The following is a 110,288-nucleotide window of genomic DNA, read 5'->3' as shown; positions in this document are numbered from 1 at the left end:
ACTCTGCAAGGAAGCTCTCGTGCGATTCATCTTCAAGGCGGCCTTCGCGTCGCTGTGCGCCGTCTCTGCCATGTCGGCCGCCTGGGCCCAGAGCGCGCCCGTCACCACGCCCAGCGGCCTGGTCTATCAATCGTTGAAGGATGGCAGCGGCACCTCGCCGACGGCCAGCGACACCGTCAAGGTGCACTACCGTGGCACCTTCCCCGACAGCGGCAAGGAGTTCGACAGCTCCTACAAGCGCGGCGAGCCGATCGAGTTCCCGCTCTCCGGTGTGATCCCCTGCTGGACCGAAGGCGTGCAGAGGATGAAGCCGGGCGGCAAGGCCAAGCTGGTGTGCCCGCCGAGCATCGCCTACGGCGCGCGCGGCGCCGGCGGCGTGATCCCGCCGAACGCCACGCTGAACTTCGAGGTCGAGCTGATCGCCGTCAAGGGGCGCTGAGCACGCGCGGCGCGTGGCCCAGCGTGCCCGCCACCAGCGCCGCACCGGCCACCAGCAGGCTGCCCACCAGCATCGCGCTGGAAACGCCGCTGCCGTCGACCACGAGGCCGCCGAGCAGCGCACCCGAGGCGATCGCCACCTGGAAGGCCGTGACCAGCATCGCCTGGCCGGCTTCCGGCGCCTGCGGCAGCGCGTTCAGCATCCAGCCGGTGGCCGCCACCGGCACCATCCCGAAGGCGACGCCCCAGGCCAGCACCACCGCGCCGCCGGCCAGCAGGCCGTCGCCCACCACCGCCGACATCGCCAGCGATGCGGCCAGCAGCACGGCGGTCGCCAGCAGGCCGAGCCGCGGGCTGCGCGCCACGAGGTGGCCGCCGATGAAATTCCCGACGAAGCCGGCGGCGCCGTAGGTCAGGAGCAGGGCGGTCACGAGCGTGGGCGACAGGCCGAACACCGTTTGCAGCAGCGGCTTGAGGTAGGTGTAGGCCGCGAAATGGCCGGCCACCATCAGCAGCACGGCGCCCAGGCCCACACGCGACAGGCGCTGCGTCAGGGGCAGGAGCAGGTCGCGTGGGCGAATGGCGCGCGCGGCGGGCAGCGCCGGCAGCAGCCGCAGCTGCATCGCCAGCACCACCACGGCCAGCGCCGCCGACACGGCGAAGGCCGAGCGCCAGCCGGCGACGCTGCCCAGCAGCGCCCCGGCCGGCACGCCGAGCACGGTGCCGACCGAGATGCCGGCCAGGATGATCGACATCGCGCGGGCCTGCGCCATGGGCGGCACCAGCTGTGTGCCGACGCCCGGCGCGAAGGCCCAGAAGCCGCCGACGCACAGGCCGAGCAGCAGCCGCGCGGCCAGCATCGTCCCGAAGTTCGGGGCGAAGGCGGCGAGCAGGTTCGACACCAGCAGCAGCGCGCTGAGCGCGATCATCACCGTGCGCCGGTCGAGCCGGCCCGCCGCCACCGTGAGCGCCGGCGCGGCGATCGCGGCGAGCACGCCCGGCATGGTCATCATCAGGCCGGCCGTGCCGTCGGACACGTTCAGCCCGCGTGCGATGTCGGTGAGCAGGCCGACCGGCAGGAACTCGGTGGTCACCATCACGAAGGTGCCGACGGCGATCGAGCCGACCGCCAGCCAGGCGGCGCGCGAGGCGTCGGCCGGGGTGGTCGCGGCCAGTGCGGGCGGCGCGTCGAGCAGGTCGTCGCAGGTGGTGCAGGAGGAGGAAGAGGGCGTCATCGGGAAGGCGGGGCCGCAGCGTGGCGATAGGGCCTCGCAGTGTGGTCGCCCTGCATGACGAGACCAAGGGGCCGGGGGCCAGCAATGTGTTTCCCTGCCGCCAACAATGCGCCGCGCTTCAGCCGATCTCGGTCGGGTGGCCCGAGGCGAGCCAGGCGTCCAGGCCGCCGGCCAGCGGCCGTGCCTGCGTCACGCCCTGCGCCGCGAGCAGCCGCGCCGCCATGGCGGCGGTCACCTCGTTGGGGCAGTTGCAGTAGAGGACGACGTGGCGGTCATGGGGCAGCTCGGGAATGCCGCGGTTCTTCTTCATGTCCTGCAGGTGCAGCACCAGGGCGCCCGGGATGCGGCGGGGTTCGAGTTCGGCGCCGGCCGGCGAGCGCACGTCGATCACCACCGGCGGTGCCTCCGAGGCCATCAGCGCGTGCAGTTCGTCGACCGTGACGCGCGGGATGTCGATGGCCAGCAGCATCGCGCGCCGCCGCCAGTAGCGCAGGCCGATCCCCGCGGCCACCGCCACCAGCAGCACCAGCAGGGCCGCCGCGCCGGCGTCGGCCATGGCGTCGAGCACCGCCTGGATCTGCGTGCTGAAGATCCAGCCCGGAACCAGGAAGGCGGCCGACCAGATGGCCGCGGCCAGGGTGTCGAAACCGACGAAGCGTGCCGTCGACATGTGCAGCGCGCCGGCCATCGGCGGCGCGACCACCGACACGCCCGGCACGAACTTGGCCGCGATCAGCGAGGCACCCCCCCAGCGCGTGATGAGCGATTCGCTCTGCCGCACGCAGGTGTCCGGCGACAGCGACACCTTGCACAGCAGCCGCATCATGCGGTGGCCGAAGCGGCGTCCGGCGTAGAACCAGGCGGCGTCGCCCAGCAGGTTGCCCAGCAGCGCGCCCAGCACCGTGGACCAGAGGGAGATCTGCCCCATGGCGGCCAGCCCGCCCGCCACCACCAGCACCGCCGACGCGGGGATCGGCGCACCCAGCCGCGCCGCGAGCGTGGCGAAGAAGACCACCGCGACGCCGCGCTCGGTGGCCAGGGACAACAGTTCTTGCATGCGGGCAATCTACCCGTTTCGCCTCGGCGCCGCTGGCGGCCCCGGCGCGCCGTGGCGTGCAACGGCGGATCAGGCGGCGTGGGCCGCGGCCGTGTAGCCGGGGAAGCGCAGCGCAGGACGCATGAATGGCGACGGCACCGCCGCGGCCGGGCGCTGCACCTCGCGCTCGATCGCAATCAGCCCGCGCCGCGACGCGACCGCGGCCGCTTCGGTGCGGCTGCGCGCATCGAGCTTGCCGAGGATGGCCTTGACGTGCGTCTTCACGGTGCCCACGGCGATGTCGAGCCCGCTGGCGATGGCCTTGTTGCCGCGGCCTTCGGCGATGAGCTGCAGCACGTCGAGCTCGCGCGGCGTGAGCGCCTCGTGGATCAGGCTGTCGGCCAGGCGATGGCTGACCGCCGCGCAGAGCGCCCGCGCGCCACGCGCCACGGACCGGATGCCGTCGGTCAGTTCCTGCAGCTGGCAGCCCAGCAGCAGGTAGCCGTGCACGCCGGCCTCGAGGGCGGCGCGCACCTCGCGTTCGCGGTCGATGGTGGTGACGACCATCACCCGGCACAGCGGATGCGCGTGCTTGCGCGCCTGCAGTGCCCAGGCGACGCCGCCGTCGTAGTCGGCGATGACGATGTCGGCAGAGGCCGGGTCGGCGTCGATGCCGTGCACCGAAACCTCGAAGTCGGGCTGCTGGCGCAGCGCGGTGGCAAGACCGATGGCCACCAGCGGCTCGTCGTGCATCACGAGCACCTGAAGTCGGTCGGCGGGATGTGGCATGGGCGTTCTCCGGAGCGTTGGGGGAGCCGCCAGTGTCGTGAGGCCATGCTGGTGTCCCGTGTCGAAGCACCCCCGCCCAGATGTCAGGTGAAACAAAGCAGCCATCGATGCGTGACGCCGGCCTTGCGCGAGCCGGGCCGCCCGGTTTCGGTGGTAGCGTCGAAGCCATGCTGCCAACCGATGTCTCCGACGATCTTCCGTGCTGGGTGGTGCATTGCGACGGCAGTGCGCAGCCCAACCCGGGGCGCATGGGGCTGGGGGCGGTGCTCGTCGCGCCGGACGGCAGCCGTCAGGCGCTGTCGGAAGCGGCCCCCGAGCGCGGCTGCAACAACGAGGCCGAGCTGCGGGCATGCATGGCGGCGCTGCACCGGCTGAGCGCGCAGGGCGCGACGGCGGCCCGTCTCTACAGCGACAGCAGCATCCTGGTCGAGCAGCTCCGGGGCGCGGGAGACGGGCCGCCGGTGGCGCGCCTCGCGCCGCTGTTCGACGAGGCCCGGGCCTTGCTTTCGAGCTTCGCGCGCAGCAGCGTTCACTGGGTGCCACGACACCGCAACGCCGAGGCCGACGCGCTGGCCCGTGCAGCGCTGGGGCTGGCGCCCAAGCCGGCCCGCAAGCCGGGGTCGGCCCGACGCAAGCGCTGAACACTGCGGCGGCAGACTCCGGCCGCCTTCACCTTCCCGGCTATCCTCGAGCGGTTTTCCCGATGCCCATAGAGGTTCTGCCCGCGCGATGAAAGTCATTCCCCCCAAGGGCCCCGGACTGCTGCGATTCAACCTGTTCGCCTGGCTGCTGCTCGTGAGCCTGCTCGCGACGCTGCCGATGCTCACCTATGCGGTCTTCGCGTTCCGCAGCCGGGTGGCGGAGCGACAGGTGCAGGGGCAGGAGGCGCTCGGGCGCCGTGCGGCTGCATCCGCCATCGCCATCCAGCAGGAGCTCAGGAGCGTCGAGCTGGAGCTTCGTACGCTCGCGCAGTTGGACATCGTGATCAATGGCGACCTCTCCACGCTCCACGAGTTCGCCCGGCGTGTCGTGGCGGCCGACCCCCGCATCGCGGCGTTCCGCCTGGCCGACAGGAACGGCCGGCAACTGCTGCGCACCGACGAACCCTTCGGCAAGGACCTGCCGCCCGTGCGCGCCAGCCAGGAGACGCCGCGTGTTTTCGCGCGCGGCGAGTCCGAGATCTCGCCGGTCTTCCTCGACGAACCCAGCCGGCAAGGGCTCGTGGCGCTGACGGTGCCGATGAAGGTGGGCGGTGACAGTCTCTATGCGATCACCGCCTTCGTGAAAAGCACCGCGATCACGGGGCGGCTGAACGAGGCCGAATGGCCGCCCGGCTGGGCCGCCGTCGTGCTCGATGGTCAGCGCCGGATCGTGTCCCGCTCGCAGGATTCGCAGCGCTTCGTCGGCCAGCCGAGCACGCCGTCGCTGACCGACGCCCTCGATCGCGGCCTGACCTCGTTCCGGTCGCAGACCAAGGAGGGCGTCGAGATGATCACCCGCATCGCGGACGTTCCGGTGTTCGGCTGGAAGGTGGTGGTCGGCCGCTCGTCGTCGGCGATCGATCGGGAGGTCCGCTCCGCGCTCAACAGCGTCCTGCTGGGCGGGCTCGGCTGCGCCGCCCTCGGCATCGCGTGCGCGCTCTACGTCGCGCATGTGCTGCGCAAGCGCATCCGCGCCGTCATCGATGCGGTGCGCGAAGGGGGCGACACCGTCCACACGTCCAGCGCCGTGAGCGAGATCGATCAGCTGGCGACGGCGCTGACCTCCGCCCGCAAGAGCGTGGGCCGCACGATCGCCGCGCTCGATGCGGCCCGGCGCGATGCGCTCACGGGTCTGCGCGGCCGCGCGCTTTTCATGCAGGACGCTGCGGCCGTGATCGACACCGCGCGGCTCGGCGGCCACGACGACCGCGTCGCGCTGCTCTACATCGACCTCGACGGCTTCAAGGAGGTCAACGACCGGTACGGCCACGAGGCCGGCGACCGCGTGCTCAAAGGCGTGGCCGAGGTGCTGCTCAAGAGCCTTCGCGGCAGCGACGTGATCGGGCGCATCGGCGGCGACGAGTTCGCCGCCTGCCTGTGCGCGCCGGCCGACAAGATCGCCAGCGTGAGCTCCCACGCCGCCGAACGCATCGTCGCGGCGGTCGCAGCCCTGGGGAACGGCGTCGGCTGCAGCATCGGCGTGGCGATCGGTGGCGACTCCGAACTGGACGTGCTGCTCGACCGCGCCGACAAGCGGATGCTGGCCGAGAAGAAACGGCGCCGCATGCGCAGCGTCTGAGTGACCCGTGCCGCGCTAGGACGGCCGGTACTGGTGGAGCCAGGTCTCCGACAGCGCCTGGGTGCCGTGGCGCAGGAAGAGCCGCATCTCGACCGGCTCGTCACCCGTGGCGGCATGGTCGAACTGCGCCCGCCAGTGCCCCGGCACGCCGTTGGGCACGGGTTCGGCGAAGGTGTACGAGAAGGTGCCGCGCGTCGCGGTCAGCACGAGTTCGGGCCGCGTGCCGAAGGGCAACGCGGCGAGCGGGGCGCCGATGAATTCCACCATGAACTTGCGCACGCCGGCCGGCCGCGGCTTGCCCGGCTGCCCGCCGCGGCCGGTGCGGGTGGCCACGCAGCGTGCCAGCGGCGCGGGGTGGGGCTCGGCGCCGGTCCAGTGCAACCGGTAGCGCAGGGCGTAGCGCGCACCGGCGGTCGCCGGCGCCTGGGGCACCCAGCAGGCGACCACGTTGTCGTGGATCTCGTCGTCCGTCGGGATCTCGATGAGTTGCACCGCGCCTTCGCCCCAGTCGCCCAACGGCTCGACCCACAGGCTGGGCCGCTGCTCGTAGTGCACGCCGTCCAGGTAATGGTCGAAGACGCGGTCGCGCTGGAGCAGGCCGAAGCCGCGCGGCTGCGTATCGGCGAAGGCCGACGCGGTGGTCTGCGCCGGGTTGTTGAGCGGGCGCCAGACGCGCTCGCCGTTGCCGCGCCACAGGGCGAGGCCGTCGGAATCGTGCACCTCCGGGCGCCAGTCGGTGGCGGTGGGGCGCGTTTCCGAGTACCAGTACATCGAGGTCAGGGGCGCGATGCCCAGCCGCGCCACGTCGCGGCGCAGGAACAGCCGGCAGTCGACGTCCATCACGACGGCCTGGGTGCGTCGCATCTCGAAGCGGTAGGCGCCGGCGATGCTGGGGCCTTCGAGCAAGGCGAAGACCGTGACGCTGTCGCTGCCGTCCGTCGGCGGCTCGAAGTAGAAGTGGGTGAAGGCCGGGAACTCCTCGGCCTGGCCCGGCACCGCCACGTCCACCGCGATGCCGCGGGCCGACAGGCCGTACTGGTAGAGCGCACCGATCGCGCGGAAGTAGGAGGCGCCGAGGAAGGCGACCCAGTCGTTCTTTCGCCAGTCCGGCGCGCTGGCGTCGCCCCGTCGGCTTTCCTGGAAGCGGAAACCCGCAAAGCCGGCCCCCGGGGGCAGCTGCCGTGCCGGGCTGTCGGCCGGCATGTCGAAGTAGCCGGGGTCGTAGAGGATCTCGCGCTCGAAGCCGTCGCCGGCCGCGGTTTCGATCAGGTGCATGTGCACCGGGGTCGGGAAGAAGCGCCCGAGGTGGAAGAAGGTGACCGGGAAAGCGCCGGGACCGTCGCGGAAGAGGGCGCTGCCGGTGTCGAACCTGATCTTCCCGTGCGCCTCGTAGTCGATGCGGTCGAGCACGCCGGCCGGCAGCGCCGGCGCGGCGACGAAGGGGCGCCCGGCCAGCGATTCGGCCTGCGCGGCGAGGCGCTCGAAGGAAAACGGCCCGGGGCGGCCCAGCTTCAGGCCGGTCGCAGCGAAGGCGGTATCGGTAGGCCCCAGGGCGGCGAGCGCCGCGGCGGCGCTGCCGGCCGCGAGAAAGGTGCGTCGGTCCAGCATGGGCGCCCATGCTGCCGAAGATGCCGTGCGGGCGATGTAGGTGGAGGCCGGACGTCTGGCGTCAGGGCGTTCTTTCGCTGGACGCCATCGGAGACGGTCGGATTCAGGCGAATTCGGCCGCCGCGCTGCGCCAGGAGCGGTGCGACATGCGGCGCAGCAGATCGAGCTGCCGCACTTCCTCGGCATCGCGCAGGCTCTTGGCCGCCCGGGCAGCGACGTAGTCGACGAACAGGGCGTCGACCCGGCTCGTCCATTCGCGCGCTGCCTCGGGGCAGGCAGGAATGTCGAGCCCGCTCTTGCGGAGGATGTCGGCTTTCTGGGCGGTGGTGAGCATGGCGTGGCCTGAAGAAACGGGACGATGCCAATCTATCGGCAACGCAAGCCCCGAACCATTGGCTACATGGCGTATGCAGGTGTCGGACGATGCCAACTATGACCGGAATCGGTGTCTCATTGCGTCGTGTCGCCCGTGAGGGCTGCGGATCAGCCCGCCATCAGCTTCTGCACCAGCTCGGCCGTGGTGGCCGCGGCGTACTTGCGCATCAGCCGGGCGCGGTGCAGTTCGACCGTCCGGTGGCTGATGCCGAGCACCCGGCCGATCTCCTTGGAGGTCAGGCCCTGCATCACCTGCGCGGCCACCTCGCGCTCGCGCGGCGTCAGCGCGGCCTTGGTCGACCGGCGCGAGCCGAGGTCCTCGAAGGTCCAGATGCCGGCCTCGTGCGGGGCCGCGCGGTTCAGCGCATGGCCGGTCACATGGCACCAGAAGGTTTCGCCGGCGAAGGCGCCGTGCAGGCCGCCCAGCCGCCGCATCATGCGATTGTCGGCGTAGCGGCCGCTGGCATTGAGGATCGGCACCATGCGCTTGCCGATGCGCTCGAATTCGGCGACGCTCGGGTACAGCACCCGGAAGGACTGGCCCACCAGCATCTCGCGGCCGGCACCGAACATCTGGCAGAGCCGTTCGTTGCAGTCGACCATCGTGCGGTTGCGCGAGAGCACCATGCCCACCGGCGCATGCTCGAAGGCCAGCCGGTAGTCGATGGCGGTGGTGGCTGCCGTGGCGCTCTCGGGTGTCTCCATTACGAAATACTACGTATGCGGGTACGTAGTATCGTCGCCAAGCAGTTTCCGTTTTCTCATCCCTATCCACACTCACCCCGCGAGGATCACGACCCATGGTGAACAAGATCTATGCCTCCGCCAAGGAGGCGCTGGCCGGCGTCGTCGCCGACAACCAGATGCTCGCCGTCGGCGGCTTCGGCCTTTGCGGCATTCCGGAGGCGCTGATCGATGCGCTCAAGGACAGCAACGTGCAGAACCTGACGGTGGTCTCGAACAACGCGGGCGTCGACGGCTTCGGTCTCGGCAAGCTGCTCGAGACGCGGCAGATCAAGAAGATGGTCGCCAGCTACGTCGGCGAGAACAAGGAGTTCGAGCGGCAGTACCTGGCCGGCGAACTCGAACTCGAATTCACGCCGCAGGGCACGCTGGCCGAGAAGCTGCGCGCCGGCGGCGCCGGCATCCCGGCCTTCTTCACCAAGACCGGTGTGGGCACGCAGGTGGCCGAGGGCAAGGAGCTGCGCGATTTCGACGGCGAGACCTACGTGATGGAGCGTTCGCTGGTGCCCGACGTGGCGCTGGTGAAGGCCGACGTGGCCGACACGTCGGGCAACCTGCGCTTCCGCCTGACGGCGCGCAACTTCAACCCGGCTGCGGCGATGGCCGGCAAGGTCTGCATCGTCGAGGTCGAGCGGATCGTCGAGCTGGGCGAGCTGGCCCCCGACGACATCCACCTGCCGGGCATCTACGTGCACCGCATCGTGCTCAACGCCAACCCCGAGAAGCGCATCGAGAAGCGCACCGTGAGCGCCGCCGCGCCGGTGGACGTCGAGGCCGCGAAGGTCGAGGCGCAGGCCGTGATCGCGCAGGCCGCGGTGATCGACGAGGTGCCCGTCCCCAAAGTCCCCGCCAACAAGAAAGAGGGAGCCTGACATGCCCTGGACCCAAGACCAGATGGCCGCGCGCGCGGCCCGCGAACTCGAAGACGGCTTCTATGTGAACCTGGGCATCGGCATCCCGACGCTGGTGGCGAACCACACCGGCGACAAGGAGGTCTGGCTGCAGAGCGAGAACGGCATGCTGGGCATCGGCCCCTTCCCGACCGACGACGCAGTGGACGCCGACCTGATCAACGCCGGCAAGCAGACGGTGACGACCCTGCCCGGATCGGCCATCTTCGGCAGCCACGACAGCTTCGCGATGATCCGCGGCGGCAAGATCAACCTGTCGATCCTCGGCGCCATGCAGGTGAGCGCCAAGGGCGACCTCGCCAACTGGATGATCCCCGGCAAGATGGTCAAGGGCATGGGCGGCGCCATGGACCTGGTGGCCGGCGTGAAGCGCGTGATCGTGCTGATGGAGCACGTCGCCAAGAAGAAGGACGGCACCGAGGACCTGAAGATCCTCGAGCAGTGCACGCTGCCCCTGACCGGCGTGGGGGTGGTCGACCGCATCATCACCGACCTCGCGGTGATGGACGTGACGCCCGAGGGCCTGAAGGTGATCGAGCTGGCCGAAGGCGTCAGCTTCGACGCGCTGCAGGCCAAGACGGGTGTGCCGCTGATCCGCTGATCTGCGGGCGCGAGCACCAGAGGCGCTGAACCGCCGAGCCTGCCCTCAATGCAGGTTCTGCGGCAGCGCCTCTTGCGTCGGCGCCTCGCCGGCGCGACTGCCCAGCCCCTGCCTGGGCAGCACGAAGGCCAGCACCACGATGCCCAGCGTGACGGCCAGCATGACCAGGAAGGTGAACTGCAGCGAGCCGGCCAGCGCTGCGCGGATGGCGACGTCGCTCACGCTCGCCGCCGGGCCGTCGTGCGTGCCCTCCAGCAACTGACGCAGCTGCGATTCCGAGATCAGCGCGCCGCCGTTCGCGCGGCTCAGCCCGACATTGAAGATGGCGCCGAAGAAGGTGGCGCCCAGCGCGCTGCCGAGGTTGCGCGAGAAGATGTTCGACGCGGTCGCGATGCCCCGTTGCGACAGCTCGACCGATTCCTGGATGAGGATCAGCGAGCCCAGGCTCAGCAGGCCGAAGCCCAGGCCGATGACGAAGGAGCCCACGCCGGCCAGCACCGGCGAGCTGCCGGGCCGCAGCAGCGCGAAGGCCAGCGCACCCAGCGGGATCAGGGCCGCCCCCGCGAACACCACGCGCCACAGGCCGAAGCGCTGGAAGGTGCGGGAGGCCAGGGTGGCGCCCAGTGGCCAGCCGAGCATCACCATCGTGAGCGCCAGCCCGGCCACGACCGACGAGCGCTCGAGCACCACCAGGACGTACATCGGCAGGAAGGTCGTGATGCCGATGAGCGACATGCCCACCAGCATCGACGCGCCGTTGACGGTCGCGATGACCCGCGCGCCCCACAGGCGGAACGAAATCATCGGGTCGTGGGCGCGCCGTTCCTGCACGACGAAGAGCACGGCCGCGACCACGAAGCCGAGCGCCCAGGCCGTTGCCGGGCCGGTGTTGCCGATGCCGAACTCCGTGAGCGCGATCATCAGCGCGGCGATGCCGACGGTGAAGAGCAGGGCGCCGATCAGGTCGATCGAGCTGCGGCGCACCGAGGGGGCCTCGCGCAGGAAGAACCAGAAGCCGGCGGCGGCCAGCAGGCCGATCGGGAGGTTGACCCAGAAGATCCAGGCCCAGGAGAGCTTCTGCACGATCAGCGCGCCGAGCATCGGCCCGAGCACGGCCGACACCGCCCACACGCTCGCCAGATAGCCCTGCACCTTGCCGCGCTCACGCACCGGGTACAGGTCGCCGACGATGGTCAGCGCCACCGGCTGGATGGCGCCGGCACCCACGCCCTGGATCAGGCGGAAGGCGATCATCGCGGGCATCGACCAGGCGAAGCCCGCCAGCACCGAGCCCACCAGGAAGATCGCGATGCCCACCAGCATCACCGGCTTGCGGCCGTACAGGTCGGACAGCTTGCCGAAGACCACCGTCATGGCCGTCTGCGCCAGCAGGAAGGACGCGAAGACCCAGCTGTAGAGGTGCAGGCCGCCCAGCGACGTGGCGATCTGCGGCATGACGGTGGCGACGATGGTGGCTTCGATCGCCACCATGGCCATGGACGCCATGATCGATGCGATGACCAGCGGCCGGCTGGTGGTTCGGGGGGTGGAGCGCATGCGGTGCCGCGAGGGCCTGTCTCTGTGAAGCGGGAATGCTACAGAGAAGCGGCCGCCCCCGTGCGGCGCTCAGCCTCTGGTGCCGTGCGCAGCGGCCCGAGGGGCCGCCGCGGGGATCAGGGCCGGCTTGGTGGCCGGTGTGGCGGGGGTGGCCGACGGCGCCGGTGGTACAGCCGGTGCAGGCGGCGGGCTCGGCGGCAACTGATAGCTCCAGGTTTCGCTCAGCGTCCTGTCGCCCTGCACGAGCGCCGCGCGCATTTCCACCGGCAGCGCCGGGTTCTTCACCTTCACGCGCAGCTGCACGCGCACACCCTTGATGGCCGGGTTGCGCTGCACCGAGTTCTCCAGCAGCTCGGCGTTGTCGCCCACGCTCACCAGCGCGCTCACCGGCGCATCGGGCGGCAGCTTGGCCAGCACCGGCCCCTCGAAGTCGATCAGGAAGGCGGCGCTGCCGTCGAGCGCGCGGATCAGGTTGGCCTGCAGCTGCTCGCCGTCGGTGTGGAAGGTCTGGCGCACCCAGGCGTTGTCCTGGCCGTGCAGCGCCGGCTCGTCGGTGGTCCAGTGCATGCGGTAGGCGAACTGCAGCATCTGGCCGCGCTGCGTCGGCGCATCGGGCGTCCAGTAGGCGACGATGTTGTCGTTGGTCTCGTCGGGCGTCGGGATCTCCATCAGCGTGACCTTGCCCTTGCCCCAGTTGCCCTGCGGCTCGATCCAGGCGCTGGGCCGCAGGTCGTAGCGGTCGCGCAGGTCCTCGAAGCGCGAGAACTCGCGGCCGCGCTGCAGCAGGCCGAAGCCCTTCGGGTTGTCGACGCTGAAGGTGCTGATCGCCAGCGTCTTGGGGTTGTTCAGCGGGCGCCACAGCCACTCGTTGGCGCCGGTGTGGATGGCCAGGCCGTTTGAGTCGTGGATGGCGGGGCGGAAGCTGCGCTTGAGGTCCGACTGCTGGTTCGGTCCATAGAGGAACATGCTGGTGAGCGGCGCGACGCCCAGCGACTGGATGTCGCCGCGCACGAACACGTTGGCCTGCACGTCGACCACCGCGTCCTTGCCGCCGGGCTGCAGGATGAACTGGTAGGCCCCGGTGGCGCGCGGGGAGTCGAGCAGGGCGTAGATGATCAGCTGCTTCTCGCCGGCGGCCGGGCGCTGCACCCAGAACTCGCGGAAGTTCGGGAACTCCTCGCCGCCGGGCGGCGCGGTGTCGATCGCCAGCCCGCGGCTCGACAGTCCGTAGACCTGGCCCTTGCCGATGACGCGGAAGTAGCTCGCGCCCAGGAAGCTCATGATCTCGTCGTCCTTGCCCTCCTGGTTGATCGGGTACAGCACGCGAAAGCCCGCGTAGCCGAGCGTGCGGGTGGCGTCCTTGTCGAAGCTGAGGTTGCCGAAGTCGAAGCGCTCGGGGTCGTACTTGATCTCCTGCACCGCGTCGCCGGCGATCTCGTTGATGCGCACCGGGGCGTTGAACTGCATGCCCTGGTGGTAGAAGTTCAGCCGGAAGGGCGTGGGCTGGTCGCGCCACTCGAAGCGGTCGGTGCGCGGCTGCATCTTCTGGTAGTCGGCGAACTGCATGCCGCTGAAGACCGGCGGCAGGTTGCTCACCGGCGCCACATAGGGCTTTTCCATCAGCGCCCGCGCACGCGCCGTCACGTCGTCGAGCGAGAAGGCATGCGCCTGGGCGGCGCACAGCAGGGAGGCGACGACGCCCGTGCAGAGCAGGGTGATCGAGGATGTCTTTTTGCGGCGAGCGGTCGAGATCATGGGCTGGATTCCGGAAGGCAGCTGGGAGAAGGGGAGAGGATCACGCGGTCGGTCGCGGCGGCCTCGTGCATGTCTGAACGACTGCGCGGCCATGCGACGAATCCCGACAGGGGCGGGCGCTCGTGGCCACGACACTCGCGAACGCGCATTCGCAAGTCAGAAGCCATCGCCCTGCCGCGCGCTGGCGGGGCGGGTGGAACGGCGGCTTGTCGACATGGGCTTAGCTTAGCATCGCCAAATGTGCGGGCCTGTCGGCAAAGACCGGCTTCGCACCCATCCTCCGAGAAAGAGACTGAATGAAGATGTCGTATCTGCTGGCCTTGGTGGCCGGCCTGGCCAGTCCGCTGGCCTTCGCCCAGCACGATCCCTCGGCGCTGGCCAACAAGGGCACGTTCATCGCGGACATCGTCGGGAAGATGACCCTCGACGAGAAGATCGGCCAGCTTCGCCTCATCAGCATCGGCCCCGAGATGCCGATCGCGCAGCTGGCGCAGGAGATCACCGCGGGCCGCGTCGGCGGCACCTTCAATTCGGTGAACCGCCCGCACAACCGCCTGCTGCAGGACGCGGCCATGAAGGGCCGGCTGAAGATCCCGATGTTCTTCGCCTACGACGTCATCCACGGCCACCGCACCACCTTTCCGATCGGCCTGGGCCTGGCGTCGAGCTGGGACATGGACGCGGTCAGGCTGATGGCCCGCACCGCCGCGAAGGAAGCCGCGGGCGATTCCGTCGACATGACCTTCGCGCCGATGGTCGACATCTCGCGCGACCCGCGCTGGGGCCGCACCTCCGAAGGCTTCGGCGAAGACCCATACCTGGTGTCCGAGATCGCCAAGGCGACGGTCCAGGGTTTCCAGGGCACGCTGCCGGTGCCGGCCGACCACATCATGGCCAGCGTCAAGCACTTCGCGCTGTATGGGGCGGTCGAGGGCGGGCGCGACTACAACACCGTCGACATGAGCCCGATGCGCATGTACAACGAGTACCTGCCGCCGTACCGCGCCGCCATCGATGCCGGTGCCGGCGGCGTGATGGTCGCGCTGAACTCCATCAACGGCGTGCCGGCCACGTCGAACACCTGGCTCATGCAGGACCTGCTGCGCAAGGACTGGGGCTTCAAGGGCGTGGCCGTGAGCGACCACGGCGCCATCGTCGAGCTCATGCGCCACGGCGTGGCCAAGGACGAGCGCGAAGCCGCCAAGCTCGCCATCAAGAACGGCATCGATCTCAGCATGGCCGACTCGGTCTACCTGAAGGAGCTGCCGGCGCTGGTGAAGTCCGGCGAGGTGAGCATGCGCGAGATCGACAGCGCGGTGCGCGAGGTGCTGGGCGCCAAGTACGACATGGGCCTGTTCCACAACCCGTACCTGCGCATCGGCGTGGCCAAGGACGATCCCCCGGACCTCGACGCCGAGAGCCGCCTGCACCGTGCCGCCGCACGCGAGGTGGCGCGCAAGTCGATGGTGCTGCTGGAGAACCGCGGGCAAACGCTGCCGCTCGCGAAGTCGAAGACCATCGCGCTGGTCGGCCCGCTGGCCGACGCGCCCATCGACATGCTGGGCAGCTGGTCGGCGGCAGGCAATTCCAAGAACGCCGTCACGCTGCGCACCGGGCTGAACGCGGCCGTCGGCACGCAGGGCCGCGTGCTGTATGCGCGCGGTGCCAACATCACCAACGACGAGGGCATCGTCAAGTACCTCAACTTCCTCAACTGGGACACGCCCGAGGTCACGCAGGACAAGCGCACGCCGGCCGCGATGATCGACGAGGCGGTGGCCGCCGCGCGCCAGTCGGACGTGATCGTCGCCGCCGTGGGCGAGGCGCGCGGCATGTCGCACGAGTCGTCGAGCCGCACCAGCCTCGACCTGCCGCAGAGCCAGCGCGACCTCGTCACCGCGCTCAAGGCCACCGGCAAGCCGCTGGTGCTGGTGCTGATGAATGGCCGCCCGCTGGCGCTGCAGCGCGAGCAGCAGGAGGCCGACGCCATCCTCGAGACCTGGTACACCGGCATGGAAGGCGGCCACGCCATCGCCGACGTGCTCTTCGGCGACTACAACCCGTCAGGCAAGCTCCCGATCTCGTTCCCGCGCTCGGTCGGCCAGATTCCGACCTACTACAACCATGCGCGCCTGGGTCGCCCCTTCACCGAAGGCAAGCCGGGCAACTACACCTCGCAGTACTTCGAGGAAGTCACCGGCCCGCTGTACCCCTTCGGCTACGGCCTGAGCTACACGGACTTCGCGCTGTCCGATGTGGTGCTGTCGGGCGCGACGATGGTGCGCAACGGCAAGATCGAGGCGGCCGTCACGGTGAAGAACTTGGGCCAGCGCGCCGGCGAGACGGTCGTGCAGCTCTACATCCAGGACGTCGCCGCCTCGGTGGTGCGACCGGTGAAGGAGCTCAAGGATTTCCGCAGGGTGGCGCTGCAGCCGGGCGAGGAGAAGGTGGTGCGCTTCACCATCGACGACTCGAAGCTGAAGTTCTTCAACGCGCAGCTGCAGCATGTGGCCGAGCCCGGCGCCTTCAACGTGCAGATCGGCCTCGACTCGCAGGCGGTGAAGCAGCAGCGCTTCGACCTGCAATAAGCGGAGGCGGCGAGCGATGCCCGACACCGACGCGCTGACCCGTCTCCGGCCGCTGTGGCAGCAGGCCGGCCTGCCCGCGGAGGCGCTCGCCTTCGCGCACCTGGCCGGCGCCGACCCGGTGCTGCCGTCGTCCTTCGCCGTCGGCGCTGCCGCGCAGACCAGCATCGCGGCAGCGGCGCTGGCCGCCTGCGAGCTGGGCCATGCGCGCGGCACGCCGCGGCAGGCGGTCGCGGTCGACATGCGTCATGCCGCGCTGGAGTGCACCGGCTGGTTCAGCCTCGACGGCCGGGTGCTCGATCCGTGGGATGTCTTCTCGGGCCTGTACCGCTGCGCCGACGGCCATGTGCGCATCCACGCCAACTTCCGCCATCACCGGGAGGGCGCCTTGCGCTTGCTCGGGCTCGACCCCGAGGGCGCACAGCGCAGCGACGCCGAGCAGGCGCTGCTGGCCTGGCGCGCGCTGGACTTCGAGCAAGCCGCCGCCGAGCGCGGGCTGGTGGTCACGGCCTTGCGCCGCTTCGACGACTGGGACGCGACGCCCCAAGGCCGCGCGGTGGCCGCGCAGCCGCTCCTCACGCTCGAGCGCATCGGCGACGCCGCACCGCGCGCGCTGCCGCCGCTCGTCGACGACGCGCCACCGCTCGCCGGCCTGCGGGTGCTCGACCTCACGCGCATCCTGGCCGGCCCCGTTGGCGGCCGTGCGCTGGCGGCCTACGGCGCCGATGTGCTGCTGGTCAATTCGCCGGTGCTGCCCAACATCGACGCCATCGCCGACACCAGCCGAGGCAAGCTGTCGGCCCATGTCGACCTGCGCAGCGACGACGGGCAGGCCACGCTGCAGCGCCTGGTCGCCGATGCGCATGTCTTCGTGCAGGGCTACCGGCCCGGCGGCCTGGCCGACCTGGGCTTCGGCCCCGAGGCGCTGGCCCGCCTGCGGCCCGGCATCGTCTGCGTCTCGCTGAGCGCCTACGGCACGCAGGGCCCGTGGGCATCGCGGCGCGGGTTCGATTCGCTGGTGCAGACGGCCATGGGCTTCAACCATGCCGAGGGCCAGGCCAAAGGCGACGGCCAGCCGCGCCCGATGCCGGTGCAGATCCTCGACGAGGCCACCGGCTACCTGATCGCCTTCGGGGCCGCCGCCGCCCTGTGGCGCCAGCAGCGCGAGGGCGGCAGCTGGCATGTGCAGGTGTCGCTGGCGCAGACCGGCCAGTGGCTGCGCAGCCTGGGCCGCGTGCCGGGCGGGCTCGACGTGCCCAGGCCCGGCATCGCCGACCTCGCGCCCTTCATCGAGACCAGCGCGTCGGGCTTCGGCGAGCTGCAGGCGCTGCGCCACAGCGCCCAGCTCGCCCGCACGCCGGCCGTCTGGCGCCGGCCGTCGATGCCGCCCGGCACGCATCCTGCGCAATGGCCGTGATGCACGCTCGAATGGCCATGCATCTGCATCGCCTGGGAACCGGCGCGAAAGTGGGAGGGATCGGGGCCGTGGTGCTGGCCGCTGCGACCTGGGCTCAGGCGCAGGGCAACTGGTTCACCGTGGCCGGTAATCCGGCCGATGCGGCCGCCGACACGGTGCAGGTGGACCCGGTCCCGGTCCGGCGCGAGCGCGACGCCCGCATCATGTACGTGCGCGTGAGCCGCGCCACGCCGCGCCGCAACTGGGACGGCGTGGGCTATCGGTCCTACGAGTCGGAAGTGCACTTCGACTGCCGCACGCGCCGCGCCCACTACCGGCAGGCGCGCTTCTACGACCAGCCGCTCTGGCGGGGCGACGCCCACACGCACAGCGACTACACGGGCGACCCCAAGCCGATGCTGTTCAAGGACATGGCACCGAACCCGACGCAGCGCATCGTGCGCGCGGCCTGCGGCACCTAGCCGACCCGCGCGGTCGCGTCCGACCTTTTCACCGCGATCTTCGATCGGCCATGGTCCGGTCATGTGCGCCTGATGGCCGGCGAGAAGAACCATGTCACCGATGGAGAAGGAGGTTCCTTGATGCGTATCAGCCGCGTTGTCGGGTACGGCGCCTAGAGTCGCTCAACTTTCGGAGTCCGTCGGTGATACCTGTCGACATGCAGCTTTTCTTGACGCAGAGCGGCCTTTCGCTGCTGCGTGCGGTGGGGCGTAGCGGGGCGCGACCGTGTGTCATGGCGACCTGGATGAGCCGCGGCCACAGTGGACGCACTTCGGCATCGCAGCAGCAGCCCACGCGATCGGATCTATGGCTACGCACCGCGTAGCGGCCTTGGCGCTGGCCTCCGCGCTGGCTGCCGCCGGCTGTACCACGGTGGGGCCGGACTACCGCCCGGTACATCCGAACGCGCCGTCGGCTTGGCAGGCGCCGCGGCCGCATGGCGGGCAGACGCTTGAGATGCTGCGCTGGTGGGCCCGGTTCGACGACCCCACGGTGGGCAAGCTGGTGGCGCTGGCCGAGGCCGACAGCCCCGATCTGACCGTGGCCTGGGCCAGCATCGAGAAGGCCCGTGCGACGCTCTCGTCGGTGCGCGGCGGTGGCGTGCCTGCGCTCACCGCGACCGCCGACGCCAGCCGCACGCGCACGGCCGGGCAGCTGCTGACGTCGCGCAGCGCCGAGTTCGACGCCTCCTGGGAAATCGACCTGTTCGGCAAGATCCGCCGCAACGCCGAGGCTTCGGAAGCGCGGGTGGTGGCGCGGACCGCCGACTGGCACGACACGCGCGTCTCGCTGGCCGCCGAGGTGGCGGACACCTACGTGCAATGGCGTGCCTGCGGACTTCTTGCCGATACCTATGAGCGCGAGCTGAAGTCGAACTCGCAGACCGAACTTGCCACCTTGGCGTCGGTGCGCGCCGGGCTGACCGCGTCGGCCGACGAGGCGCTGGCGAGCGCGAGCCTGGCCAGCGCCCAGAGTTCGCTGCTCGACCAACGGGCGCAGTGCGACGTGCTCGTCAAGGCGCTGGTCTACCTCACCGGGCGCGATGAACCGGCGCTGCGCGTGCTGATGACCGATTCGCCCGTGGGCATCCCCGCGCCGGCCCAGTTGGCGGTCGGTTCGGTGCCGGTCGACGTGCTGCGCCAGCGGCCCGACCTGGCCTCGCTCGAGCGCGAACTGGCTGCCGCCAGCGCCGAGATCGGTGCCGCGCAGGCCGCGCTCTACCCCAGCCTGTCGCTCAGCGGCGCGATCGGGGTGTCGGCCAACGGCGTGAGCGGCCTGTCGGCCAGCAGTGGCGCTCCGGCGATCGGCTGGTCGTTCGGGCCATCGATCTCGCTGCCGATCTTCGACGGCGGCCAGCGGCGGGCCTCGGTGCGCAGCGCCGAGGCGGCCTACCTGTCGGCCTTCGCGTCCTACCAGCAGGGCGTGCGTCGGATCGTCAAGGAGGTCGAGCAGGCACTGGTCAACCTCGGCGGTGCCGCCAGCCGCACCGAGCAGGCGACGACTGCCGAGCGGCAGTATCGCAACTACTTCCTGGCCACCGAGAGCAACTGGCGCGCAGGCAACGTCAGCCTGCTGACCCTGGAGGAGGCGCGCCGCCTGGCGCTGACGGCGGAGATCCAGCGCATCACGCTGCAGCGCAATCGGGTGCAGTACTGGATCGCACTCTACAAGGCAGCCGGTGGCGGCTGGCAGCCCGGGCAGGTCGTGCAGGCGCCTGCCACCCCCCAGGTCCCGCCATCGGGCACGGATCGATGATGCAAGGCTCCACGATGAATCAGGACACTGTCGACCCGAAGAAATCGCCCTTGAGCGCCGATGCCGTGGCCACCCAGTTGGGCATCGGCAAGGCGGGCAAGACCCCGGCCCGCTCCTGGCGTTCGTGGCGCTTCTGGGCCTTGGCCGCACTGCTGGCCGTGGTCGCTGCCGCCCTGCTGGTCGTGTGGATGCGTCGCGGCGACACGTCCGGCGCGCAGTACGAGACGGAGGGCGTCGCCACCGGCGAGCTCGTCGTCAGGGTCAGCGCGACCGGCAATCTGCAGCCGCTGACCAAGGTCGACGTCGGCAGCGAACTCTCCGGCACCATCGACAAGGTCTTGGTCGAGGACAACGACAATGTGCGCCGCGGCCAGGTGCTGGCTGTGCTCGAGACGAGCAAGCTGCAGAACCAGGTGAAAGAGTCCGAGGCCGCGCTGCGCATGGCCGTCGCGAGTTTGCGCCAGTACAAGGCGGCGACCCGCGAGACTCAGGCGAAGCTCAGGCGCAACGAAGAGGCCTGGAAGTTCTCCGGCGGCATGGTGCCCGCCAGGAGCGACGTGGAGAACGCGCAGATCGAGGTCGAGAAGGCCCAAGCCAACGAGGCCAACGCGGCGGCAGCGATCGACCAGGCGCAGGCCACGCTGAACACGAACCGGACCAACCTGTCCAAGGCGTCGCTGCGCTCGGCAATCGACGGCGTGGTGCTCAAGCGCTCGGTCGAGCCGGGCCAGACCGTTGCCGCCAGCTTGCAGGTGACCACGCTCATCACGCTCGCACAGGACTTGACCCAGATGAAGCTGGAGGTCAACGTCGACGAGGCCGACGTGGGCCAGGTCAAGGAGGGCCAGTCGGCGCAGTTCACCGTCGATGCCTACCCGGAGCGTTCGTACCCGGCGCGCATCGTCCGGCTGCGCTATGGCTCCGACACGACGAACAACGTCGTGACGTACCAGGCCGTGCTCGAGGTCGACAACAAGGACCTGAGCCTGCGCCCGGGCATGACGGCCAATGCCCGCATCGTGACGCTGCGCCGCGAGCGTGCGCTGCAGGTGCCCAACGCTGCCTTGCGCTACACCCCGACGCGTGCCGGCAAAGCGGCCAAGGGCAGCGTCACCAGCCTGCTGATTACCATGCCCCGGCAGGCGAAGACCACGCAGTCGAGCGCCGCCATCGTCAGCGGCAGCGAGCAGACGGCCTGGAAGCTGGTCGACGGCCGTGCGGTCGCGGTCAAGCTGCAGGTCGGCGCCAGCGATGGGAAGATGACCGAAGTGACGAAAGTGCTGTCGGGTGAGCTGAAGGATGGCGACCGCCTGATCGTCGACACGCTGGAGTCGTCCGAGTGAACGCGCTGGAGGGCTCCGACGCCGTGCCGGCCATCTCTTTCCGCCGGCTGTCCAAGACCTACGGCGAGGGGAGCAACCGCTTCCAGGCGCTCAGCGACGTGGATCTCGACATCCAGCAGGGCGAGTTCGTTGCCATCATGGGGCCCAGCGGCTCCGGCAAGTCCACGGCGATGAACATCATGGGCTGCCTGGACACGCTGACGTCCGGCAGCTACCGCTTCTGGGGCACCCCCGTCGAGACGCTGAACCAGGACCAGTGCGCCATGCTGCGGCGCAGCTACATCGGCTTCGTCTTCCAGGGCTTCAATCTGCTGCGCCGGACCTCGGCACAGGAGAACGTCGAGCTGCCGCTGGTCTACCGGGGGCTGCGTCCCGCCGCACGCGCCCAGCAGGCCAGGGCGGCGCTGGCCGAGGTGGGCCTGGCCGGCTGGGAGCACCACACCTCCGCCGAGTTGTCCGGGGGCCAGCAGCAGCGTGTGGCCATCGCACGCGCGATCGTGACTGAGCCCCGGGTGCTGCTGGCCGACGAGCCGACCGGCAACCTGGACAGCCAGCGCGGCCAGGAGATCATGCAACTGCTGGTCCGCCTGAACGAAAGCCGGGGCATCACGGTGGTGATGGTCACGCACGAGCCCGACATGGCGGCCTTTGCGCACCGCATCCTGCGCTTCGTCGATGGCCGGCTCGTCAGCGACACCCGCAACGAAGCCTTGCAGGACCAGCCCCAGACGGCAGGAGCGCACGGATGATGTGGGCGAACACCCTGGTGCTGGCGCTGCGCGAGATCCGGCGCAACCTGATGCGCTCTCTCCTGACCATGCTGGGCATCGTCATCGGGGTGGCCGCGGTCGTGACGATGGTGACGCTGGGCAACGGCGCCACGGCCTCGGTGTCCAAGCAGATCTCGAGCCTTGGCAGCAATCTGATCATCGTGATGCCCGGCCAGCGCATGGGGCTGGGCACCAGTACCTCGCCGCCCAAGTTCAAGCAGGCCGACGTCGACGCGATCGCGACCCAGATCACGGGGGTGGGACGCGCGGCGCCGATATCCACCACATCGCTGACCGCGATCTCGAGCGCCAGGAACTGGAAGACCAGCGTCACGGGCTCGACCGCAGACTACCTGATGGTGAGCAACTGGACCGTGCGCGACGGCCGCACCTTCACCGACCTGGAGACGCGCGCCGGCAAGTCGGTGTGCATCGTCGGCGACCGTGTTCGCAAGGAGCTGTTCGGCGACCAGCGGCCACTGGGCAGCGACCTGCGTCTGCAGAGCTTCAGCTGCCAGATCATCGGCTTCTTCAACGCCAAGGGCCAGAGCTCCACCGGCAACGACCAGGACGATTTCATCCTGGTGCCGATCACCACGCTGCAGCGGCGCGTCACGGGGAACAACGACATCGGCGCCGTCCTGATCTCCGCGCGCCAGGGCTTTGCGACCGACGTCATCAAGGGCCGCATCGAGCACCTGATGCGCGAGCGCCGGCACCTGGGCGAAGGCGAGGACAACAACTTCAGCGTCATCGACACCAAGCAGCTCTCCGACACGCTGTCGGGCACCACGCGCATCCTCACACTGCTGCTCGGCGCCGTCGCGGCGGTCAGCCTGCTGGTCGGCGGCATCGGCATCATGAACATCATGCTGGTCAGCGTGACCGAGCGTACCCGCGAGATCGGGATACGCCTGGCGATCGGCGCGATGGCCCATGAGGTGCTGATGCAGTTCATGGTCGAGGCGGTGGTCCTGTCCGCCGTCGGCGGCCTGGTCGGCCTGGTCCTGGCGGCGGTGGCGTCGATCGGGCTGTCGTCGCTGATGGGGCTGCCGTACAGCTTCGACGTGCAGATCAACATACTCGCGTTCGCATTTTCGGCGGCGATCGGCATCGTCTTCGGCTACACCCCGGCCCGGCGGGCCGCGCGACTCAACCCCATCGAGGCGTTGCGGCACGAGTGAAGGCCCTGTTCCCTAGCGCGCCGGAACGGCCCGCACCAGCGCATCCTGCAGCGCCGCGCCGGCGTTGAGGCCCTTGGCGAGGCTCATGCCGTTGGTGGTGGTGTCGATCACGGTCCGTGTCTGGATCGACTGGTCGTTCAAGGTGTTCTGCACGATCACCGCCGCCGGCACCGCGGCGGCGCCCGTGGGCGCCACATTGCCGCTGCCGACCTGCACCAGGCTCGCGCTGCCGACGTGGCGCTCGAGGGCCGCGGCCTGCGCCGGCGTGACCCGGCCGAGGTCGGGCACATGGAAGGCGGTGCTGGCCATCAGCACGCCGTTGACCGAGATGACGCGGCTGATGCCGAAGGACACCATCACGCCGCCGCCCAGGTCGAAGCCGCCGCGCATCGTCTCCAGCGTGGCGTCGCCCACCGTCATCCAGACGGCCGCGTCGGCGGGCGCCCGGGGGGCGTCGGCCCGGCAGGCGCCGGCGGCCAGGGCGAGCGACAGGCCGAGGGCTGTGGCGAGCTTGCGGACCATCAGAACTGCCCCGGGCCGTTGCGCGGCAAGGTGTGGGTGAGCGCGTCGCGCAGGAACCCGCCGTCGGCGAGCGGTGCGGCCGGTGCGGCGCGCCAGTCGGCGGCAAGGTTGAAACGCGCCAGGTCCATCCGGTTGTGGACGACGAAGAGCAGCTTCTGCTTCCACTGTGCTTCGAAGGTGGCGCGTGGCATGGCGCGCGTGCCGTTGGCCGGGTCGCCGATCAGCACGCGGCCGCGGTCCAGGCCCTTCACCACGACGAAGTGGTGGTAGCCGTTCTCGGTGATGAGCGCGATGGCCGGCAGGCCTTCCTCGCGCAGTTTCTCCAGCGGCTGTCGAAAGCCATCGGCCTCGAAGCCGCGCGTCTGCAGGAAGCGCTTCATGTCGAGCAGCGAGAAGCCCTCGCGCCGGATCTTGTCCTGGTCGCCCTCGGCATACATCTGCTCGAACACCTCGCGCTCGCCGGTCGGCACGCCGTAGTGATGCGTCAGCAGCGTGGCCACGGCGGCCGAGCCGCAGCTGAAGTCGTACTGCTGCAGCAGCGTGCCCGCCTGCTTGATCTGCAGCAGGCTGCGGATCGGCACGGTGTAGCTGCCGCCGCCGATCTCGGTCATCTGCGGGGAGCGCGGCTGCGCATGCACGGGGGCGTGTACCAGGCCCAGGCAGAGCAGGGCGGCGGGCCACGGCAGAAGGGTGTGCATGGCGCGCTCCGCCTATTGCATCTTCACGTTGACGATGACGGCGTTCTGGATCAGCACGTTCGCCCCCGAGTTCTGCACCACGAGCGGCAGGCCGCTCATGCCGGAGAACGCGCCGCTGGTGATGGTGTTGTTGCCGGTGGCGACATGGTCGGCCACGTTGCCGGCGGTGATGCCGTCCAGCCGCATGTCGTTGTGGGTGATGTCGCGTCCACCGCGCAGGGTCGACAGCGTGTCGGCATCCACCGGCGCCGCGGCGAAGACGGAGGCCGTCGCCGTACCTGCGGCGCCGTCCTGCGGCACGGTCTGCGCCGACAGCTGAAAGGGCAGCAACGCGACCGCCGTCATCGCGAGACGGTGTCTCCAAGGCAGGTTTCGCATGATGGCTCCTCGAGAAGGAAAGACGCCGCCGCACCGCGGCGCCGGTCTCGTGCGAGACCGCGCCGCGGACGGCAGGACGCGTGAGGGCCTCAGCGGACGCTGAGGTTGGCCTGCACGTTCACGCTCTGCTGTACCAGGCTGCTGATGCCGCTCTGCTGGTTGGCCAGCATGATCCCGGCGGCGGACTGGCCCACGGAGGTCATGGTGTTGGACATGTTGAAGGTGCCGGCGCTCACGGTGTTGGTGCCGCCTGCGCCGCCGCTGCCACCCTCACCCACGCCACCGGTGCCCCCGGCCGCGGTGTTGGTGCCGCCGCTGCCCGCGCCGCCGGCGCCACCGGTGCCGCTGCCGCCCGCACCGCCGCTGCCCGCGCTGTTGTTGCCGTTGCTGGCACTGCCGTTGGTCGCGCTGCCATTGGTGGCCGGGCCGCCGGTGCCGCCGTCGCCGCTGCCGGCCGTGCGTGCGCCGGTGTTGGAACTGGTGGCCGTGCCGCCCATGCCGCCGGCGCCGCCTGCTGCACCGCTGCCCGTGCCGGTGGCCGAGCCGCCGGCCCCCGCCGTGCCTGTGCTGCCGCTGGTGCCGCCGGCGGAACCGCCGAGCAGACCGCCACCGCCATCGGCGCTGCCGCTGCCGCCGCTCCCGCCACCGTTGCCGCCACCGGCGGCGGCGCTGCCGTAGCCGCCGGCCCCGCCGTTGTCGCCATTGGCACGGGCCTGACCGCCGGTGTTGGCGCCCGATGCGGAGCCGCCCGAGCCGTAGGCGCCGTTGCCCGCGGTCGCGCTGCCGTTGGTCGCGCTGCCGTGGCTGATCGCCCCGTTCGACGCGCTGCCGCCGGTGGCACCCACGGCGCCCGAGCCCACCGCCCCGTTGCCACCCTGGCCGCTGCCGGAGGCGGAGCCGCCCGCACCGCGCCCGCCGTAGCCACCGTTGCCGGTGCCGCCGGCCGACGAGCCGGTGTTGTAGGCGTAGTTGCCGATGCCGCTGACGTTGTTGCCGGTGACCACGCCGCTGAGGTTGCTGCTGGCCGTGGCGGTGGTCTGGTTGAAGGCGTTCGAGAAGCTGCCGGTGGACCCGTTGTTGAGCGCGACCGAGCGCGCGGCATTGGCGCGCGCCGCGCCCGAATTGCGGTTGCTGCTCCGGTCGCTGCTGTCGCTGGTGGTGGTGCTCGAGTCGGTGTTCGTGCTCGTGCTCGTGCTGGTGCTGGTGCTGCTGTTCGTGCTGTTGTCCTGCAAGGCCAGTGCGGTATCGGAGGCGTTGGCGCCGCCGCCCGACTGCGTGTTCGTGTCGGCGAGCCCCGGACCGGCGGCGACGCCCAGGGCCAGCGCGACCGCGGAAGCGAGAAGTGTCTTGTTCATAGAGTCTCCTGGATGGTTGGTTGAATTGCTCTGCCAAGGGTTGTGCTGAACGCGCAACAAAGGGCGATGTGCAAATTCGATGCCAGGGTATTTATTCGGTGATCCGCTCTCCCGGCGTCCTGAATTCGACGATGAAAAGAGGCCTGAATCAGGATGCCGAGCGCCTCGAAGTGTCACGTTCCTGTGACACCCAAGGCGATGAAATTCCAGAAGAATCGTTTGGCGACAGGCATTTGCGAATGAATCTTGCACTCCGGGAGTGTCGAGCCTTCGATACAGTCTTTGGAAATAGGCCAATGGGTGGGGCGACAAATGCATCCGGGTTCTATAGAACGGAAGAACGCCGCGAAGAAGAAATGAAGAACAACTGTTTACTATTATTTCTGAATGCAAACTATTGCGGCAATTCGTAGCGCTAGGATCGCCTGCGACAAAAAGTATTAGAGACAAGAGGGGCTGGCATGACTCATCCCGCAGGTTTTTCCCGCATCGCGCTCTGCCTGTGCGCGACGGTCGTTGCGAGCGCCGCCGAGGCGCAGACCACGGCACCGCGGCCGGCGCCGCGTCGGGCGCCATCGCCCCTGGCCGAGTTGCAGCGACAGGTGGCCGAACAGGGCCGCGAGATCGAGGCGCTGCGGCAGTCGATGGCGGAGCAGACCGCGCGCCACGAGGAACTCCAGCGCGCACTGGCCGAGAACCGTGCCGCCGCGGACGCGGCCGCCACGGCGGCGGCGCGGAGCGAGCCGCGCGCGGTCGCCGTCGCGCCGCGCCCCATCCAGGTCGGGCAGCCGCCCAGCCAGGACACGCGCACCTTCAACGTGGCGCCGCTCTTCGAGCAGCCGGGCATCCTCACGCCCAAGGGCACGATCGTGCTGGAGCCGTCGGTCCAGTACGCGTACTCGTCGAGCAACCAGGTGGCGCTGGTCGGCTACACCATCATCCCGTCGCTGCTCATCGGGCTGGTCGACGTGCGGCAGGTCAAGCAGCACACCTTCACCACCGCGCTGACCGGCCGCTTCGGCATCACCAACCGCTTCGAGATCGAAGCCAAGCTGCCCTACGTGTACCGCTCCAACTCCACGGTGAGCCGCGAGATCTTCACCGGCTCGGCGATCGACAACGTGTTCGAGACCAGCGGCCGCCACATCGGCGACGCCGAGGTCACGGCGCGCTACCAGTTCAACGAAGGCGACGCGTCGACCCCGTACATGATCGGCACGCTGCGCTTCAAGTCGCGCACCGGCAAGGACCCCTTCGAGGTGGTGACCGACTGCGTGACGCGCTGCATCGGCAACACCACCGGCACCGGCCTGCCGCTGGACCTGCCGACCGGCTCGGGCTTCTACACCCTGCAGCCCGGGCTCACCTGGCTGTTCCCGTCCGATCCGGTGGTGTTCTTCGGCAGCTTCAGCTATGCCTACAACTTCAAGCGCAGCGGTGTGAGCCGGACGGTGCGCGACGGCGGCACCGAGTTCCTCGGCGACTTCCGTGCCGGCGACGTGATCGGAATGAACTTCGGCATGGGCCTGGCGCTGAACGACAAGTCGTCGTTCAGCATCGGCGTCGACCTGAATTCGGTGGGCCGCGTCAAGCAGAACGGCACGCCGGTGCCGGGCTCGGTGCGGACCCAGCTGGCGACGCTGATGCTCGGATATTCGTACCGCTACGACGCCAAGAGGAGCGTGAACATCTCGGTGGGCGCAGGCCTCACGCGCGATACGCCCGACCTCACGCTGACCGCGCGCATCCCCTTCACCTTCTAGGCGCCGACGATGCTGGCGCGACGACTCCTCTGCCTGGCGCCGGGCCGGCGGCCCCCGGGCCTCGACGCCCATCTGCGCGCCGAAGGATGGGAGGTCGTCTGGGCCACCGATGTGACGGCCGTGCGCCGTCTGCGGCAGCGGCTCGCGATCGGCTTCGGCCTGGTGCTGATCGACGCCATCGACCCGGCGCTCACCGCCGAACTCGACGCCGCCGTGCGGCCGGCCGACGGCGTCGAGTGGGTCGTCGTCTGCCCGCCGCGCGCGCTGGAGCTGGCGGCCTTCCGCGAATTGGTGGCCGAGGCCTTCTTCGATTACCACACCGAGCCGGTCGACCCGAGCTGCCTGCTGCAGATCCTGGCGCATGCGCACCGGCGCGCCACCCTGCGTGCGGCCTGCCGCGTGGCGCCGCCGGCCGACGGGGGCGATGCGCTGGGCATGGTCGGGCAAAGCGCCGCCATGGCGCGGCTGCGCATGCAGATCCGCAAGGTCGCCGTCACCGAGGCGCCCGTGCTGATCGGCGGCGAAAGCGGCAGTGGCAAGGAGCTCGCGGCACAGGCGATCCACCGGGGCTCGGCGCGCGCCGAGGGCCCCTTCGTCGCGGTGAACTGCGGCGCCATCGTGCCGGCGCTGGCGCAATCCGAACTGTTCGGCCACGAGCGCGGCTCCTTCACCGGCGCACTGGCCGACCGGCGCGGGCTGATCGCCTCGGCCCAGGGCGGCACGCTGTTCCTCGACGAGATCGGCGACCTGCCGCTCGACCTGCAGACCAACCTGCTGCGTTTTCTGCAGGAAAAGACCATCCAGCGCGTCGGCGGGGCGCGCAGCCTGCCGGTGGATGTGCGCGTGGTGGCCGCGTCGCACATCGACCTGGCCGAGGCGGTGGCCTGCGGCAAGTTCCGCGAAGACCTCTATTACCGGCTGCATGTGCTGTCGATCACCGTGCCGCCGCTGCGCGAGCGCAAGGAGGACGTGCCGATGCTGGCGCAGCACTTCTACCGCCGCTGCAGTGCGGACCTGCGCACCACCCGGGTCGAAGGCTTCGGCCGTCAGGCGGTGGCCGCGATGCTGGCGCACGACTGGCCGGGCAACGTGCGCGAGCTCTTCAACCGCGTGCAGCGCGCGGTGGTCATGACCGACAGCCGGCTCATCGCGCCCGACGACCTGGAGCTGGCCTGCGACGAGCACGAGCACGGCGTCTGCCTCGATGCGGCGCGCACCCTGGCCGAAAGGGATGCCATCCGCTTCACCCTCGACCGCACGGGACGCAACGTCACGCACGCGGCACGCGAACTGGGTGTCTCACGGATGACGCTGTATCGCCTGATGGAGAAGCACCGGATCGCCTCGCCAGGCTGATCGGCGGGCTGATCGCCGGGTGGACAGCGGCGCGTCAGGCCGGCCCTTGCAGCACCTCGCGCTGGGCCTCGACGGTCTCCCGCACGAAGCTCCACACCGCCTGCATGCGCCCGAGGTGCTTGGTCTCCGCCGGCATCGACATCCAGAAGGTGCGCGTGAAATGCGCCTGTTGGGGCAGCACCGCCTTCAGCGACGCATCGCGCTCGGCGATGAAGGCCGGCAGCACTGCGATGCCGGCGCCGGCGGCCACGGCGGCGTGCTGCGCCAGGATGCTGGTGCTGCGCAGCGCGAAGGTGTCGGGCTTGTGCAGTTCGTCGAGGTACTGCAGCTCCTTGCTGAAGAGCAGGTCGTCGACGTAGCTGATGAAGGTGTGGCCGCGCAGGTCGTCGCGCGTCCGGATGGCGCCGTGCTTGGCGAGGTAGCCCTTCGACGCGTACAGCCGAAGGGTGTAGTCGGTGAGCTTGGTCACCACCACCGGGCCGCGCGCGGGTCGCTCCAGCGAGATCACGATGTCGGCCTCGCGCCGCGACAGGTGCACCAGGCGCGGCATGGCGAGCAGGTCGATCACCAGCTTCGGGTGCCGGCCGGCGAACAGCGCGAGCTGCGGCGCCAGCACCACGGTGCCGAAGCCCTCGGTCGCGCCGATGCGCACCACGCCCGACAGGCCTTCGTGCGACGCCGGCGCCGCGCTCTCGACGCTGCGGAACGCGTTCTCCATCGCCTCGACCTGCGGCTGCAGGCGCCGGCCGGCCTCGGTCAGCCGATGGCCGCCGGCCTCGCGCGAGAACAGGGGCGATCCGACCTGCTTTTCGAGTGCCTGGATGCGCCGCGCCACCGTGGTGTGGTCGACCGCCAGCCGGCGCGCCGCGCCCTGCAGCGTGCCCGAGCGCGCGAGCTCGAGGAAGAAGCGCAGGTTGTCCCAGTCCATGTGTTGCGATTATGCAGATCGTGGGTGCGTATTTGTCTATTGCTATCGCAAAACTGCAAAGCTAGCATCGTTCGTTCGCCGCCCTCCGGCCCCAGATCTACAAGGAGACAAATCCATGGATGCCAAAGTCAAGCCGACCACCCAGGTCGCCACCGTCAAGCTGCTCATCGGCGGCGAGTTCGTCGAGTCCAAGACCACCGAGTGGCGCGATGTCGTCAACCCCGCCACGCAGGAAGTGCTGGCCCGCGTGCCCTTCGCGACGCCGGCCGAAGTCGATGCCGCGGTCGCATCGGCCAAGGATGCTTTCAAGACCTGGAAGAAGACGCCGATCGGCGCACGCGCCCGCATCTTCCTCAAGTACCAGCAGCTCATCCGCGAGAACATGGGTGAATTGGCCGCCATCCTGACGGCCGAGCAGGGCAAGACGCTGCCCGATGCCGAGGGCGATGTGTTCCGCGGCCTCGAGGTGGTCGAGCACGCGTCGGCCATTGGCAATCTGCAACTGGGCGAGATGGCCAACAACGTGGCCAACGGCGTCGATACGTACACGCTGCTCCAGCCGCTGGGCGTGTGCGCCGGCATCACCCCGTTCAACTTCCCCGCGATGATCCCGCTGTGGATGTTCCCGATGGCGATCGTCACCGGCAACACCTTCGTGCTGAAGCCCTCGGAGCAGGACCCGATGGTCACCATGCGGCTGTGCGAACTGGCGCTGCAGGCGGGCATCCCGGCCGGCGTGCTGAACGTCGTCCACGGCGGCGAAGCGGTGGTCAACGCCATCTGCGATCACCAGGACATCAAGGCGATCAGCTTCGTCGGCTCGACCAAGGTCGGCACGCATGTCTACAACCGCGCCACCCCCACGGGCAAGCGCGTGCAATGCATGATGGGCGCGAAGAACCACGCCATCGTCATGCCCGACGCCAACAAGGAGCAGACGCTCAACGCGCTGGCCGGTTCCGGCTTCGGCGCGGCGGGCCAGCGCTGCATGGCGGTGTCGGTGGCGGTGCTGGTGGGCGAGGCGCAGAAGTGGGTGCCCGACCTGGTCGCCAAGGCCAAGACGCTGAAGATCGGCGCGGGCACGGAGAAGGGCGTCGACGTGGGCCCGTTGGTGTCGTGCGCCGCTCACGAACGCGTCAACGGGCTCATCGAACGCGGCGTGGCCGACGGCGCCACGCTGGCGCTCGACGGCCGCAAGCCGACCGTGCCCGGCTACGAGAAGGGCAACTTCGTCGGGCCGACGGTGTTCGCCGACGTGAAGCCGGGCATGGTGATCTACGAGCAGGAAATCTTCGGCCCGGTGCTGTGCCTGGCCAATGCCGCGACCATCGACGAAGCCATCGAGCTGATCAACGCCAACCCGAACGGCAACGGCACCGCCATCTTCACGCAGTCGGGTGCGGCGGCGCGGAAGTTCCAGGAAGAGATCGACGTGGGGCAGGTCGGCATCAACGTGCCGATCCCGGTGCCGGTGCCGATGTTCTCCTTCACCGGCTCACGCGCGTCGAAGCTCGGCGACCTCGGGCCCTACGGCAAGCAGGTCATCATGTTCTACACGCAGACCAAGACGGTGACGGCGCGCTGGTTCGACGACAGCACGGTGAGCCAGGGCGTCAACACCACCATCAGCCTCAAGTAACCTCGGCTGCATGGACTTCGAACTTTCCGAAGAGCAGCGCGCCTTTGCCGAGACCGCCCGCGCGTTCGCCGCCGCCGAATTCGCGCCGCACGCCGCGCGCTGGGACGCCGAGGCTTTCTTTCCGAAGGACGCCATCGCCAAGGCCGGCGAACTCGGCTTCTGCGGCCTCTACGCGCCCGAGCGCATCGGCGGCCTCGCGCTGCCGCGGCTCGACGCCACGCTGGTGTTCGAGGAGATGGCGGCGGTCGACCCGTCGACCACCGCCTTCATCACGATCCACAACATGGCGACCTGGATGCTCGGCACCTGGGGCACCGAGGCGGTGTGCAAGACCTGGGGCGACGACTTGACCAGCGGGCGCAAGCTGGCGTCGTATTGCCTCACCGAGCCCGGCGCCGGTTCCGATGCCGGCTCGCTCAAGACCCGCGCCGAGTTGCAGGGCGGCGACTACGTCATCAACGGCGGCAAGGCCTTCATCAGCGGCGCCGGCGCGACCGACGTGCTGGTGCTGATGGCCCGCACCGGCGGCGGTGGCGCGGGTGGCATCTCGGCCTTCGCGGTACCGGCCGATGCGCCCGGCATCGGCTACGGCAAGAAGGAGCACAAGATGGGCTGGAACAGCCAGCCCACGCGCACCATCGCCTTCGACAACGTGCGCGTGCCGGCCGACCACCTGCTGGGCGCGGAAGGCGAGGGCTTCCGGATCGCGATGAAGGGGCTCGACGGCGGGCGCATCAACATCGCGACCTGTTCGGTCGGCGCGGCGCAGGGTGCATTGAACGCGGCGCGTTCCTACCTGCACGACCGCCATCAGTTCGGCAAGCCGCTCGCGAGCTTCCAGGCGCTGCAGTTCAAGCTGGCCGACATGGCGACCGAGCTGGTCGCGGCGCGGCAGATGGTGCGCATGGCCGCGAGCAAGCTCGACGCGGCGCACCCCGATGCGTCCACCTACTGCGCGATGGCCAAGCGCTTCGCGACCGATGCGGGCTTCACGATCTGCAACGACGCGCTGCAGCTGCACGGCGGCTACGGCTACCTGGCCGAGTTCCCGCTGGAGCGGCTGGTGCGCGACACGCGGGTGCACCAGATCCTCGAAGGCACCAACGAAATCATGCGGGTCATCGTCGCGCGAAAATTGCTCGAAGGCGACAGCGACATCCGCTGACCTCAACCACTTCATTGCCCATGACCGAACCCGTCGTCCTCTTCAAGGAAATCCCCACCGCCAACGGCCAGCGCTTCGGCGTGGCCACGCTCAACGCACCGGCCTCGCTCAACGCGCTGTCGGTCGACATGGTGCGCCTGCTCACGCCGCAGTTGCGCGAATGGGCGGCCGACGCCGGCATCGTCGGCGTGCTGATGGACGCGGCCGGCGAGAAGGCCTTCTGCGCCGGCGGTGACCTGCGCCAGCTCTACCAGACCTTGCTGGACTGCAAGGCAGAGCGCAACGAATACGCCGAGCGCTTCTTCGGTGAGGAATACGAGCTCGACCACCTGATCCACACCTTCCCCAAGCCCTTCGTCTGCTGGGGCCACGGCATCGTGATGGGCGGCGGCGTCGGCCTGATGGCGGGCTGCTCGCACCGCGTGGTGACCGAGGGCAGCCGCGTCGCGATGCCCGAGGTCAACATCGGCCTGTACCCCGACGTCGGCGGCAGCTGGTTCCTGCGCCGCACGCCGGGCCGCACCGGCCTGTTCCTGGCCTTCACCGCCGCGCAGATCAACGCCGCCGACGCGATCTTCGCCGGCCTGGCCGACGTGCTGGTGCCGCACGCGGCCAAGGCGCACGTGCTGGAGGCGATCACGACGGCCGGGTGGAAGGGCACGCCGGACGCCGACCGCGCGCTCATGTCCAGGCTGCTGGCGCAGGCGGGCGAGGGCGCGGCCATGCCGCCATCGAAACTGCGCGAGCACTTCGACCTCGTCAACGCCACGCTGGCCGGCGACGACCTGCTCGCCATCGACCAGCGCCTGCGCGCGCTGCAGAGCGAGGACCCGTGGCTGCAGACGGCCGTGAAGACCTACGCCAAGGGCGCGCCCAGTTCGGTCGCGCTGTCGTGGGCGCTGTGGCAACGCGTGCCGCGCATGTCGCTGGCCGAGGTGTTCCGCCTGGAGTACTGGGCCTCGCTGGGCTTCTGCGCGCACGCCGATTTCGCCGAAGGCATCCGTGCGGTGCTGGTCGACAAGGACCGCAACCCGCGATGGAACCCGGCGACGCTGGCCGAGATCACGCCGGCCTTCGTCGATGACCACCTGCGCGTGCGCGGCGAGATGGCGCCGGAGCTCGTGCCGCTGGTCTGAGACGCCTACCCCCCATGAAAATCAACGGAGACAAAGACATGAAGATCGCATTCATCGGCCTGGGCAACATGGGCGGCCCGATGGCCATGAACCTGCTCAGGGCCGGCCACACGCTCAGCGCCTTCGACCTGTCGAAGGACGCCTGCGCGAAATTCGCGGCCGATGGCCTGCCGATCGCCGCGTCGGCGGCGGCCACGCTCGACGGCGCCGAGATCGTCATCAGCATGCTGCCGGCCAGCGCGCATGTCGAAGGGCTCTACCTGGGCAGCGACGGCCGTCCCGGCATCCTCGAGAAGATCGCGCCCGGCACGCTGGTGATCGACAGCAGCACCATTGCCGCCGCCACCTCGCGCAAGGTCGCCGAAGCGGCCGCGAAGAAGGGCGTGGCCGTCATCGATGCACCGGTGTCCGGCGGCACCGGCGGCGCCATCGCCGGCACGCTGACCTTCATGGTCGGCGGCAGCGAAGCCGACCTCGAACGCGCACGGCCGGTGCTCGAGAAGATGGGCGCGAATATCTTCCACGCCGGCGCGGCGGGGGCGGGGCAGACCGCCAAGATCTGCAACAACATGCTGCTGGGCATCCTGATGATCGGCACGTCCGAAGCCATCGCCCTGGGCGTGGCCAACGGGCTCGACCCGAAGGTGCTGTCCGAGATCATGCGGCGCAGTTCGGGCGGCAACTGGGCGCTCGAAAAGTACAACCCGCTGCCGGGCGTGATGGAGACGGCGCCCGCCTCGAAGAACTACGCCGGCGGCTTCGGCACCGACCTGATGCTCAAGGACCTGGGCCTGGCGCAGGAGAACGCGGCCGCGGTGCGCGCCGCCACGCCGCTGGGCGGCCTGGCGCGCAACCTGTATGCCGCGCACAGCCTGGCCGGCCACGGCGCGCTGGATTTCTCCAGTGTCATCAAGATGGTGCAGAAGCAGGGCTGAACACCCGGATCACTCGGTGTCCTTCGACTCGTGGCCCGGCAGGCGCAGGCCGGGCACCGCGGGCATCGGCTCGGCCTCGATGCACACGTCGTTGGGGTTCTCCCACGCGAAGTGCAGGGTCGAGTCGCCGAGGGTGAGCACGTCGCCGTCGGTCAGCGGCTCCTGCATCAGCTTGCGGCCGTTGAGCCACACGCCGTTGGTGCTGCCAAGGTCTTCGATGGTCACGAAGGCGTGTTCGACCGTGATGGCCGCGTGCACGCGACTGACGCGGCGGTCGTGCACGATCACCTGGTTCGAGGGTGCCCGGCCGATGGTGGTGCGACCGGTCGTCAGCACGTGGACTTGGAACAGGCCCGAGGGCAGGAGGATCGCGAGGGTGGGTAGCTTGTCGCCGCTCATGTCCCGATGATCGCAGCAAAGTGAGGCATTGGGGTCAGTCAGGTCCGCGGCTTGATGGCTGCGCATTCATGGTCATCCGGCGCGTGCTTGGCGCGCCGCTGCGCCCATGCTTCCCAAGGGTTGATGTCGATGACGGCCTGCCACCAATCGCAAGAACGACCCGCGATCGTTTTTCCGATCCGAAGGAAGTGCGAGAGGAAGGGGAACAACACGTATTCGAGCATCGACAACGGCCCTTGCCTGAGCCAGAAGTAGCCCACGGCGAAGATGAATGCGATCAGTGCGACGTTGAGGTTGATGAATGCCAGCCGTCCCAGAAAGTGCCGTCGTGGATCGACCGTTGACCGGCCTCGCGGCCAGCCCAATACGAGCATGGGAAAGATGAGAAATACCATGCCCGCTCGGTGCAGGATGCTTTGCCACCAGCTCAGCGGCCGTGGTGGCGGCGGTTCGATCTCGGTGAAGTAGTGGTTCCAGAGCGTGAGCACCGCCACGGTGAAAATCACGCTGATGATGACGAACAGACTGCCTTGACTCCTCAGGTCTCCCAGATCGAAGTCGCCTGCCTGCTTGTACTTCCCTTCGAATGTGATCAGGTTGTCCAGCGCCATGGCGTGGGCGTGAACCCCCGGTATCGGCCCGTGGATGGGCGAGGTGACCTTGTCGCCGGTTCCGATGACATCCGCGCCAAGAACCACGATCTTGTCGGCAAAGGCGGCGCCGAGTTCGGCATCGGAGAACCCCTTGCCGTTGAAGGCCCGCAGGGGGATGACCTGATGGTACGGACAGGGGGGCATTTTTCTCGAGAGCGCTTCGCGTTCGAGCGGCCCCGCCTTGCGCTGGCCGGCACCGGATCCGATGATCCATCGGGTGATCAGCGCTTCGGCCAACACGGCGCCGGGCACCGCCTCCCAGGCGGGGATGCCGTCGCGGCACGTGGGTTCGTAGGTGGCAGGCACCTGCCTGGGTTCTCGCTCCCGGATCATCGTCTGGACATTGGTCGGGAACGAGCGGGCGGGCCAGATCACTGCGAGCGAGGGCGGCTTTCGCTCATCATGGGGGCAGAGATCGGGCTGCTCCCGGCAGAAGATCTCGAGTGCTGCCGAGCGGATGTGCCGTGGAGCTTCTGCGCTCGTCTCGATCTGGATGGGGTAGTCCCATTGCGACTGGTCATGCGCGTCCGGCGTCACCCGCGCGTCCACCGGGGTGGCGCAGACACTCATCCTCAGTGGCGAGTCGGGCGTGGGTCGGGGCTCCGGATGTTCCTTGAACAGCTCGGCTTCGGTCGGGGAATCAGGCAGCAATCCGCGAAGCGATGCGATGTAGACCTTTGTCGTTCCGCGCGACTTGCAGATCGCGTCGCGCAGGGCGGCAATCTCCGAAAACGAACTCTCGCGTTTGAGGAGCAGGTCGATGAACAGCACCCGCGGCTTCTTTGCCAGCAGGACTTCCACGCGGCGGCTCAGAAAGCCAAGCGCCAGCGGCCATGTCTTCCCGAAGGCATCCAGGTCGGCGTCATCGATGGTGACGACCGTGATTTCCCGGCTGCCGCGCTCGCCGTAGATCGGCGTCAGCGCGGGTGACACCGCGCGCATCACCGCGCGCTTCGCGAGTTCCTGCTGCGGAATCTGCGCTGTCATCCAGGCCAGGGCCAGACCCGTCGCTACCGTGACAATCGCCACCCAGAGATCCCAGCGCCAGTTCCTTTGCCTCCACAGGGGGTCACCCGCGGCGCTCATTTCTTCAGTGCCTTCTCGCAGGCCAGGCGCATCTGCGCCTGTTTGCGCCGGCATTCGACGAAGACGTTGGCGGCTTCGTCCTTCATGCCATACCGGGTGTACAGGGCAACGAGACGTGGATAAGCCGAGGGCGCGTTGCTGAATTTGGCCATGGCATTGCGGCCGACCTCATGGATGGCCGCCTTCTGGTTCCGGGCGCCGTAGTACGCGGCCGCCGAGTCGAAGGGCTCCCATGTCGGCTCCGATGCCGCAAGGCTGCGCCGCAGCGCCTGCTCGTTGGCCGCGCTGCTGCCGCCGCCGCCGCGCTGCGCCTCGAACATCAGGTAGTTGGGCAGGGCATGCGAGGCGATCACGCCGCTGCCGGTCAGTCGCCGGAGGGTCGGCAGGGCCTGCGCGAACTTCCGATCGACGACCTGGTTGCGCGCCACGAAGGCTTCGCGGTAGCCATCGATCGTTGCCTTGACATCGCGCTGCTGCATGAACTGGGTATAGGGCGCGACCGTGGCCTTGCGAGCGACCTCCGAGTTGGCATGGACCTTGTCGAGGTAGACGTCGATTTCCTCCAGCCGCTTGCTGCCGTCGTCGTGTGCGCGCGCCATCTCCTCGAGCACGTCTTTCATCGCGCCGTCGAGCGCCATCTTGGCCGACGCATCGATGCGCCCCTGGCTCGACAACGCCTCGATGCTGGCCTGTCGCTCAGCCGCGAGTTCGGCGCGCAGCTTCGCTTGCTGTGCATCCCACTCGGCGACCTTGCCCAGCCAGGGCAAGGTGCCGTCGGCCACGCTGTAGCCGGCCTTGATCATCAGGTCGACGCCCAACCGGTCCGCCTCGGCTTCCTGCCGTCGCCCCCAGGCCGGTTGCAGGGCCCGATCGTTGAGCTTGACCAGCAGCAGCATGCGGTCGAGCGTTTCCTGCTGGCCCGGTGTGTAGGGTTTGGTGGGTGCCTTGTTGCCGGAGACCACGTTCTCCAACGTGTTCTTGAGCAGCGCGCTGTCCTCGAAGAAGGACATCATTTCCTTCTGCTTTCGACCGATCCAGTTGCTGTCGTGATGGTGCAGCAGCACATGGCCGAGCTCGTGGGCGAGCAAGGCGGCGAGTTGGTCCTCGTTCTGCAGATTTCGCAGGTAGCCGAGCGATACGAAGATGTTGCCGTCGGGTGTGGCGCCCGCGTCGAGCTGGTCGTTGGCAACGACGAACACCCTGCCGGGCACGTCCGTCACGCCGCTGGCTGCCTTGAGCTTGTCGAGCACCCGGTTGGCGTAGGTCGTGGCGGCGGGTAGCGGCACCAGGCCGTGGCTCACGCGCTTGTCGTTGATGTCGATCTCGTCGCCGATGGCTTCGTTGGATGGCTCGTAGGCGCCCGGATTCAGGCGCGAGATCATCGGCTTGCTGTCGAGGCCGCCCAGCACGTTCGACAGTGCTTCCTTGCCGCGCTCCAGCAGACTCGGCTCGCTCCCGGAGCCAGACCCTGTGCCAGAACCGGTGGGGGCGGCGCACCCCCACAGGGCAGCCACCAGGGCCGCCGACACCATACATGCAGGACGCATCTCGGGAGCTCCTCGATCTCTGTTGTTTGGGGGGTGTCAGCCGAACCCCCGGCGGTCTCGAAAGAATCAGCAGGCTGTCGCAGCCGAAGTCGCTACTTCAATCGGCAGGCCTCGTTGGCATTGCGCGTGGCGCCCGCATGGACCGAGGGGCCCACCGTCGAGCACATGTCGCGCACGCTGAGGGTCGTTTCGGTCGGCCGAACGTCTCGCTTGAAGATCCACGCGTCCTTGCCTGCAAGCTTCACCCGGTAGCGCTGACCATCCGGTGATTCCTCGAACACGGGAAGGGTGAATCCGCCTGGCGGAATCTCGTCGCCTCGCTCCGAGCCTTTGTCTTGCTTGTAGGTCTGGATGACCTTGCCGGGATTGTTGGGAACGACCGTCGATGGCAATGACTGTGCCGCCGCAGGCCCGCCCACCATCGCGAGCACCAGAAGAGAAATCCGCGGACTCATGCGCACACCCCGTTCCAGGAAGAGGTTGGAAATTGCAAACTATTGTGTCTAAAACTTTTTGGAACTGCAATCCTTCTTCTTAATGAAGACAGGGATGGCGGCATCGTTCCGCGCCGCCTGCATCCCGAGATATTTCCTGCATCCCCTGCATCCAGAAGCGGCTCCCGCGGGTAGTACCTGCAGCAGCAAGACGCTGCGCACCCGCCACTGCAACCACGTCGAAGGAGCTCCCCATGCAAGCACTGATCTCACCCCGCACCCTGGCCGTGTCCACCATCGCCGCCTCGGCCTGCATCCTGGCCGCCTGCGGCTCGATGGGCCCGATGGACACCAGCAAGCCGATGTCGACCTTCTCGCAGGCCAGCCTGCCGCCGAGCATCCAGGTGCCCGCGGGCCACAAGGTCGCACTGGAAACCGTGGGCGTGGGCGACATCACCTACGAATGCCGCGACAAGGCCAACATGCCCGGCCAGACCGAGTGGGTCTTCGTCGGCCCCAGCGCCGTGCTGAACGACCGCATGGGCAAGCAGGTCGGCAGGTACGACGGCCCGCCCGCCACCTGGGAAGCGATGGACGGCTCGAAGCTGACCGCCACGCAGCTCGCCGTCGCACCCTCGGGCCCGACCAGCCTGCCGTACCAGCTGGTGAAGGCCAACCCGGCGATGGGCGTGGGCGTCATGAGCGGCGTGACCTACATCCAGCGCGTGGCGCTCACCGGCGGCGTCGCGCCGGCGTCGATGCCCTGCACCCCGATGACCAAGGGCCAGAAGGCCACCGTGAAGTACCAGGCCGACTACATCTTCTGGAAGGCCGCGTAAAGCGTGCCCGTGCGGGGCAGGGGCCTTGGCGAGAAGCGGTGGTGGCTCGACTACCATCCGGGCTTCCACCGTTCCACCCGGGCATCCTGTTGCCAGCTCCAGACGATTTCGACTACGACGCTGCGCTCGCCGCCTGTGCCCAGGGGCAGCCGCAGGCGCTGGCGCAGATCTACCGCCGCGAGAGCCGCTACCTGCTCGGTGTGGCGCTGCGCATCGTGCGCCAGCGCCCGCACGCCGAAGACGTGCTGCACGACGCCTTCGTCGCCATCTGGCAGCGCGCCGGCACCTTCGACGCCGCACGCGGTGCGGGCCGCGGCTGGATCTACAGCGTGGTGCGCAACACGGCGCTGAACTGGGTGCGCAACCACGCGCGTGACGCGCCGGTCGACGAAGAGACGGGCGCGGCGCTCGAAGACGAGATGGCCCTGCAACACCAGGCGAGCACACGCGATGCCGCCGAAACCCGCGCCGACCTCGGGCGGCTCGATGGCTGCCTCGCGCAGCTCGAGCCGGGCCGCCGCGAGTGCATCGTGCTCGCCTACGTCGATGGCTGTTCGCACGGCGAGATCGCCGAGCGCACGAAGACACCCCTGGGCACGGTCAAGGCCTGGATCCAGCGCGGCATGCGGACATTGCGCGAGTGCATGACATGAACCCGAACACACCCGGCTCAGCGCCGAACGACGACGCCCTGCAGTCGCTGGCGGGCGAGTACGTGCTCGGCACCCTGTCGGCGGCGAAGCGGCGCGAGGTCGAGGCCCGCATCGCGCACGAGCCGGCGCTGCGCGATGCGGTGAACGAGTGGGAGCAGCGTCTGCATCCGCTGACTGCCCTGGCCGAACCGGTCGAGCCCTCGGCCGCGCTCTGGGCGCGCATCGAGCGCAGCATGGCGCCGCAGGCCGCGGCCGACGGCGTGCGGCGCGCCGCCTCGGGCGTGCAGACCTGGTGGAACAACCTGACGCTCTGGCGCGGCCTGGCCGGCACCGGCTTCGCGGCTGCGGCCATCCTCGCCGCCGTGCTGGTGGTGCGCATCCAGGCGCCCGCCCCGCCGCAGTACCTGGTCGTGCTGGTCGCCCCGCAGGACAAGGCGCCCGGCTGGGTGGTGCAGACCAGCGGCGGCCAGCAGGCGCAGTTGAGCCTGATCCCGCTGGGCACCGTCGCGGTGCCGGCCGACAAGTCGCTGCAGTTCTGGACCAAGGCCGACAGCTGGCGCGGCCCGGTGTCGCTGGGCCTGGTGCAGCCGGGTCGCGCGCTGCGCGTGCCCATCGAGAAGCTGCCACCCTTGGAGCCCAACCAGCTCTTCGAGCTGACGCTGGAGCCGGCCAACGGCTCGCCGCTCGACCGGCCGACCGGGCCGATCCAGTTCATCGGGCGCGCCGTCAAGGTGATGTAGCCCCATTCCCTCTTCGCCACATGACACGTTCCCACACCTCCCTCCGCGTCGGCCTCATCGGCTTCGGCGCCATCGGCCGCTCGGTGGTCGACGCCTGGTCGGCAACACCCGTGCGCGGCCACACGCTCGCCGCGCTGCTCGTGCGCGAGCATCAGCAGGGCGAGGCGCTGCGCGCGGTGCCGCCGGGCGTGGCCGTGTGTACCGACATCGCGGACTTCCTCGCGGCCGATTTGCAGCTCGCGGTCGAGGTGGCGGGGCACGGCGCGGTGATCTCGCACGGCGAACGCATCCTTTTGGCCGGCGTCGACCTGGCGATGATTTCCGTCGGCAGCCTGGCCGACGACGGCTTTCGCGCGCGCCTCGACCACGCGGCAGCGCAGGGCGCCAGCCGAATGCTGCTGCCCATCGGCGCGATCGCCGGGCTCGACGGCCTGCTGGCGTTGCGGCGCGCGGGGCTGTCTTCGGTGACATACACGTCGACCAAGCCGCCCGCGTCGTGGAAGGACACGCCCGCCGACGGCCCCTTCGACCTCGACGCGCTGACGGAGCGCACCGTGATCTTCTCCGGCACGGCCGCCGATGCCGCGCGGCTCTACCCGAAGAATGCCAACCTGGCCGCCGTCGTCGCGCTGGCCGGCCTGGGCCTGCAGAAAACGAGGGTCGACCTCGTCGCCGACCCGGCAGCCACCGGCAACATAGGCCTCATCGAGGCCACGGGGCCGTCGTCGACGCTGACCGTGAAGGTCGCCGGCGCCAGCGCGGCGTCCAACCCCAAGACCTCGCAGATCACCGGCATGAGCGTGCTGGCCGCCCTGGACAACCGCGGCGGCGCGATCGCGTTCATCTAGGCCCGCAGCCGAAAGCGCGCGCCGCCTACAGGCCGAAGGAGCCCGCCCGCACGGATACTCGGCCGCACCACCACCGACTTCTACGGAACCCCGATGCGACTGCCCTTCACCTGCGGTGCCATGCTGGCCAAGTTCGGTTGCGCCCTCGCGCTGGGCGCGTCGCTGATCGGTTGCAGCGTCGTCAAGCTCGCCTACAACAACCTTCCCGAAGTCGGCTACTGGTGGCTCGACAGCTACGTCGATTTCAACGGCGCGCAGTCGCTGCGGGTCAAGGAGCAACTCGCCCAGCTGCTCGAACGCCACCGCCGCAAGGAGCTGCCCAGGCTGCTGGCGCTGGTCGAGAAGGCCGAGCGGCTCGCGGTGGCCGATGTCACGCCGGCCCAGGTCTGCGCCGCGAGCGATGAACTGCGCGACAGCCTGCTCGCGACGGCCGTCGATGCAGCGGGCCCCGGTGCCGAGCTGGCGCTCGGCCTGGGCGATGCGCAGCTGCAGCACATCGAAGGCAAGTACGCGAAGAACAACGCCGACTACGCGAGCGACTGGCTGGAGCGCAGCGTCGACGACCAGCACCGCAAGCGCTACGACACCTTCCTCGAGCGCAGCGAGGACTTCTACGGCACCCTGGACGAGGGCCAGCGCAAGCTGCTGCGCCAGATGGCCGATCGCTCGATCTTCGATCCGCGGCGTGTGGACGCCGAGCGGCGCCAGCGCCAGCGTGAATCGCTCGACATCCTGCGCAGGTTCGCCAACAGCGGTGCCCGACCGTCCGAGGTGCAGGCCGCGCTGGTGGCCTACGCGAGGCGCATCGCCCAGCCGCCGCCCGGCCCCTGGCGCGAGCACCAGCAGGCACTCCTGCAGGAGAGTTGCGGCAACATCGCCCGGTTGCACAACGCCACACGCCCGGCACAGCGCGAGCAGGCGGCGCGGCGGTTGCAGGCCTATGCGCAGGACATCCGGGATCTGATCGCGGTGCATTGAGCGGCCGTTGCCGGCGGCCAACAGCTGCGCAGGTGCGTCACATGCGCTGCCCACAATGTGGCCATGGCACGCCGACTCCTCTCGCTCGCCCTCACCGTCGATCAGCACGACAGCGGCGACTACGCCTGGCGCATCCTCGAATCGCCGGACCATTTCGCCGAGTTCGAAGTGCTGGTCGAAGGCGCGGTGCTGTATGACACCTACGCCGATGCGCTCAAGGCGGGGTGCGACGCGCTCCTGGCGCTGTGCGAGGACCCGCTGATCGGGCCGATGGAAGACGCGCCGCCGGACGAGGACTTCTGAACCCGTCGCGCCAGTGGGCTACAGCGCCGTGATCCGGTTCGTCGCCGGCGGCGCGAGCGGGTCGTTGGCCTTGATGTAGGCCTCCAGGGCGTCGATGTCCTGGTCGCCGCCCAGCGTGTTCGTGCCCTGGTTGAACACGGTGAAGTTGTCGCCCCCGGTCGCCAGGAAGCTGTTCATCGTCACGCGGTAGGCGGTGGCGTCGACCATCGGCACGCCGCCCAGCGCCATGGCGGTGATGCGCGAGCCGGCGGCTGCGGCCAGGTCGTAGGTGTAGGTGAAGCCGGCCGAGGGCAGCAGCACGCGCGGCGCGGCCACGGTGTTGCTGCCGCTGTTGAACTGCTGTTCGAGCAGCGCGCGGATCTGCGCGCCGGTCATGGTCTTCACCACCAGGCTGTTGCCGAAGGGCTGCACGCTGAAGAGCTGGCCGTAGGTCACGCTGCCGTCGGCCGCGGGCACCAGGTCGGCGCGCACGCCGCCCGGGTTCATGAAGGCGATCTGCGCGGCGCCCTTGCCGGCGGGCGCGGTCGCGGCCAGCTGCGCATCGGCGATCAGGTTGCCCATCACGCTCTCGCGCGAGGGTGTGGCGGTGCGCGTGGCCGGCCCGGTCAGCTTGCCCACCACGCGCTGCACCAGCGGTGCCGCGACCGTCTGGTACTGCGTGACGAGCGTGGCGATCTCGGTGTTCTTCTCGAACTTGGGGTACTGGTCGGTCAGCGCCACCGTGGTCGAGCCACTGGTGTACGCCTCGCCCTGCACGATCACGTTGTCGGCTGTCTTGGCCGTGACCTTGCGCGTGGCGGTGTCGACGGTCAGATCGATGTCGGTTACCAGCGTGCCGTACTGGCCGGCGCTCGTCAGCAGGAAGGGCTTGGCGGCGTTGGTCTTGGCGTAGTCGCACACGTAGGCGCGGTGCGTGTGGCCGGAGACGACCACGTCGACGCCGGCATCGAGCCGGTTCAGGATGGGCAGCAGGTCGCCGCTCAGCCCGGTGCAGCTCTTGTCGTTGTAGCCCACGGTCGTCGTGGCGCCTTCGTGCACCACCACCACGATCACGTCGGCGCCCTGCGCGCGCAGGCTGGGGATGAGGGCATTGGCCGTGTCGGCCTCGTCCTTGAAGGTCAGGCCCGCCACACCCGACGGCGTGACGATGCTCGGCGTGCCCTTGAGCGTCATGCCGATGAAGCCGACCTTCACCGTCGCGCCGTCCTGCGTGAAGGTCTTCATGCCCGTGGCCGGGAACAGCGTGGAGCCGTCGGCCTTCACCGTGTTGGCCGCGAGGAAGCCGAAGTTGGCGCCGGGGAAGGCCTTGTTGACCTGGCAGGGTTCCAGCGCCGTGTTCTTGGCGCAGCCGCCGTTCTTCATGCGCAGCAGCTCGGTCTGGCCCTTGTCGAACTCGTGGTTGCCGACGGCGTTGAAGTCGATCTTCATCACGTTGACCGCCTCGATAGTCGGCTCGTCGAGGAAGAGCGCCGACACCAGCGGCGATGCGCCGATCATGTCGCCCGCCGACACCACCGCGTGGTGCGGGTTCTTCGCTCGCAGCACGGCGATGGCCGACGCCAGGTAGGCCGCGCCGCCGGCCGGCACCGCCACCGTGCCGCCGGCAGCGGAGGGCGCGGTGATCGACGTCTTCGGCGGCTCGAGGTTGCCGTGCAGGTCGTTGAAGGCGATGAGCTTGATGGCCACCGTGGCCGGCACGGTAGGTGCAGGCGTTGTCGGCGGCGGTGCCGCAGCCACATCGTCGTCGCCCCCGCCGCAGGCGGCCACCGACAGGGTGAGAAGGATGCTGGCCAGCAGCAGTCGATTTCGGTGCATGTCCATCGCAGCCTCCTCAGGTGTTGGATGCGGCGGATGCTAGGCAGCGGGGATGACGCAACGGTGACGCGATTCACGGGCGCGTCATGCGCGTTGACTTCAATCGGGGCCCCACCCGGAGCATTCAAAATGACAACCCGCCACATCCCGCCCGCACCGCAGCCCGATACCGATCCCCGCGAGGTCGCCAACCGTCGGCGGCGCGACTTCCTCGACTTCCTGGTCAAGTCCTCGTCCAGCGCGGTCGCGCTGGCGGCGGTCGGCTCGCTCGCGGCCTGCGGCGGCGGTGGGAACGACGCGGCCCCGGCGCCCGCACCAGCACCGCCGGCCGCCACGCCCGCGGCCTTCGCCTTCGGCGTGGCCAGCGGTGACCCGCTGACCGACCGCGTGATCCTCTGGACGCACGCCAAGGTGCCCGACAGCACGGGCGACGTGGCCCTGACCTGGGACGTGGCGAACGACGCCGCCTTCACCCGCATCGTGCGCAGCGGCGCGGTCACCGCGACCGAGGCCGCATCCTTCACCGCCAAGGTCGACGTGACCGGGCTCACGGCCGGCGCCAGCTACTTCTACCGCTTCCGCGATGCCACCGGCGCCACGTCGACGGTCGGCACCACGCGCACGCTGCCTGCGGCCGATGTCGCATCGGTGAAGTTCGTCGTGTTCTCGTGCGCCCTGTACTCGGAAGGCTACTTCCATGCCTACGACGACGCCGCCAAGTCCGACGCCCTGTACGCGCTGCACCTGGGCGACTACATCTATGAGTACGGCTCCGACCCCAAGAAGTACGGCAACGGCAGTATTCCGGGCAACCGCGTCGCGAGCCCCGCCAACGACATCGTGACCATGAACGACTACCGCACGCGCCATGCGCTGTACAAGTCGGACCTGAACCTGCAGGTCGCGCACGCCCGCATGCCGTGGATCACCGTGTGGGACGACCACGAGATCGCCAACAACGGCTACGTGAACGGCGCCGAGAACCACGACCCGGCCACGCAGGGCGACTGGGTGACGCGCAAGAACATCGCGGCGAAGGTCTATCACGAGTGGATGCCGATCCGCACGCCCGATGCGGCCAACCTGCTGAAGATCTACCGCCGCTTCGACTTCGGCAGCCTCTTCACGCTGCACATGCTCGACACCCGCCTCGAAGGGCGCGACCGGCAGTACGACAACTACGGCGACGCCGACGGCGGCATCGCGCGCTACCTGGCCGGCATCACGCCCAACGCCAGCGGCATCCGCCCCGACGCCTCGCGCCAGATGATGAGCGCCGAGCAGCAGAACTGGCTCACCGGCGGCATGCAGGCGTCGAGCGCGACCCGGCAGCTGCTGGGCAACCAGACCATCATGGCCCGCATGTGGCTGCCGGGCTCGGTGCTCTCGACCGTGCTGGCCAGCCCCGCCACCGCGCCGGCGGCCATCAACGCCTACCTCACCGCCAAGGCCACCCGCGCCGCCGCCGGGCCGGGCGCGCTCACGCCCACGCAGACCGCGCTGCTCGACCCCGCGACCAACCCGCGCCTGCCCTACAGCCTGGATTCGTGGGACGGTTACCCCGCCCAGCGCGAGGCCATCCTGCAGACCGTCAAGACCCAGGGCAAGCGCCTGGTGACGCTCTCTGGCGATTCGCACAACGCCTGGTTCACCCAGCTCACCACGCTGGCGGGCGACAAGGTCGGCGTGGAGTTCGCCGGCACCTCGGTCAGCTCGACCGGCTTCGAGAGCGCCGGCCTCGGCACGCTGGCCAGTTCCATCGACGGCAGCGCGCTCGTGCCGCAACTGGGCAACGCGGCCATCGGTGCCGGCCTGGGCCTGGTCGACGACGTGAGCTACTGCGACACCACGCGCCGCGGCTACCTGGTGATGACCGTCACGCCGGCGCAGGTGAAGGGCGAGTACGTCTACGTGAGCAGCGTGAAGGAGCCGACGTACACCACCACGCTGGGCCGCACGATCACCGTCGCGGCCACTGCCGGCGGCACGGCGGTGCCGGTGATCGGCTGAGCCTCGGCCGGAGCCTGGGCGCGGTCGGTCAACGCTGCGGCATGTCCTTCGCCGAATAGCCCAGGCTGATCGTCGCGTCCGCCGGGATCGGCGGCATCCCGGCGTTCCAGGCCTCCCAGTCAGCCCGCATGCGGGCCAGGCGCTCGGGTTCCTTCTTGCCGAGGTTGGCGCGCTCGCGCTCGTCGGCGGAGAGGTCGAAGAGGTAGTCGTTGCCATCCACGCGCAGGTACTTCCAGTCGCCCTCGCGCATCGCCTGCTGGCCGCGGTGGTTCATGCGCCAGTGCAGCGGCCGCGCGAAGCGGTGGCCGGCATCGCGCAGCACCGGCATCAGCGACACGCCGTCGAGCGGGTAGGCCGCGTCGGCCGACACGCCGGCCGCGTCGAGCATCGTGGCCGACCAGTCCATCGTCATGCACAGCTGCCGGCTCTCGCCGCCGGGTGCGATCACGGCGGGCCAGTGCGCGATCCACGGCACGCGGATGCCACCTTCGGTCAGGTCCATCTTGCCGCCCACCAGTGGCCAGTTGTCCGAGAAGCGCTCGCCGCCGTTGTCGCTGGTGAAGACGACCAGCGTGTTCTCGGCCATGCCGTGCGCCTCGAGCGCCGCCAACAGCCGGCCGATGCCTTCGTCCATGTGATGGATCATGCGGCGGTACACATGGATGTTGCCGCCGGCCAGGTCGAACAGGTTGTCCTTCACGGCCGGCGCCTTGGCCGCGTCGTCCCGCGTCTCCCAAGGCCAGTGCGGCGCGGTGTAGTGCAGGCTCAGGAAGAAGGGCTTGGCATCGTCGGCCGGCTGCTGCGCCATGCGGCCGACGTAGTCGACGGCGCGCTGCGAGAGCAGGTCGGTGAGGTAGCCCTCGGCCTGCGCTTCTTCGTCGCCGAGCCACAGGTCGTGCGTGCCGCGCGAGTCGCAGTGGGTGAAGTAGTCGACGCCGCCCGATAGCGGCCCGAAGAACTCGTCGTAGCCCGAGCGCAGCGGCCCGAAGTGCGGCGGATAGCCCAGGTGCCATTTGCCGATGAGCGCGGTGCGGTAGCCGCTGTCGCGCAGCAACGAGGGCAGCGTGGGGTGCGCCGGCGGCAGGCCCAGCGCGGTGCTGCCGCGGCTGTCGCTGCGGATCGGTTCCTCGGCCGCGCCGCGCAGGCGGTACTGGTAGCGGCCGGTGATCATCGCGAAGCGGGTGGGCGAGCACACCGGCGAGTTCGCGTAGCCCTGCGTCAGCTTCAGCCCCTTGGCGGCCAGGCCGTCGAGCACCGGCGACACCGGCCCGAAGACCGCGTCGCGCCCGCCGTAGCAGCCGAGGTCGGCATGGCCGAGGTCGTCGGCCACGATGAAGACGATGTTGGGCCGCTTTGTTTGCGTTGCCATGTCGCGTGCGTCCTCAGGGCTGGTAGCCGGACTTCTGCACCACCGGCGCCCACTGCGCGCGGTAGGCCTTGAGCATGGCGACGGTCTGCGCCTGCGTGCTGACGACCGGCGTCATCAGCGAATCCTTGAAGCGGCGCGTCGTGTCGGGGTCCTGCATCACCGCCTGGATCGCGCGCGACAGCCGCTCGACCTTGTCCTTGGGCATGCTGGCCGGCGCGAAGAAGGTGTTCCAGCCGGTGGCCGACAGGTCGAGGCCGGCTTCCTTGAAGGTCGGGATCTTGGGCGCGAAGGCCGAGCGCTGCGCGCCCGACAGCGCGAGGATGCGCAGCTTGCCGGCGTCGTGCTGCGGCAGCACCACGTCGGCCGTGTCGACCGCCACCGGCACCTGGCCGCCGAGCAGGTCGTTCAGCAGCGGGGCCGAGCCGCGGTAGCCCACCACCTGCGTCGGCACCTTCGCCTTCTCGCCGACCATCAGCGCGAAGAAGTGCGGCAGGCTCCCAGTGGCGGGCACGCCGACGTTGGCCTGCGCCGGGTTGGCGCGCATCCAGGCCAGCAGGTGGCTCAGCTCGCGCACCGGCAGCGTGGGCGACACGGCCAGCGCGAAGTCGTAGTCGTTGACGTGCGACACCGGCACGAAGTCGCGCTCGGGGTCGTAGCCGCTGTCCTTGAAGACCAGCGGCGCGACGATCATCACCGCCGGGTTCGCCAGCATCAGCACGTTCTGGTTGGCCGGCGTGGCCTTCACCTGCTGGGCCGCGAGCCGGCCGCCGGCACCGGGCTTGTTGTCGACCACCACCGGCACGCCCAGGCGCGCGGCCAGCTTGTCGCCGACGATGCGCGCCACCCGGTCGGTGGCACCGCCGGGCGCGTAGCCCACCACGATGCGCAGCGGGCTGTCGAGCTGCGGCTGCGCCTGCGCGTGGGCGCTCGGCAGGGCAGTGGCAATGACGCCGGCCACGACGGCGAGCGTGGCCAGGCGGCGGGTGAATGGCCGGCGCGGGCGTGAAGGGAAGGGCGTCATGAGGATGTCTCCGGGGGTGATGGGATATACGGCACGCCAGGCGCGCGCGGCTGCGGCGATTCTGGGGAGGCTACAGTCGATTGATCAAATCAACCATCGTCCGGACTAACCCGGATGAAACGGACCCACGGAGCCCCGCCCCATGACCCTGCCACCTCGCGAACCGCTGGAGGCGCTGCTGCTGTACCGGCTGTCGCGCCTGGTCGTCGTCGCCGGCCGCATGGTCACGCGGCTGTGCGAAGGCCGCTTCGGCATCACCCGGCGCGAGTGGCGGCTGCTGGTCACGCTGGCGAGCCTGGGCGAACTGGGCTCGTCGCAACTGGCCGAGCATGCGCAGCTCGACCGCGCCCGCACCTCGAAGGCCGTGGGCTCGCTGGTCGCCAAGGCCCTGATCTCGCGCGAGACCCGTGCCGGCGACCGCCGCCAGGTGACGCTGGCGCTGACCGAGCGCGGCCGCGCGCTGTACGACGAACTCTTTCCGCTGGTGAGCGCGATCAACGCCGAACTGGGCACCGCGCTGGATGCGGAGGAGGCCGCCCGCTTCGACGCGGCCCTGCGGCGCCTGCAGGCCCAGGCCGATCGCATGCTCGACACGGCGGTGCTGCCCAAGGCCGACCGCGGCCGGCGCGGCGCGGTGCCAGCCGCGGTATCGTTGCCCAACCTGTCGACGGAGCCACGCAGCCATGTTCTCGATCCGCAAAGCCACGCCAGCCGATGAAGAGGCCCTGTGGGGCATCCTCGAGCCCGTCATCCGGGCCGGCGAGACCTACGACTTTCCACGCGACACCGACCGGGCGTCGGCGCTGCGCGCCTGGCTGGCGCCCGTCAACGACTGCTTCGTTGCGCACGATGGCGAGCGCGTGCTGGGCACCTACGTGCTCCATGCCAACCGCAACGGCGGCGGCGCGCATGTTGCCAACTGCGGCTACATGACGGCCGCCGACGCGCAAGGCCGCGGCGTCGCGCGCGCGTTGTGCGCGCATTCGCTCGATGCGGCGCGCGCCGCCGGCTTTCGCGCCATGCAGTTCAATTTCGTGGTCGCCAGCAACCATCGCGCGGTCGCGCTCTGGCACAGCATGGGCTTCGACACCGTCGGGCGCGTCCCCGAGGCCTTTCATCACCCGGTGCTCGGGTACACCGACGCGCTGGTGATGTACCGGCGGCTGTGAATCGATGGCCGTGATCGGCAGGGACGCCCACGGCCCGTGTGGGCCAGCACCTATCGGCCAGATTGAGAGTCCCTATTCGCCGGCCAACCCATTCGCGACAACAATCGACACGTCTCTCGCCATAGCCAAAACCTAGTAGGAGTATCCCCATGAGCACGCAAACCAACGAAGCCAAATGCCCCTTCCACCAGGCTGCCGGTGCCGGCACCACCAACCGTGACTGGTGGCCCCAGCAACTGCGCGTGGACCTGCTGCACCAGCATTCGTCGAAGTCCGACCCCATGGGCGAAGCCTTCGACTACGCCGCCGAGTTCAAGAGTCTCGACCTGGCCGCCGTGAAGGCGGACCTCGCCGCGCTGATGACCGATTCGCAGGACTGGTGGCCGGCCGACTTCGGCCACTACGGCGGGCTGTTCGTGCGCATGGCCTGGCATAGCGCCGGCACCTACCGCATCGGTGACGGCCGGGGCGGGGCAGGGCGCGGCCAACAGCGCTTCGCGCCGCTCAACAGCTGGCCCGACAACGTGAGCCTCGACAAGGCGCGCCGCCTGCTGTGGCCCATCAAGCAGAAGTACGGCCGCAAGATCTCGTGGGCTGACCTGATCATCCTCACCGGCAACGTCGCGCTCGAAACCATGGGCTTCAAGACCTTCGGCTTTGCCGGTGGCCGCGCCGACGTGTGGGAACCCGACCAGGACGTGTACTGGGGCCGCGAGACGAAATGGCTCGGCGGCGACGTGCGCTACGCGCAAGGCTCGCCCGGCGCCGACGACAAGCACGGCGTGCTCGTGAAGGACGACGACAGCAAGGTGCCCCACACGCGCGACCTCGAGAACCCGCTGGCCGCCGTGCAGATGGGCCTGATCTACGTCAACCCCGAAGGCCCGGACGGCAAGCCCGACCCGATCGCCTCGGCCCGCGACATCCGCGACACCTTCGCTCGCATGGCGATGGACGACGAAGAAACCGTGGCGCTCATCGCCGGCGGCCACACCTTCGGCAAGACCCACGGCGCCGGCCCGGCCGACAACGTGGCGGAAGAACCCGAAGCCGCCGGCCTGGAAGCGCAGGGCCTCGGCTGGAAGAACAGCTTCGGCACCGGCAAGGGCGCCGACACCATCACCAGCGGCCTCGAAGTGACCTGGACCACCACGCCCACGCAGTGGAGCAACGACTACTTCAAGCACCTGTTCGGCTTCGAGTGGGAACTGACCAAGAGCCCCGCCGGCGCGCACCAGTGGGTGGCCAAGGGCGCCGCAGCGACCATCCCGCATGCGCACGACCCGTCGAAGAAGCTGGTGCCGACCATGCTCACGTCCGATCTGGCGCTGCGCATGGACCCGGTCTACGAAAAGATCTCGCGCCGCTTCTTCGAGAACCCCGACCAGCTCGCCGACGCCTTCGCCCGCGCCTGGTTCAAGCTGACCCACCGCGACATGGGCCCGCGTGCGCGCTACCTCGGCCCCGAAGTGCCGGCTGAAGAACTCATCTGGCAAGACCCGGTCCCCGCAGTCGACCACGCGCTGGTCGACGCGCAGGACGTCGCCGCGCTCACGAAGAAGGTGCTGGCCTCGGGCCTGACGACCGCACAACTGGTGTCGACCGCCTGGGCCTCGGCATCGACCTTCCGCGGCTCCGACAAGCGCGGCGGCGCCAACGGCGCGCGCATCCGCCTCGCGCCGCAGAAGGACTGGGAAGCGAACGAGCCCGAACAACTGGCGAAGGTGCTGTCGGTGCTCGAAGGCATCCAGGCCGAGTTCAATGCCGCACAGACCGGCGGCAAGAAGATCTCGCTCGCCGACCTCATCGTGCTCGCCGGTGGTGCCGGTGTGGAGCAGGCGGCGCGCGACGCCGGCCGCGAAGTCAAGGTGCCCTTTACCCCAGGCCGCACCGACGCATCGCAGGAACAGACCGACGTGCATTCCTTCGTGCCGCTGGAGCCGGCCGCGGACGGCTTCCGCAACTACACCAAGGCGCGCTTCGCCGTGCCGGCCGAAGCGCTGCTCATCGACAAGGCGCAACTGCTCACGCTGACCGCCCCCGAGATGACCGTGCTCGTCGGCGGCCTGCGCGTGCTGGGCGCGAACACCGCGCAAAGTCAACACGGCGTCTTCACGCAGAAGCCGGGCACGCTGAGCAACGACTTCTTCGTCAACCTGCTCGACATGGGCACGGAATGGAAGTCGGTCGACGGTGCTGGCGAACAGTTCGAAGGGCGCGACCGCAAGACCGGTGAACTGAAGTGGACCGGCACGCGCGCCGATCTGGTATTCGGATCGAACGCGCAACTGCGGGCGATTGCGGAGGTCTACGGCACTGCGGACAGCCAGGCGAAGTTCGTGGATGACTTCGTGGCGGCGTGGGTGAAGGTGATGGAGCTGGATCGGTTCGATATCGCTTGATCGGTGGTTTCGCTTGCTGCGCCCGGCGCACTCCGCGTCGGGCGCAGCAAGCATCCTTTGAAGTAGACTGCACAGAATTCTGTCATCCACTTCTTCGGAGAGCCGCCATGGGATTTGCATCCAGCGACGTCGTCGCGTTCACGCAGGCTCGGGCCAACTTGTCCGAGTTGGCGGACCAGGCCAAGGCGGGCGCCGAGAAGATCATCACCAAGAACGGTGAGAGCTACGTCGCGCTGATCGATGCCGACCGGTTGGACTACTACCACCGTCTCGAACGGGAGCGCATTCACCTGCTCCTGATCGACGACGCCAAGCGCGGCCTGGCCGACATTGCGGCAGGCCGCACCTTTGAAGCCGACGGCGCACTCGCCAAGCTTCAACAACGCCGCGCCGCTGCGCCCAAGACCGCCAGCCCCACCAAGCCCGCCAAGAAGCGTGGCTGACGCGCTGTATCGGGTCGAACTGACCGCGAGTTTTCTGGAACGCCTGGAAGCCATCGAGGCTTTCCTCGTCGAAGCCGACGCAGGCTTTGCCTTCGACGCGCTGGTGGCCGAGTTGCGCGCCACGGTCATCCCCAACCTGCGCCGCTTTCCGCGCATCGGCCGGCGCTACCTGGCCAACCCGCCGCAGTCTGCCGAAGCGCTGGCGCAGCTTGCCGCGCTGCCTGCCGGCGCCCCGGACGCGCTGCGCGAATACCTGCATGGCGACTACCTGATGCTCTATGCAGCCACGGAGGCCGATGCCACCGTGTACCTGCTGTCGATTCGGCATCACCGCCAACTTTCGTTCGACTTCGCTGGGCTGTGGCCGAGCTGATCACCAGGAGACGTTGCCATGGAACTCATCGACAACATCAATCGCCTGCTCGGCGATGACCTGAAGCGGACGATCCGACCCGGCGGGCGTCTGAAGATCGCCGCCTCCTGCTTTTCGATGTATGCGTATGAAGCGCTGAAGGACGAGCTGGAAAAGGTCGAGCATCTGAGTTTCATCTTCACCTCGCCGACCTTCGTTGCTGAGGAGGCGACAGACAAAATTCGGAAAGAGCGCAGGGAGTTCCACATTCCCCGGGCCGAGCGGGAGCGGAGCCTGTACGGCAGCGAGTTCGAGATCCAACTGCGCAACAAGCTGACCCAACGCGCCATCGCCAAGGAGTGTGCGGACTGGCTGCGGCGCAAGGCCACCTTCAAATCGAATCGCAGCAAAGCGCCCATGCAGCAGTTCGCTTGCGTGCAAGTCACCGACGCAGACGCAACGGCCTACATGCCATTGCACGGCTTCACCGCCGTCGATCTCGGTTACCAGCCAGGCAATGCCGTCTCCAACCTTGTCAACAAGATGGACGAGCCGGCCTTCACCGCCACTTGGCTCAGCTTGTTCGATCAGATTTGGAGCGACTCCGAGAAGCTCGAAGACGTGGCCGAAGGCACGTTGCTGACGCGGCGCACGGTGGTCGAGATTCTGAAGGGCATCAACGCCGCTGTGTTCGCACAGTTCAAGACCAACCCGGAGAACTTCATCGCCGAGGCGATCCGTCTGATCAACGAGCAGAAGGCTACTGTGATCATCGAGCACCTGGCCTACGATGCAGTGGATGGTCGCTTCGATCTGGACATCTTCACCACCGGCCAGACCAAGCAGGACTTCAGCAAAGCGGGCGAGAAGCTCACGCGCCACATCTACGACTTCGTCCTGACCGACTCCAAGGTCGAGCGCGACTTCGTGACGGAGCTGGACACCTGCAAGGAGGTCGTGGTCTACGCCAAGCTGCCGAGGGGTTTTTTGATCCCGACGCCTGTCGGTGACTACAACCCCGACTGGGCCATTTCTTTCCAAGAGGGCGCGGTCAAGCATGTGTATTTCGTCGCCGAGACCAAGGGTTCGATGTCGTCGATGGATCTGCGGCCGATCGAAGCAACGAAGATTCAGTGCGCCCGCAAGTTCTTCGAAGAAATCAATCGCAAGTTCGCGCCGGAGAACGTGAAGTACGACGTGGTGGACAGCTTTGGAAAGCTGATGGAACTGGTGAAGTAGCTCGGCGATGGCAGCAGGGGGTCACAGGCCCGCCGTGTCTTGACATCGGACCTTCGACCCTGATGTGATGAGTCTGTGCTCCCTGATTCCTTCCACCCCGCCGTCACCACTTGGTTCGCCGGAACCTTCCCCGCCCCCACACCCGCCCAATCCGCCGCGTGGCCGTCCATCCGCGCCCGCCGCGACACCCTCGTCGCCGCGCCCACCGGCTCGGGCAAGACGCTCACCGCCTTCCTCGCCGCGCTCGACGATCTGGTCGTGCGAGGCCTCGCACCTGGTGGTCTGCCGGATGAAACGGCGGTCGTCTATGTCTCGCCGCTCAAGGCGCTCTCCAACGACATCCGCCTGAACCTCGACGCGCCGCTGGCCGGCATTCGGGCGGAGTTGGCGGCGCTGGGGTTGCCCGATGTCGACATCCGCACGGCGGTGCGCACGGGCGACACGCCGCACCGGGAGCGGCAGCAGAGCCTGCGCCGGCCGCCGCACATCCTGGTGACGACGCCGGAATCGCTCTACGTACTGCTGGGCTCGGCGTCGGGCCGCAAGATGCTCGCGACGGTGCGCAGCGTGATCGTGGACGAGATCCACGCCATCGCCGCGAGCAAGCGCGGCAGCCACCTGGCGCTGTCGCTGGAGCGGCTGCAGGCGCTGTGCACGGAGGCGGGCGGTGCGCGGCCGGTGCGCATCGGCCTGTCGGCCACGCAGAAGCCGATCGACGAGGTGGCGCGCTTCCTGGTCGGCGCGGGTGGAGTGAAGAGCGATGGCACGGCCGACTGCGCCGTCGTCGACATCGGCTACGCCAAGCAGCGCGACCTGGCGCTGGAGCTGCCGCCCACGCCGCTGGCGGCGGTGATGTCCAACGAACAGTGGACGCAGGTGTATGCGCGCGTCGCCGAACTCGTGTGGCTGCACAAGACGACGCTGGTGTTCGTCAACACGCGCCGCATGGCCGAGCGCGCGGCGCGGCACCTGGGCGACATCCTCGGCAAGGACGCGGTAGCGGCGCACCACGGCAGCCTCTCGAAAGAGACGCGGCTCGACGCCGAGCAGCGGCTCAAGCGCGGCGAGCTCAAGGTGCTGGTCGCGACCGCCTCGCTGGAGCTGGGGCTGGACATCGGCGACGTCGACCTGGTCTGCCAGCTCGGCTCGCCGCGCTCCATCGCGACCTTCCTGCAGCGGGCCGGGCGCTCGGGCCACGCGGTGGGCGGCGTGCCGAAGGCGCGGCTCTTTCCGCAGTCGCGCGACGAGCTGGTCGAATGCGCCGCGCTGCTCGACTGCATCCGCCGCGGCGAGCTCGACGCGCTGCGCGTGCTGCCGGCGCCGCTCGACGTGCTGGCCCAGCAGATCGTGGCCGAGACGGCCTGCCGCGAATGGCACGAGGACGATCTCTTCGCGCTGGTGCGCCGCGCCTGGCCCTATGCGCAACTGACGCACGCGCGCTTCATGGAGGTGGTGCGGATGGTGTCGGAAGGCTTCACCACGCGGCAGGGCCAGCGCGCGGGCTATGTGCATCGCGACGCGGTGAACCACCTGCTGCGCGAGCGCAAGGGCGCGCGCATGACGGCGCTGACCTCCGGCGGCACCATCCCCGAGACGGGCGACTACACGGTCGTGCTGGAGCCGCAGGCCGACAAGATCGGCACGGTCAACGAAGACTTCGCGGTCGAGAGCCTGGCGGGCGACGTGTTCCAGCTGGGCAACACCAGCTACCGCATCCTGAAGATCGAGCCGGGCCGCGTGCGGGTGGAAGACGCGCAGGGGGCCGCGCCCAACATTCCGTTCTGGCTCGGCGAGGCGCCGGGGCGGACCGACGAACTCTCCTTCGGCGTGTCGCGGCTGCGGGAGGCGGTGGGGCAGGCGCTGCAAGCCGGCGGCCGCGATGCCGCGATGGCGCTGCTGACGCAGACGATGGGCCTGGCCGACGAGGCCGCGCGCCAGATCGTCGAGCACCTCGCGCACGCCGCCGCGGTGCTCGGCACGCTGCCGACGCAGCACACGCTGGTCATGGAGCGCTTCTTCGACGCCTCGGGCGGCATGCAGCTGGTGATCCATTCGCCCTTCGGCAGCCGGCTCAACCGCGCCTGGGGCCTGGCGTTGCGCAAGCGCTTCTGCCGCACCTTCAACTTCGAGCTGCAGGCCGCGGCGACCGAAGACGCGATCGTGCTGTCGCTGTCGACCAGCCACAGCTTTCCGCTCGACGAGGTGGCGCGCTACCTGCATTCCAACTCCGCCCTCGACGTGCTGGTGCAGGCGCTGCTCGACGCGCCGCTGTTCGGCGTGCGCTGGCGCTGGAACGCGACCACGGCGCTCGCGCTGCCGCGCTTCAGCGGTGGGCGCAAGGTGGCGCCGCAACTGCAGCGCATGCGCGCCGAAGACCTGCTGGCGGCCGTGTTCCCCGACCAGGTCGCCTGCCTCGAGAACATCGTCGGCGAGCGCGAGGTGCCCGACCATCCATTGGTCGCGCAGACCATGGACGACTGCCTGCACGACGCGATGGACGCCGACGGCTGGCTCGCGCTGCTGCGCCGCATGGAGTCCGGCGAGGTGCGCGTGCTGGCGCGCGACCTGCCCGGGCCGTCGCCGCTGGCGATGGAGGCGCTCAACGCGCGGCCCTACGCCTTCCTCGACGACGCGCCGCTGGAAGAGCGCCGCACCCAGGCCGTGCAGAACCGCCGCTACACCGACCCCGAGAGCGCCGACGACGTCGGCCAGCTCGACGCCGACGCCATCGCGAGCGTGCGCGAAGAAGCCTGGCCGCAGCCTCGCAACGCCGACGAGATGCACGAGGCGCTGGGGATGCTGGGCGCGGTGAGCGATGACGAGGTGGCCGCGCAGGCCGATGGGAAGGACTGGAAGAAGTGGCTGACGGCGCTGGCCAAGGCCGGACGCGCGACGCGCTTGCTGCTCGACGGCAAGGGCCGCAGCGCGCGCGGCCTGTGGGTGGCTGCCGAGCGCCTGCCGTTGCTGCAAGCCATTGCGCCCGATGCGCCGATGCAGCCCGCCATCACTGCGCCCGACGACGCCGAGCGGCCCGACGACCGCGACGCCGCGCTGCGCGAGCTGCTGCGCTCGCGCCTCGGCGGGCTTGGCCCGGTCACCGTCACGCAGCTGGCGTCGCCATTGTTCTTGCTGGCCGCCGAGGTCGAAGCGGCGTTGCTCGCACTGCAGGCCGAAGGCACAGTGCTGCAAGGCCGCTTCACGCCGGGCACCGAACACGTCGAATGGTGCGAGCGCCACCTGCTCGCACGCATCCACCGCTACACGCTCAAGCGACTGCGCCGCGAGATCGAGCCGGTCGAGCCGCGCGACTTCGTGCGCTTCCTGTTCGAGTGGCAGCACGTCGGCGCCGCGTCGCGCGTGAGCGGGCCGGAGGCGCTGTCGGGCGTGCTGTCGCAGCTCGAAGGCTACGAGGCGCCCGCGCCGATGTGGGAAGCCGAAGTGCTGCCCGCGCGCGTGACCGACTACGCCGGCGCGTGGCTCGACGACCTGTGCACGGCCGGCCGCGTGCTGTGGACGCGGCTGCGTCCCAACGCGGCGTCGGTAGAAGGGCGCAAGGGCGCCGGCAGCCCGTCGCTGCACGCCACCCCGGTCGTGCTGCTGCCGCGCCGCAGCGCCGCGCTGTGGACGGCATTGGCACCCGCGCCCGCCGATGACGACAACCTCGGCTCGCGTGCGTCCCGCGTGGCCGAACACCTGAAGCAGCACGGCGCCTGCTTCTTCGACGAGATCGCAGGCGGCACACGGCTACTGCCGGTCGAGATCGAGGAGGCGCTGACCGAACTCGTCGCCAAGGGCCGCGTGCGCTGCGACAGCTACGCCGGCCTGCGCGCCCTGCTGGTGCCGGCGTCGAAGCGCGCCTCGGCCGACACGCGCCGCCGCCGTCGCGTGCCGCTGTTCGGTATCGAAGACGCGGGACGTTGGACGCTTGTGAGGGTGCCGGCAAAAGTGGATGCCAGGGACACCGCGGAACCGGCTTTGCCGGGCAGCCGGTGGCGCCCCCTTGAGGGGGAGGCGGCTACACGAAGTGAGCCGCATCGGGGGTGGGCCAAGGACACCATCGAGCAGGTCGTGCATGTGCTGCTGCGCCGCTACGGCGTGATCTGCTGGCGCCTGCTGGAGCGCGAGCCCGCGTGGCTGCCGCCGTGGCGCGACTTGGTGCGCGTGTGCCGCAGGCTGGAGGCGCGCGGCGAGATCCGTGGCGGGCGCTTCATCGCGGGCGTGTCGGGCGAGCAGTTCGCGCTGCCCGAGGCGGTGGCGTCGATGCGCCGTGTCCGGCGCGAAGCGCACGACGGCGCCTTCATCGCCCTGGCCGCCAGCGACCCGGCGAACCTGCTGGGCACGATCGTCAACGGGCCGAAGGTGCCGCGCGTGGCCGGCTCGCGCGTGCTGTGGCGTGATGGCGTACCGGTCGCGACCAGCATCGCGGGGGAGATCGCGCTGCTCGAAGCGCTCGATGCGGCCGAGACGCAGGCGGCGCGGCGTGCGCTGGCGCTCGACCCGGCGCTGCGCTTCCTGGCGTCGGCCGCGTAGAAAAGCGCCGCGTGCTTCAGTGCGGCGCCGGCCGCGGGCTGAACCAGTACACCGCCGTGCCCAGCACCACCAGCGCCGACGCGCACAGGAAGATGCCCGTGTACGTGGCCGAGGCACTGGCGCCGTTGCGCTGGCCGGCGTCGGCGATCAGCCCGAAGGCCGAGGACGTGAGCCCCGAGCCCAGGAAGACGAAGGTGTTGAGCACGCCCAGGCCGCGCCCGCGCAGCGCCTGCGGCACCAGGCCGCGGCCATGCGCCATGACCAGCGGGTGGCACATGCCGAAGGTGGCGAGCAGCGTCAGCAGCAGCACGCCGGGCAGCAGGCCGATATCGGGCGCGGCCGTCAGCACCAGGCCGCCGACCAGCGACATCAGGCCCCAGCCGATCACTGTGGCCTTGAGCGCGTGGCGCCGCACCAGCACCGGCAGCAGCAGCGCGGTGGCGAAGCCGCCCAGGCTGACGAAGGCCAGCGCCAGGCCGCGCGCGTCGGCGCCGAGGCCGTACACCTGCGCCAGGTAGGGGCCGCCCCAGGCGTTGCGGAAGGTGGTGCCGGCCGCCAGCGCGACGCACAGGGGGATGAGCGTCCACATCGCGGGCACGGTCAGCAGCCGCGCGCTGCCGGCGAACAGGTCGCCCAGCTTTTCCTGCTGCGCGTCGGCATGGCCCTCGTCGTGCACATGGCGCCACACGCCGATGCAGGCCAGCAGCATGCAGACGGCGGCCACGCCCATGGCGGCACGCCAGCCGACGCGGTGCGCCGCCCAGCCCAGCGGCGCCGTGGCGCACAGCGCGCCGAGCATCGAGATGGCGTTGGCCCGGCCCACCACCGTGGCGTAGCGGTGCACCGGCAGGTGCTCCGACGCGTAGTGCATCAGGCCCATGAAGACCGGCGCGCAGGCCAGGCCGAGTCCGGCCTGCGCGACCATCGCCGTGGCACCGTTGGGCGCCACCACGAAGAGCACGGCGGCCAGCACGCCCACGCTGCTGAGCAGGCGGGTCGGGCGGCCGACGCCGTAGCGGTCGAAGGCGATGCCGATCGGGATCTGCGCCACCGCGAAGGCCAGGAAGAAGCACGACGACAGCGTGCCGAAGCCGGCGGGCGACAAGGACAGGTCGTGCTGCAGCTCCGGCGCGATGACCGCGAGGCAGGTGCGGAAGAACTGGCTGAGCGTGAAGGCGAAGATCAGCGCGCGGAGGCCGCGCGCGGTGTCGGGAGAGGGCATGGAAGGCGATGACGCGGCGGCGGTGCCGACAGGAAGCCTGCGAGCATAAGCGCTCCGGCCGCGCCGTCGTCACAGCAGCGCGATGCCCGGCAGGCTCACGAAGCAGCTCTCGCGCGTGATCTGCACGAAGTCCGCCAGCCACGGCCGGGCCGAGGTGGCCGCGGTGCAGGCCATGTGCAGCTCGCCGGTCAGCCCCTTCGCGCCGACCCGCCGGGCTGTGACGTAGCCGCGGCCGAGGTAACCCTGCACTGCCCACAGCGGCAGCGTGGCGATGCCGCGCCCGCTGGCCACCAGCTGCAGCATCGCGACTGTGAGCTCGGTGGTGCGCCGCTGCGCGGGCTGCACGCCGGCCGGCGCCAGCACCTGTCGCACGATGTCGAGCATCTCGTCGGGCACCGGGTAGGTGATGAGCGTCTGGTCGGCGAAGTGACGCGCCGTGAGGTGCGTCTTGGACACCAGCGCATGGTCGTTGGCGAGCAGCGCGACGATCTCGAACTGGAACAGCGGGTGGTAGTCGACCGTCTCGGCCGGGTCCTGCTCGGAGACGATCGCCACTTCGGCGCGGTTCTGCAGCAGCAGCGCGATCGGGTCGGGGTGGAAGCCCGAGACGATGTCCAGCTCGATCTCGGGCCAGCGGCTGCGGAAGGCGTCCATCGCCGGCATCAGCCAGTCGAAGCAGGTGTGGCACTCGACCACGATGCGCAGTTGCCCGGCGCCGCCGGCGGCCAGGCGCGCCACGTCGCGCTCGGCTTCCTCCACCATCGGCAGCGTCGCGTCGGCTAGTTGCAGCAGGCGCAGGCCGGTGCCGCTGAACTGCGGCGGCACCGACTTGCGCTCGAACAGCGGCGTGCCGTAGCGGTCTTCCAGCAGCTTGATCTGGTGCGACAGCGCCGACTGCGTGAGGTTGAGCAGCTGCGCGGCGCGCACCAGGCTGCCGGTGTCGCGTAGCGCGACGAGGGTACGCAGGTGGCGGATTTCGAGGATCGACTGCGACATGAATGAAATTCAAGTTGATGGGCAAAAGGTTTCGTTTGAATCATAGTGCCGGAAGCCCGACCATCGCGGCATGACACGCATCCATATCCTCGGCTTCCCGCGCATGGGCGCGCAACGCGAACTCAAGTTCGCCCTCGAACGACACTGGCGCGGCGAGATCGACCGCGCCGCGCTCGAAGCCGTCGGCGCCGAGCTGCGCGCCCGCCACTGGCAGGCGCAGCGCGACGCCGGCCTCGACTTTGTGACCGTCGGCGACTTCGCCTTCTACGACCACGTCGCCAACCACATCCAGCTGCTGGGCTGCGAGCCCGCGCGTTTCGGTTTCGGCGGCGACGAGCCCGCGCTGTCGCGCTACTTCACCATGGCGCGCGGCGTCGCGGCCGAGTCCGAACACGAAGGCTGCGCGCATGCGCACGCCGGCACCTTCGCGCTGGAGATGACCAAGTGGTTCGATACCAACTACCACTACCTGGTGCCGGAATTCACGCCCGCCACGCGCTTCGCGCTGGGCTCGGAGCGCCTGTTCGACGAGGTCGCGCAGGCGCAGTCGCTGGGCCACCCGGTCAAGGCCGTGCTGCTGGGGCCGCTGTCCTTCCTTTGGCTGGGCAAGGAGAAGGGCGAGGGCTTCGACCGCCTCTCGCTGCTCGACGCGCTGCTGCCGGTGTACGAGCAGGTGCTGGCGCGCCTGAAGGCGCAGGGCGTGGATTGGGTGCAGATCGACGAGCCCACCCTCGGGCTCGACCTGCCCGACGGCTGGCGCCATGTCTTCGAGCGCAGCTACTGGCAGCTGGCCCGCAGCGCGCCCCGGCTGATGCTCGCGACCTACTTCTCGCCGCTGGCCGAGAACCTGCGCCTGGCCTGCCAGTTGCCGGTGGCGGGCCTGCACGTCGACGCGGTGCGCGCGGCGGACGAACTCACCGGCGTGGCCGACTGGCTGCCGGCGCACAAGGTGCTGTCGGTCGGCATCGTCGACGGGCGCAACATTTGGCGCACCGATCTCGACGCGGCCCTGGCCCGCCTGCGGCCGGTGGCGGACAAGCACCGGGGCGAGCTGTGGCTGGCGCCGTCGTGCTCGCTGCTGCATGTGCCCGTCGGCCTCGCGGCGGAAGACAAGCTCGACCCGGAGGTGAAGCCATGGCTGGCCTTCGCCGTGGAGAAGCTCGACGAGCTGCGCGTGCTGCGCGCCGCGCTCGACGGGGAGGAGGGCGCCGTCGCGGCCGAGCTGCACGCCGCGCGCACGGCCATCGCGGCGCGGCGCAGCAGCCCGCGCGTGCACCGTGCCGACGTCGCGCTTCGCCTGGCACGCTGCGTCGACGGCGACGACCGCCGGGCCGCGCCCTTCGCCGAGCGCCAGGCGGCGCAGCGCGCGCGCTTCGCGCTGCCGCCATTGCCGACCACCACCATCGGCTCGTTCCCGCAGACCGCGGCCATCCGCGCCGCACGCGCGGCCTTCAGGCGCGGCGCGCTCGATGCCGCCGGCTACGCCGAGCAGATGCGCGCGGAGATCACCCTGGCCGTGCGCAAGCAGGAGGCGCTGGACATCGACGTGCTGGTGCACGGCGAGGCCGAGCGCAACGACATGGTGGAGTATTTCGGCGAGCAGCTCGACGGCTTCGTCTTCACGGCCAACGGCTGGGTGCAGTCGTACGGCTCGCGCTGCGTGAAGCCGCCGGTCATCTACGGCGACGTGGCCCGGCCGGCGCCGATGACGGTCGAGTGGACGGCCTTCGCGCAGCGCCTGACGGCGCGGCCGATGAAGGGCATGCTGACCGGGCCGGTCACCATCCTGCAATGGTCCTTCGTGCGCGACGACCAGCCGCGCAGCGTGACTACCGAGCAGATCGCCTGGGCCATCCGCGACGAGGTGGTCGACCTGGAGCAGGCCGGCATCGGCATCGTGCAGATCGACGAGCCCGCCATCCGCGAGGGCCTGCCATTGCGCCGCGCCGGCTGGAAGCACTACCTGCAGGGCGCGACGCGCGCCTTCCGCATCAGCGCCTCGGGCGTGGCGGACCGCACGCAGATCCACACCCACATGTGCTATTCGGAATTCAACGACATCCTGCCGGAGATCGCGGCCATGGACGCCGACGTGATCACCATCGAGACCAGCCGCTCCGACATGGAACTGCTGCGCGGCTTCGGCGCGTTCACGTACCCCAACGAGATCGGCCCCGGCGTGTACGACATCCATTCGCCGCGCGTGCCCACGACCGACGAGATGGTGCGCCTGATGCGCAAGGCCGCGGCGGTGGTGCCGCCCGCGCACCTGTGGATCAACCCCGACTGCGGCCTGAAGACGCGCGGCTGGCCGGAGACCGAGGCGGCGCTCGCCAACATGGTGGCGGCGGCCAAGCAGCTGCGGGCCGAGCTGGCGGGCTGATCAGCGTTGCGGCTCGGGCCGGCGCCACAGCCACGCCAGCACGACGGCCATGCAGCCGATGCCGGCGGCGGCGATCCAGGGGCGGTAGGCCGTCCATATCAGCAGGACGGCGCCGAGGGCCATGGTGGCGCTGGCGCCCCATTTGGCGCGGCGACTCACGCGGCGGCCGTCTTCCCAGTCGTGCAGCATCGGGCCGAACAGGCGGTGGCCCATCAGCCACGCATGCAGCCGGGGCGAGCTGCGCGCCGCGGCCCAGGCGGCCATCAGCAGGAAGACGGTGGCCGGCATGCCGGGCAGGATCACGCCGATGACGGCGAGCACCAGGCACAGGCCGGCGAAGACGAGCAACACCCAGCGCGCCGCCCGCGGCAGCGGCCGGATGGCGGGGCGTGGGGGCGGCGGGTCTCCTTGGATGGGCATGCCGGGCCATTGTCGTGCCATCGGCGTTTGCAGGATCGTTGCCGATGTTTGCACGATGGTCCGCCGAACGCGCCGCGCTAGAGACAAGTGCCGACGCGCCCCCTAAGCTTCGGTCCATGCTGACATCCACCCACCCATCACTGCGCGCCGAGCGTCCCGTCGAAGACCAGATGCAGGTCACGGTGATGCGAGCCGAGTTGGCCGCGACCATCGACCGCCTGACGCGGGTGGACGGTTCGCACGAGACCGCCATTGCGCGGCTCGCGCTGGCGCGGTTCTCGCAGATGCAGCACCCGGTGCACGCCATGTACGAGCCGGCCTTCTGCGTGCTGGCGCAGGGCAGCAAGCGCGTGCTGCTGGGCAACGAGGTCTACATCTACGACGGCAGCCGTTATCTCGTGGCGTCGCAGAACCTGCCGGTCTCGGGGCAGGTGATCGACGCTTCGCCGGAGTCGCCGTACCTCGGCCTGCGCCTTGTCTTCGACGTGAAGGACATCGCGGCCCTGGCACTCGAGTTCGGCCTGGGCGACACGTCGCCCCCCAGTGCGCCGGAGCGCGGCATCTTCACCGGCGAGCTGTCGACCACGCTGCTCGACCCGGTGCTGCGCCTGGTCAAGCTGCTCGACACGCCGCAGGACGTGCCCGCGCTCGCCCCGCTGATCACGCGCGAGATCCTCTACCGCCTGATGCGTTCGCCCGACGGCTGGCGGCTCGCGCAGATGGCCGCGGTCGACAGCCACAGCCAGCGCATCGCGCAGGCCATCGGCCTGCTGTCGCAGCGCTTTCGCGAGCCGCTGCGCATCGACGATGTGGCCGACGCGATCCACATGAGCGTGTCGTCGCTGCACCAGCACTTCAAGGCGGTGACGTCGATGAGCCCGCTGCAGTTCCAGAAGCAGCTGCGGCTGCAGGAGTCGCGCCGCCTCATGATCGCCGAACACCTCGATGCGGCCACCGCGGGGCACCGCGTGGGCTACGAGAGCCAGTCGCAGTTCAACCGCGAGTACAGCCGCTTCTTCGGCCTGCCGCCGGCACGCGACGTGAAGCGATTGCGCGAGATGCAGCTGGGCCGCTGACGGCCCCCACCCACCGCCCATCATCGAACGAGGTCCACCATGAAGATTCATCTGACGCTCGATGGCCGGGTCGTTCCCGCGACCCTGGCCGACAGCGACGCGGCGCATGCCTTCGCGGCCATGCTGCCGCTCGCGATCACGCTGCACGGCCTGTTCGGCCGCGAGAAGTTCGGCCCGCTGCCGGGCGCGATGCCGCCGGCGGAACAGCGCACGCAAGGCTACGAGGTCGGCGACATCGTCTGCTGGTCGGGCGGCCCCGACCTCGCCATCCTCCACGCACAGGACGGCCAGGCGCTCAGCGGCGGCTTCCATGTGCTGGGCCGCATCGACACCGGGGTCGATGCCTTCGGCGCGCGCGGCCCGCTGGATGTGCGCATCGAGCTGGCGGACGCGGATGAAGAGGACGACGAAGACGACGCCGGCGCCGCAGCGCCGCCCCACGGCTGCGTTGCCTACCGCGGCAGGAAGCCCAGCACCTGCGCGGCCAGCGCGTCGTAGTCGCCGCCCAGGTGATGGCCGCCCGGCAGAGCGACGGTGCGGGTTTGCGACGCGTCGAGCAGCGGGCACAGCGCCTCGGCCTTCTCGTCGGTGCCGTAGAAGCACACGGTGTTGGCGGCCTTGAGCTTGACGGCTTCCGGGAGGATCGGCTTGTCGCCGCTCTTGCCCAGCCAGTTGGCCACGTGGAACTCGAAGGCCGCCTTCTGGCCGGGCGCCAGCAGCACGTTGAGCCTGATGCTGTCCTTCGTGCGCTGCGGCAGCCGGTTGTAGACGAAGGGCAGCACGTCGGCGCCCTGGCTGAAGCCGATGAAGAGCACCTCGCTGCGCTGCCAGCGCGCGGCGTAGTAGCGGATCACGCGGTCCATGTCCTCGGTCAGGCCTTCGGGTGTGCGGGCCTTCCAGAAGTAGCGCAGCGAATCGACGCCGACCACCGGCACGCCGTCCTTCGCGAGCGCCGCGGCCAGCGCCTTGTCGATGGAGGCCCAGCCGCCGTCGCCCGAGATCAGCACCGCAAAGCGCTTGCCGGGCGTCTTGGCCGGCACCTCGACCACCGGCAGGTCGGACAGCTGGGTAGGCGGCGCCCCGATGGCGGCGCGCTTTGACGCGAGCTGCTCGTAGGCCGCGACGAACTCGGCGGGCACTGCACCGGCCGGCGTTGCGGCCGAAGGGACGACCCAGGTCGCGCCGGGCACGGCCTTGACGAAGGCGGCCGGGGAGGCGGCCTGCGACGTGGCCGGGCAGGCGGGGGGGGGCGCGGGCGGTGTCGCGCTCCAGGGCGCCACCAGGCGCGCGGCCGGCTGGAACTCGATGCCCTTGTCGGCGGCGGTGTGGAACTTGAATTCATTGGCGGTGCACAGCGGCATCGGCAGGCTCATGCGCGGACAGAAGCCGACCGATAGGGCGCCGGTGAAGTTGTCGGCCGGCGACTGGGCGAGCAGCACATACGGAAAGGCCGCGGCCGCGCCCGTGCCGACCAGGATCGGCTCGATGTAGGTCTGCATCCGGTCCAGCGCCTGGAAGTGGCGCGCGAAGTTGTCGACCGAGCCGCCGGCGTAGACGCACTTCGACACCTGGCTGTCGGCCATGAGCCGGCGGTAGAACGGATCGAGCGGCACCAGCGCCACCATGGCGCCGCGCGCGACCATGGTGTCGGCCAGTTGCCGGTCGCCCGGCGCGGGGGCTTCGCCGCCGGTGAACAGCATCACGAACTGCTGCACCGTGCCGGCCGGGCGCAGCAGCAGGATGTTGTCGAACTGGCCGTGCGACACGGTGGCGGCCGACGGCGCGGCGAGCGGCTGGGCCTGTGCGCGGCCGAGGGCCGGCACGAGCAGCGCGATGCTGCAGATCGCCAGCATGCAGAGCTCGCGCACGCCGTGCTTCCTGAATGGTTTCTTCATCGAGAACCTCGGTTCGTCGTCGGAGGGGCCGCCGTCGCCGATCAGCGCCGCCACGTCGGCCAGCACCAGCAGCGGCGAGATGCCGCCCGGCGCGGTGAGGTAGCGCGCTTCCCAGGTCGGCTCGAACTTGTCCTTGTAGTTGTACAGGCCGCGGAAGCTGTAGAAGCGCTCGCCGTACTGGAAGAGCAGCCGGCCCAGCCGCTGCCAGCGCGGCGCGCGCGGGCGCGTGGCCATGCCGGCCATCGGCGACATGCCCAGGCCGAAGCTGCGATAGCCGCGCTCCTGCATGTGCAGCAGGATCTTGGCGAAGAGGTAGTCCATGGTGCCGGGCGGCGCGTCGGGCGCGTAGCGCATCAGGTCGACACCGGCGTCCTCGGCGGTCTCGGTCGTTTGCAGGCTGGCGAAGGCGATCACGCGGCCCTCGCGCCGCACCACGGCGACCGGCAGGCGACGCAGGTAGTCCTCGTCGAAGCGGCCGACCGAGAAGCCCTTCTCGCGCGCGGACTGGCGCTCGAGCCAGGCGTCTGACACGGCGCGCAGTTCGCCCATCACGGCATCGACCTGCGCCGGGGCGAGCACGTCGAACACCAGCCCTTCGCGCTCGCCGCGGTTCATGCCCGAACGCAGGTTGGCGCGCTTGGCGCCCTTGAGGTTGAAGTCCTGCAGTTCGATCTGCGCATATTCGCCGAGCTTGAAGGCATGCAGGCCGCAGTCGAGGTAGAGCGGCAGGCTCGATGGCCGCACCTGGTAGAAGGCCGGCCGGCCGCCGTTGGAGCTCGCGAGTTCGACGAAGCGCCACACCAGGTCGGCCCACTCGCGCCGGTCGCCGATGGGGCCGAAGAGCGAGATCCACGAGCGCCCCTGCCGGCCGAACATGAGAAAGCTGTGGCCCGAGGGCGAGAACAGCAGGTGCTTGTCGCCCGTGAGCGCATAGCAGCCTTCCGAGAAGGAACTGGCGCGCACGATGGCGGCGGCCCGGTCGAGCTCGGCGGCGGTGGGGCGCGCGAGCGGCGCGGCGGTCGGCCGCAGCAGCTGCCACAGGCCGAAGGCCAGCGCCGCGAGTTCCACCGCCAGCAGCGCGCGCAGCGAGCGCGGCGCCTCGGCGTCGAGCTCGAACTGCCACCACAGGCGGTTGGTGTAGCGCACCTCCTGGTAGGCGAAGACCAGCAGCCAGGTGCAGGCGATCAGCACGCCGGCCAGCGTGATCAGCCAGCCGGGCTCCATGCGCTGGGCGAACAGCGAGGACGGCCGGTCGAACTGGCGCCGCGACATCAGCAGCAGCACGGCCAGCGTTGACAGCAGCGCGGCCTCGTTCAGCGCGATGCCCTTGGGCAGGGCCAGCACCGCGGAAATCACGGACAGCACGATCGCGGCCCACCAGGCGGCATCGAGCCGGTGGAACAGGCCGCGCGCGACCAGCACGAAGCCCAGCCCGGCGATGCTGCCGAGAAAGTGCGAGGCCTCGATCAGCGGCAGCGGCACGTGCAGCGTGGCCAGCAGGTCCTTGGCGTCCGTGGTCAGCGGCGTGACGCCCGACACCAGCAGCCAGATGCCCGCCACCAGCGCCAGCGCAGCCAGCAGGCGGGGGCTCAGGCGCACCGCGGCGCGCGCGATGGGGGCGGCCACGCCCGAACGCAGCTCGTAGGTGACGACCATGCCGGTCGCGACCACCAGCGGCAGCACGTAGTAGATGCCGCGGTTGAGCAGCAGCGCGCCGAGCATCGCGTCGGTGCCGACGTGCGACTGGGTGGCCAGCAGCATCACCGCCTCGAACACGCCGACGCCGCCCGGCACATGGCTCACGATGCCCGCGGCGATCGCGATGGCGTAGAAGACGACGAAGGTCGGCAGCGGAATCTGGCCCTGCGGCAGCAGGAACCACAGCGCCGCGGCCGAGGTGCCCAGCTCGACCGCCGAGATCAGCAGCTGGCGCAGCGCCAGCTGCGTTGTCGGCAGCCGCAGTGTCCAGCGCGGGCCGATGCTCAGCACGCGTCGCCGCGCGCATAGCCACAGGAACGCGCCCAGCCCGACCAGCGACGCGGCGGCCGCGGCCTGCAGCAGCACGGCCGGCACATGCAGCAGCGGCGCGACCTCGCGGGCGCCCCACAGCAGCCCGAGCGCGCCGAAGGCCGTGATGCCCAGGCCGAAGGCGATCAGGTTGAAGACGATGACCTGGGCGATCTGATGCGGCGTCAGCCCGGCGGCGGTGTAGATCCGCGTGCGGATGGCGCCGCCGGTGAGCGGCCCCAGGCCGATGGTGTTGGACAGCGCATAGGCCACGAAGGACGTGACGAATACCGTCGGGCGCGGCACCTTGGCGTGGGCGTAGACCAGCGCCGAGAAGTCGTAGCCGGCCAGGATCAGGTAGCTCAGCGCCGTCGCCGCCACGGCCAGCGCGATGTTCAGGTCCGGCGTGGCCGACACCGCTTTCATCACCGCGTCGTAGCGCACCTCGTCGAGGAAGCCGTGCAGCGCCTTGGCCATCAGCGCGAACAACGCCAGGCCTGCGGCGGCCAGCAGCCAGGGGCGAAGGCGCGGCCACCAGGCGCCGAGCCAGAGCACGGGCGTGGCAAGGGGCTGGGGATTCTCGGGCGCGGATTCCATCGGGTCGATCGGGCGTGCGCGCCTCGGGCGCGCGGGGGAACAGTCGTTTAACCGGTGATCAACGTTTGTTTACCGTGTTTCGCCGACCGCTGCCGGGGACGGATCGTGCTTTTTTCCGCGCTGGCGACGCTGAGCCGCACCGAGGCAGGGCTCAGCGCTCGCCCTTGCGGTACGGCTTCATCAGGGCTTGGGGGTAGCTGGCCTTGCGCGCCACCAGCACCAGCGCCAGGATCGACAGCAGGTACGGCAGCATCAGGTAGAGCTGGTAGGGCAGCACCGCGTCGCCCGATTGCTGCAGCCGCAGCTGCAACGCGTCGAAGAAGGCGAAGAGCAGGGCGCCCAGCAGCGCCTTGCCCGGCCGCCACGAGGCGAACACGACCAGCGCCACGCAGATCCAGCCGCGGCCGTTGACCATGTTGAAGAAAAACGCATTGAAGGCCGATAAGGTGAGGAAGGACCCCGCCACGCCCATCAGCGCCGACCCCGCGACGATGGCGCCAGTGCGCGTGGCCGCGACCGACACGCCCTGGCCCTCGGCCGCCTGCGGGTTCTCGCCGACCATGCGCACCGCCAGCCCGACCGGCGTGCGATAGAGCACCCACGCCACCAGCGGCACCAGAGCTAGCGCCAGCAGCGTGAGCGGCGTCTGCGCACCCAGCACCGGGATGGACAACCACTCCATCGGCGCGAAGGGCGTGATCGTCGGCGGCGTGTTCACCTTGGGGAAGCTCACGCGGTAGCCGTAGTAGCTGAGCGCCGTCGCCAGCAGCGTGATGCCCAGCCCCGAGACGTGCTGCGACAGCGCGAGCCCGACCGTGAGAAATGCATGCAGCAGCCCGAACGCCATGCCGGTGAGCGCGGCCACGCCGACGCCGACCCACAGCGGCGCGCCGGCATACACCGCCAGCCAGCCGGCGAAGGCGCCCGCGACCATGATCCCCTCGATGCCCAGATTGAGCACGCCCGCGCGTTCGCACAGCAGCACGCCCAGCGTGCCGAAGATCAGCGGTGTGGCGATGCGCAGCGTGGCGACCCAGAAGGACGCGTTGGAGAGGATGTCGAGCAGGTCGCTCATCTGCGCCGGACCTTGTATTGCGTCAGCAGCGTCGCCATCAGCACCGCGATCAGCGAGGCCGCGACGATCACGTCGGCGATGTAGGTCGGCACGCCCACCGCGCGGCTCATGGTGTCGGCGCCGACCAGCACGCCGGCGACGAAAACGCCGGCGGCGATCACGCCCAGCGGATGCAGCCCGGCCAGCATCGCGATCACGATGCCCGTGTAGCCATAGCCCGGCGACATGTCGAGCGTGACATAGCTGGTGCGGCCCGCCACCTCGATGGCGCCGGCCAGCCCGGCCAGCGCGCCCGAGAGCAGCGCGACCATCACGACCGTGCGCGTGACCGGTACGCCCGCGAAGGCGGCGGCGCGCGCGTTCGCACCGACCGCGCGGATGTCGAAGCCCAGCACCGTGTGCTTGAAGATCGCCCACACGATGACCGCGAGCGACACGGCCCAGAGCAGCCCGGTGTGCACGCGCGTCTGCGGGATCAGCTTGCTCAGTTCGAGCTCTGGCTGTAGCGACACGCTCTGCGGCCAGCCCATGGCGCTCGGGTCCTTCATCGGGCCGTCGAGCAGCGCCGACACCGCCAGCAGCACGATGAAGTTGATCAGCAGCGTGGTCACCACCTCGTCGACGCCCAGCCTGTTCTTCATCAGCGCCGGCCCGAGCAGCATCAGCGCGCCAGCCAGCGCGGCGGCCCCCATCATCAGGGGGAAGAGCAGCCACGGCGACGCCTCGAAACCGGTGCCGCCGTGCATGCCGCCCACGGCCACCGCGGCGAGCGCGCCGGCGTAGAGCTGGCCCTCGGCGCCGATGTTGAAGAGCCGCGCCTTGAAGGCGACGGTCGCGGCCAGGCCGGTGAGGATCAGCGGGATGGCGCGCGTGAGCGTCTCGCTCCACGCGAACACCGAGCCGAAGCCGCCCTGCAGCAGCAGCGCGTAGGTGCGGCCCACCGGCGCGCCGGCCCACAGCACCAGCAGTGCGCTGATGGCGAGCGTGAACGCGACCGCGCCGATGGGGGCGAGCACCAGCGCGGCGCTCGAGGTTTCATGGCGGCGTTCGAGCCTCATGCGTGCGTCCCCGCCATCGCCAGGCCGATGGCTTCGCGCGTCCACGCGGTGGCCGGGCGTGGCTCGCCGAGCCGGCCGCCGTGCATCACGGCGACGCGGTCGCCGAGCGCCAGCACCTCGTCGAGGTCGTCGGAGATCATCAGCACCGCGGCGCCTGCATCGCGCGCGGCGATCAGCTGCTGCTGCACGTAGGCGACCGCACCGATGTCCAGGCCCCAGGTCGGCTGGTGCGCGACGATCAGCCGCGGCGGCTTGCGCTGGCCGTCGGACGATTCGGGCGCCATCAGCGCACGGCCCAGGATCAGCTTCTGCATGTTGCCGCCGGAGAGCGAACGGGCCGGCGATTGCAGGCCGGCGCCGCGCACGTCGTAGGCCTTCTCCACGCGCAGCGCATGCGCACGCGCCGCGGCACGGCGCACCCAGCGGCCGAGCGGGCTCCAGCGCGAGAAGGCGGGGCTGCGCAGGCGTTCGGACACCGCGTTCTCCCACACCGGCAGGTCGCCGATCACGCCCACGGCATGGCGGTCTTCGGGGATGCGCGCCACGCCGCGCGGCACCAGCCGGGCGGGCGAGGGCGGCAGCGCGCGGCCCATCAGCGTGACCGTGCCGTGCGTGTCCTTGCGCGTGCCGCTGAGCAGCTCGGCCAGCGCCACCTGGCCGTTGCCGGACACGCCGGCGATGGCAACGATCTCGCCCGCCTTCAGCGTCAGCGTGACGTCGTCGAGCCGGTCGTGGCCGCTGCCCGTGGTCGACACATGGTCGAGCACGCAGACCGGATCGCCGATCGTCTGCGCCGGTCGCCGCGCCGTCTTCTCGACCGCATGGCCGACCATCCACAGCGCCAGCTCGGCCTGGGTGGTGTCGGCGGCGCGTGCCTGGGCCACCAGCTTGCCGCCCCGCAGCACGGCGATGCGCTGCGACACGCGCAGCACCTCGCCCAGCTTGTGGCTGATGAAGATGATCGACAGGCCCTGCGCCACCATCTGCGCGAGCGTGGCGAACAGGGCCTCGCTCTCCTGCGGCGTGAGCACGGCGGTCGGCTCGTCGAGGATCAGGATGCGCGCGCCGCGGTAGAGCGCCTTGACGATTTCCACGCGCTGCCGCTCGCCGACCGACAGGTCGCCGATGCGCGCCTCCGGCCGCACCGGCAGGCCGAAGCGCTCCGCCACTTCGAGCAGTCGGGCGCGCGCGGCGCTGCGGCGCGAGACCGGCCGCCACAGCGGCTCGGTGCCCATCAGCACGTTGTCGAGCACGCTGAGGTTGTCGGCCAGCGTGAAATGCTGGTGCACCATGCCGATGCCCGCGGCCAGCGCGGCCTTCGGGTTGCCCGGTGGCAGCGGCTGGCCGAAGACCTCGATGTCGCCCTCGTCGGCCGTGTAGTGGCCGAACAGGATCGACATCAGCGTCGACTTGCCCGCGCCGTTCTCGCCCAGCAGCGCCAGCACCTCGCCCGCATGCAGGTCGAGCGAGATCGCGTCGTTGGCGGTGAGCGTGCCGAAGCGCTTGGTGATGCCTCGCAGCCGCAGGACGGGCTTGGTGGTGTTCATGCGTGAAACACCGCAGAACCGGCTTTGCCGGGCTGCTGGTGTTGCCCCCGGCGAGGGGGTTGGCGAAGCGACACGAAGTGCGCGTAGCTTGGGGGTGAGCCTACTTCGCCGTCGACTTCGGCTGGCCGTCGTCCACCTTCACGGTGAATTTGCCGGCCAGGATGTCGGCCTGCTTGGCCTTCACCTTGCTCACGATGTCTGCCGGCACCTTCTTCTCGAAGGTGCCCAGCGGCGCGAGTTCGGAGCCCTTGTGCTTCATCATCGAATAGGGGCCGTAGTCCTCGGCCGTGAACTTGCCTTCCTTCACCAGCTTGATGGCGCGGTCGGCCGAGGGCTCGAAATTCCACAGGGCCGAGGCGACGACGGTGTCGGGGTACTGGGCCTGCGTGTCGATCACGTTGCCGATGGCGAGCTTGCCCTTTTCCTTGGCCGCGTCGCTCACGCCGAAGCGCTCGGCGTACATCACGTCCGCCCCCTTGTCGATCATGGCGAAGGCGGCTTCCTTGGCCTTCGGCGGGTCGAACCAGCTGTTGATGAAGCTCACGCTGAACTCGACCTTCGGGTTCGTCTCCTTGGCGCCGGCCATGAAGGCGTTCATCAGGCGGTTCACTTCCGGGATCGGGAAGCCGCCGACCATGCCGATCCTGTTGGTCTTGGTCATGCCGCCGGCGACCATGCCGGAGAGGTAGGCCGGCTCCTGGATGTAGTTGTCGAACACGCTGAAGTTCGGCGCCTGCGGCTTGAGCGACGAGCCCATCAGGAAGGCGACCTTCGGGAAGTCCTTGGCGACCTTGCGGGCCGCGGCCTCCACGCCGAAGACCTCGCCCAGGATCAGCTGGTTGCCGGCCGTGGCGTACTCGCGCATCACGCGCTCGTAGTCGGCGTTGGCGACGTTCTCGGTCGCCTTGTATTCGATCTCGCCGCGGGCTTCGGCGGCCTTGAGCGCCTTGTGGATGCGGCCCACCCATTGCTGCTCGAAGGGCACGGTGTACACCGCCGCGACCTTGAGCTTGGCCTGCGCCAGGGCGAGGCCAGGCGCGCCGGCCGCGAGCGCGGCGGCGATGGCGATGGAACGGACGATCAACTGGCGGCGTGCGTGCACGGTGCTTCTCCTCGGGTTTTTGAAATGGGGGGCGCTGCGCGCGTTACTTGGTACCAAAAATCCGGTCGCCCGCGTCGCCCAGGCCCGGCAGGATGTAGCCGTGGCTGTTGAGTTCGCGGTCGATGGCGGCCGTGTAGATCGGCACGTCGGGGTGCGCGGTCTGCAGGTTCTTCACGCCTTCGGGGCAGGCCAGCAGGCAGACGAACTTGATCGACTTGGGGTTGAGTTCCTTCATGCGCTCGACCGCGGCGATGGCCGAATTGCCGGTGGCCAGCATCGGGTCGACCACGATGATGTCGCGGTCCTGCATCTCGCTGGGCATCTTGAAGTAGTACTCGACGGCGGTGAGCGTCTTGGGGTCGCGGTACAGGCCGATGTGGCCGACGCGCGCGCCGGGCACCACGCTGAGCATGCCTTCGAGGATGCCGTTGCCGGCCCGCAGGATCGACACCAGCACCAGCTTCTTGCCGTCGATCACCTTCGAGGTCATGGTCTCCAGCGGCGTCTCGACCTCGATCTCCTGCATCGGCATGTCGCGCGTGACCTCGTAGGCCATCAGCATGCTGAGCTCGTTGAGCAGGCGGCGGAAGCTGTTGGTGGAAGCGTCCTTGCGGCGCATCAGGGTGAGCTTGTGCTGGACGAGGGGGTGGTCGATGACGTGAACGTTGCTCATGGTGTCGCAGATGGGTCGATGACAGCGCGGCGGTGAAGCCTTGTTGTGGTTCTGAAAAGGGTGAGAGTCTAGAAGACGGTGCCGTCGCTTTCGATCTGCAGGGGGGGCGAACCGTCTCGCAAGCGCTGTGCCAGCATGCGGCCCGCGGCCCAGGTGCCGCCTTCGAGCACGCAGGCCAGCGGCAGTTCGTCGGCGCTGCGGCCCAACAGCGTGCGCACGCGTGGCGCCAGCTCGTCGAGCAGGGCGACGGTCAGCGCGCGCCATTCGACGATGAATTCGTCGCCGACCTTCCAGCGGCGCGTGAGCGATGCCGCGTCGCGCGGCACGATCACGCCGGCGTCGATCAGCAGGCCGCCGTTGCGATATTCCGGCAAGCCGGTGAGCGCGTCGAGCCCGTGCACCTTCACGCCGGCCCACTCGAAGGGTTCGAGCAGCGAATAGGTCAGCCACTGCGACAGCTTGTGGAAGGGCATCCAGCCGTTGCTCAGGCCGGGGCCGTGCACGCCGGGGTGGCGCCAGCAGTCGCCCAGCGCGAAGTCGGGGTTGCCCGAGCCGATGCCGCCGGGCGTGTCGCTGCCGTCGGCGGCGATGCTGTCGACGAAGTTGGCGGCCGGCCAGATGCGCGAGAGCGACGCCAGCAGCAGCGACAGCAGTTCGTGCGCCGTGACCTCCGCGGTGGGGGGGACGGCAGGGCCGACCGGACCGACCAGCGCGTCGAACAGCCCGCCGGGGCGGCCGTCCTGGCCGAAGACTTCGGGTTGTTCGGTCAGCGCTTCACCCAGCCGGCGCAGCAGCGTCGTGCGGCCGGCGATGCCGACCAGCGGGTTCACGTCGCTGACCTGGAAGGCCTGGCCGAGGCGGTCGGCCACCAGCCCGCGCAGGCCGGCGGCGTCGACCTGCAGCGGCCGGTCGGGGTTGGACGAGAAGAGGCCGCTGGTGAAGGCGTGGAAGCTGGCGACGCCCAGCCCTTCGGAGCGCTTGAAGCGCTGGCCGCTGGCCGGCTCGACGTAGTGCCAGTCGGGGCCGGCACCGGCGTCGAGCAGCACGCTCACCAGCACCAGGTCGATCTGCACCCGCGCCCGCTCGCGCGGCGTGACGCCGTCGCCCAGCAGGCGGTCGAGCGCGGCCAGCCGATCGATGCCGCCCGCCTCGAAATGGCGCCAGCGGCTGTGGAAGGGGATGCGGCCCGACGGGTAGCGCTCGCGCGTGACCTCGGCCACGACCTGGGCCGCGTCGTCGAGCGTCGCATCGCCGCCGATGGTGAACCAGGCCGATTCGCCCTGGCGCGCGCGCGCCAGCAGCTGCGCGGCGCGCTCGCGCACGGCGGCGGTGGTGCGCAGGTAGGCGGCGGCCGGGCCCGGCTGCGTGAAGTCGGTGACCAGTTCCAGCGCAGGGTCGACATGGCCCTGCGCATCGGCATGGCGCACGGCGGCATTGGCGGTGGGGCGGTCGGGGTCCAGCCCGTAGTTGTCTTGGCTCATCATTCGCTCAGTCCGCGGCCCTTGGCCTTCTTGAGTTCCTCGGCATCGGGCACGGCGCCCGGTGTGAAATAGCCGGCGGCCATCTTGGCATCCATCTCGACGCGCGCATCGGCCGGGATCAGTTCGTCGGGGATGTTCACCCGCTCGCCGATCTCGATGCCCGAGCCTGTGATGGCGTCGAACTTCAGGTTGCTCATCGAGACCAGCCGGTGGATCTTGCGGATGCCCAGCCAGTGGAAGACGTCGGGCATCAGCTCCTGGAAGCGCATGTCCTGCACGCCGGCCACGCATTCGGTGCGGGCGAAGTACTGGTCGGCCGTGTCGCCGCCGACCTGGCGCTTGCGCGCGTTGTAGACCAGGAACTTGGTGACTTCGCCGAGCGCGCGGCCTTCCTTGCGCGAGTAGGCGATCAGCCCGACGCCGCCGCGCTGCGCGCCGCGGATGCATTCCTCGATGGCGTGCGTGAGGTAGGGCCGGCAGGTGCAGATGTCGGAGCCGAACACGTCGGAGCCGTTGCACTCGTCGTGGATGCGGGCGGTGAGTTCGACCTCGGGGTTCGCCAGGTCGCGCGGGTTGCCGAAGATGTAGAGGGTCTGGCCGCCGATGGGCGGCAGGAACACCTCCAGGTCGGAGCGCGTCACCAGCTCGGGGTACATGCCGCCGGTTTCCTCGAACAGCACGCGGCGCAGGTCGGTCTCGGAGCAGCCGAAGCGCTTGGCGACCTCGGGGAGATACCACACGGGTTCGATGGCGGCCTTGGTCACCATCGCGGCGCCGCCGGCGGTGAGGAACTTGCCGTCGGCCACCAGCCGGCCGGTCTGCAGCGCCTCGATCACCTCCGGCAGGATGACGTGCGCCTGGGTCACGGCGATGGTCGGCCGGATGTCGTAGCCGGCCGCCAGCTCGGTCGAGAAGACGTCGGCCACCGCCGCGCCCCAGGGGTCGAGCGACACGATGCGCCCGGGGTCGGACCACTGCGGGTACGGGCCGATGAGGTCGGTCGGCGCGGTGTTGGTCAGGTCGGCCTTGTGCTGCGGGTCGAGCGCGCCGGCCGCCACGGCCAGCGCCCGGTACACGCTGTACGAGCCGCTGTGCGTGCCGATGACGTTGCGGTGCGCGCGCTTGGTGGTCGTGCCCACGACCGGCCCGCGCTCGGTGGCGGTGGGCGCGCCCCAGCGGATCGGCAGGGCGCCGAAGCCGCCGGCGTGCGAGGTGAGGCGGATGTGCCGCGGAGCGCCGGCGGCGGGCGAATAGATCGGGGAGAGCGAGACGGAGGCCGCGGCCGCATCGGCGGGTGTGGCCGTGGGTGCGGGGGGTGAGGAGGACTGCGGGTTCGGCGGGGCGGGGTGGGGGGGATTCGAGACGGTGTCGACAGACATTGCAGGCCCTCAAAAAATGCAATGTAGCGACCGACTCCGCGACTGGCAAGCGCAGCGGTCCCTGCTGGAACGCGCCGCGCCGCGTTCAGGCGATGCGCAGCGCCCGGTCGAGCGACAGGCGACCGGCGCCGCGGCCGACCGGGTACAGCAGCAGGGCCGCCCAGGACAGATGCGTGGGCCATGCGTCCGGGTAGACGAAAACCTGGATCACCAGCGTCATGCCCAGCAGGGCCGCGGCCGAGAGCCGGGTGAAGAGGCCCAGCACCAGCAGGATCGGGAACAGGTGCTCGGCGTAGGCGGCCAGGTGGGCCGCGAGTTCCGGCGGCACGAGCGGCAACTGGTACTCGGTGCGGAAGAGTTCGTAGGCGCTGTCGCTGATGTGGAGCAGCCCGTCGACCTTGGTGCGGCCCGACAGGAAGAAGATGGCCGCGATCGCCACGCGCGTGGCGAGGGCGAGCAGATCGTGCGGCACGCCGCGCTCGAGCCTTCCCGCCAGCGCGTTCCAGTGCTGGCGCAGACCGATGGGTGCAGAGGCGGACGAAAGCGTGGTTGACATGGCAAGCCTTTCAGGGAGCGGAGATGGGCAGGAAGACGCCGGCGCGCAGGAGCTGCGCGAGCACGCCGGCCAGGTCGGTGTCGGGCGCGGCGGCGAGTGCGCCTTCGGCCGCGTCGCCGAGCGTCGCGCCGGCGGCGCAGGCGTCGAGCAGCGCGCAGCCGCCATGGCCGAGGGCGTGGGCTTGCACCGCATCGATCGGGCGCGTCAGCAAGCCGGCGTCGCCATGCCAGGGCATCGGTGCCGACGCATCGGCATCGTCGATCCGGTTGCGTTGCCAGATGGCAAACACCGGGTGGGTGTCGAAGCGTGCCCAGCGCGTGGCCGGGTGCGGCTGCAATCGCAAGGCGCCCAGCGCCTCGGGCGGCAGGCCGGCCAGCGCATCCGGCGCGAGCACGGCCGCGTCGGCGGCCGCATGGGCCTCGCGCCACAGGGTGTCCAGCCGCGCCACACCGGGCAGGTAGGGCAGCGACGCGGCCGGTTCGAAGCGGGCCAGGAAGTCCGGGAAGCCGGCGCCGTAGACCAGCAGCCGGCCGTCCCGCGGCGGCGCGTCGGCCACGTGCAGTGCGGCGGCCGCGCGGAACCAGTCCTCGCCGACCAGCCGCTGCACCGCGGGAAAGTTGGCGGCCAGTGCGTCGATGCAGGCCTTCATCACCGTGTTGCGGTAGACCGCGAAGGCCGGCTGGGCGACCCATGCGTCGACGTCGGCATGGCCGCGGCCGGCGCGGCCGAACAGGGCGTCGGCGAAGGCTTGCTGGAGGGATGCCGTGTGCCTCATGCGGCCACCGGTTGCTGCAGCACCGTGTGCGCGCGCTGGCGCTCGGCCATCAGCGCGGCGAAGGACGGCACGTTGCCGTCACGCTCGATCAGCGTCGGCCGCGGGCCGATGCGTTCGACCACGCGACGGAACAGGGCCCATACGCTGTCGGCGACCGGCGCGTCGTGCGAATCGATCAGAAGCTGGGGGCCCAGGGCTGGGTCGCTGCTGTGCCCGGCCAGATGAATTTCGTCGACGGCGTCGCCCGGGAAGCGGTCGAGCCAGGCCCCCGCGTCGAAACCGAGGTTGCGCGCCGACACGTACACGTTGTTGACGTCGAGCAGCAGCGCGCAGCCGGTGCGGCGAACCAGTTCGCCGAGAAAGTCGATCTCGTCCCAGTCGTGGCCGTCGATGCGCAGGTAGTGCGAGGGGTTCTCGACCGCGATGCGCCGGCCCAGCACGTCCTGCGTGCGCCCGATGTGCGCGGCGATGCGGTGCAGGGCCGCGTGGTCGCGGACGAAGGGCAGCAGGTCGGGGAAATGGCGGCCGTCCGTGCCGGACCACGCCAGGTGTTCCGACACCAGCGCCGGCTCGACGCGACGCACCAGCGCGGCCAGCCGCGCGAGGTGGGCCGCGTCCGGCGGCTGCTCGCCGGCCAGCGACAGCGACACGCCGTGCAGCGACACCGGATGGCGGGCGCGCACGGCCTCGAGCCAGGCGAGCCGCGGGCCGCCGTCGACCAGGTGGTTCTCGGCATGCACCTCGAACCACAGGCCGGCGTCGGTGGCGGCCAGCGCCGCGTCGAAGTGCTCGGGCTTGAGCCCCAGCCCGGCCGACAGGCCGCCGTCCGGCGTCGTCATGGCTTCAGCCCTTCATCGGCGCGAGCGTGCCCATGCCCTTGGGCGTCTTGATGGTGGTGCAGGTGCCAGCCGGCACGTTCTTCCAGGCATTGGCCTGGTAGTCGACCTTGGCGGTGCCGGCGCAGGTGGTGCCGGGGCCGGCCGCGCAGTCGTTCTTGCCGGACATGGAGACGCCGTAGCACTTCTCCATGGCGGGCTTGGCCATGTCGTCCTGCATGGGCTTGGCCTGGGCCAGGGCGGCACCGGAGGCCAGTGCGCTAAGCGTGAGGGCGGTAATGGCGAGGGGACGTGCGATCATGGAAAAGCTCCTTGGTGGTGTGGAAGCCCCGCCGGACGGCGAGGTGCCATCTAGTTCGACCTCGCGGCCGGTCCGGTTACAGCGCGCGGCACAATGCGGCCGAACTTTTATTTCGGCCGATGCTGTAACCGGCGTGCTGCATGAACCGAACAACCAGCGAGAGTCCCGCGCGAATGAACGATGCCGAAGCGGTGCTGCACGAGCTGTTCGTCCGTGGTCTGGCCGGCGACGCCGCGGCCTACCGCACCTTCCTCCAGAAACTCGGCGTGCACCTGCGGGCCTTTCTCGGCCGTCGCCTGTTCGGGTGGCCGGATGATGTGGAAGACCTCGTCCAGGAATGCCTTCTTGCCATGCACAACCAGCGCCACACCTACCAGAGCGACCAGCCGTTGACGGCCTGGGTGCATGCCATCGCCCGCTACAAACTCATCGACCTGCTGCGCGCCAAGGGCAGCCGCGAGGCGCTGCACCAGCCGCTCGACGACGACCTGGCCGTGTTCGCCGAATCGGCCACCGACGCGAGCGATGCGCGGCGCGACCTGGGCGGCCTGCTCGAGAGCCTGCCCGACCGGCACCGGCTGCCGATCGTCCATGTGAAGCTGCACGGCCTGTCCATCGCCGAGGCGGCGCGCGCCACCGGCATGTCCGAGTCGGCTGTGAAGGTGGGCATCCACCGCGGGCTGAAGGCGCTGGCGCTCAAGATCAAGGAAAGCCGATGAAGACGGATGACCTCATCTCGCTGCTGGCGGCGGACACCACCCCGGTGCCCCGCCATGCGAGCGCGCGGCGCATGCTGCTGGCGCTGGCGTTGTCGCTGCCTGTGTCGATCGCGATCATGCTGATCGAGTACGGCCCGCGCCGGGACCTCGTCGAGGCGATGTTCTGGCCCATGTTCTGGGTCAAGCTGATGTTCCCGATCGCAATCGCCGCGGCCGGCTTCGTGCTGGTGCAGCGCCTCGCCCGGCCCGGTGTGCGCGGCGGCCTGGCCTGGGCCGCACTGGCGGTGCCGGTGGCGCTGGTCTGGGCGATGGCCGCGATGACGTGGCAGATGGCCCCGGTGGCCGAGCGCCCGGCGATGCTGTGGGGCACCACCTGGCGCACCTGTGCGCTGAGCATCGCCCTGATGGCGGCGCCGGTCTTCGTCGCCGCACTGGTCGCGCTCAGGGGGCTCGCCCCGACGCGGCCGGCCCTGGCCGGCTCCGCCGCGGGTGCGCTGGCCGGCGGGGCGGGGGCGGCGGTGTATGCCATCCACTGCGTCGAGCTCGCCGCGCCGTTCCTGGCGGTCTGGTACGTGGCCGGCATCGCCTTGCCGGTGGCGCTTGGCGCCCTGCTCGGGCCGCGTCTGCTGCGCTGGTGAAGGGCCGCGCGGCGGCCGTCAGCAGAGATCGCCATGGCGCACGACAATCGCGCGCACATTCATCAGGAGCATTCCATGGCGCTATCCCTCTACGACCTGTCCGTCCCCGTCTTCACCCGTGGCCTCGGCCAGCTGGCCCATTTGCTCGACAAGGGGCTGGCCCATGCGCAGGCGAACGACATCGACACGGCCACGCTGGTCGGCGCGCGGCTGGCGCCCGACATGTTCACCCTGGCCGGTCAGGTGCAGAGCGCCAGCGACGCGTCCAAGCTGGGTGCGGCGCGGCTCGCCGGCATCACGGCGCCGAGCTTTCCCGACACCGAGACGACCTATGAGGAACTGCAGGCGCGCGTCGCCAAGACGCTGGACTTCCTGGCGACCGTGGACCGTTCGCTGATCGATGGCTTCGAGAGCCGCGAGGTCGTCGTGAAGAACCGCCGCGGCGAGATGACCTTCACCGCCGACCGCTACCTGTTGCAGTTCGCATTGCCGAACTTCTTCTTCCACGTCACGACCGCCTATGGCGTGTTGCGCCACAGCGGCGTGCCGGTGGGCAAGCTGGACTACCTTGGCAAGTTCTGATCCATCCCCTTCGCGGGCAGCGGCTTCGTCGGCCAGCCGGCGAGGTGGCGCTCGGCGATGCCGGCCAGTGCGGTGATCCACGCCGGGCTGTCGTTGAGGCAGGGGATGTAGTGGAATTCCCTGCCGCCCGCATGCAGGAAGGCTTCGCGGCCTTCCATCGCGATCTCTTCGAGCGTCTCGAGGCAGTCGGCCGGAAAGCCCGGGCACATCACGTCGACCCGCGCGGTGCCGGCCGCACCCAGTTCGCGCAGCGTCGGCTCGGTGTAGGGCTCCAGCCACTTGGCGCGGCCGAAGCGCGACTGGAAGGTCACGCGGTAGGCGCTCGGCGGCAGGCCCAGCCGTTCGGTGAGCAGCCGTGCCGTTTCCAGGCACTGGCCCTGGTACGGGTCGCCCAGCCGGATGTTGCGTTCGGGAATGCCGTGGAAGCTCATCACCAGCTGGTCGGGCCGGCCGTTCTGCTTCCAGTAGCCCTCGACGCTCTGCGCCAGCGCCTCGATGTAGTGCGGGTCGTCGTGGTACTGGTTGACGAAGCGGAGCTCGGGCAGGCTGCGCTTCGTGCGCGTCCACGCGGTGACGGCATCGATCACGCTGGCGGTGGTGGTGGCCGAATACTGCGGGTAGGCCTGCAGCACCAGCACGCGGGTCGCGCCCTCGGCCTGTGCGGCGTCGAGCTGCGAGGCAATCGACGGGCTGGCATAGCGCATCGCATGCCGCACCGACAGCCGGTGGCCGCGCTCGCCGAGCCAGCCGGCCAGCAGCCTGGCCTGCTTTTCGGTCCACACCTTGAGCGGCGAGCCTTCCGGCAGCCAGATGCTCCGGTACTTGGCGGCCGACTTGGCCGGGCGCACCCGCAGGATGATGCCGTGCAGGATCAGGCACCAGATGGCGCGCGGGATCTCGACCACGCGGTGGTCGTGCAGGAACTGCGAGAGGTAGCGGCGCACCGCCGGGGCCGTGGGCTCGTCGGGCGAACCGAGGTTGCACCAGAGCACGGCGGTGCGTTCTTCGGCAGGGTGGGCGTGGGGTGCCCCGCTGCCGGATGTCGTTTTGGAAGGCATGCGATATTCTGGGCCATGACCTTGGAGACACCGGCCCTGGCGGGCCACGACGGACTCGACGTGAAGCGCATCGCGGCGATCTCGCTCGACCTGGACGACACCCTGTGGCCGATCTGGCCGACCATCGAGCGGGCCGAGCGCGTGCTGCACGCCTGGCTGCTGCGCGAGGCGCCGAAGACGGCCGAGTTGCTGGTCACGCCCGGCGTGCTGCGCGAGCTGCGCCAGGCCACCGAGCGCGAGCGTTCCGACCTGGCCCACGACCTCAGCGCGCTGCGCCGCGAGTCGATCCGTGCGGCGCTGCGGCATGCCGGCGAAGATCCGGCCCTGGCCGACCCGGCCTTCGATGCCTTCTTCGAGGAGCGCCAGCGCGTCGAGCTGTATGAAGACGCGCTGCCCGCGCTCAAGTGGCTGAGCGAGCGCTACCCGCTGGTGGCCATCTCCAACGGCAATGCCGACATCCACCGCACCGGGGTGGGCCGCTGGTTCCGCACCGCCTTCAACGCGCGCGCCTTCGGCAGCGGCAAGCCGCATGCCCCGATCTTCCGCGCGGCCGCGGCCTCCGTCGGCCTGCTGCCACGCGACGTGCTGCATGTGGGCGACGATGCAGCGCTCGACGTGGCGGGCTCGCTCGACGCCGGCATGCAGGCGGCCTGGCTGGTGCGCGATGCCGACGACGAGCGCAAGCCCTGGACCCACGGCGCACGGCCGCAGCTGGTGGTGCCGAACCTGCACGCGCTGTGCATGGCGCTGGACGCGCAGTAGCGTCAGTCGATGGCGAACGCCGCACGGAAGGCGGCGCAGAAGTCCGCCGAGCCGACGATCGACAGGCTGACCGTGTGGCGCGGTGCGCCCGCGGTGCCGGGGCAAACCGTGAGCCGGCCGCGGCCTTCGTCGTAGGTCAGCGTTTCCGACAGGCTCCATTCCTGCAGCGACTGCAGGTCGAAGTCCCACGCACCGCCGTCGTCCAGCGGCGCGCGCTGGCCGGCGAAGGCCGCGTGGGCCCAGTCCAGCACGGCGACGATTTCCGCGTGCAGAGCCGTCCGGTGCTGCGGGCCGACCGAGGCCACGGCGTCGAAGCTGCCGCTGCCATCGGCCTCTTCGCTGAAGTCGAAATCCAGGTAGTCGAGCGTCGTCATGGGCCGATCCAGCGGGCGGCCGCCAGGCCGCTGCGCACCGCGCCTTCGAGCGTGGCGGGGTAGGGGCCGTCGAGGTAGTCGCCGCAGGCCGCGAGACCGGGGGCGATCTGCATCCAGGGGCGGCGCAGCGCGGGCGTGCAGGCGAAGGTGGCGCGCCGCTCGATCACCGTCTGCACGATGCGCAGGCGCGCGGCGCCGAGCTGCGTGGCGGCCTGCGCGAGCACCTGTTCTTCCAGCGCATCGCGTGGCAGGTCGCTCGCGCTCACGACCAGCGCGACGAGGCCGTGCGGCCCGCCGAGCTGGCCGCGGTCGAAGGCGAACTGCGCCGGCGCGCCGGGGCCGGTGCGCAGCGCCACCATGGGCGCCGCCAGCGCGGGCGCGCCGTCGGCATAGAGCGTGGCGATGGCCTCGTAGCGCAGGGCATCGGTGACGGACAGCCAGTCGTCGGCATCGATGGTGGCGGCGCGCACCAGGCGTGCGGCGTCCCAGGGAGCGCCGGCGATCACGACGCGGTCGAAATCCTCGCCGTCGACCTGCCAGTGGGCGTCGGTGCGCACCAGTGTCTGCACGCGGCAGCCGGTGCGCACGGTGGCCGCGCGCAGGCCGAGCCAGCGCACCGCGGCATCGGGCAGCAGGGCGCCGAGGTCGACGCGCGGCAGCAGCAGGTCGGCGCCGCCACGCTCGGTGAACAGGGCGTCCTCGAGCACCCGCAGGAAGACGGTGCCGCTCGACTCGTCCACGGGCGTGTTCAGCGCCGAGACGCACAGCGGCTCGATCAGCTCCTGCATGACGCGCCGTGTGAGCCCGCGGCACAGCGTCGCCACCGTGGCTTCGGGTGTGCAGTGGAAGCGCGCGCGGCGCCAGCGCAGGGCGGTGCGCAGCAGCGAAGCCTTGTCGGCCCAGGTCCAGCCGCGCGCGGTGGCGATGCCGGCGAGCAGGTCGAGCGGCGCCGCCATGCGCGGCAGCGCCAGGCCGCCGCCATCGGCGAAGCGCAGCGACAGCGGGCTGCGGAGCAGCGCCTCGTCGGGATCGACGCCGACGGTGCGCATCAGCGCCAGCGTCTCGCGGTAGGCGCCGATCAGGATGTGCTGGCCGTTGTCCAGCGGCGCGCCGTTGTGGCCGGCGTCGATGCGGCGGGCGCGGCCGCCCGCTGTGCGGGCGGCGTCGAACAGGGTGACGAGGTGGCCGGCGCGCGTGGCGTCGACGGCGCAGGCCAGGCCGGCCCAGCCGGCGCCGATGACGGCGATCCTCAAATCCGCCCCAGTGCCTGCACGCGCCACGCCAGCCAGAACTTGCGCAGCGGCGTGAGGCTCACGCGCTGGTTCAGCACCTGGAAGTCGTCGCGCTCGATCTCGCGCAGCAACGCGCGGTAGATGCTGGCCATCATCAGCCCCGGCTTCTGGCTGCGGCGGTCGGCGGCCGGCAGCAGCGCGAGCGCCTCGTCGTAGGTGCGGTGCGCGCGCTCGGCCTGGAACTTCATCATCGCCACGAAGCGGTCGGAGTGAATGCGGTTGAGCACTTCGTGCGCCTTGACGTCGAACTGCTGCAGCTCGTTCATCGGCAGGTAGATGCGGCCGCGCAGCGCGTCTTCGCCGACGTCGCGCAGGATGTTGGTGAGCTGCAGCGCCAGGCCCAGCGTGTGGGCGTAGGCGGTGGTCTGCGGGTCGGCCTGGCCGAAGATGCGCGCCGAGACCTCGCCGACCACGCCGGCCACCAGGTGGCAGTAGCGCTTCAGGCCGGGGAAGTCGAGGTAGCGGGTTTGCTCCAAGTCCATTTGGCAGCCGTCGATGATCTGCTGCAACTGCGCGGCCTCGATACCGTGCTCGGCGGCCAGTGGCATCAGCGCCTGCATGACCGGGTGGCGCGGTTCGCCGGCAAAAGCCTGGGCCACCTCGGTGCGCCACCAGGCCAGCTTGGTGGCGGCGACGCCAGGGTCGCGCACCTCGTCGACCACGTCGTCGACCTCGCGGCAGAAGGCGTAGAAGGCGGTGATCGCGGCGCGGCGGCGCGTGGGAAGGAACAGGAAGGCGTAATAGAAGCTGCTGCCCGAGGCGGCCGCTTTCTGCTGGACGTACTGCGCGGGCGTCATCGATCGGGGGCGCTGGGCTTCTTGAAAGTCATTGCGTCGATTGTCTCCGCATCCGCAGCGCCCGCCAGGCGAGCAGCGGCGCGTCGGCCTTGCCGACGGTGGGGCGTTGCGTGAAGGTGTCGAAGCCCAGCGCCTCGATCTTGTCGAGGATGCGCAGCCCGCCCTGGACCACCAGCCGCAGCTCCCAGCCCATGCGCCCCGGCAGGCGGTGCACGAGCGGCGCGCCCTGGTTCATGAGCGCACGCGCCCAGGCGACCTCCGCCGCGACCAGTGCCAGCGCCTCCCGCGGCGGTGGGGCATCGCCGCGCGGGCGGATGGCGTCGAAGGCCGCGGGCGCGAGCCCGTGGTCGGCGCAGTCGGCATCCGGCAGGTAGAAGCGGCCGCGCGGCAGGTCAACGCTCAGGTCCTGCCAGAAGTTGATGAGCTGCAGCGCGCTGCAGATCGCGTCGCTTTGCGCCAGCGCCACGGCGTCGTGCACGTCATACAGATGCAGCAGCAGGCGGCCGACCGGGTTGGCGGAGCGGGCGCAATAGTCCAGCAGCGCGTCGCGGTCGGCGTAGCGGGCGGCGTCGCGGGTCTTCCCGATGTCCTGGATGAAGGCCGACAGCAGGTCGGCCAGCAGGGCCTCGGGCAGGGCGAAGGCGCGCATCGCGTGCGCGAGCGGGCCGAAGACGGCGGGCCAGCGTGCCGAGGCGGCGCCACCCTGTGCGATGGCGGCGAGGTCGGCGCGGAAGGCGCGCAGGTCGGCCAGCCGTTGCTCGGGCGACGCATCGCCTTCGTCGGCGATGTCGTCGGCGGTCCGGGCGAAGACGTAGATGGCCGCGATGGGCGGGCGCAGCCGCGGCGGGCAGAGCCACGACGCCACCGGAAAGTTCTCGTAGTGCGTCGGCGCCGGCGCAAGGGTTGGCGCCGTTGCGGCGGGTTCGGAAGGAGGGGACATTGGCACGCGGCGATTGTCGGGTACGGGTTGGGCATGCCTCGATTCGTTGACAGTCTGGAAGGCAGCCCACAAAATTACTAACCATTCGGTCATTAATGGCCCGTCAGTCCTCAAGGTGGTTCATGGCCGTATCGATCGTTTCCGTCGCCCACTCGCTTCCCGCCGCCGTGTTGTTGGTCAGCGCGGCCTTGGCGGGCTGTTCCAGGCCGCCCGCTGCCGAAGACCCGGTGCGCGCCGTCAAGGTCCAGACCGTGGGGGCCAGCGCCTACGGGACGGCGCCGGAGTTCTCGGCCGAGGTGCGGGCCCGTGTCGAAACGCCGATCGGCTTCCGTGTCGCCGGCAAGATCCTGCGGCGCCAGGCCGAACTCGGACAGCGGGTGCAGGCCGGCCAGGTGCTGGCGGAGCTCGACCCGCAGGACTACCGGCTCGCCGCCGATGCTGCCCGTGCGCAGCAGGCGGCCGCCCAGACGAGCCGTGACCTCGCGGCGGCGGACCTCCAGCGCTACCGCGAGCTGCGCGCGCAGAACTTCATCAGCAGCGCCGAACTGGAGCGCCGCGAATCGACCTACAGGTCGGCCCAGGCGCAGCTGGAGCAGGCACAGGCGCAACTCGCCTCGCAGGGCAACCAGACCCGCTACGCGACCTTGGTGGCCGACGTGGCCGGCGTGGTCACGGCGATCGAGGCGCAGCCTGGCCAGGTGGTGTCCGCCGGCACACCGGTGCTGCGGATCGCCCAGGACGGCGCCCGCGATGTGGTCTTCGCGGTGCCCGAAGACCGGGCGGCGCAGATCAAGCCGGGCTCCGCCGTGGCGGTGCGCGGCTGGGCCGGCGGCCCCGAATTGCAGGGCCAGGTGCGCGAGGTGGCGGCCAGCGCCGACCCTGTGACGCGCACCTACACCGTGAAGGTGGCGATCGACGCCGCCACCGCTCCGCCGCTCGGCGCCACCGTCTACGCCCGGCCGCAGGCCCTGGCGCATGTCGGGGCGCCGGTGCTCAAGCTGCCGACCACCGCGCTGCGCCAGGAGGGCGGCGGCTCGGCCGTGTGGGTGCTCGACAAGGGCAGTATGACGGTGCGTTCGCAGCCCGTGCAGGTGGCCACGGCCGACGGCAACGAGGCCGTGATTGCCCAGGGCCTGGAGCCGGGCATGCAGGTGGTGGTGGCGGGTGTGCATGTGCTCGCGCCGGGGCAGAAGGTGTCGATCTACCAGGGGAAGTCCACGCCGGTGGCTGCAGGTGACACGCCTGCGACGGCACCGGCTTCGGCCGCATCGCGCTGAGGACGGCGCGATGACCACCCCGAGCCAAGCGACCGGCAAGGCCGGCTTCAACCTGTCGAAATGGGCGCTCGAGCACGCGGCGCTGACGCGCTACCTGATGATCGCGTTCATGGTGCTGGGCTTCGCCTCGTACTTCCAGCTGGGCCAGGACGAAGACCCGCCCTTCACCTTCCGCATCATGGTGATGCGCACCTACTGGCCCGGCGCGACCGCGCAGCAGATGGCCGAGCAGGTGACCGACAAGCTCGAGCGCACGCTGCAGGAGGCGCCTTACGCCAGCAGGATCCGCAGCTACTCCAAGCCCGGCGAGTCGCTGATCATCTTCGAGATCAAGGATTCGTCGAAGCCCAGCGAGGTGGCGAACGTCTGGTACACGGTGCGCAAGAAGATCGGCGACATGCGGGGCACGCTGCCCGGCGGCGTGCAGGGGCCGTTCTTCAACGACGAGTACGGCGATGTGTACGGCGTGATCTATGCGCTGCAGACCGACGGCTATTCGCCCGCCGAGATCAAGACCTTCGCCGACGAGGTGCGCCAGGGGCTGCTGCGGGTGAAGGACGTGGCGAAGGTCGAGCAGTTCGGCCTGCAGGACGAGAAGATCTACGTCGAGGTGTCACAGAAGCGCGTGGCGCAGCTGGGCCTGGACATGAATGCGGTGCTGCAGCAGATCGGCGCACAGAACGCGGTGGAAAGTGCCGGCACGATCCAGTCGCCGCTCGACATGGTGCAGGTGCGCGTCGCGGGCCAGTTCACCAGCGTGGAGCAGCTGCGCGAGATGCCTATCCGCGGCAGTTCGGGGAACCAGCTGCGCCTGGGCGACATCGCCGAGATCCGCCGTGGCACGGTCGACCCGCCGGGCATCAAGGTGCATCACCAGGGCAAGGAGGTCGTGGCGCTGGGCGTGTCCATGGCCAAGGGCGGCGACATCATCGCGCTGGGCCAGGCGCTGCGCGTGGCGGTGGCCGACATCGGCCAGCGCCTGCCGGCCGGCGCGACGCTGGCCCAGGTGCAGGACCAGCCGCGCGCGGTGGCGACCTCGGTCAACGAGTTCGTCCAGGTGCTGATCGAGGCGGTGGTGATCGTCCTGGCGGTGAGCTTCATCGCGCTCGGTCTGCACAAGGGCGGGCGCTTCGGCTGGCACATCGACGTGCGGCCTGGGCTGGTGGTGGCGATCACGATCCCGCTGGTGCTGGCCGTGACCTTCCTGGCCATGAACTACTTCGGCATCGGGCTGCACAAGGTGTCGCTCGGCTCGCTGATCATCGCGCTGGGCCTGCTGGTGGACGACGCGATCATCGCGGTGGAGATGATGGTGCGGAAGATGGAGGAGGGCTACGACAAGACCCGTGCCGCCACCTTCGCCTACGACGTGACGGCCAAGCCGATGCTGACCGGCACGCTCATCACGGCCGCCGGCTTCCTGCCGATCGGCCTGGCCAAGTCGACCACCGGCGAATACACCTTCGCGATCTTCGCGGTGACGGTGATCGCGTTGGTGCTCTCGTGGATCGTCTCGGTCTATTTCGTGCCGTACCTGGGCACGCTGCTGCTCAAGGTGAAGCCGCATGACCCCGACGCGCCGCCGCACGAACTCTTCGACTCGCGCTTCTACAACGCCTTCCGCGGCGCCGTGAACTGGTGCGTCCGGTACCGCTGGCTGACCATCGGCGCGACGGTGGCGATCTTCGCGCTCGGCATCGCGGGGATGGGCCGGGTGCAGCAGCAGTTCTTCCCGGATTCGGCCCGGCCGGAGATCCTGGTCGACCTGTGGTCGCCCGAAGGCACCGCCTTCCCGGCCAACGAGGACATCGCCAAGCGCGTGGAGCAGCGGCTGATGCAGGAGCCCGAGGTCGTCACCGTGACGACCTGGATCGGCAGCGGCGTGCCGCGCTTCTACCTGCCGCTCGACTACATCTTCCCGCAGACCAATGCCTCGCAGGTGCTGGTGCTGGCCAACGACCTGCATCAGCGCGACGCCTTGCGCCGTCGCCTGCCCGCGTTGCTGGCCCAGGAGTTTCCCGAGGTGCGCGCCCGTGCCAAGCTGTTGCCGAACGGGCCGCCCGTGGCTTACCCGGTGCAGTTCCGTGTGATCGGAGCCGACCCGGTGCAGTTGCGTCTGCATGCCGACGAGGTGAAGGCGGCGATGCGCCAGAACGCGAACACGCGTGGCGTGAACGACAACTGGAACGAGTCGGTGAAGGTGATCCGCCTCGATGTCGACCAGGACAAGGCGCGCGCGCTGGGCGTGACGAGCCAGGCCATCGCGCAGGCATCGCGCACCATGTTCAGCGGCACCACCATCGGCCAGTACCGCGAGAACGACCGGCTGATCGACATCGTGCTGCGCCAGTCGCCCGACGAGCGCGAAGCGATCTCCGATATTGGCAACGCCTACCTGCCGACGGCATCGGGCCGCTCGATCCCGCTCGCGCAGATCGCCAGGCCGGTCTTCACCTGGGAGCCGGGCGTGATGTGGCGCGAGAACCGCGACTACGCCATCACCGTGAATGCCGACATCGTCGAAGGCCTGCAGGGCGCGACCGTGACCCAGCAACTGCTGCCCGAACTGCGCGCGCTGGAAGCGAAGTGGCGCGCGGCCGGGCAGGGCGGCTATCGCATCGAGGTGGCCGGCGCGGTGGAGGAAAGCAGCAAGGGCTCGACCTCGATCGTGGCGGGCATACCGATCATGCTGTTCCTGGTCTTCACACTGCTCATGCTGCAGCTGCACAGCTTCAGCCGGGCGCTGCTGGTGTTCATCACCGGGCCGCTGGGGATCGCGGGCGTGGCGGCGGCGCTGCTGCTGCTGAACCGGCCCTTCGGCTTCGTCGCGCTGCTCGGCGTGATCGCGCTGATGGGCATGATCCAGCGCAACTCGGTGATCCTGATCGACCAGATCGAGAGCGACCGTGCCGCCGGCGTGCCGGCCTGGGACGCGATCGTGGAATCGGCCGTGCGGCGGCTGCGTCCCATCGTGCTGACCGCTGCTGCAGCGGTGCTGGCGATGATTCCGCTGTCGCGCAGCGTGTTCTGGGGGCCGATGGCCGTGGCCATCATGGGCGGGCTGATCGTGGCCACCGTGCTCACCCTGCTGGCCCTGCCGGCGATGTATGCCGCCGCGTTCCGCGTGAAGCGGGAAGAAAAAGCGACCCCGGTTAGCGTCTAAAATGCGCGGTTGACCGATTTCGAAGCGGGTGGTCTGCATGCGAGGCCGCCCGTTTTTGCTTGATTCACCTGACAGCGCGGGTGGCGAAATTGGTAGACGCACCAGGTTTAGGTCCTGACGTTCGCAAGAACGTGCCGGTTCGAGTCCGGCCCCGCGCACCAGCACACCCTCACAAGGAATAACGAAATGACCGTGAATGTTGAAACCCTCGAGAAACTCGAGCGCAAGATCACGCTGACACTGCCCGTCGGCACCATCCAGTCGGAAGTCGATTCCCGCCTGAAGAAGCTGGCCCGCACCGTGAAGATGGACGGTTTCCGTCCCGGCAAGGTGCCGATGAACGTCGTGGCCCAGCGCTACGGCTACTCGGTGCACTACGAAGTCATGAACGACAAGGTCGGCGAGGCCTTCTCGCAGGCCGCCAACGAAGCCAAGCTGCGCGTGGCCGGCCAGCCGCGCATCACCGAGAAGGAAGAGGCGCCCGAGGGCGTGATGGCCTTCGACGCGGTGTTCGAGGTGTTCCCCGACGTCAAGATCAACGACCTGGCCAACGCAGAGGTCGACCGCGTCACCGCCGAGGTGAGCGACGAGGCGATCGACAAGACGCTCGACATCCTGCGCAAGCAGCGCCGCACCTTCGCGCAGCGCGCCCAGGACGCCGCCGCTGCCGACAACGACCGCGTGACGGTCGACTTCGAGGGCAAGATCGACGGCGAGCCCTTCCAGGGCGGCAAGGCCGAGGACTTCCAGTTCATCATCGGCGAAGGCCAGATGCTCAAGGAATTCGAAGACGCCGTGCGCGGCCTGAAGTCCGGTGACAGCCGCACCTTTCCGCTGTCGTTTCCGGCTGACTACCACGGCAAGGACGTGGCCGGCAAGCAGGCCGACTTCATGGTCACCGTGAAGAAGATCGAAGCCTCGCACCTGCCGGAAGTCAACGAACAGCTGGCCAAGTCGCTCGGCATCGAGGACGCCACGGTCGAAGGCCTGCGCGCCGACATCAAGCGCAACCTCGAGCGCGAAGTGAAGTTCCGCGTCCTGGCGCGCAACAAGAACGCCGTGATGGACGCGCTGATCGCCAACGCCGAACTCGACCTGCCGAAGTCGAGCGTGCAGTCCGAAATCGACCGCATGGTCGAAGGCGCCCGCGCCGAGCTCAAGCAGCGCGGCATCAAGGACGCCGACAAGGCCCCGATCCCCGACGAAGTCTTCCGCCCGCAGGCCGAGCGCCGCGTGCGCCTGGGCCTGGTGGTCGCCGAACTGGTGCGTGCCAACAACCTGCAGGCCAAGCCCGAGCAGATCAAGGCGCACATCGACGAGCTGGCCGCCAGCTACGAGAAGCCGGCCGACGTGGTGCGCTGGTACTTCAGCGACAACCGCCGCCTGGCCGAGGTCGAAGCCGTCGTGATCGAGAACAACGTGACCGATTTCGTGCTGGGCCAGGCCAAGGTCGCCGACAAGTCGGTGTCCTTCGACGAGCTGATGGCGCAGCAAGGCTGATCACGGCGCACCCCGACGGGGCTTGCACCCGCCGGCACCATCCCCATCTGAACCTTTACCGGGGCATTCCCGGCAGGTCAAGCACTGAACGGAGCTATTCATGAGCGCACAGGACATCCAAGGTCTCGGCATGGTGCCGATGGTGATCGAGCAATCCGGCCGCGGCGAGCGGTCCTATGACATCTATTCGCGTCTGCTCAAGGAGCGCGTGATCTTCCTGGTGGGCGAGGTCAACGACCAGACGGCCAACCTGGTGGTCGCCCAGCTCCTGTTCCTCGAGAGCGAGAACCCGGACAAGGACATTTCGTTCTACATCAACTCGCCGGGCGGCAGCGTGAGCGCCGGCATGGCGATCTACGACACGATGCAGTTCATCAAGCCGGCGGTGTCGACCCTGTGCATCGGCTTCGCGGCCAGCATGGGCGCCTTCCTGCTGGCGGCCGGCGAAAAGGGCAAGCGTTTCTCGCTGCCCAATTCGAAGATCATGATCCACCAGGTGCTGGGCGGCGCCCGTGGCCAGGCGACGGACATCGAGATCCATGCACGCGACATCCTGAAGACGCGCGAGCAGATGAACCGCATCCTGGCCGAGCGCACCGGCCAGCCGCTGGAGAAGATCGCCCGCGACACCGAGCGCGACTACTTCCTGACCGCCGACGAGTCGAAAGACTACGGCTTGATCGACCAGGTGATCTCGAAGCGCGGCTGATCCCGCGCCCCGGCGCTGCGGCGCCTGCGCAACGACGGCGTTTTCCATGCGGAGAACGCCGTTTTTGTTTCGTTATCATTGATCCACCCCTGTTACGAGGCATTTGCCCATGGCCGAGAAAAAAGGCTCTTCCAGCGAAAAAACGCTTTACTGCTCCTTCTGCGGTAAGAGCCAGCACGAGGTCAAGAAGCTGATCGCCGGTCCGTCGGTGTTCATCTGCGACGAGTGCATCGATCTCTGCAACGAGATCATCCGCGACGAACTGCCCGCGGGCGACGAGGCGCGTGACGCGCGCAGTGACCTGCCGACGCCGCTGGAGATCAAGACCAACCTCGACAACTACGTGATCGGCCAGGAACCGGCCAAGCGCATGCTGTCGGTGGCGGTCTACAACCACTACAAGCGGCTGCGCCACAAGGAAAAGAACACGAAGGGCGACGAGGTCGAACTCAGCAAGAGCAACATCCTGCTGATCGGCCCCACGGGCTCGGGCAAGACGCTGCTGGCGCAGACGCTGGCCCGCATGCTCGACGTGCCCTTCGTGATGGCCGACGCCACCACGCTGACCGAAGCCGGCTACGTCGGCGAGGACGTCGAGAACATCATCCAGAAGCTGCTGCAGAGCTGCAACTACGAGGTGGAGAAGGCGCAGCGCGGCATCGTCTACATCGACGAGATCGACAAGATCTCGCGCAAGTCGGACAACCCGTCGATCACCCGCGACGTGTCGGGCGAGGGCGTGCAGCAGGCGCTGCTCAAGCTCATCGAAGGCACGATGGCCAGCGTGCCGCCGCAGGGCGGGCGCAAGCACCCGAACCAGGATTTCCTGCAGATCGACACGACCAACATCCTGTTCATCTGCGGCGGTGCGTTCGCGGGCCTGGAGAAGGTGATCGAGAACCGCACCGAGGCCTCGGGCATCGGCTTCGGCGCGATGGTCAAGAGCAAGGCCCAGCGCAGCATCACCGAGGTGTTCCGCGAGGTGGAGCCGGAAGACCTGATCAAGTTCGGCCTGATCCCCGAACTGGTGGGGCGCATGCCGGTGGTGGCGTCGCTGGCCGAACTCAGCGAAGACGCGCTGGTGCAGATCCTGACCGAGCCGAAGAACGCGGTGGTCAAGCAGTTCACCAAGCTGCTGCAGATGGAGGGTGTCGACCTGGAGATCCGCCCGACCGCGCTCAAGGCCATCGCCCGCAAGGCGCTGGCCCGCAAGACCGGCGCGCGCGGCTTGCGCTCGATCCTGGAGCAGTCGCTGATCGACACGATGTTCGAGTTGCCCAATGCAACGAACGTCGCCAAGGTGGTGGTCGAGGAGTCGACCATCGAGGAAAACAAACCGCCGCTGCTCGTGTACCGCGAGGCGGCGAAAAAGGCCTAAGTGCCAGGGCTATTTCGCCCGACGGACCACGCGCCTGGCGCGTGCCCTACGATGAACGCGCCGCCGGGTCTTGAAATCCGCGCGGCGCGTGCCACTTTTGCCTGATCACTCCGAGGATTCGCATGTCCGGCCATACCCCCCTGCCTCCCGACGCCATCGACCTGCCGCTGCTGCCGCTGCGCGACGTCGTGGTGTTCCCCCACATGGTGATCCCGCTCTTCGTGGGCCGCCCCAAGAGCATCAAGGCGCTCGAACTGGCCATGGAAGCCGAGCGACGCATCATGCTGGTGGCCCAGAAAGCCGCCGCCAAGGACGAGCCCTCAGTCGCGGACATGTTCGAGGTCGGCTGCGTCTCGACCATCCTGCAGATGCTCAAGCTGCCCGACGGCACCGTGAAGGTGCTGGTCGAAGGCCAGCAGCGCGCCCGCGTCAACAGCATCCATGACGGCGAGACGCACTTCACCGCCAATGTCACGCCGGTCGAGGTGCCCGAGGCCGCCGCCCAGAAGGGCACCGAGATCGAGGCGCTGCGCCGCGCGGTGATGCAGCAGTTCGACCAGTACGTCAAACTGAACAAGAAGATTCCGCCCGAGATCCTCACCTCAATCTCCAGTATCGACGATCCGGGCCGCCTGGCTGACACCATCGCCGCGCACCTGCCGCTCAAGCTCGACAACAAGCAGGCGGTGCTCGACCTCGACAGCATCAAGGAGCGGCTGGAGAACCTGTACGGCCAGCTCGAGCGCGAGGTCGACATCCTCAACGTCGACAAGAAGATCCGCGGCCGCGTGAAGCGGCAGATGGAGAAGAACCAGCGCGACTTCTACCTGAACGAACAGGTCAAGGCGATCCAGAAGGAACTGGGCGAGGGCGAGGACGGCGCGGACATCGAGGAGATCGAGAAGAAGATCAAGCTCGCCAAGATGCCCAAGGACGCGCTCAAGAAGGCCGAGGGCGAGCTCAAGAAGCTCAAGCTGATGTCGCCCATGTCGGCCGAGGCGACCGTGGTGCGCAACTACATCGACGTGCTGATCGGCCTGCCTTGGAGCAAGAAGACCAAGATCAAGCACGACCTGGCGCACGCCGAGGCCGTGCTCAATGAGGACCACTACGGCCTCGACAAGGTCAAGGACCGCATCCTGGAATACCTCGCGGTGCAACAGCGCGTCGACAAGGTCAAGGCGCCGATCCTGTGCCTGGTCGGCCCACCGGGCGTGGGCAAGACCTCGCTCGGACAGTCGATCGCCAAGGCGACCGGGCGCAAGTACACCCGCATGGCACTGGGCGGCATGCGCGACGAGGCCGAGATCCGCGGGCACCGCCGCACCTACATCGGCGCGCTGCCGGGCAAGGTGCTGCAGGGCCTGACGAAGATCGGCACGCGCAATCCGCTGTTCCTGCTCGACGAGATCGACAAACTGGGCACCGACTTCCGGGGCGACCCGTCGAGCGCGCTGCTCGAAGTGCTGGACCCCGAGCAGAACCACACCTTCGGCGACCATTACGTCGAGGTGGACTTCGACCTGAGCGACGTTATGTTCGTGGCGACCTCCAACTCGATGAACATCCCGCCGGCGCTGCTCGACCGCATGGAAGTCATCCGCCTGGCGGGCTACACCGAGGACGAGAAGACGCACATCGCACTGAAGTACCTGCTGCCCAAGCAGATGAAGAACAACGGTGTGAAGGACGAGGAGCTGCTGATCACCGAAGAAGCGGTGCGCGACATCGTGCGCTACTACACCCGTGAAGCCGGCGTGCGTTCGCTCGAGCGCGAGCTGTCGAAGATCTGCCGCAAGGTGGTGAAGGGTCTGCTGCTGAAGAAGATGACGCCCAAGGTCATGGTCGACGGTGCCAACCTCAACGACTTCCTCGGCGTGCGCAAGTACACCTTCGGGCTGGCCGAAAAGCAGAACCAGGTCGGCCAGGTGGTCGGCCTCGCCTGGACCGAGGTCGGCGGCGACCTGCTGACGATCGAGGCCGTGGCCATGCCCGGCAAGGGCGTGATCAGCCGCACCGGTTCGCTCGGCGACGTGATGAAGGAGTCGGTCGAGGCGGCCCGCACGGTGGTGCGCAGCCGCGCCCACCGGCTGGGCATCCGGGACGACGTCTTCGAGAAGCGTGACATCCATATCCACGTGCCGGATGGCGCGACGCCCAAGGACGGTCCGAGCGCCGGTGCGGCGATGACGACGGCCTTCGTGTCGGCGCTGACCGGCATCCCGGTGCGCGGCGACGTCGCGATGACCGGCGAGATCACGCTGCGCGGCGAGGTCACGGCCATCGGCGGCCTGAAGGAAAAGCTGCTGGCCGCCCTGCGCGGCGGCATCAAGACGGTGCTGATCCCCGAGGAGAACGCCAAGGATCTGCAGGACATTCCGGAGAACGTGAAGAACGGCCTGGAGATCGTGCCGGTCAAGTGGATCGACAAGGTGCTGGAGATCGCGCTCGAGAAAATGCCCACGCCGCTGTCCGACGAGGAAGTGGCGGCGTCCGCTGCCGCCGTGGCGGAGCTGTCAAAGCAGCGCGCGGCCGCGCCTGCTCCGGCTGAAGGGTCGATCAAGCATTGATGCCGCGGACCTTGTAGACGCTCGAAAAAGTGTTCTATAATCCAAGGCTCGAAACGCGGGATTAGCTCAGTTGGTAGAGCGATACCTTGCCAAGGTATAGGTCGAGAGTTCGAGTCTCTTATCCCGCTCCAGTTTTGAAAAAGGGAAGCTCCGGCTTCCCTTTTTTTCGCGACAAACGAAGAATTCAAGACGACCCAGAAAAAGCGTGGCGCGATAGCAAAGCGGTTATGCAACGGATTGCAAATCCGTCTAGCCCGGTTCGACTCCGGGTCGCGCCTCCATCTTCTTCAGGCCCCGCCAACCCTTGTTGTCGGGGCTGTTTTGTTTTGGGTTATCTTCGTTGCCCAGACCGGCCCGGATGGTGAAATTGGTAGACACATCGGACTTAAAATCCGCCGCTTCCTGCATAAGGGGCATACCGGTTCGACCCCGGTTCCGGGCACCACCCTAAACTTGAGTTTTTCCGCATAGTTTCCTCGCCACAGGGAAAAGCGATGGAAACTCTGGCCTCGTCAGCCTATATGATTCGGTCGGCTTCCCTGCTACGCGGAATAGTTGGGAAGGTTCATCCCCCGAATTCCTCCCGGACGATCCCCCGAAATGGCGAAGGCAAAGAAGACCGCGCAGGGCACCTGGCGCGTGCAGATTGAGATCGCTGGCGTTCGCGAGAGCGGCACCTTCGACACGAAGCGCGAAGCCGACGAATGGAGCTCGCGCCGAACCCTGGAACTGCGCAGTGATGGCAAGGCCGGCCCAGGCTCGCGCAAGACGATGCTCGACATGCTGAGGCAGTACGGCGAGCAGGTGACGCCGGCCAAGCGCGGCAACGCCAAGGAGCTGATCCGCCTGAAGGCGTTTGAGGATCCGACGAAGCACCGGCTTCCGCTCAAGGCGAAGGTGCGCGACGTGACGTCGATGGATCTTGGCCAGTGGCGCGAGGAACGGCTGAAGCTGAACGCTCGAGGAACTGTGCTGCGCGACATGGGGCTGATGTCGGCGATCTTCGAGGAGGCCCGGCGCGAATGGAAGTGGATCCAGACCAACCCGATGCGCGACGTGCGCAAGCCGTCCAACCCAGACCACCGCGACAGGCTCATCTCGGGCCTTGAGGCTCGGCAGGTGCTGCGGAAGCTGGGCCACACGCACGCCGAGCCCAGGAAGGTATCCCAGGCGGTTGCCGCGGCTTTCCTGATGGCGCTGGCCACCGGCATGCGCGCGGGCGAGATCACGGGCCTCAAGTGGTCCGAGGTGCGCAGCGATCACGTCATCCTCTACGTCACCAAGACCAAGGGCCGGCTGGTCCCGCTGAGCCCCGTGGCTGCTCGCCTGATCGATCGGATGCGCGGCTGGGATCCGGAGCTGGTGTTTGGCATCGGCGCGCAGACCTTGGATGCCCTGTTTCGCAAGGCGCGCGCCCGGGCCGGGTTGGAGGGCTTCACGTTCCATGACAGCCGGCACACTGCCTGCACGCGCCTGGCCCGCAAGGTCGACGTGCTCGATCTGTGCAAGATCATGGGCTGGGTGAAGACGACTCAAGCCTTGGTCTACTACAACCCTAAGGCCAGCGACATTGCGAAGAGGCTGGCCTAGAGTGTGCCGCATGGATGTAGAACGCGCTTCGCGTTCAAGTAAGCCTCATGTGCCAGCTCAGGGGTTGGAAACGATCCGATGTAGTTGAATCGTCCGCCAACCACGATCTGCGCTATGAAGTGCTTTCGCTTCGCGTTGTAGGTGACCCCAAGATACCCTGACGTGCCATTGGTTTGCGCGCCCTTGAGGTTCTGGTGGTTTTGTGGCTTGCCGATGTCGCGCAGGTTCTCCATGCGGTTATCGGCTCGCTGCCCATTGATGTGGTCAATGACGCCAGCAGGCCACTTTCCATGCACGTACAGCCACGCAAGCCGGTGGGCCGCATACAGGCGTTTGTCTATCCGGATGACTTGGTATCCCAGACCGTTTATGCAGCCAGCGGGCAAGCCCTTGCGCCCGCGACTCTTACTGACGAACTCGCCAGTTGCCGGGTCATATGTGAGAGCGTCAAAGAGACGGGCTTGGGTCAGTTCGGTAGTCATGCACTATTGTAATTCGAGAATGCACTAGCTACAACCCCAACGTGTCAGATCTAGCGCGACGCCTCGCGTGATTCCCACTCGACCACTTCGCTGAGCAGCCACTTGCCATCGCGGCACGGCGATGGAACGTTGCCCTTGCGCACGCGGTCGGTGAGGGTCTTGCCGCTGATGCCCAGGCGCTCGCACATCGCGGCGCGAGTGAGGCGCGCACCGCTGAGCTTTGCCAGCGCGACGAACGCGCGCGTGAGGCTGTCGAGTCGCTCGAGGATTACTGCTTCGATCATATCGCACCACCTCCAGGTGGTAAGACACGGAAGGACACAGCCCAGACCCAGGGATTCGCATCCCATGCGCCGGGGTCGTTGATCGATTCCCAGAGCGCCGCGTAGGCTTCGCGCGCGCTGCGTGGCTTCATGGTGACCGTGCACCACTCCATGCCAGGGCTGAACGGCATCGTGATGGGCTCGCTCATGTCGACGCCCTCGGCCATCGAGTCGGCTTCGCTGATGTCCTGCAGCCGCTCGACGCGCACCTCTGTGACCTCCAGCAGGATGCGCGACGCCCAGCGCGGCATGTGAATGCTCGGGCGGCGCTTGAAGCCCCAGGCCTTGAAGTCTTCCGACTCCGATCGTGAAAGACCGTCGGCGTCGAAGTAGTAGGGCGCCCAGGTGTCGGCGCCTTCGCGCATCTGCCGAGGGGTGCGCTCGGGCCGCTCCCAGCCGTTCTCGCGCACCCACAGCCGGTCGCCGGGCACGCCGTAGGGGCAGACGATCGGGTAGGCATGCTCCTTCACATCCCATACGCCGGTGCCGCAGCATGGGTCGCCGTCGTAGCAGACCGCGAATCCGCCCGCAGCGGTATCCTCTATCCACATCCTGTCGTTGAGGCCCTTCACCAGCCGCCTCGTCTGCGTCTTCGTGCCGGCCAGCAGGGCGCGCACCATCGGCGCCGAAAAGAGAATCGGTCGTTCTTTCACGGCTTCCGCCCTTCTGTAGTGGCCGGATGGCCGATGTGCTGCAGGTAATGAGGCGGCAGCGCGCCCCAGTCGAAGTCGTCCTTGAACTCTCCGCAGTGGTGGTCGCGCAGCGTCATGACGTGGCCGGCCTCGGGCGCTGCCCCAACTGCTTGCACTGCTGCAGCTTCCTTCCCTGGCGCCCCTGGTGCGGGGGTTGCGCGCTGGTTCCAAAGGTCGACAGCCTTCTCTTTGGTCGCAGCGAATCCGCCCATGCCGCCGCAGCCTCCGGGACCGCCCGGCCTGCTTGCGTCGCAAATCACCGCGAAATAGACATCGTTGCTTTCGTCAAACTCGCCGTCGATCAAGTCTTGGAGGTCGCGTCTGTCGATAATCTTGGGGGCCGCCTGATGCGAACAGAACGGGCAAGGCTTCAGTTCGGCGCTCATGCGGACTCCTTGGTACTGGCCGCCGCTGGAGCGGCGTGGGCTGGGTCGAACGGCACGGCCTCGATTCGGAATCGGCGTGCCTCGCCTTGCTCTTCCAAGATGCGCAGCACGGCTTCCGACCGCGCTTTGTCGTGGTGCACGCAGACCGTGCCGCTGGCGCTGCCGTCGCTGTAGCGCCAAGAGATGACATAGCAAACGTCGATCACGATGACTCCTTGGGTGTGGCAGCCCCTGGGGGCTGGGTGGGCGGGACGATCCGCGTGAAGTAGTCCGCCACGTTCATGTTCCGCAGCAATCCGCGCTCCGTGGTGTCGGCGGTTCGCTCGCTGTTGCAACGAAGGCGGCGCACCACCTCCAGGCCGTCATATGCAACGACCTCAACAGTCCATGTGCTCATGACGCCTCCCCGCCCTTGGTTGGAGTGGCCTCCTTGGTGACGGTGACGGTCCACTTCTCGTCACCGCTGGCGATCTCGAATTCGCCGCCGTGGAACTCGGCTTTGTCGATGACGGCTTTGAGCACGTCGCTGGTGATGTCCTTCTTCTCGCCCGTGAAGGCGTTGCCGGCTGCGTTGACGCGACCCTGAACGATTCGTCCGGTCAGTGCTGTGCATGCGATACGGGTTGCCATCATTCGGCCTTTGTTGGGTTGGTGGGAGTGGAGGAAGCCAGAGCTGCCACGCAGAAGTCGATGGCGCTGATGGCTTGCTGATGGCCTTGCGCGTTGAGGAATCGACCGTCTCTATCGGCTTCCTTCATGCAACGTTCCTCAACTTCTCGCCGAACCGCCACCTTCTGCAAGCCATCGCTCAAGCTCGCCTGCACAGGCTGCACGCTCGCACCCATCAACCGTTTGCACAGCAGCATCAAGCCGCGCGGCCCTTCTCCGATGTAGACCTCGCGCACCTTCTTGTCGATGTCCTCGGCACTCAGTGACGAAGGCGCAGCGCTGGCGGGCGCACTCGGAGCGGCAAGGGAGGCGACGACCGCACGCACCAAGTTGCAGTGAATCCCTTCGATCACCGGGATGCGGTATGCGCCGCTGTCGTCTTTCTTGAACCCTGACCAAGCCAACCGACCGGCCGCGTGTTCCACAGTCGCGATCTCCGTGATTTGTTCGTCGGCCAGTTCCGCGTAGAAAGGTTTTGCTTTCGCGTGGTCCGAGCAGTGGCTAAAGCCTTCGTTGCCTGGGCCGAAGTCCTGCCCGCATTGGCTGCACGAAACGTTCGGGAATCTTGGCAGGGCTGACGCTGTTGCGCTCATGGTTGCGGAGAGAACTTTGCGCACATCGTCATACCGCACGAACGGGCCGTTATCGTCTTTGCATGTCAAGCCTAGCTTGCTGCTCAAACGGAAGCGGCACAGCCTGTCCAGGTCCGACCCTGCCGCGCTCTTGGGGTCCGTGGGCGCACTCGGGGCGGCGTCCTCGTCGGTCTTCCCAAGATAGACCGCGCCCTCCGGGTCGGCGTTGTAGACCGCGTACAAGCCCTCGCCGGAATGGCCTTCACCGGCCATCAGCGTGATTTCCGTGGGCTCGCCGCCGAACATTTCCAGAAGCTCGGTCGCCTGCTTGAAGTCAATGGTGATGCCGGCCGTGGGCACACTAGGGGCGTCACCCACAGGGGCGGGATGGCGGAAGCGCTGAGCCATCGGCGGCAGATCGAATACCGCTCGGGCGAGGTAGTCGTCGTCGGAGTCGGGGCCGAACCACTGCGAGCACCAGTCCTTGAAGACGTTCGGCCCTGGTGTCCACGCCACCACCTCGGCAGGGGCAGGCGCCCCCTTCAATCCCGCAGTGGTTGCAAGCCACAGGTCATCACGCATGACTTGCTCGCCGTTGATGGTGTCGGTGTACAGCACGGGGCATGCGTTTCCGCCAAGCTGCCAGCCCTGCGACATCCGGATTTCCAGTGCCTTCTGAAACGCCTGCTCGGCCGGGGCAGGCTGGGTAGCAAGGGCTGCGAGGCCGTCCTGCGCGATCCTGCGCATGTTGACGGCGTCCATGTTTGTCGCTTCGTCGGTCACAGGGAATTCAGCGATTGTGCGAAGGGCGCTCTCTCCGCTGCTGATGTTGGGACGCGGGTGCAGGTTGTCCAGCGGGTCCAGCGGCTGGCCGTTGTTGAAGGGGTCTTTGGTCATGGTGTTCCTATTCGCGCCACTCGACGCCACAAGAGGCGACGCAGCGGCCGGTGCTGAACCCGCTCGAGGCGGGGACGTAGAACTTCAGTCGGCTGCCGCAGCGCGGGCACGGCATCTCGCCGCGGACGTCCTGCTCGGGCTTGAACGTCGGCGGGCGGCAGTGCTCGGTCTTCACCGCCACCAGGGCCTGCTGTCGGAAGGGGCGCAGAAGGTTGTAGGAGCGCGTGGTCATCTCATCGGCTCCCTGGCGCGCCGCACAAGTTCGACAATTCCTGCGCCAGCTTGGAGCGCCACAACGCCGTTGCCAACGCACTTGAGGCGTGCGGCTCGGCTATCACCCATGCTGAAGGCCAGCCCATCAACCACGCACCGAAAAGTGGGTTCAAGTGCCGGGGCGAGCTCGGGGTGTTTGGCGAGGATGGCTCCCCATCGCGGGTCGGCTGGGCCTGGGGAGAATACGCCACGAAGTTCGCTAGCTGGTCCATGTGCTTCCTGCCCCCCCCCGTTACAAGCGCGTGTTCTTCCGAGTTCGCGCCCTTGGCATCGCGTGCCGCTGGGGTCGGCCAGTGAACCGCCGACGACTTCAAGTCGTCCGACAGCATCCCCGCCGCATTCACCGCGCCGCGCGCCACCTTGTTCTTCCATGCATCGCTGTCCGGATGTGTCGCGCCCCTTCGGGCATCCCCATCCCGCTGTGCTGGCGTCGGCCATGCGCCACGCGATGCAGAACCAGCGGGCGCGGCCGTGACTGGCGCCCACATCGGACGCTGAAAGAGTGATCCATTCCGCGTGCCACCCGCGGTCGGCCAGTTCTCCCACGACTCGGGCGGCCGCGCGCTCGAGTAGGCGTCCATCTTCAATGCCCACGTCCGAAAAGCCGCTTCCATCGGGCTTGGCGGCATAGTCGGAGGCGCTGGCTTCGTCCACAACGGAAGCGGTGGCAGAAGCGATGCCTGCAACGTTCTCCAGAACGATGAGCCACGCACCGCAAGCGTCGGCGATGTCGAGGACGGTGAAGAAGAGGCCGGAGCGCGTGCCGTCGAGCCCAGCACGGCGGCCTGCAAGGCTGAGGTCTTGGCAGGGGAAGCCTGCAGCGACGCAATCCACTGCGCCGCGCCACGCTCGAGCGTCGAAGGTGAGCATGTCGGACCAGACAGGAGCCGGGTCCAGGCTTCCTTCTTCGATACGCGCCGCCAAGACGGCTGCGGCGTGAGCTTCCCGCTCAACGTAGACGACGGTGCGAGTCTCGACGCCCAGATGTCCGAGCCCGGCTCGCAGTCCTTCTCCGAGCATGCCCACTCCGGCGCAGAGTTCGATGGAATGAAGAGCCATGTCAAGCCAGCTCCCCATGGTTGAGCGCCAGGTGCTCGTCCACGACGCCGCGAACGATGTCGACCTCGAGGCCGGTCCTCTGCGCCACGGCTTCGCATGCCGCGTCGTGGCTTGGCGCCAGCTCGCGGGAGCGGACGTACTCGTTGATGATCCGGTGCTTGGCCATGATGTTCATGTGTCAGGCGGCCAGCAACTCGAGGCCGGTGTGCGAGCGGTCGAACTCGGCGATGACTTCGGCCATGTAGGCGCGCGCGTGCATCACCTTCTGGTAGATCTCGGCTTCCTTTTCGGGGTCGCGCTTGATCGTCCAGCTGGTGAGCCGTAGGTGCTCAGGGATGTGGCTGACGACGTGCATCGACAGTGGCTCGAAGCCGATGAGGCGTTCGGGCGTGTCGACCAGCGCGTAGTCGACCGACCACTCGGCGGCGTCCCACAGGGCCATGTAGCCGCGCATCTGCCACTCGTAGAGCTTGTCTTCGCAGTCGGCCACCACGATCGGGAAGGTCTTCGCCGACCAGGACGACTTCATGTCGTGGCCGCGCCGCGCTGCGGCGTTGAAAAGGTCGCACTCTCCGGTCAGGAAGTCATTCGTGCGGCGCTCCTTGTTCTTGACGAGGTTAAGGCCGCGCACGCGATTGAACAGGTCGATCGCCTCCTGCTCGACCTCGATGCCCTTCTCCATTTCCTTGCTGGAGACTTGGAACTCAATACCGAGGATCTCCTGAGCGGCCAGCTCGCGGATGTAGGTCTTGGCGCCCACGGACAGCGGCCCTTCGGCCTTCGACTTCGGCTCGGTCATCAGCTTGCCGATGGAGCTGCAGCGGAATTTAAAGTCACGCATGGACGGCCTCCTTCAGCACGGCGCCGCGCGCCTGCACGGCCTTGGCGAACGCCGAATAGCCGTCCTTGTCGCGTGCGGACTGGAACACCTTGACGCCGTCCTGCATGACCTTGCGCAGCGCCTCTTCGGTCGTCGCGCTGGCAGCCTTTGCGGCCCACTCGTCGCGCACCACTTGCATCTGCGCTTCGCGTTCGTCCTCTGCCAAGTGGCGCACCAATTCAGCGTCGAGGTCTTCGAGGTCTTGACTGAACATGTCCGACGCTGCCGTGACGTTCAGAACCATCGCGATCTTGGCGCGCTTGCAGGCCATCTTCAGGACGGTATTCGCCAGGTCGGCGGGCTCGGTGCGCACCTGCTCGACGGTGTAGTGGCCGCCTTGCTTGCGGCCGAACTTGACCCGGCGCATGTCCGGCGCGGTCGCCTCAAACTCCTCCTTGCACACTGCCTTACGCCAGCGGTACTTCTCCTCATCGGTGGAACATTCGCCGAGGCCGGAACCCAGCACTTCGCCGGTCGTCTGGTGCTCGGCGATACACGTCACCCGGTAGCGGATGGAGCCGGCCGCCGACAGGTCGGTGACTTCGTACTTGTCGGCGATGCGGAAGGTCATGCAAAGCACCTCGGCGCCCGACTTCAGCAGCGTCGGCTTGTCACCGGCGCCGGGGATCGTCCCGTAGTGCACGTTCTGCTTCATGACCGACTTCATGACCTCCTGCACGGTCTTGGCGTGCGTGAGGACGGCGGCGGCCGGGTTGGCGTTGTTGGTGGTAGCCAGCTCGCTCATGCTGCACTCCCTTCCACTTCGGCGATCAAGTCGGCGATGCCGTCCTGTTCGGCGCCCTGCGGCATGTAGGCCACTGCGATCTTGAGCGCTTCGAGCAAGCGCGGACCGGCCTTCTGGGCGGCAGCCAGCTTCGCGGCGGCCTTCGCTGCCTTCTTGGCTTCGGCCTGGGCCTTGGCGCGCGCTGCGTCGGCGGCGCGCTGCTGCTCGGCGCGCAGTGCTGCGGCCTCGTCGTCCAGACGCTTGCGTTCAGCGGCGGCTTCGGCGTCGGCCTTGTCCTGGGCTTCCTTGCGTGCTGCGGCGTCCTTGGCCTCCTGTGCTTCGCGGACGGCACGCTGCTCGGCCTCCAGCACAGCGCGGGCGTCAGCGATGCGCTTGTCCTCGGCGGCGCGGGCTTCGCGTGCCAGGCGGTCTTCCTCGTCGCGGCGCGCACGGTCGGCGTCCTCGCGCTTCTTGGCTTCTGCACGCGCGGCAGCCTGCTCCTTCTCGAACGCGGCGCGCTCGGCGGCTAGGCGGTCGGCTTCCTTCTTCTGCTCGGCGGCGACACGCTCGCGCTCGGCCTTCTCGCGGGCTTCCTGCTCGGCGCGCTGGCGGGCCAACTCTTCGCGTTCGGCTGCGAGTCGCGCCTGCTCGGCTTCGAACTCCAGCGCGCCATCCAGCATGTCGTTCATGCGCTGCAGCGTCTGCGCCTTGGCTTGGGCTGCTTCGCCGGCACGTTCGCCGAACGCCTCCAGCGTGATCTCTACCGCCGTCAGGTTGTCGATGCCGACCTGAATTCCTGCGGCCTTGACGTTGGCCGGGATCACGGCGAAGGCGCGGATCGCGTCGATGCGCACCTGAACCGCCGCAGCAGCTTCTCGCGCTGCCTGCTCGCGCGCCGCCTTCTCGGCTTCCTTGCGCTGCTCTTCGGCCTTGATCTGGTCGTCGATGGGCTTCTCCAGCGCGACCAGCTCGGCGGTGAGCGCCTTGGCCTCGGCATCGATCAGGCGGGAGCGCTCCAGAGCCGGGGCCTTCAGCTCGACGCGCTTCGCTTCCAGTGCGACGCGCAGGCCCTTGACCTCGGCGCGGTCTTTCTTGGCGATGTCGAGGCCTTTGCCTGTCGACAAGTCGTAGGCCACATTGGCGAGCCGGCCGCGCAGCTCAGCCAGCGCGGCGGCGGTTGCCGAGTATTCGGCGATGGCGAACTTGGGCGATTCGAGAACTTCGGTCATGGGTCTCTTTCAGTGGGCGAAGAAGCAGTGCACGCCGTAGGCGGCGCACACCAGGATTGCGATGCAGAAGGCGGCGATGGACACCAGGGCGCCCCACGGCACTCCGGGCCCTTCGATGCCCTGGTGCACAGCCGGATCGGCGGCGTAGTCCAGTGGCATGAATTCCGAAGGGATGCGGCCGGCGCGTATGCGGCGCGTGGCGCGCGCGGTGCGATGGCTGGCCAGGTCGATCGGCCGGTGGAAGGCCGTGTCTTCGTGTTCCATGGTCAGCCCCTGGTGAGCCAGATGACGACCAGGGCAACCGTCCCGATCCATGCAATGCAGCGGTCAGCGAGCGTCATGATTCGTCGTCCTCATAGAAGGGTTCGGGGTGGTCCGGGTCGCGAGGGTCTGGGTGGGCCATAAAGGCGGCGTGGTGGCGGCGCTTGGCGGCGTCTTGGCGGGCCAGGCGCTCGAGCTCGTCGTCGCGCTCGCGGGGCTCGGGGGTGGCGTTGCGGTAGCCCATCACACGTTCCCGGGCAACTTGGCGCCCATGCGCGCAGCGATGCGTCTGACAGCCTGCTCAGACCTGCAGGGCTCGAACATCGCGCGCTGTTCCTGCGTGAGGAAGCGGTAGGCGCTTGTGATGCGGTCGAGGAATGTCATGCGGCCTCCTTGGGAGGTGCAGTCAACTCCACATCAGCGATCCAGCGATCCGCAAGCTTCTCCGCGAGTTCTTGCTTCGTTACGCCCAGCACATCAGCAATAGCGCCAATCGCCTGCGATGCCTGCGAACGGCTGATGGTCGGAACGCGCATTCCAAAGTCGACATTGAAGTCGTCCACCTTGCCGCGCAAGAAGTCGCATGCGAAGGTGTACGGGTAGCGGCTGTGACTCTTGAGCGCGCTCATGCTTCCCTCTCCGCAGCACCTGTGGCTTTGGCGATAGCCGTGCGCATCACCTCGAGCAAGCTTCCAGGTTCACCATGGATTTCGGTATGCGGCACCGAGTACATGAACTGTTGGCAGGCAGCCAGCAGATCAGGAGCCGCGGCGATCAGTTGGGCGTCTGCTTCTGACACATCAAGCCATGCGGAGCCGGCGTATTCATCCGCGACGCAAGGGCCTATCGCGGTGATTGACGTTTGACGTCGCTCAATGGGCCACGGCCCAGGCGTGTGCGTCGCCGCGCTCACGACAGGCTCCAATCCGCCGGCACCGTGCCGCGCATCTCGATCACCCGCTCGCCTGCAACGTGCGGCACGTCCAGCTTCAGCCGGCCGTTGATCGCGTCCAATGCCTCAGCGCCAGACAGTTCGCTGACTTCGAGGCCAGCAGTGGTAGGGGTGAGGTCGTCCATCACGCCACCTCGACCGCTTCAACAGCAGGCGTCCAGAGCGACACATGCACATCCACCATCGCCAGCGCTGCGCGGTACTCTTTGCCGTGCTCGTTTTCGCCGTGCTCCTCATCCAGCTTTGAAACGAACTCGTCACGCGTTCCGAAGAAGCAGCCAGCTTGCAGGCGAAGGCCCTGGTCGGTGATGTACGCGACCAGGTTGTCGTGGCGCGAGCCGATCGGGCCGATGGCGAAGTAGGGGCGCTTGCCGGCGAGCTTCAGGCCGCCGCGCAGGTTGGCGTCGCTCAGGTAGGCGCCGCGCAGGTTGGCGTCGCTCAGGTTGGCGCCGCTCAGGTAGGCGCCGCGCAGGTTGGCGTCGCGCAGGTTGGCGCCGCTCAGGTAGGCGCCGCGCAGGTTGGCGTCGCTCAGGTTGGCGCCGCTCAGGTAGGCGCCGCGCAGGTTGGCGTCG

107 protein-coding genes and 4 tRNA genes are annotated in these 110,288 nt (G+C 69.0%); 51 read left to right on the top strand and 60 right to left on the bottom strand.

Translation table 11 applies throughout. The annotated features are described in order from the left end of the window. Window positions 1-70 precede the first annotated feature (70 nt). Window positions 71-439 carry an FKBP-type peptidyl-prolyl cis-trans isomerase gene (locus N8A90_RS10195; RefSeq protein ID WP_262074848.1) on the top strand — a complete coding sequence of 123 codons (369 nt, stop codon included), beginning with the start codon at window positions 71-73 and terminating at the stop codon, window positions 437-439. Here N8A90_RS10195 and N8A90_RS10190 read toward each other — a convergent pair. From N8A90_RS10190 to N8A90_RS10180, 3 genes are all read right to left on the bottom strand, one after another. Then, window positions 426-1,673 (bottom strand): MFS transporter, encoded by a 1,248-nt coding sequence (locus N8A90_RS10190; protein ID WP_262074736.1) that lies wholly within the window; start codon window positions 1,671-1,673, stop codon window positions 426-428. The two genes, N8A90_RS10195 and N8A90_RS10190, sit on opposite strands and share 14 nt — an antisense overlap. Before the next feature lie 118 nt (window positions 1,674-1,791). Further along, window positions 1,792-2,730: a VTT domain-containing protein gene (locus N8A90_RS10185; protein WP_262074735.1), complete on the bottom strand. Its 939-nt coding sequence runs from the start codon at window positions 2,728-2,730 to the stop codon at window positions 1,792-1,794. Between the two features lie 69 nt (window positions 2,731-2,799). Further along, the gene (locus N8A90_RS10180) at window positions 2,800-3,498 is read right to left on the bottom strand and encodes a LuxR C-terminal-related transcriptional regulator (protein WP_262074734.1); all 699 of its coding nucleotides are present in this window, start codon (window positions 3,496-3,498) and stop codon (window positions 2,800-2,802) included. Window positions 3,499-3,665: 167 nt separating this feature from the next. Between N8A90_RS10180 and N8A90_RS10175 the strand changes: the two genes are divergently transcribed. Next, window positions 3,666-4,139, top strand: coding sequence for a ribonuclease HI family protein (locus tag N8A90_RS10175; RefSeq protein ID WP_262074733.1), 474 nt, complete (start codon window positions 3,666-3,668; stop codon window positions 4,137-4,139). Between the two features lie 88 nt (window positions 4,140-4,227). Then, the gene (locus N8A90_RS25400; protein WP_316044016.1) at window positions 4,228-5,778 is read left to right on the top strand and encodes a sensor domain-containing diguanylate cyclase; all 1,551 of its coding nucleotides are present in this window, start codon (window positions 4,228-4,230) and stop codon (window positions 5,776-5,778) included. A gap of 15 nt (window positions 5,779-5,793) precedes the next feature. Here N8A90_RS25400 and N8A90_RS10165 read toward each other — a convergent pair whose 3' ends face one another. From N8A90_RS10165 to N8A90_RS10155, 3 genes are all read right to left on the bottom strand, one after another. After that, window positions 5,794-7,386, bottom strand: coding sequence for a glucan biosynthesis protein (locus N8A90_RS10165; RefSeq protein WP_262074732.1), 1,593 nt, complete (start codon window positions 7,384-7,386; stop codon window positions 5,794-5,796). A 103-nt stretch (window positions 7,387-7,489) separates the two neighbouring features. Then, the gene (locus N8A90_RS10160; RefSeq protein ID WP_262074731.1) at window positions 7,490-7,720 is read right to left on the bottom strand and encodes a hypothetical protein; all 231 of its coding nucleotides are present in this window, start codon (window positions 7,718-7,720) and stop codon (window positions 7,490-7,492) included. A 149-nt stretch (window positions 7,721-7,869) separates the two neighbouring features. Then, entirely contained in the window at window positions 7,870-8,466 is a 597-nt protein-coding gene (locus tag N8A90_RS10155) for a LuxR C-terminal-related transcriptional regulator (RefSeq protein ID WP_262074730.1), read from the bottom strand. A gap of 98 nt (window positions 8,467-8,564) precedes the next feature. Between N8A90_RS10155 and N8A90_RS10150 the strand changes: the two genes are divergently transcribed. Together N8A90_RS10150 and N8A90_RS10145 are read left to right on the top strand one after the other, a co-directional pair. After that, a complete protein-coding gene (locus N8A90_RS10150) occupies window positions 8,565-9,377 on the top strand; it encodes a CoA transferase subunit A (protein ID WP_262074846.1) in 813 nt (270 codons plus the stop codon). A gap of 1 nt (window position 9,378) precedes the next feature. Further along, window positions 9,379-10,017 carry a 3-oxoacid CoA-transferase subunit B gene (locus tag N8A90_RS10145; protein WP_262074729.1) on the top strand — a complete coding sequence of 213 codons (639 nt, stop codon included), beginning with the start codon at window positions 9,379-9,381 and terminating at the stop codon, window positions 10,015-10,017. Window positions 10,018-10,062: 45 nt separating this feature from the next. On the opposite strand, the gene N8A90_RS10140 is transcribed toward N8A90_RS10145, so the two are convergent. Continuing rightward, window positions 10,063-11,574: an MFS transporter gene (locus tag N8A90_RS10140; RefSeq protein ID WP_262074728.1), complete on the bottom strand. Its 1,512-nt coding sequence runs from the start codon at window positions 11,572-11,574 to the stop codon at window positions 10,063-10,065. 69 nt (window positions 11,575-11,643) lie between these two features. Beyond that, entirely contained in the window at window positions 11,644-13,329 is a 1,686-nt protein-coding gene (locus N8A90_RS10135) for a glucan biosynthesis protein G (protein WP_262074727.1), read from the bottom strand. 302 nt (window positions 13,330-13,631) lie between these two features. On the opposite strand from N8A90_RS10135, the gene bglX reads away from it, so the two are divergent. From bglX to N8A90_RS10100, 7 genes are all read left to right on the top strand, one after another. Further along, on the top strand, window positions 13,632-15,917 hold the full coding sequence (gene bglX, locus N8A90_RS10130; RefSeq protein ID WP_262074845.1) for a beta-glucosidase BglX: 2,286 nt from the start codon (window positions 13,632-13,634) through the stop codon (window positions 15,915-15,917). Window positions 15,918-15,933: 16 nt separating this feature from the next. Beyond that, window positions 15,934-17,331: a CoA transferase gene (locus tag N8A90_RS10125; protein ID WP_262074726.1), complete on the top strand. Its 1,398-nt coding sequence runs from the start codon at window positions 15,934-15,936 to the stop codon at window positions 17,329-17,331. 17 nt (window positions 17,332-17,348) lie between these two features. Further along, window positions 17,349-17,792, top strand: coding sequence for a surface-adhesin E family protein (locus N8A90_RS10120; RefSeq protein WP_262074725.1), 444 nt, complete (start codon window positions 17,349-17,351; stop codon window positions 17,790-17,792). A 346-nt stretch (window positions 17,793-18,138) separates the two neighbouring features. Next, a complete protein-coding gene (locus tag N8A90_RS10115; RefSeq protein WP_262074724.1) occupies window positions 18,139-19,587 on the top strand; it encodes an efflux transporter outer membrane subunit in 1,449 nt (482 codons plus the stop codon). A gap of 14 nt (window positions 19,588-19,601) precedes the next feature. Next, window positions 19,602-20,930 carry an efflux RND transporter periplasmic adaptor subunit gene (locus tag N8A90_RS10110; protein WP_262074723.1) on the top strand — a complete coding sequence of 443 codons (1,329 nt, stop codon included), beginning with the start codon at window positions 19,602-19,604 and terminating at the stop codon, window positions 20,928-20,930. After that, window positions 20,927-21,679 carry an ABC transporter ATP-binding protein gene (locus N8A90_RS10105; protein WP_262074722.1) on the top strand — a complete coding sequence of 251 codons (753 nt, stop codon included), beginning with the start codon at window positions 20,927-20,929 and terminating at the stop codon, window positions 21,677-21,679. Before N8A90_RS10110 ends, N8A90_RS10105 begins: the two co-directional genes overlap by 4 nt. Continuing rightward, window positions 21,679-22,884: an ABC transporter permease gene (locus N8A90_RS10100; protein WP_262074844.1), complete on the top strand. Its 1,206-nt coding sequence runs from the start codon at window positions 21,679-21,681 to the stop codon at window positions 22,882-22,884. The genes N8A90_RS10105 and N8A90_RS10100 overlap by 1 nt, the downstream gene beginning before the upstream one ends. A gap of 12 nt (window positions 22,885-22,896) precedes the next feature. Here the strand turns inward: N8A90_RS10100 and N8A90_RS10095 are convergent, their stop codons facing one another. The 4 genes from N8A90_RS10095 to N8A90_RS10080 form a co-directional block, all read right to left on the bottom strand. Then, the gene (locus N8A90_RS10095) at window positions 22,897-23,406 is read right to left on the bottom strand and encodes a hypothetical protein (RefSeq protein WP_262074721.1); all 510 of its coding nucleotides are present in this window, start codon (window positions 23,404-23,406) and stop codon (window positions 22,897-22,899) included. Next, window positions 23,406-24,104 carry a C39 family peptidase gene (locus N8A90_RS10090; RefSeq protein WP_262074720.1) on the bottom strand — a complete coding sequence of 233 codons (699 nt, stop codon included), beginning with the start codon at window positions 24,102-24,104 and terminating at the stop codon, window positions 23,406-23,408. Before N8A90_RS10090 ends, N8A90_RS10095 begins: the two co-directional genes overlap by 1 nt. 12 nt (window positions 24,105-24,116) lie before the next feature. Continuing rightward, window positions 24,117-24,482: a hypothetical protein gene (locus tag N8A90_RS10085; RefSeq protein WP_262074719.1), complete on the bottom strand. Its 366-nt coding sequence runs from the start codon at window positions 24,480-24,482 to the stop codon at window positions 24,117-24,119. Between the two features lie 89 nt (window positions 24,483-24,571). Next, the gene (locus N8A90_RS10080) at window positions 24,572-25,837 is read right to left on the bottom strand and encodes a hypothetical protein (protein WP_262074718.1); all 1,266 of its coding nucleotides are present in this window, start codon (window positions 25,835-25,837) and stop codon (window positions 24,572-24,574) included. Window positions 25,838-25,857: 20 nt separating this feature from the next. Between N8A90_RS10080 and N8A90_RS10075 the strand changes: the two genes are divergently transcribed. The 3 genes from N8A90_RS10075 to N8A90_RS10065 are packed head-to-tail and all read left to right on the top strand — an operon-like array spanning window position 25,858 to window position 28,956. Beyond that, window positions 25,858-26,250, top strand: coding sequence for a hypothetical protein (locus N8A90_RS10075; RefSeq protein WP_262074717.1), 393 nt, complete (start codon window positions 25,858-25,860; stop codon window positions 26,248-26,250). A 48-nt stretch (window positions 26,251-26,298) separates the two neighbouring features. Then, window positions 26,299-27,600 (top strand): acetate kinase, encoded by a 1,302-nt coding sequence (locus tag N8A90_RS10070; protein WP_262074716.1) that lies wholly within the window; start codon window positions 26,299-26,301, stop codon window positions 27,598-27,600. A gap of 9 nt (window positions 27,601-27,609) precedes the next feature. Beyond that, entirely contained in the window at window positions 27,610-28,956 is a 1,347-nt protein-coding gene (locus N8A90_RS10065) for a sigma-54 dependent transcriptional regulator (RefSeq protein WP_262074715.1), read from the top strand. 34 nt (window positions 28,957-28,990) lie between these two features. On the opposite strand, the gene N8A90_RS10060 is transcribed toward N8A90_RS10065, so the two are convergent. Further along, window positions 28,991-29,884, bottom strand: coding sequence for a LysR family transcriptional regulator (locus tag N8A90_RS10060; RefSeq protein ID WP_262074714.1), 894 nt, complete (start codon window positions 29,882-29,884; stop codon window positions 28,991-28,993). 115 nt (window positions 29,885-29,999) lie between these two features. Between N8A90_RS10060 and N8A90_RS10055 the strand changes: the two genes are divergently transcribed. From N8A90_RS10055 to mmsB, 4 genes are read left to right on the top strand one after another with little or no spacing between them, the layout of a single operon-like run. Then, window positions 30,000-31,523 (top strand): CoA-acylating methylmalonate-semialdehyde dehydrogenase, encoded by a 1,524-nt coding sequence (locus tag N8A90_RS10055; RefSeq protein ID WP_262074713.1) that lies wholly within the window; start codon window positions 30,000-30,002, stop codon window positions 31,521-31,523. Window positions 31,524-31,533: 10 nt separating this feature from the next. Further along, the gene (locus N8A90_RS10050; protein WP_262074712.1) at window positions 31,534-32,688 is read left to right on the top strand and encodes an acyl-CoA dehydrogenase family protein; all 1,155 of its coding nucleotides are present in this window, start codon (window positions 31,534-31,536) and stop codon (window positions 32,686-32,688) included. A gap of 20 nt (window positions 32,689-32,708) precedes the next feature. Then, window positions 32,709-33,824, top strand: coding sequence for an enoyl-CoA hydratase/isomerase family protein (locus N8A90_RS10045; protein WP_262074711.1), 1,116 nt, complete (start codon window positions 32,709-32,711; stop codon window positions 33,822-33,824). Window positions 33,825-33,862: 38 nt separating this feature from the next. Further along, window positions 33,863-34,759: a 3-hydroxyisobutyrate dehydrogenase gene (mmsB, locus tag N8A90_RS10040; RefSeq protein ID WP_262074710.1), complete on the top strand. Its 897-nt coding sequence runs from the start codon at window positions 33,863-33,865 to the stop codon at window positions 34,757-34,759. A 9-nt stretch (window positions 34,760-34,768) separates the two neighbouring features. On the opposite strand, the gene N8A90_RS10035 is transcribed toward mmsB, so the two are convergent. The 4 genes from N8A90_RS10035 to N8A90_RS10020 all read right to left on the bottom strand — a co-directional run bounded on the left by N8A90_RS10035 (window position 34,769) and on the right by N8A90_RS10020 (window position 38,899). Further along, window positions 34,769-35,158 carry an FHA domain-containing protein gene (locus N8A90_RS10035; protein WP_262074709.1) on the bottom strand — a complete coding sequence of 130 codons (390 nt, stop codon included), beginning with the start codon at window positions 35,156-35,158 and terminating at the stop codon, window positions 34,769-34,771. Between the two features lie 38 nt (window positions 35,159-35,196). Then, complete coding sequence (locus N8A90_RS10030) at window positions 35,197-36,897, bottom strand: CHASE2 domain-containing protein (protein WP_262074708.1); 1,701 nt, start codon at window positions 36,895-36,897, stop codon at window positions 35,197-35,199. Next, window positions 36,894-38,444 carry a M48 family metallopeptidase gene (locus N8A90_RS10025; RefSeq protein ID WP_262074707.1) on the bottom strand — a complete coding sequence of 517 codons (1,551 nt, stop codon included), beginning with the start codon at window positions 38,442-38,444 and terminating at the stop codon, window positions 36,894-36,896. Before N8A90_RS10025 ends, N8A90_RS10030 begins: the two co-directional genes overlap by 4 nt. A 92-nt stretch (window positions 38,445-38,536) precedes the next feature. Further along, window positions 38,537-38,899, bottom strand: a complete 363-nt coding sequence (locus tag N8A90_RS10020) for a hypothetical protein (protein ID WP_262074706.1) — start codon at window positions 38,897-38,899, stop codon at window positions 38,537-38,539. Window positions 38,900-39,132: 233 nt separating this feature from the next. Between N8A90_RS10020 and N8A90_RS10015 the strand changes: the two genes are divergently transcribed. The 6 genes from N8A90_RS10015 (at window position 39,133) to N8A90_RS09990 (ending at window position 43,239) form a co-directional block, all read left to right on the top strand. Beyond that, window positions 39,133-39,717 carry a DUF3455 domain-containing protein gene (locus N8A90_RS10015; protein WP_262074705.1) on the top strand — a complete coding sequence of 195 codons (585 nt, stop codon included), beginning with the start codon at window positions 39,133-39,135 and terminating at the stop codon, window positions 39,715-39,717. Window positions 39,718-39,803: 86 nt separating this feature from the next. Further along, the gene (locus N8A90_RS10010; RefSeq protein ID WP_262074843.1) at window positions 39,804-40,370 is read left to right on the top strand and encodes a sigma-70 family RNA polymerase sigma factor; all 567 of its coding nucleotides are present in this window, start codon (window positions 39,804-39,806) and stop codon (window positions 40,368-40,370) included. Then, a complete protein-coding gene (locus N8A90_RS10005) occupies window positions 40,367-41,110 on the top strand; it encodes an anti-sigma factor domain-containing protein (RefSeq protein ID WP_262074704.1) in 744 nt (247 codons plus the stop codon). The genes N8A90_RS10010 and N8A90_RS10005 overlap by 4 nt, the downstream gene beginning before the upstream one ends. A gap of 20 nt (window positions 41,111-41,130) precedes the next feature. Further along, entirely contained in the window at window positions 41,131-41,958 is an 828-nt protein-coding gene (locus tag N8A90_RS10000) for an aspartate dehydrogenase (RefSeq protein ID WP_262074703.1), read from the top strand. 93 nt (window positions 41,959-42,051) lie between these two features. Next, on the top strand, window positions 42,052-42,936 hold the full coding sequence (locus N8A90_RS09995; RefSeq protein ID WP_262074702.1) for a DUF6279 family lipoprotein: 885 nt from the start codon (window positions 42,052-42,054) through the stop codon (window positions 42,934-42,936). 63 nt (window positions 42,937-42,999) lie between these two features. Then, entirely contained in the window at window positions 43,000-43,239 is a 240-nt protein-coding gene (locus tag N8A90_RS09990; RefSeq protein WP_262074701.1) for a hypothetical protein, read from the top strand. Between the two features lie 18 nt (window positions 43,240-43,257). On the opposite strand, the gene N8A90_RS09985 is transcribed toward N8A90_RS09990, so the two are convergent. Continuing rightward, window positions 43,258-45,060 carry a bifunctional metallophosphatase/5'-nucleotidase gene (locus N8A90_RS09985; RefSeq protein ID WP_410087658.1) on the bottom strand — a complete coding sequence of 601 codons (1,803 nt, stop codon included), beginning with the start codon at window positions 45,058-45,060 and terminating at the stop codon, window positions 43,258-43,260. Window positions 45,061-45,183: 123 nt separating this feature from the next. Here N8A90_RS09985 and N8A90_RS09980 point away from each other — a divergent pair, with 123 nt between their 5' ends. Further along, window positions 45,184-47,064 (top strand): alkaline phosphatase D family protein, encoded by a 1,881-nt coding sequence (locus N8A90_RS09980; protein ID WP_262074700.1) that lies wholly within the window; start codon window positions 45,184-45,186, stop codon window positions 47,062-47,064. A gap of 28 nt (window positions 47,065-47,092) precedes the next feature. Here the strand turns inward: N8A90_RS09980 and N8A90_RS09975 are convergent, their stop codons facing one another. After that, window positions 47,093-48,433, bottom strand: coding sequence for a sulfatase (locus N8A90_RS09975; RefSeq protein WP_262074698.1), 1,341 nt, complete (start codon window positions 48,431-48,433; stop codon window positions 47,093-47,095). A 13-nt stretch (window positions 48,434-48,446) separates the two neighbouring features. Beyond that, window positions 48,447-49,454, bottom strand: a complete 1,008-nt coding sequence (locus tag N8A90_RS09970) for a Bug family tripartite tricarboxylate transporter substrate binding protein (RefSeq protein ID WP_262074697.1) — start codon at window positions 49,452-49,454, stop codon at window positions 48,447-48,449. A gap of 142 nt (window positions 49,455-49,596) precedes the next feature. On the opposite strand from N8A90_RS09970, the gene N8A90_RS09965 reads away from it, so the two are divergent. The 7 genes from N8A90_RS09965 to N8A90_RS09935 all read left to right on the top strand — a co-directional run bounded on the left by N8A90_RS09965 (window position 49,597) and on the right by N8A90_RS09935 (window position 59,589). Continuing rightward, window positions 49,597-50,172, top strand: coding sequence for a MarR family winged helix-turn-helix transcriptional regulator (locus N8A90_RS09965; protein ID WP_262074696.1), 576 nt, complete (start codon window positions 49,597-49,599; stop codon window positions 50,170-50,172). Further along, window positions 50,138-50,623: a GNAT family N-acetyltransferase gene (locus tag N8A90_RS09960; RefSeq protein WP_262074695.1), complete on the top strand. Its 486-nt coding sequence runs from the start codon at window positions 50,138-50,140 to the stop codon at window positions 50,621-50,623. Before N8A90_RS09965 ends, N8A90_RS09960 begins: the two co-directional genes overlap by 35 nt. Before the next feature lie 149 nt (window positions 50,624-50,772). Further along, window positions 50,773-53,025, top strand: a complete 2,253-nt coding sequence (gene katG, locus N8A90_RS09955) for a catalase/peroxidase HPI (RefSeq protein WP_262074694.1) — start codon at window positions 50,773-50,775, stop codon at window positions 53,023-53,025. A gap of 107 nt (window positions 53,026-53,132) precedes the next feature. Further along, the gene (locus N8A90_RS09950) at window positions 53,133-53,468 is read left to right on the top strand and encodes a type II toxin-antitoxin system Phd/YefM family antitoxin (RefSeq protein ID WP_262074693.1); all 336 of its coding nucleotides are present in this window, start codon (window positions 53,133-53,135) and stop codon (window positions 53,466-53,468) included. Next, complete coding sequence (locus N8A90_RS09945) at window positions 53,461-53,841, top strand: type II toxin-antitoxin system RelE/ParE family toxin (protein ID WP_262074692.1); 381 nt, start codon at window positions 53,461-53,463, stop codon at window positions 53,839-53,841. Before N8A90_RS09950 ends, N8A90_RS09945 begins: the two co-directional genes overlap by 8 nt. An 18-nt stretch (window positions 53,842-53,859) precedes the next feature. Further along, entirely contained in the window at window positions 53,860-55,059 is a 1,200-nt protein-coding gene (locus tag N8A90_RS09940; RefSeq protein WP_262074691.1) for a hypothetical protein, read from the top strand. A 75-nt stretch (window positions 55,060-55,134) separates the two neighbouring features. Further along, a complete protein-coding gene (locus tag N8A90_RS09935) occupies window positions 55,135-59,589 on the top strand; it encodes a DEAD/DEAH box helicase (RefSeq protein WP_262074690.1) in 4,455 nt (1,484 codons plus the stop codon). Window positions 59,590-59,605: 16 nt separating this feature from the next. Here N8A90_RS09935 and N8A90_RS09930 read toward each other — a convergent pair whose 3' ends face one another. Continuing rightward, window positions 59,606-60,811, bottom strand: a complete 1,206-nt coding sequence (locus N8A90_RS09930; RefSeq protein ID WP_262074689.1) for an MFS transporter — start codon at window positions 60,809-60,811, stop codon at window positions 59,606-59,608. A 69-nt stretch (window positions 60,812-60,880) separates the two neighbouring features. Further along, window positions 60,881-61,807, bottom strand: coding sequence for a LysR family transcriptional regulator (locus tag N8A90_RS09925; RefSeq protein ID WP_262074688.1), 927 nt, complete (start codon window positions 61,805-61,807; stop codon window positions 60,881-60,883). Window positions 61,808-61,877: 70 nt separating this feature from the next. Here N8A90_RS09925 and metE point away from each other — a divergent pair, with 70 nt between their 5' ends. Next, entirely contained in the window at window positions 61,878-64,190 is a 2,313-nt protein-coding gene (gene metE, locus N8A90_RS09920) for a 5-methyltetrahydropteroyltriglutamate--homocysteine S-methyltransferase (RefSeq protein WP_262074687.1), read from the top strand. Here metE and N8A90_RS09915 read toward each other — a convergent pair whose 3' ends face one another. Continuing rightward, window positions 64,191-64,610, bottom strand: coding sequence for a YbaN family protein (locus N8A90_RS09915; protein ID WP_262074686.1), 420 nt, complete (start codon window positions 64,608-64,610; stop codon window positions 64,191-64,193). Between the two features lie 116 nt (window positions 64,611-64,726). On the opposite strand from N8A90_RS09915, the gene N8A90_RS09910 reads away from it, so the two are divergent. Then, window positions 64,727-65,686, top strand: coding sequence for an AraC family transcriptional regulator (locus tag N8A90_RS09910; RefSeq protein WP_262074685.1), 960 nt, complete (start codon window positions 64,727-64,729; stop codon window positions 65,684-65,686). Window positions 65,687-65,725: 39 nt separating this feature from the next. Continuing rightward, window positions 65,726-66,184 (top strand): cyclophilin-like fold protein, encoded by a 459-nt coding sequence (locus N8A90_RS09905; protein WP_262074684.1) that lies wholly within the window; start codon window positions 65,726-65,728, stop codon window positions 66,182-66,184. On the opposite strand, the gene mprF is transcribed toward N8A90_RS09905, so the two are convergent. The 12 genes from mprF to N8A90_RS09845 all read right to left on the bottom strand — a co-directional run bounded on the left by mprF (window position 66,139) and on the right by N8A90_RS09845 (window position 80,968). Beyond that, window positions 66,139-70,185 carry a bifunctional lysylphosphatidylglycerol flippase/synthetase MprF gene (gene mprF / locus N8A90_RS09900; RefSeq protein ID WP_262074683.1) on the bottom strand — a complete coding sequence of 1,349 codons (4,047 nt, stop codon included), beginning with the start codon at window positions 70,183-70,185 and terminating at the stop codon, window positions 66,139-66,141. The genes N8A90_RS09905 and mprF overlap by 46 nt on opposite strands. Window positions 70,186-70,336: 151 nt before the next feature. After that, window positions 70,337-71,260 carry an ABC transporter permease gene (locus N8A90_RS09895; RefSeq protein ID WP_262074682.1) on the bottom strand — a complete coding sequence of 308 codons (924 nt, stop codon included), beginning with the start codon at window positions 71,258-71,260 and terminating at the stop codon, window positions 70,337-70,339. After that, window positions 71,257-72,318, bottom strand: coding sequence for an ABC transporter permease (locus N8A90_RS09890; RefSeq protein WP_262074681.1), 1,062 nt, complete (start codon window positions 72,316-72,318; stop codon window positions 71,257-71,259). Before N8A90_RS09890 ends, N8A90_RS09895 begins: the two co-directional genes overlap by 4 nt. Beyond that, window positions 72,315-73,865: an ABC transporter ATP-binding protein gene (locus N8A90_RS09885; RefSeq protein WP_262074680.1), complete on the bottom strand. Its 1,551-nt coding sequence runs from the start codon at window positions 73,863-73,865 to the stop codon at window positions 72,315-72,317. The genes N8A90_RS09890 and N8A90_RS09885 overlap by 4 nt, the downstream gene beginning before the upstream one ends. 100 nt (window positions 73,866-73,965) lie before the next feature. Then, window positions 73,966-74,967, bottom strand: a complete 1,002-nt coding sequence (locus tag N8A90_RS09880; RefSeq protein WP_262074679.1) for a BMP family protein — start codon at window positions 74,965-74,967, stop codon at window positions 73,966-73,968. Between the two features lie 43 nt (window positions 74,968-75,010). Next, entirely contained in the window at window positions 75,011-75,640 is a 630-nt protein-coding gene (upp, locus tag N8A90_RS09875; protein WP_262074678.1) for a uracil phosphoribosyltransferase, read from the bottom strand. Between the two features lie 68 nt (window positions 75,641-75,708). Next, window positions 75,709-77,124, bottom strand: a complete 1,416-nt coding sequence (locus N8A90_RS09870; RefSeq protein ID WP_262074677.1) for a URC4/urg3 family protein — start codon at window positions 77,122-77,124, stop codon at window positions 75,709-75,711. Continuing rightward, window positions 77,121-78,500: a GTP cyclohydrolase II gene (locus N8A90_RS09865; protein ID WP_262074676.1), complete on the bottom strand. Its 1,380-nt coding sequence runs from the start codon at window positions 78,498-78,500 to the stop codon at window positions 77,121-77,123. Before N8A90_RS09865 ends, N8A90_RS09870 begins: the two co-directional genes overlap by 4 nt. An 85-nt stretch (window positions 78,501-78,585) precedes the next feature. After that, entirely contained in the window at window positions 78,586-79,056 is a 471-nt protein-coding gene (locus N8A90_RS09860) for a DoxX family protein (protein WP_262074675.1), read from the bottom strand. 10 nt (window positions 79,057-79,066) lie between these two features. Continuing rightward, the gene (locus N8A90_RS09855; protein ID WP_262074674.1) at window positions 79,067-79,831 is read right to left on the bottom strand and encodes a DNA-binding domain-containing protein; all 765 of its coding nucleotides are present in this window, start codon (window positions 79,829-79,831) and stop codon (window positions 79,067-79,069) included. Beyond that, entirely contained in the window at window positions 79,828-80,670 is an 843-nt protein-coding gene (locus N8A90_RS09850; RefSeq protein WP_262074673.1) for a DUF692 domain-containing protein, read from the bottom strand. The genes N8A90_RS09855 and N8A90_RS09850 overlap by 4 nt, the downstream gene beginning before the upstream one ends. 4 nt (window positions 80,671-80,674) lie before the next feature. Continuing rightward, window positions 80,675-80,968, bottom strand: a complete 294-nt coding sequence (locus N8A90_RS09845; RefSeq protein WP_262074672.1) for a DUF2282 domain-containing protein — start codon at window positions 80,966-80,968, stop codon at window positions 80,675-80,677. Window positions 80,969-81,108: 140 nt separating this feature from the next. Here N8A90_RS09845 and N8A90_RS09840 point away from each other — a divergent pair, with 140 nt between their 5' ends. The 3 genes from N8A90_RS09840 (at window position 81,109) to N8A90_RS09830 (ending at window position 82,907) form a co-directional block, all read left to right on the top strand. Then, complete coding sequence (locus N8A90_RS09840; RefSeq protein WP_262074671.1) at window positions 81,109-81,687, top strand: sigma-70 family RNA polymerase sigma factor; 579 nt, start codon at window positions 81,109-81,111, stop codon at window positions 81,685-81,687. Further along, window positions 81,684-82,325 (top strand): DUF1109 domain-containing protein, encoded by a 642-nt coding sequence (locus tag N8A90_RS09835; protein ID WP_262074670.1) that lies wholly within the window; start codon window positions 81,684-81,686, stop codon window positions 82,323-82,325. Before N8A90_RS09840 ends, N8A90_RS09835 begins: the two co-directional genes overlap by 4 nt. 75 nt (window positions 82,326-82,400) lie before the next feature. After that, window positions 82,401-82,907, top strand: a complete 507-nt coding sequence (locus N8A90_RS09830; protein ID WP_262074669.1) for a DUF1993 family protein — start codon at window positions 82,401-82,403, stop codon at window positions 82,905-82,907. Here N8A90_RS09830 and hemH read toward each other — a convergent pair. Then, entirely contained in the window at window positions 82,889-83,965 is a 1,077-nt protein-coding gene (gene hemH, locus N8A90_RS09825; RefSeq protein ID WP_262074668.1) for a ferrochelatase, read from the bottom strand. The two genes, N8A90_RS09830 and hemH, sit on opposite strands and share 19 nt — an antisense overlap. A gap of 15 nt (window positions 83,966-83,980) precedes the next feature. On the opposite strand from hemH, the gene N8A90_RS09820 reads away from it, so the two are divergent. Next, complete coding sequence (locus tag N8A90_RS09820; RefSeq protein ID WP_262074667.1) at window positions 83,981-84,727, top strand: HAD-IA family hydrolase; 747 nt, start codon at window positions 83,981-83,983, stop codon at window positions 84,725-84,727. 2 nt (window positions 84,728-84,729) lie between these two features. Here N8A90_RS09820 and N8A90_RS09815 read toward each other — a convergent pair whose 3' ends face one another. Genes N8A90_RS09815 through hpnC form a run of 4 tightly spaced genes read right to left on the bottom strand, consistent with a single transcriptional unit; the run spans window position 84,730 to window position 88,130 of the window. Beyond that, a complete protein-coding gene (locus N8A90_RS09815) occupies window positions 84,730-85,101 on the bottom strand; it encodes a hypothetical protein (protein WP_262074666.1) in 372 nt (123 codons plus the stop codon). Continuing rightward, window positions 85,098-86,354 (bottom strand): hydroxysqualene dehydroxylase HpnE, encoded by a 1,257-nt coding sequence (gene hpnE / locus N8A90_RS09810; protein ID WP_262074665.1) that lies wholly within the window; start codon window positions 86,352-86,354, stop codon window positions 85,098-85,100. The genes N8A90_RS09815 and hpnE overlap by 4 nt, the downstream gene beginning before the upstream one ends. Next, window positions 86,351-87,190, bottom strand: coding sequence for a presqualene diphosphate synthase HpnD (hpnD, locus tag N8A90_RS09805; protein ID WP_262074664.1), 840 nt, complete (start codon window positions 87,188-87,190; stop codon window positions 86,351-86,353). The genes hpnE and hpnD overlap by 4 nt, the downstream gene beginning before the upstream one ends. Before the next feature lie 28 nt (window positions 87,191-87,218). After that, a complete protein-coding gene (gene hpnC / locus N8A90_RS09800; RefSeq protein ID WP_262074841.1) occupies window positions 87,219-88,130 on the bottom strand; it encodes a squalene synthase HpnC in 912 nt (303 codons plus the stop codon). Between the two features lie 122 nt (window positions 88,131-88,252). Between hpnC and N8A90_RS09795 the strand changes: the two genes are divergently transcribed. The 11 genes from N8A90_RS09795 (at window position 88,253) to N8A90_RS09745 (ending at window position 100,317) form a co-directional block, all read left to right on the top strand. After that, window positions 88,253-89,407, top strand: coding sequence for an efflux RND transporter periplasmic adaptor subunit (locus tag N8A90_RS09795; RefSeq protein ID WP_262074663.1), 1,155 nt, complete (start codon window positions 88,253-88,255; stop codon window positions 89,405-89,407). Window positions 89,408-89,417: 10 nt separating this feature from the next. Beyond that, a complete protein-coding gene (locus tag N8A90_RS09790) occupies window positions 89,418-92,570 on the top strand; it encodes an efflux RND transporter permease subunit (RefSeq protein WP_262074662.1) in 3,153 nt (1,050 codons plus the stop codon). A gap of 74 nt (window positions 92,571-92,644) precedes the next feature. Then, a tRNA-Leu gene (locus N8A90_RS09785) sits at window positions 92,645-92,731 on the top strand. Window positions 92,732-92,756: 25 nt separating this feature from the next. Next, window positions 92,757-94,070 carry a trigger factor gene (gene tig, locus N8A90_RS09780; protein WP_262074661.1) on the top strand — a complete coding sequence of 438 codons (1,314 nt, stop codon included), beginning with the start codon at window positions 92,757-92,759 and terminating at the stop codon, window positions 94,068-94,070. A gap of 100 nt (window positions 94,071-94,170) precedes the next feature. Beyond that, window positions 94,171-94,779, top strand: a complete 609-nt coding sequence (gene clpP, locus N8A90_RS09775) for an ATP-dependent Clp endopeptidase proteolytic subunit ClpP (RefSeq protein WP_262074659.1) — start codon at window positions 94,171-94,173, stop codon at window positions 94,777-94,779. 109 nt (window positions 94,780-94,888) lie between these two features. Further along, a complete protein-coding gene (gene clpX / locus N8A90_RS09770; protein WP_262074658.1) occupies window positions 94,889-96,157 on the top strand; it encodes an ATP-dependent Clp protease ATP-binding subunit ClpX in 1,269 nt (422 codons plus the stop codon). Window positions 96,158-96,279: 122 nt separating this feature from the next. Further along, entirely contained in the window at window positions 96,280-98,727 is a 2,448-nt protein-coding gene (gene lon, locus N8A90_RS09765; protein WP_262074657.1) for an endopeptidase La, read from the top strand. A gap of 55 nt (window positions 98,728-98,782) precedes the next feature. After that, window positions 98,783-98,858: transfer RNA gene (locus N8A90_RS09760), tRNA-Gly, on the top strand. A gap of 76 nt (window positions 98,859-98,934) precedes the next feature. Next, window positions 98,935-99,008 (top strand) — tRNA-Cys (locus N8A90_RS09755). A gap of 71 nt (window positions 99,009-99,079) precedes the next feature. Next, a tRNA-Leu gene (locus tag N8A90_RS09750) sits at window positions 99,080-99,172 on the top strand. Between the two features lie 155 nt (window positions 99,173-99,327). Then, window positions 99,328-100,317 carry a tyrosine-type recombinase/integrase gene (locus N8A90_RS09745; protein WP_262074656.1) on the top strand — a complete coding sequence of 330 codons (990 nt, stop codon included), beginning with the start codon at window positions 99,328-99,330 and terminating at the stop codon, window positions 100,315-100,317. On the opposite strand, the gene N8A90_RS09740 is transcribed toward N8A90_RS09745, so the two are convergent. The 20 genes from N8A90_RS09740 to N8A90_RS09645 form a co-directional block, all read right to left on the bottom strand. Next, the gene (locus tag N8A90_RS09740; protein WP_262074655.1) at window positions 100,314-100,799 is read right to left on the bottom strand and encodes an HNH endonuclease signature motif containing protein; all 486 of its coding nucleotides are present in this window, start codon (window positions 100,797-100,799) and stop codon (window positions 100,314-100,316) included. The two genes, N8A90_RS09745 and N8A90_RS09740, sit on opposite strands and share 4 nt — an antisense overlap. 50 nt (window positions 100,800-100,849) lie before the next feature. Continuing rightward, window positions 100,850-101,083: a helix-turn-helix transcriptional regulator gene (locus N8A90_RS09735; RefSeq protein ID WP_262074654.1), complete on the bottom strand. Its 234-nt coding sequence runs from the start codon at window positions 101,081-101,083 to the stop codon at window positions 100,850-100,852. Beyond that, a complete protein-coding gene (locus N8A90_RS09730; protein ID WP_262074653.1) occupies window positions 101,080-101,775 on the bottom strand; it encodes a hypothetical protein in 696 nt (231 codons plus the stop codon). Before N8A90_RS09730 ends, N8A90_RS09735 begins: the two co-directional genes overlap by 4 nt. After that, on the bottom strand, window positions 101,772-102,200 hold the full coding sequence (locus tag N8A90_RS09725; protein ID WP_262074652.1) for a Lar family restriction alleviation protein: 429 nt from the start codon (window positions 102,198-102,200) through the stop codon (window positions 101,772-101,774). The genes N8A90_RS09730 and N8A90_RS09725 overlap by 4 nt, the downstream gene beginning before the upstream one ends. After that, window positions 102,197-102,406 carry a hypothetical protein gene (locus N8A90_RS09720; protein WP_262074651.1) on the bottom strand — a complete coding sequence of 70 codons (210 nt, stop codon included), beginning with the start codon at window positions 102,404-102,406 and terminating at the stop codon, window positions 102,197-102,199. The genes N8A90_RS09725 and N8A90_RS09720 overlap by 4 nt, the downstream gene beginning before the upstream one ends. A gap of 187 nt (window positions 102,407-102,593) precedes the next feature. After that, the gene (locus tag N8A90_RS09715) at window positions 102,594-102,833 is read right to left on the bottom strand and encodes a hypothetical protein (protein ID WP_262074650.1); all 240 of its coding nucleotides are present in this window, start codon (window positions 102,831-102,833) and stop codon (window positions 102,594-102,596) included. After that, the gene (locus tag N8A90_RS09710; RefSeq protein WP_262074649.1) at window positions 102,830-104,338 is read right to left on the bottom strand and encodes a hypothetical protein; all 1,509 of its coding nucleotides are present in this window, start codon (window positions 104,336-104,338) and stop codon (window positions 102,830-102,832) included. The genes N8A90_RS09715 and N8A90_RS09710 overlap by 4 nt, the downstream gene beginning before the upstream one ends. A 7-nt stretch (window positions 104,339-104,345) precedes the next feature. Next, window positions 104,346-104,570: a hypothetical protein gene (locus N8A90_RS09705; protein ID WP_262074648.1), complete on the bottom strand. Its 225-nt coding sequence runs from the start codon at window positions 104,568-104,570 to the stop codon at window positions 104,346-104,348. Beyond that, window positions 104,567-105,670, bottom strand: a complete 1,104-nt coding sequence (locus tag N8A90_RS09700) for a DNA cytosine methyltransferase (RefSeq protein ID WP_262074647.1) — start codon at window positions 105,668-105,670, stop codon at window positions 104,567-104,569. The genes N8A90_RS09705 and N8A90_RS09700 overlap by 4 nt, the downstream gene beginning before the upstream one ends. A 1-nt stretch (window position 105,671) precedes the next feature. Next, window positions 105,672-105,845, bottom strand: a complete 174-nt coding sequence (locus N8A90_RS09695) for a hypothetical protein (RefSeq protein WP_262074646.1) — start codon at window positions 105,843-105,845, stop codon at window positions 105,672-105,674. 3 nt (window positions 105,846-105,848) lie between these two features. Next, entirely contained in the window at window positions 105,849-106,511 is a 663-nt protein-coding gene (locus N8A90_RS09690) for a hypothetical protein (protein WP_262074645.1), read from the bottom strand. Then, on the bottom strand, window positions 106,504-107,295 hold the full coding sequence (locus tag N8A90_RS09685) for a hypothetical protein (RefSeq protein ID WP_262074644.1): 792 nt from the start codon (window positions 107,293-107,295) through the stop codon (window positions 106,504-106,506). Before N8A90_RS09685 ends, N8A90_RS09690 begins: the two co-directional genes overlap by 8 nt. Further along, the gene (locus N8A90_RS09680) at window positions 107,292-108,503 is read right to left on the bottom strand and encodes a hypothetical protein (protein WP_262074643.1); all 1,212 of its coding nucleotides are present in this window, start codon (window positions 108,501-108,503) and stop codon (window positions 107,292-107,294) included. The genes N8A90_RS09685 and N8A90_RS09680 overlap by 4 nt, the downstream gene beginning before the upstream one ends. Window positions 108,504-108,512: 9 nt before the next feature. Continuing rightward, window positions 108,513-108,767, bottom strand: a complete 255-nt coding sequence (locus tag N8A90_RS09675) for a hypothetical protein (RefSeq protein ID WP_262074642.1) — start codon at window positions 108,765-108,767, stop codon at window positions 108,513-108,515. Between the two features lie 73 nt (window positions 108,768-108,840). Next, window positions 108,841-109,008 carry a hypothetical protein gene (locus N8A90_RS09670; RefSeq protein ID WP_262074641.1) on the bottom strand — a complete coding sequence of 56 codons (168 nt, stop codon included), beginning with the start codon at window positions 109,006-109,008 and terminating at the stop codon, window positions 108,841-108,843. Continuing rightward, complete coding sequence (locus tag N8A90_RS09665) at window positions 109,008-109,148, bottom strand: hypothetical protein (RefSeq protein ID WP_262074640.1); 141 nt, start codon at window positions 109,146-109,148, stop codon at window positions 109,008-109,010. The genes N8A90_RS09670 and N8A90_RS09665 overlap by 1 nt, the downstream gene beginning before the upstream one ends. Continuing rightward, on the bottom strand, window positions 109,145-109,393 hold the full coding sequence (locus N8A90_RS09660; RefSeq protein ID WP_262074639.1) for a hypothetical protein: 249 nt from the start codon (window positions 109,391-109,393) through the stop codon (window positions 109,145-109,147). Before N8A90_RS09660 ends, N8A90_RS09665 begins: the two co-directional genes overlap by 4 nt. After that, window positions 109,390-109,677, bottom strand: a complete 288-nt coding sequence (locus tag N8A90_RS09655; RefSeq protein ID WP_262074638.1) for a hypothetical protein — start codon at window positions 109,675-109,677, stop codon at window positions 109,390-109,392. Before N8A90_RS09655 ends, N8A90_RS09660 begins: the two co-directional genes overlap by 4 nt. After that, on the bottom strand, window positions 109,674-109,841 hold the full coding sequence (locus N8A90_RS09650; RefSeq protein WP_262074636.1) for a hypothetical protein: 168 nt from the start codon (window positions 109,839-109,841) through the stop codon (window positions 109,674-109,676). Before N8A90_RS09650 ends, N8A90_RS09655 begins: the two co-directional genes overlap by 4 nt. Beyond that, the coding region (locus N8A90_RS09645; RefSeq protein WP_262074634.1) for a pentapeptide repeat-containing protein at window positions 109,841-110,288 on the bottom strand (448 nt) is incomplete at its 5' end. The genes N8A90_RS09650 and N8A90_RS09645, both read right to left, overlap by 1 nt.

It is taken from the genome of Variovorax sp. N23 (assembly GCF_025486315.1).
Lineage (GTDB): Bacteria > Pseudomonadota > Gammaproteobacteria > Burkholderiales > Burkholderiaceae_C > Variovorax.
This window is presented reverse-complemented; position numbering and strand designations above follow the sequence as displayed.

What these genes read in the sequence shown, in the direction of transcription:
- N8A90_RS09675 (WP_262074642.1), bottom strand. Translation starts at nt 108,767, where the DNA reads ATGGAACACGAAGACACGGCCTTCCACCGGCCGATCGACCTGGCCAGC.
- N8A90_RS09745 (WP_262074656.1), top strand. Translation starts at nt 99,328, where the DNA reads ATGGCGAAGGCAAAGAAGACCGCGCAGGGCACCTGGCGCGTGCAGATT.
- N8A90_RS10100 (WP_262074844.1), top strand. Translation starts at nt 21,679, where the DNA reads ATGTGGGCGAACACCCTGGTGCTGGCGCTGCGCGAGATCCGGCGCAAC.
- N8A90_RS09925 (WP_262074688.1), bottom strand. Translation starts at nt 61,807, where the DNA reads ATGTCGCAGTCGATCCTCGAAATCCGCCACCTGCGTACCCTCGTCGCG.
- N8A90_RS09725 (WP_262074652.1), bottom strand. Translation starts at nt 102,200, where the DNA reads ATGAGCGCCGAACTGAAGCCTTGCCCGTTCTGTTCGCATCAGGCGGCC.
- N8A90_RS09980 (WP_262074700.1), top strand. Translation starts at nt 45,184, where the DNA reads ATGACAACCCGCCACATCCCGCCCGCACCGCAGCCCGATACCGATCCC.
- N8A90_RS09795 (WP_262074663.1), top strand. Translation starts at nt 88,253, where the DNA reads ATGGCCGTATCGATCGTTTCCGTCGCCCACTCGCTTCCCGCCGCCGTG.
- N8A90_RS10060 (WP_262074714.1), bottom strand. Translation starts at nt 29,884, where the DNA reads ATGGACTGGGACAACCTGCGCTTCTTCCTCGAGCTCGCGCGCTCGGGC.
- N8A90_RS09665 (WP_262074640.1), bottom strand. Translation starts at nt 109,148, where the DNA reads ATGACATTCCTCGACCGCATCACAAGCGCCTACCGCTTCCTCACGCAG.
- N8A90_RS10020 (WP_262074706.1), bottom strand. Translation starts at nt 38,899, where the DNA reads ATGAGTCCGCGGATTTCTCTTCTGGTGCTCGCGATGGTGGGCGGGCCT.
- N8A90_RS10000 (WP_262074703.1), top strand. Translation starts at nt 41,131, where the DNA reads ATGACACGTTCCCACACCTCCCTCCGCGTCGGCCTCATCGGCTTCGGC.
- N8A90_RS10070 (WP_262074716.1), top strand. Translation starts at nt 26,299, where the DNA reads ATGACTCATCCCGCAGGTTTTTCCCGCATCGCGCTCTGCCTGTGCGCG.
- N8A90_RS10030 (WP_262074708.1), bottom strand. Translation starts at nt 36,897, where the DNA reads ATGAGCGCCGCGGGTGACCCCCTGTGGAGGCAAAGGAACTGGCGCTGG.
- N8A90_RS09890 (WP_262074681.1), bottom strand. Translation starts at nt 72,318, where the DNA reads ATGAGGCTCGAACGCCGCCATGAAACCTCGAGCGCCGCGCTGGTGCTC.
- N8A90_RS09975 (WP_262074698.1), bottom strand. Translation starts at nt 48,433, where the DNA reads ATGGCAACGCAAACAAAGCGGCCCAACATCGTCTTCATCGTGGCCGAC.
- N8A90_RS09860 (WP_262074675.1), bottom strand. Translation starts at nt 79,056, where the DNA reads ATGTCAACCACGCTTTCGTCCGCCTCTGCACCCATCGGTCTGCGCCAG.
- N8A90_RS09740 (WP_262074655.1), bottom strand. Translation starts at nt 100,799, where the DNA reads ATGACTACCGAACTGACCCAAGCCCGTCTCTTTGACGCTCTCACATAT.
- N8A90_RS09995 (WP_262074702.1), top strand. Translation starts at nt 42,052, where the DNA reads ATGCGACTGCCCTTCACCTGCGGTGCCATGCTGGCCAAGTTCGGTTGC.
- N8A90_RS09905 (WP_262074684.1), top strand. Translation starts at nt 65,726, where the DNA reads ATGAAGATTCATCTGACGCTCGATGGCCGGGTCGTTCCCGCGACCCTG.
- N8A90_RS10015 (WP_262074705.1), top strand. Translation starts at nt 39,133, where the DNA reads ATGCAAGCACTGATCTCACCCCGCACCCTGGCCGTGTCCACCATCGCC.
- N8A90_RS09670 (WP_262074641.1), bottom strand. Translation starts at nt 109,008, where the DNA reads ATGGGCTACCGCAACGCCACCCCCGAGCCCCGCGAGCGCGACGACGAG.
- clpX (WP_262074658.1), top strand. Translation starts at nt 94,889, where the DNA reads ATGGCCGAGAAAAAAGGCTCTTCCAGCGAAAAAACGCTTTACTGCTCC.
- N8A90_RS10155 (WP_262074730.1), bottom strand. Translation starts at nt 8,466, where the DNA reads ATGGAGACACCCGAGAGCGCCACGGCAGCCACCACCGCCATCGACTAC.
- N8A90_RS25400 (WP_316044016.1), top strand. Translation starts at nt 4,228, where the DNA reads ATGAAAGTCATTCCCCCCAAGGGCCCCGGACTGCTGCGATTCAACCTG.
- N8A90_RS09850 (WP_262074673.1), bottom strand. Translation starts at nt 80,670, where the DNA reads ATGACGACGCCGGACGGCGGCCTGTCGGCCGGGCTGGGGCTCAAGCCC.
- N8A90_RS09660 (WP_262074639.1), bottom strand. Translation starts at nt 109,393, where the DNA reads ATGAGCGCGCTCAAGAGTCACAGCCGCTACCCGTACACCTTCGCATGC.
- N8A90_RS09695 (WP_262074646.1), bottom strand. Translation starts at nt 105,845, where the DNA reads ATGAACATCATGGCCAAGCACCGGATCATCAACGAGTACGTCCGCTCC.
- N8A90_RS09915 (WP_262074686.1), bottom strand. Translation starts at nt 64,610, where the DNA reads ATGCCCATCCAAGGAGACCCGCCGCCCCCACGCCCCGCCATCCGGCCG.
- N8A90_RS09685 (WP_262074644.1), bottom strand. Translation starts at nt 107,295, where the DNA reads ATGAGCGAGCTGGCTACCACCAACAACGCCAACCCGGCCGCCGCCGTC.
- upp (WP_262074678.1), bottom strand. Translation starts at nt 75,640, where the DNA reads ATGAGCAACGTTCACGTCATCGACCACCCCCTCGTCCAGCACAAGCTC.
- N8A90_RS09815 (WP_262074666.1), bottom strand. Translation starts at nt 85,101, where the DNA reads ATGACGACGCTCGACTACCTGGATTTCGACTTCAGCGAAGAGGCCGAT.
- N8A90_RS10005 (WP_262074704.1), top strand. Translation starts at nt 40,367, where the DNA reads ATGAACCCGAACACACCCGGCTCAGCGCCGAACGACGACGCCCTGCAG.
- N8A90_RS10090 (WP_262074720.1), bottom strand. Translation starts at nt 24,104, where the DNA reads ATGCACACCCTTCTGCCGTGGCCCGCCGCCCTGCTCTGCCTGGGCCTG.
- N8A90_RS09710 (WP_262074649.1), bottom strand. Translation starts at nt 104,338, where the DNA reads ATGACCAAAGACCCCTTCAACAACGGCCAGCCGCTGGACCCGCTGGAC.
- N8A90_RS09865 (WP_262074676.1), bottom strand. Translation starts at nt 78,500, where the DNA reads ATGTCTGTCGACACCGTCTCGAATCCCCCCCACCCCGCCCCGCCGAAC.
- N8A90_RS09965 (WP_262074696.1), top strand. Translation starts at nt 49,597, where the DNA reads ATGACCCTGCCACCTCGCGAACCGCTGGAGGCGCTGCTGCTGTACCGG.
- N8A90_RS10180 (WP_262074734.1), bottom strand. Translation starts at nt 3,498, where the DNA reads ATGCCACATCCCGCCGACCGACTTCAGGTGCTCGTGATGCACGACGAG.
- N8A90_RS09985 (WP_410087658.1), bottom strand. Translation starts at nt 45,060, where the DNA reads ATGGACATGCACCGAAATCGACTGCTGCTGGCCAGCATCCTTCTCACC.
- lon (WP_262074657.1), top strand. Translation starts at nt 96,280, where the DNA reads ATGTCCGGCCATACCCCCCTGCCTCCCGACGCCATCGACCTGCCGCTG.
- N8A90_RS10065 (WP_262074715.1), top strand. Translation starts at nt 27,610, where the DNA reads ATGCTGGCGCGACGACTCCTCTGCCTGGCGCCGGGCCGGCGGCCCCCG.
- N8A90_RS10185 (WP_262074735.1), bottom strand. Translation starts at nt 2,730, where the DNA reads ATGCAAGAACTGTTGTCCCTGGCCACCGAGCGCGGCGTCGCGGTGGTC.
- N8A90_RS09790 (WP_262074662.1), top strand. Translation starts at nt 89,418, where the DNA reads ATGACCACCCCGAGCCAAGCGACCGGCAAGGCCGGCTTCAACCTGTCG.
- N8A90_RS09680 (WP_262074643.1), bottom strand. Translation starts at nt 108,503, where the DNA reads ATGACCGAAGTTCTCGAATCGCCCAAGTTCGCCATCGCCGAATACTCG.
- N8A90_RS10095 (WP_262074721.1), bottom strand. Translation starts at nt 23,406, where the DNA reads ATGGTCCGCAAGCTCGCCACAGCCCTCGGCCTGTCGCTCGCCCTGGCC.
- hpnD (WP_262074664.1), bottom strand. Translation starts at nt 87,190, where the DNA reads ATGACGCCCGCGCAGTACGTCCAGCAGAAAGCGGCCGCCTCGGGCAGC.
- N8A90_RS10025 (WP_262074707.1), bottom strand. Translation starts at nt 38,444, where the DNA reads ATGCGTCCTGCATGTATGGTGTCGGCGGCCCTGGTGGCTGCCCTGTGG.
- N8A90_RS10050 (WP_262074712.1), top strand. Translation starts at nt 31,534, where the DNA reads ATGGACTTCGAACTTTCCGAAGAGCAGCGCGCCTTTGCCGAGACCGCC.
- N8A90_RS09895 (WP_262074682.1), bottom strand. Translation starts at nt 71,260, where the DNA reads ATGAGCGACCTGCTCGACATCCTCTCCAACGCGTCCTTCTGGGTCGCC.
- N8A90_RS10160 (WP_262074731.1), bottom strand. Translation starts at nt 7,720, where the DNA reads ATGCTCACCACCGCCCAGAAAGCCGACATCCTCCGCAAGAGCGGGCTC.
- N8A90_RS10035 (WP_262074709.1), bottom strand. Translation starts at nt 35,158, where the DNA reads ATGAGCGGCGACAAGCTACCCACCCTCGCGATCCTCCTGCCCTCGGGC.
- N8A90_RS09830 (WP_262074669.1), top strand. Translation starts at nt 82,401, where the DNA reads ATGGCGCTATCCCTCTACGACCTGTCCGTCCCCGTCTTCACCCGTGGC.
- mprF (WP_262074683.1), bottom strand. Translation starts at nt 70,185, where the DNA reads ATGGAATCCGCGCCCGAGAATCCCCAGCCCCTTGCCACGCCCGTGCTC.
- N8A90_RS10190 (WP_262074736.1), bottom strand. Translation starts at nt 1,673, where the DNA reads ATGACGCCCTCTTCCTCCTCCTGCACCACCTGCGACGACCTGCTCGAC.
- hpnC (WP_262074841.1), bottom strand. Translation starts at nt 88,130, where the DNA reads ATGTCCCCTCCTTCCGAACCCGCCGCAACGGCGCCAACCCTTGCGCCG.
- N8A90_RS10085 (WP_262074719.1), bottom strand. Translation starts at nt 24,482, where the DNA reads ATGCGAAACCTGCCTTGGAGACACCGTCTCGCGATGACGGCGGTCGCG.
- clpP (WP_262074659.1), top strand. Translation starts at nt 94,171, where the DNA reads ATGAGCGCACAGGACATCCAAGGTCTCGGCATGGTGCCGATGGTGATC.
- bglX (WP_262074845.1), top strand. Translation starts at nt 13,632, where the DNA reads ATGTCGTATCTGCTGGCCTTGGTGGCCGGCCTGGCCAGTCCGCTGGCC.
- N8A90_RS09940 (WP_262074691.1), top strand. Translation starts at nt 53,860, where the DNA reads ATGGAACTCATCGACAACATCAATCGCCTGCTCGGCGATGACCTGAAG.
- N8A90_RS09910 (WP_262074685.1), top strand. Translation starts at nt 64,727, where the DNA reads ATGCTGACATCCACCCACCCATCACTGCGCGCCGAGCGTCCCGTCGAA.
- N8A90_RS09705 (WP_262074648.1), bottom strand. Translation starts at nt 104,570, where the DNA reads ATGACCACGCGCTCCTACAACCTTCTGCGCCCCTTCCGACAGCAGGCC.
- N8A90_RS09870 (WP_262074677.1), bottom strand. Translation starts at nt 77,124, where the DNA reads ATGATGAGCCAAGACAACTACGGGCTGGACCCCGACCGCCCCACCGCC.
- N8A90_RS10045 (WP_262074711.1), top strand. Translation starts at nt 32,709, where the DNA reads ATGACCGAACCCGTCGTCCTCTTCAAGGAAATCCCCACCGCCAACGGC.
- N8A90_RS10125 (WP_262074726.1), top strand. Translation starts at nt 15,934, where the DNA reads ATGCCCGACACCGACGCGCTGACCCGTCTCCGGCCGCTGTGGCAGCAG.
- N8A90_RS10195 (WP_262074848.1), top strand. Translation starts at nt 71, where the DNA reads ATGTCGGCCGCCTGGGCCCAGAGCGCGCCCGTCACCACGCCCAGCGGC.
- N8A90_RS09855 (WP_262074674.1), bottom strand. Translation starts at nt 79,831, where the DNA reads ATGAGGCACACGGCATCCCTCCAGCAAGCCTTCGCCGACGCCCTGTTC.
- N8A90_RS10055 (WP_262074713.1), top strand. Translation starts at nt 30,000, where the DNA reads ATGGATGCCAAAGTCAAGCCGACCACCCAGGTCGCCACCGTCAAGCTG.
- N8A90_RS09960 (WP_262074695.1), top strand. Translation starts at nt 50,138, where the DNA reads ATGTTCTCGATCCGCAAAGCCACGCCAGCCGATGAAGAGGCCCTGTGG.
- katG (WP_262074694.1), top strand. Translation starts at nt 50,773, where the DNA reads ATGAGCACGCAAACCAACGAAGCCAAATGCCCCTTCCACCAGGCTGCC.
- N8A90_RS09650 (WP_262074636.1), bottom strand. Translation starts at nt 109,841, where the DNA reads ATGGACGACCTCACCCCTACCACTGCTGGCCTCGAAGTCAGCGAACTG.
- metE (WP_262074687.1), top strand. Translation starts at nt 61,878, where the DNA reads ATGACACGCATCCATATCCTCGGCTTCCCGCGCATGGGCGCGCAACGC.
- N8A90_RS09700 (WP_262074647.1), bottom strand. Translation starts at nt 105,670, where the DNA reads ATGGCTCTTCATTCCATCGAACTCTGCGCCGGAGTGGGCATGCTCGGA.
- N8A90_RS09950 (WP_262074693.1), top strand. Translation starts at nt 53,133, where the DNA reads ATGGGATTTGCATCCAGCGACGTCGTCGCGTTCACGCAGGCTCGGGCC.
- N8A90_RS10140 (WP_262074728.1), bottom strand. Translation starts at nt 11,574, where the DNA reads ATGCGCTCCACCCCCCGAACCACCAGCCGGCCGCTGGTCATCGCATCG.
- N8A90_RS10175 (WP_262074733.1), top strand. Translation starts at nt 3,666, where the DNA reads ATGCTGCCAACCGATGTCTCCGACGATCTTCCGTGCTGGGTGGTGCAT.
- N8A90_RS09930 (WP_262074689.1), bottom strand. Translation starts at nt 60,811, where the DNA reads ATGCCCTCTCCCGACACCGCGCGCGGCCTCCGCGCGCTGATCTTCGCC.
- tig (WP_262074661.1), top strand. Translation starts at nt 92,757, where the DNA reads ATGACCGTGAATGTTGAAACCCTCGAGAAACTCGAGCGCAAGATCACG.
- N8A90_RS10145 (WP_262074729.1), top strand. Translation starts at nt 9,379, where the DNA reads ATGCCCTGGACCCAAGACCAGATGGCCGCGCGCGCGGCCCGCGAACTC.
- N8A90_RS10165 (WP_262074732.1), bottom strand. Translation starts at nt 7,386, where the DNA reads ATGCTGGACCGACGCACCTTTCTCGCGGCCGGCAGCGCCGCCGCGGCG.
- N8A90_RS09970 (WP_262074697.1), bottom strand. Translation starts at nt 49,454, where the DNA reads ATGACGCCCTTCCCTTCACGCCCGCGCCGGCCATTCACCCGCCGCCTG.
- N8A90_RS09885 (WP_262074680.1), bottom strand. Translation starts at nt 73,865, where the DNA reads ATGAACACCACCAAGCCCGTCCTGCGGCTGCGAGGCATCACCAAGCGC.
- N8A90_RS09845 (WP_262074672.1), bottom strand. Translation starts at nt 80,968, where the DNA reads ATGATCGCACGTCCCCTCGCCATTACCGCCCTCACGCTTAGCGCACTG.
- N8A90_RS09735 (WP_262074654.1), bottom strand. Translation starts at nt 101,083, where the DNA reads ATGATCGAAGCAGTAATCCTCGAGCGACTCGACAGCCTCACGCGCGCG.
- N8A90_RS10135 (WP_262074727.1), bottom strand. Translation starts at nt 13,329, where the DNA reads ATGATCTCGACCGCTCGCCGCAAAAAGACATCCTCGATCACCCTGCTC.
- N8A90_RS09820 (WP_262074667.1), top strand. Translation starts at nt 83,981, where the DNA reads ATGACCTTGGAGACACCGGCCCTGGCGGGCCACGACGGACTCGACGTG.
- N8A90_RS10080 (WP_262074718.1), bottom strand. Translation starts at nt 25,837, where the DNA reads ATGAACAAGACACTTCTCGCTTCCGCGGTCGCGCTGGCCCTGGGCGTC.
- hemH (WP_262074668.1), bottom strand. Translation starts at nt 83,965, where the DNA reads ATGCCTTCCAAAACGACATCCGGCAGCGGGGCACCCCACGCCCACCCT.
- mmsB (WP_262074710.1), top strand. Translation starts at nt 33,863, where the DNA reads ATGAAGATCGCATTCATCGGCCTGGGCAACATGGGCGGCCCGATGGCC.
- N8A90_RS09835 (WP_262074670.1), top strand. Translation starts at nt 81,684, where the DNA reads ATGAAGACGGATGACCTCATCTCGCTGCTGGCGGCGGACACCACCCCG.
- N8A90_RS10120 (WP_262074725.1), top strand. Translation starts at nt 17,349, where the DNA reads ATGCATCTGCATCGCCTGGGAACCGGCGCGAAAGTGGGAGGGATCGGG.
- N8A90_RS10115 (WP_262074724.1), top strand. Translation starts at nt 18,139, where the DNA reads ATGGCTACGCACCGCGTAGCGGCCTTGGCGCTGGCCTCCGCGCTGGCT.
- N8A90_RS10110 (WP_262074723.1), top strand. Translation starts at nt 19,602, where the DNA reads ATGAATCAGGACACTGTCGACCCGAAGAAATCGCCCTTGAGCGCCGAT.
- N8A90_RS09840 (WP_262074671.1), top strand. Translation starts at nt 81,109, where the DNA reads ATGAACCGAACAACCAGCGAGAGTCCCGCGCGAATGAACGATGCCGAA.
- N8A90_RS09990 (WP_262074701.1), top strand. Translation starts at nt 43,000, where the DNA reads ATGGCACGCCGACTCCTCTCGCTCGCCCTCACCGTCGATCAGCACGAC.
- N8A90_RS09715 (WP_262074650.1), bottom strand. Translation starts at nt 102,833, where the DNA reads ATGATGGCAACCCGTATCGCATGCACAGCACTGACCGGACGAATCGTT.
- N8A90_RS09690 (WP_262074645.1), bottom strand. Translation starts at nt 106,511, where the DNA reads ATGCGTGACTTTAAATTCCGCTGCAGCTCCATCGGCAAGCTGATGACC.